The sequence below is a fragment of the Nonomuraea sp. B12E4 genome (assembly GCF_039871825.1).
Lineage (GTDB): Bacteria > Actinomycetota > Actinomycetes > Streptosporangiales > Streptosporangiaceae > Nonomuraea.
The window spans coordinates 55,243-169,123 of record NZ_JBDPME010000010.1 but is presented as its reverse complement, the minus strand read 5'-3'; the positions used below and the strand labels follow the sequence as shown (position 1 = coordinate 169,123).

Sequence of the window (113,881 nt, the reverse complement as noted above, 5' to 3'; positions counted from 1 at the left end):
CGTCAGCGGGATCCCGGCCGCCGCCAGCCGCAGCAGCCCGCCCAGCGGCACCTGCTCACCGGGCCACTCGACCTCCAGCCCGCGCAGCGCGTGCAACTCGGCCACCTCGGGCGCCGCGCCCTCGACCACCCACCCGCCGTCCGCCCAGTGCAGGCGCCCCAGCCCCTTCTCCGGCGTACGCACAAAGCCGCAAGGGGTGACGGACATGGGCATACTCCTCAGCCATGGGGACTCGATCGGCGCCTACCTTACGCCCGTTCCACCCCCCGAAGACGCCTACGCCCACATTCGACCGACCGACCTGAACGGCCGAGCCGACGCACGCGCAGGGGAGGCCGGCACCCGAGCCTAGGCGTTTCCGCGTCCTTGGGATGCCGGGTGGACGCACACACGAAATGCACCGTCCGCCGCTCCACGTCAACGAGATACCGCACGCGCCCGCCGGAGGTCACTTCATATTCCCACTGCGGAAGATCACAGCCACCGAGATTCGCCGTTGCCAGCCGACCGCGGCGAATCTCATTCGCCATTCGCCGCCAATGGAAGGCGGCGCCACGTCATCGCCGCGCTTCGGACTCAGGGGGCGAGCACCTCACCGTGATCCTCGTCCGGCAACGGCCGGGTGAGCTGCCCGGTCAGGGTGGGATCGGCCAGGATGCGGGCGGTCGCGCGCCATTCGGCGATGGCCCGGTGCAGGGTGGCGTGGACGTCCAGATCCACGGCGTCTCTGGTGGCGTCCACGACGTCCTGCACGAACTCCCGCCTCTCCTCGGCCGACAGATGCCGGACCCAGGAGAAGACGACAGGCAGCGCCCGCTCGACCGCGCGGATCCCCTCGTCGCTGGCGACGAGGGCGGCGAGCAGGTGGGCCACGACGTTGGCGGTCTCTTCCCTTTCCCGATCATGCTGGGCGGTCGTGAGGTAAAGGTCTTCTCCGTCACGGCGCCTGATATGCACCCGATGCACGCGATTGAGCGTCTCGGCGACTTCTTTCGAGTGCTTCGAGAGATCAGAAAAGGGAACGGTCGGCGTTGCCACGCACCGACCGCACTTCGGAACTAATTCCGAAGTCAAGCGCGCGCTACTCGTCGCCCTCCACGCGCATCACGCTGGCCACCGCGCGGACGATGTCCAGTTCCCGCAACTCCTCCATGGTCGCCGTAAGGGCGGCGTCCGTGGCGCGGTGGGTGACGATGACGAGCTGGGCGTCATCGCCGTGGCCCTCCTGGCGCACGGTCTGGATCGACACGTCGTGCTTGGCGAACAGCTCGGCCACCCGGGCCAGCACACCCGGCTTGTCGGCCACGTCCAGGGCCACGTGGCAGCGCGTGACGGTCTCCCCCATGGGGTGCACCACCCGCTCGGCGTAGGTGGACTCCTCCGGCCCGTGGGTGCCCCCCAGGCGGTTGCGGGCGACCGCCACCAGGTCGCCGAGCACGGCGGAGGCCGTGGGAGCGCCGCCGGCGCCCTTGCCGTAGAACATGAGCTGCCCCGCCGACTCCGCCTCCACGAACACCGCGTTGTATGCCTCCCGCACCCCGGCCAGCGGATGGGAGCGCGGGATCATCGCCGGGTGCACCCGTACCCCGATCGAGCGGCCGTCGTCGGAGCGGGCGCAGATGGCCAGCAGCTTGATGACGTAGCCCATGGCCTTGGCCGAAGCCACGTCGGTGGCGGTGATGTCGGTGATGCCCTCGCGGTGCACCTCGGCGGCCGTGACGCGGCTGTGGAAGGCGAGCCCGGCCAGGATCGCGGCCTTGGCGGCGGCGTCGAAGCCCTCGACATCGGCGGTCGGGTCGGCCTCGGCGTAACCGAGGGTCTGGGCCTCCTCCAAGGCGTCGGTGAATGAGGCGCCCGTGGAGTCCATCTTGTCGAGAATGTAGTTGGTGGTGCCGTTGACGATGCCGAGCACCCGCGTGACGTGGTCGCCGGCCAGCGACTCGCGCAGCGGCCGCAGCAGCGGGATGGCCCCGGCGACGCTGGCCTCGAAGTAGAGGTCGCCCGACCCCGCCCGGGCCGCCTCGTGCAGGGTGGCGCCGTCCTCGGCCAGCAGCGCCTTGTTCGCGGTGACGACCGACTTGCCCCCGGACAGCGCCGAGACGATCAGCGAGCGGGCGGGCTCGATGCCGCCGATGACCTCGATCACGATGTCCACGTCGTCGCGGGCGACCAGTGCCTCGGCGTCGGTGGTGAGCAGCGCGGGGTCCACCTCGACCTCGCGCTTGCGGCCCAGCCGCCGCACCGCGACCCCGGCGAGCTCCAGCGGGGCGCCCACCCGGGCGGCCAGGTCGGCGGCCTGCTCCTGCATGAGCCTGATGACCTGCGAGCCGACGACACCACAGCCCAGGAGAGCCACTTTCAGCGGTTTCACAGCTGCCCCCTCAACAGGTCGTCCTCGGTCTCACCCTGCACGATCACGCGGGCGGTGCCGCCGGTGACGGCCACCACGGCGGGCTTGGGCAGGTAGTTGTAGTTGCTGGCCAGCGAGCGGCAGTAGGCGCCGGTCGCCGCCACCGCGATCAGGTCACCGGGGACCAGGTCGGCGGGCAGGTGGCAGTCGCGTACGAGGATGTCGCCGCTCTCGCAGTGCTTGCCGACCAGGCGGCTGAGCATCGGCTCGGCCCGGCTCTCGCGGCTGGCCAGCACCGCCGTGTACTCGGCGCCGTAGAGGGCCGTGCGGACGTTGTCGCTCATGCCGCCGTCGACGCTCACGTAGGAGCGCAGCCCTTCGACGTCCTTGACCGTCCCGACCTCGTAGAGCGTGATGCCGCCCGGGCCCACGATGGTGCGCCCCGGCTCCACGGTCAGGCGCGGCACGGCCAGCCCCGCGTCCACGCACACCTTGGTGACGATCTCGCGCAGCCCGTCGGCCAGCTCCTTGATGTCGGGCGCCTCGTCCCCCTCGACGTAGGCGATGCCGTAGCCGCCGCCCAGGTCCAGCTCGGGCAGCGGGATGCCGTGCTCCTCCTTGATCTCGACGAGCAGTGAGGCCAGCCGCCGCGCGGCCACCTCGAACCCCGCCGTGTCCACGATCTGGGAGCCGATGTGCGAGTGCAGACCGACCAGCTCCAGCTGCGGCAGCGCGAGGATGCGGCGGACGGCTTCGGCGGCGGCCCCCGTGTTGAGCGACAGGCCGAACTTCTGGTCGTCGTGCGCCGTCGCGATGAACTCGTGGGTGTGCGCCTCGACCCCGGTGGTGACCCTGATCATCACCTTGGGCCGCTTGCCGTGCCGCTCGGCGAGGTGGCCCAGGCGGGCGATCTCGTCGTAGGAGTCGACCACGATGTGCCCGACCCCGGCCTCCAGCGCCCTGGTCAGCTCGGCGGCGGACTTGTTGTTGCCGTGCAGGGTGATGCGCTCGGGCGGGAACCCGACGCTGAGCGCCACCGCCAGCTCTCCGCCGCTGGCCACGTCGAGCCCGAGGCCCTCCTCACGCAGCCAGCGCACGATCTCCTTGCACAGGAACGCCTTGCCGGCGTAGTGGACGTCGGAGTCGGCGAAGGCCGTGGCGTAGTCGCGCATGCGGGAGCGTACGTCGTCCTCGTCGAGGACGTAGAGGGGCGTGCCGTGCTCGCGGGCCAGGTCACGCACGTCCACGCCGCCGACCGTGAGCGCGCCGTCGGTCCGGGCCGACGTTCGGGGCCAGATCGCGGGATTGATCCGGTTGAGGTCGGCGGGCGCCTGCGGGGGGCGCTCGTGGGGCAGCATCTCAGCGTGCCGGTCCCCGGCTGGATGGGCGAATCGACTCACCCGATCGAGGCTATCGGACCCGCCGCCCGTCCCAGACCCGGTGACCACGTATCGAGACGCGATCAAGGCTTCGCAGGGATATTTTTACGTTTTTTCGCCGTTTCACCGAATATTTTGTGACGAATCACAATCGCTCCGGCCCCATCAGCACCGTCCGTACCGCCTGTGCCATCCGTACCCGGGCGGTGTGCACCGGCGCGGGCACCGCGTCACCGGCCGGCACGGCGGGAGCGTGCTCGTGCGCGTCGTGATAGGCCAGCGCCAGCCGCACGAGGTACGCCTCCCACCCCGGCTCCCTGCTGACCACCCGCCCGGGCAGCTCGGCCAGCGTCCGCAGCACCCGCCGGTCATGGGGGTCGTCGAGCTCCTCGGGCCGGAACCCCTCCTCCGGAACCCCCAGCTCACCGGCCCACCGTCGCACCGCGCAGGCCCGCGCGTGCGCGAACCGCACCACGAAGCCCGGGTTGTCCCACGTGCGCGGGAAGTCCGGCCAGGCGGGCTCGGGGATCTCGACCGGGCGGACGCACTCCACCACCTCGCCGGGCACTGCCACGACGATCCGCAGGAAACCGTTCTCCCTGACCTCCACCCCGGCGACGCCGGGCACCTCGCGCACCCGCTCCGCCAGCGGCCCGGCCGGAACATGCCGCCGCAGGGCCGCGGCGGAGGCGTACGCCGCCTCGCGCTCCCATGTCCCGTCGGGGAGGGGCGGCTCACCCAGCACCTCGGCCAGCCTCTCAGGCGTCATGGCCCGACCTTAGCGACCTTAGATGAGCGCGTGCGGCTCCGCCGAACCGAACTCGACCAGTTGGGCGGCGCCCAGCAGCCAGCGGTCCTCGTCGCGGACGCGGACGTAGCCGAACCGGTCCGCCGAGAACACCTTGATCCCGTCCGTACGGCACTGCCGCATGAGCACCTCGTCCCACCCCTCGGTGAGGTCGGCGAAGCCCAGCTCGCGAAGGGTGTTGCGGCGGGCCAGGAGGGTGGCGCCGGCGATCTCCGGCAGGTAGCGGTACTCGGCTTCCGGCTGCTTGAGCAGCGTCGCCTGGGGCTTGCGGAGGTGGGCGTAGAAGGCGGCCTTGCCGACGATGTCGGCCGTGCTGAAGAGGAAGGCACGCCGCAGGTCGGAGAGGTAGTGGGCGCCGTAGACGTCGCGCGGGTCCATGATCGCCACCAGGTCGGCCTCGCACAGGTCGATGCCGGCGGCGAGCATGGCGCCCTCGGTCATCGCCGGGTGCGGGCGGCGGTAGACGATCTCCACGTCCGGCAGCACGTCACGGGCGCGCAGTTCGGTCTCCGGCGGCCCGATGACGATGAGCTGGTCCACCCCCGACTGCCGGGCGACCTGCGCCAGCGCGTGCTCCATCAGGAACGGGTCCATGATCGGCAGCAGCACCGAGGTGTTGAGGGTGGCGCGGGCGCTGGGCAGGCCGATCGCCTCCAGCAACTCGTCGATGCGCTCGGTCATCGTGCCCATCCCGTACGCCCGGCGCAGCGCCACGTGCGCCCGCCGGTCGTCCGGCTCGGTGCCGATCGAGGTGCCGCAGGCGGCGAGCTCCGCCAGCCGCCACTGCGGTGTGCCCGGCGGGCAGTCGGCCGCGGCGGGCCAGCGGTAGGAGGTCAGCACGTCGGGGTAGGCCAGGTGCTCGGGCAGGAGCTGGTCGAGCGTGAGCACCCGATCGATGCGCCCGCCCGCGAGCGGCAGCGGGTTGTGCACCCGGGGCTGCACCCCGAACTGCAGCCGCGGCCAGGTCACCGACAGATCGGCCGTGAACCGGAACTCGAACAGCTCGGCCGCCTGGCCGTACGCGGCCACGTCACCCTGCGTGTGCCAGAAGACGGTACGGATCCCGCGCTCGGCACACCAGGCCAGCAGCGCCTTGAGCCCTTCGCCCGGCTCGCCGGTGACCTCCTCGGCCCACGGGCCCTGGGTGACCGACTCGACCACGAGTAGGTGGGGCACCTCCAGCGGGAGCACCCTGGCGAAGTCACGCGGCGTGAAGCCGGTCGTCTGCCGCCATTCGTAGCGCAGCAGCGCCTCCGCGTGCGGGTCGGCGATCACCGCGGCGGTCAGGTGCGGGCGGGTGTTGGGGCCGGTCGGCACCCGGAACGGCTTGAGCTTGAAGGAGGCGCCCCCGAGGGTCCTGGTCGTGCTGGTGGCCTGGTACGCCACCCCCGGGCGATCCTCCTTTGCCCTGGTGGCGCTCACGGGCTTGCGCTTGGGCGCGATGGGCCGCTTGACCGGTCTGGAGGCACCCCGCAGGCCCTTGGCCAGCCGGATCGGGTTGCTCTTCCCGCTCTTTATCGCGTCGCCGAGGCGGCTCCACCGGGCGACCTTGATCGAGGACAGCTTCCAGTTGGCCACCTCGGCCTGGAAGCGCTGCTCGGACAGCTCCTTGCGCAGCTTGTCGGCGGTGACCTGCTCGGCCGCCAGCCGGTCCTCGGTCTCGGCCAGTTGCTCGCCCAGTGCCTTGGCCTCCTCGACGCTCCGCTCGGCGGCGGCCAGCTTGGCCTGGGCGGCGTCCAGCAGCCTGGCCAGCTCGGCCGCGCGCCCGGCCTGGGCGACGGCCTCCCGCAACGCCCTCCGCGTGCTCTCAAGCTCAGTAGACAAAGGACCTCCGCTCCCTTAGCCCGGCAAAGGATACTCTTTTGCGGGAAGCGTCTCGAAGGGATGAGATCCGGTGCAGTTCAACGTGCGACCCTACATATGCGGCGCTCTGGGCCGGATCGACACCGCAATACTGGGCAAACTGATGGCCGCGGGCCCCCGGGTGCGGCCCGCGCTGCAGTCGGCCGACGCGTCGCTGTTCAGCTCCACGCCGCTGCCGCCCTACCACCGTGGAGAGCGCTCGTTCGCGTTCGCCTGGGGCGAGCACCGGGCCGCGGCGGCGGATGACTGGATGACGGTCGCGGAGACCTACGAGACGCCCGGGCTCATCGGCGACGGCACGCGTGTCACGCTGCACGCGGGGGCGCTGGGACTGGTGGACCTCTACTACGTGCGCCACGGCTCGGCGGTCTACTTCTCGTCCCTGATCCAGCCGTTGCTCAGCCTGGTGCCGGTCGAGATCGACTGGTCGGCGTGGGCCTCGATACTCCAGGTGACGTTCCCCCTGGGCGAGGCGACCCCGTACCGAGAGGTCAAGCGGCTGCCGGGGTCGAGCGCGCTGGTGTTCGATCCCGGCCGGGACGGGGCGGGCGAGGTGGCCGTCGAGCGCCGGCTGCCGCGATGGCTGCGCAGCGAGCCGTACGAGGCGTGGATCAGCCCGGGCGAGATCGTCGAGCTGCTGCACGAGGTCTACCGGGACTACGCGGGGCGCAAGCTGCTCGTGCCGGTCAGCGGCGGCTATGACTCGCGGCTGCTCGCGAGCGTGGCCAAGGCCCAGGACGCGGACGTCGAGTCGTGGACGACCAGCCCCGACGATGGCACCGACACCGACATCGCGTTCGCCAGGTCGATCACCAGGGAGCTGGGCATCCCGCACCGGGTGATCCTCCAGGACGCCGCCGACTACCCGGACGACGCGATGGAGGTGGCGCGCCGGCTCGAATACCTGACGCCGCACCACGCCTGGTACGCGCCCTTCGCCAAGGAGGTGCAGGGCGCGGGCCGGGTCCTGATCGACGGGCTGGCGGGTGGGCCGCTGCTGAAGAACTTCATGGTCAGCGGGGCCGCCCTGGAGGCCAGGACGCAGGCCGAGCGGTCGGCGGCCGTGCTGGGCTCGCTGTCGCTGGGGGCGCCGTCGCAGCCGTTCCTGTCCAAGGCCGCCACGCAGTGGATGGAGGAGACCGTACGCGAGCAGTTCGCCGCCGCCACCTCCATGTTGCACGGGCATCGGGCCGAGCTGCCGCTGTCGGTGCTGCACACCAGGACGGTGCGGGGCATCGCGCGATCGGCGGTCAACCTGGTGGGACCCGAGGCGTCGTTCGCCGCGCCGTTCATCCACCCGGAGTTCTTCGACGCCGCGCTGTCGGTCGGCGTCGCCCGCAAGGACAAGGGGCGCTTCTACCGCGAGGTGCTGCACGCGGCCAACCCGCGGGTGGCGGCACTGCCCTCCACCAACGTGGTCAAGCAGCCGCTCCAGCGGATCCCGCTGCGGTCCACGGCGGCTCCGGCCCGGCGATATTCGCACCGCATGCTGGAAGCTGTGGCCACCCGGGTGCCGGGACTACTGTCGGAGGAGCTGCACGAGGTGGTCGCGGGCGGGCCGGACGCGCTGACCCGGTTCAGCGGCTGGAACGATCGCTTCTGGGTGCGCGGATTGGTGCTGTTCGGGCTATGGCTGAGCGACTTCGAGAACGACCTGACCGACCTGACTCCACCTTTTTCGTGAACTCTGGGTAACAGGGCGATTACGCACGGATCTCACGGGTATTAACCGTCCACAGCAGAAGCGGGTTCCGGAAAGCCACCGGGCTGGTAGTGTTCGGCCCGTAAGCGCCGCACAAACGGGCACCGGATCACAAATCCGATCTCGTTCGAGGGCATGGGGTTCGCAGGGATGACGACTCCACGCGGCGCGGTCACCAGGTAAAAACGCCGGGGTAACTCCGGTGACTTCGTCCTGCCCACATCTCTTCCTGTGAGCGACATATGATCAACGCATCCCCAACACCGGAGCCGGTCTCCGAGGCTTTCGTCTCGGAGGATCCAGCCTGGTACAAGCGGGCGGTGTTTTACGAGATCCTCGTCCGGGGGTTCAAGGACTCCAACGGCGACGGGACCGGCGACCTGCGCGGTCTCATCGAGAAGCTGGGCTATCTCGAGTGGCTGGGCGTGGACTGCCTGTGGCTGCTGCCACTGTACGAGTCCCCGTTGCGCGACGGTGGATACGACATTTCGGACTACATGAAGATCCTTCCGGATTTTGGTGATCTGGGGGATTTTGTCCAGTTGATCGAGAAGGCGCACGAGCGCGGCCTGCGCATCGTCACCGATCTTGTGATGAATCACACCAGTGACCGGCACCCCTGGTTCCAGGCGTCCCGGCACGACCCGGAGGGCCCGTACGGGGACTTCTACGTATGGTCCGACAACCCGGGCGAGTATCCCGACGCGCCGATCATCTTCGTCGGCGCCGAGGAGTCCAACTGGACCTACGACCCGGTGCGCAAGCAGTACTACTGGCACCGTTTCTTCCATCACCAGCCGGACCTGAACTATGACAACCCGGCGGTGCAGGAGGCCATGCTGGAGGTGCTGAGGTTCTGGCTGGACCTCGGCATCGACGGGTTCCGCCTGGACGCGGTGCCCTACCTGTTCGAGCGCGAGGGCACCGCGTGCGCGGGGTTGCCGGAGACGCACGCCTACCTGAAGAAGATCCGCGCGGAGGTCGACCGCCTCTACCCGGACCGGGTGCTGCTGGCCGAGGCCAACGGCTGGCCGGAGGACGTCGTCGAATACTTCGGCGACCCCACCACGGGTGGTGACGAATGCCACATGGCCTTCCACTTCCCGCTGATGCCGCGCATCTACATGGCGGTCAAGAAGGAGACCCGCGAGCCGATCTCCGAGATCATGTCGCGCACGCCCAAACTGCCTGAGCACGCGCAATGGGGCATCTTCCTGCGCAACCACGACGAGCTCACGCTCGAGACGGTGACCGAGGAAGAGCGCGACTACATGCACAACGAATATGCCAAGGACCCGCGCATGCGCGCCTACCTGGGCATCCGGCGGCGGCTGGCCCCGCTGCTGGACAACGACCGGGACCGGATCGAGCTCTTCACGGCACTACTGCTGAGCCTGCCGGGCTCGCCGATCATCTACTACGGCGACGAGATCGGCATGGGCGACAACATCTGGCTGGAGGACCGCGACGCGGTCCGCACTCCGATGCAGTGGAGTCCCGACCGCAACGCCGGCTTCTCCGCGGCCGACCCGGGGCGGCTCTACCTGCCCGTGGTGATGGATCCCATCTACGGCTACCAGGCGGTCAACGTGGAGGCCCAGCAGCGCCACGAGGGGTCGCTGCTCCACTTCACCCGCCGGATGCTGGAGATCCGCCGCAACCACCCGGTGTTCGGCCTCGGCGCCTACACCGAGATGTGGTCCTCCAACCCCGCGGTGCTCACCTTCGTCCGCGAGGACGGCGGGGACGTGGTGCTGTGCGTGAACAACCTGTCGAAGTTCCCGCAACCGGTGGAGCTGGACCTGCGCAGGTTCGAGGGCATGGTGCCGATCGAGACGCGGGGCGGGGTCGCCTTCCCGCCCATCGGGGAGCTGCCCTACCTGCTCACGCTGCCGGGGCACGGGTTCTACTGGTTCGTGCTGCGGCCCCTGGAGCTCAGCGTGTCATGACGCCGCGGCAGCGGGGCCCGGCGTGACCCGGCCCCGCTGCCAAGTGCCGGTCAGCGTGACCTGACCCGGCCCCGCCGCTTCCTGTGCCGGTCAGCGTGACGTGACCGGCACCTGGGCACGGGCCGCGCGGCGGGCGGGAATGAGCGCCACCGCGAGGGCCGTGCCCACGGCGATCACGACGGTGACGGCCAGGGTCAGCGGGGACGGCGCGCGGCCGATGCCCGCGCCCACGCCGCTCGTGTAGCCCTGCAGGTCGATCAGTCCCTTGACGACGGAGGCACCCACCGCGGCACCCGCGGCGACGCCGAGCACGACCAGCAGGCCCGTGCCGGTCACCAGCGTGGCCATGACCTGACGCGGCGTCAGCCCCATGGCCTTGAGCACGGCCAGGTCGAAGGCGTGGTCGCGCAGGCCGAGCGCGCTGGCGGTGAGCAGGTTGGCCAGGCCGATCAGCGCCAGCACGGCGATCAGCGCGACGATCACCACCCGGATGACCGCCAGCCGGTCCGCCGGGTTGACCGCCACCTGCACGTCCAGCCCCTCGGCCGACTCGGCCAGCAGCCTGCCGCGCACCTCGGCCGGGTCCGCCCCCGGCTTCAGCGCGAGCGCGTAGAACTCGGGCGGCACCGAGTCCTTGGCCGCCAGGCTGTCGAGCCCCACCGACAGCACCTCGCCGTCCAGGTCGGGCTCCACGGTCCTGCCGACGATCCGGACGATCAGCGGCGAGCCGCCCACGGTCAACCGCACCCGGTCACCGATCCTGAGGCCGAGCAGGTCGAGCAGGCCCTGCCCGGCCACGGCCTCGCCTGGCCTGCCGTACATGCGGCCCTCGACCACGGGGAACGGGTACGGCTTCGTCGAGGCGCCGATGGCGCGCACCCTGACCGAGCGGGCCTCGCCCGGGGCCAGGGCGTTCACGTCGGCGCCCGGGTAGATCTCGGCCACGTCCCCGTCCCGGCCGGCGATACGCTCGGCGGCGGCCGGGTCCACCTTGGCCGGCCGGACGTACAGGGAGGCGTGCTGGCCGACCTGCTCGGGATGGGCGAGGAAGTTGTCCAGGGTGGCCCACACGCCGAGTCCGATCGTGATCATCATCATCGGCACCGCCAGCCCGAACGCCGTCAGGAACGCCGGGGTGCGCCTGGTGAAGGCGTCCCGGGTGCCCAGGATGAGGGCGGGCGGGAGGCGTACCAGGAGGGCGAGCCTGGCCAGCCTGGACAGGTGGCCACGCGGCGGCGCCGCGGGCACGTCGGGGATCGGCGGGGTGCGGCTGCCGCGCCAGGCGGGCACGCCGACGGCGGCCAGCACCACCACGGCCGTGCCGGCGACGATGAGCAGCACCGGCACCGGGGCCACGGACGAGGCGCCCAGCACCGTCGCCACCACGCCCCAGCCCGCCGCCGCGCCGAGCGCCACACCGAGCAGGCCCAGCGCGCCGTGCTCGACCAGGAGCAGCAGTGCGACCTGGCCCCGGGTGAAGCCCATCGACTTGAGCGTGGCCAGGTCGCGGAGCTGGCCGAGCACCCGGCCGCCGGCGGCGTTGGCCAGCGCGAGCGCGGCGGCCACCAGCCCGACCACCCCGAACAGCGCCAGCAGCGTGCCCAGCAGCCGGTTGTCCAGCTCCATCGCGGCCCTGACCTCGCGCCAGGTGTAGACGCGCTGCAGGTCGTCCTCCAGCATGACCACCACCCGCTGGGAGACGACCTGCGAGGCGTCGGGGTCGGCCAGGCGGAGCCCGGTCACCCATTCGCTACGGCCCGGCTCGATCCGGTCGAGCATCGGTGGCAGCACGTAGGCCAGGCCGGGTGTCCACTCCGGGTAGAAGCCCTGGTCGGCGGTGTCGGCGATGCCGCGTACGTAGAGGGTGTGGCGCTCGCCGCTGAGCGCGATGATCGTGAAGGGCGCGCCGACCCGGAGCCCCAGCGTGGCCGCGAACGACCGCTCGACGACCACCCCGTCGGGCTGGGCGGGGTCGAGCCACCTGCCCTCGGCCACCACCGGGTGCGCCACCGCCGGGGGCGTGGCGGGCATCGCGCGCAGCGCCGCCGGCTCCTTCTTCCCGTTTTGCGCCACGGTCACGGGCACCGAGCGGTAAGGGCCGGCCGTGGCCGTCACGCCGTCGATGGCGCCCAGGTCCGCCTGGGGGCTGCCGTCGGTATAGAGCCAGACGTGGGCCCCGTCGGTCTGTGCGAACAGGCTGCGCCACGGGTTGGTGCCGTCCTCCAGCAGCGTCGCGGCGGTGATCAGCGCGGCCACGATCCCGGCCACGGCGAGCACCGTCAGCACCGCCTGGCCCTTCCTGGCCCGCAGGTCGGCCCGCACCCACCGGGTCCCGGCCAGAGTGGCGCTCATCGAAGGTCGATCACCTCGCCGACGGTGCCGGTGCGCCTGCGGGAGATCCGGCCGTCGTCGACGATCTCGCCGTCGAACAGCGACACCAGCCGGTCGGCCAGGCTCGCCACCCGGGCGTCGTGGGTGACCATGACGATCGTCTGGCCCTCTTTGTGCACCTCGCCGAGCAGGCGGAGCACGTCGCGGGTGTTGCGGCTGTCGAGGTTGCCGGTGGGCTCGTCGGCCAGCAGCACGCTGGGCTGGTTGGCCAGGGCCCGGGCCAGCGCCACCCGCTGCTGCTCGCCGCCGGAGAGCTGGGCGGGCGCGGCGTCGGCCCGCTCGCTCAGGTTGAGCGCGCCGAGCAGGCTCTCCCGGCGCTCGCGGGCCACCTTGGGAGAGGCCCCGGCCAGCAGTGCGGGCAGCTCGACGTTGTCGCCGACGGTCATGTTGGCCACGAGGTTGAAGAACTGGAAGACGAAACCGACCTTCTTGCGCCGCAGCAGCGCCCAGGCGCTCTCGGAGAGAGTGTCCACCCGCCGGCCGTCCAGCCAGATCTCGCCGCTGGTCCTGGTGTCGAGCCCGCCCAGCATGTGCGCGAGCGTGGACTTGCCCGACCCCGAGGGCCCCATGATCGCGACGAACTCGCCCGGCTCGACCTGGAGGTCCACGCCCCGCACGGCAGGCACCGGCACCGGCCCGTCTTGGTAGATTTTGACCAATCTGACCGTTTTTAGCACAGGGGTCATGCCAGATCCTCCTGACACCGCTCCAGCCAGTCAAGGTCGGCCTGCAGGTGGAGCATGGCGCCCTCGATGAGCAGCATCGCCACCCGGTCGCCCGGCGGCGTGCGGGCAAGGAGGTCGTTGAGATCCCTCATGAGCGAGAGATAGTGGCGGCGCTGCCGGTTGATCAGCACCATCCGGTCGGCGACGCCGGTCAGCGGCGCGAGCACGAGCTTCATGAAGAACTCGTCGCGCACCCTGGGGCCCTCGGTCGGCTCGTCCACCCAGGTGGTGAGCACGTCGCGGCCCTTGGCCGTCAGGTAGTAGACCTTCTTGTTGGGCCGGTTGGACTGCTCCACGTCGACCGCCCTGACCAGGCCGTCCTTCTCCAGCCTGCCGAGCGTCACGTAGATCTGGCCGATGTTGGGGGAGGGATAGGCGCTGCCGAACGTCTGCTCCAGCGCCTGTTTCAGCTCGTAGCCGTGTGCCGGCTCTTTCGCCAGGAGCGCCAGCAGGTGAAGCCGCACGCCTCGCCTCCCACCGTCTGCTGCGTTACGGATGCGTTACGCGGGTATCCGTTGACCTTCAGATTACCTGTGTGCATAACATGAATGCATCTACCTAACACGTATGTAACCACTCTGCATAGGGAGGACCAGAGTGCCGCGCTCGCTCCCCCTCGTCGCGCTGGCCGTGCTCCTCACGGCCTCGTGCGCGGCGACGGACGGACAGAGCGGCGGCGCCACGGGCACCGGGGGCACCGGGCCCATCACGTTCGCCACCGGCCGCGACACCACGGCATACCTGCAACCCCTGCTGGACCGCTGGAACCAGGCCCATCCGGCCGAGAAGGTGACGCTGCTGGAGCTGCCCGAGGCCGCCGACGAGCAACGCGCCCAGATGGTGGCCAACCTGCAGGCCCAGAGCAGCCGGTACGACGTGCTGGGGCTGGACGTCGTGTGGACCGCCGAATTCGCGGAGAACGGCTGGATCATCCCCCTGGAGCGCGGGCTGTTCCCGCTCGACAGGTTCCTGCCGCCCGTCGTGGAGACGGCCGTCTACAAGGACAAGCTCTGGGCGGTGCCGTACACGAGCAACGCCGGGCTGCTCTACTACCGGACCGACCTCGTCGGCAAGCCACCGCGGACCTGGGCGGAGCTTCGCGACGAAGCACTACGAATAACGAAAAAGCACAAGATAGGTGGCTATGCCGGACAGCTCCTGGCCTACGAGGGGCTGACCGTCAACTTCTCCGAGGCCGTGCAGTCGGCCGGCGGGCAGATCGTCAACGACGACGGCACCGAGGTGACCCTCGACCCGGCCAAGGGCGCGACCGCGCTCGACTTCCTGCTCCAAGGACTGCGCGAGCAGTGGATCCCCAAGGAGTCGCTGACCTACAAGGAGGAGGAGTCGCGCCTGGCCTTCCAGGAGGGGCGGCTGGCCTTCGCGCGTAACTGGCCGCACGCGTACGGCCCCGCCAGGGCCAGGCTCGGCGACAAGCTGGGCGTGACCCGGCTGCCCGGGCTGGACCGGCCGGGAGAGGCCACGCTGGGGGGCTCGAACCTGGCCATCAGCGCCTACTCCGAGCACCAGCACACCGCGCAGGAGTTCATCCGCTACTTCACCAGTCTGGAGAACGAGCGCCGGGTGCTCACCGAGGGCTCCTTCCCGCCCGTGTGGACCGAGCTCTACGACGATCCCGCGCTGATCAAGCGCTTCCCGTACCTGCCGGTGCTCAAGGAGAGCATCCTGGCCGCCAAGGCCCGGCCGGTGAGCGCCAACTACAACCAGCTGAGCCTGGTGATCGCCAGTTCGGTCGCCAAGGCCCTGGCCAACCCGACCACCGAGTCCGCCGACGACGTCGCGGCCTCCATGAAGTCCGAGCTCGAAGAGATCATCAGAACCCAGTGAGGCACTCATGCGAAAAGCCAGAGCAGCAGCGATCCTGGCCGGGCTGGCGATAGCCGTAGCCGCCTGCGGCAACGCGCCGACGACGACACAGCCCACCGCTTCGGGGCCGGCGCCGGCAAGCGGCGGGGCCAAGCCACTGGACGGCGTCAAGCTCGAGGTCGCCGCCAAGTGGACCGGCGCCGAGCAGAAGAACTTCGAGACGGTGCTCAAGGCCTTCACCGACAAGACCGGCGCCCAGGTCACCTACGCCTCCACCGGTGAGGACACCGGCGCCTACCTGGGCCCGCGCATCCAGGGCAAGAACCCGCCGGACGTGGCGATCCTGCCCCAGCCCGGCCTGGTCCAGCAGTACGCCGAGCAGAAAGCGCTCATCCCGCTGACCCCCGAGGTCACCAAGGAGATCGACGCCAACTACACCCCCTACTGGAAGGAACTCGGCTCCGCCGAGGGCCAGGTGTACGGCGTGCTGGTCAAGGCGGCGCACAAGTCGCTGGTCTGGTACCGCTCGCAGGCGTTCGAGGACGCGGGCGTGCAGCCGCCGACGAACTGGGACGAGATGGTCAAGGCCGCGCAGACCATCGCCGACTCCGGTACTCCGCCGTTCTCGTTCTGCGGAGCCTCCGGCTGGACCCTGACCGACCTCTTCGAGAACGTCTACCTGTCCACCGCCGGGCCGGACAACTACGACAAGCTCTCCAAGCACGAGATCCCGTGGACCGACCCCACCGTGACCACGGCGCTGGAGAAGATCCAGCAGATCGCCTCCAAGCAGGAGTTCCTGGTCGACGGGACCTCCGGCACCATGCAGACCGACTTCCCCACGTGCGTGAGCAAGGTCTACGGCACCGACAAGTCCGCCATGGTCATCGAGGCCGACTTCGTGGCGGTCGAGGCCGACCAGTCGGGCGCCAAGGTCGGCGAGGAGGCGAAGTATTTCCCCTTCCCCAAGGCCGGTGACACCACTCCGGTCGTGCTGGGCGGCGACGTGGCCGTGGCCATGAAGGACTCCCCCGGCGCCATGGCGCTGATCCAGTTCCTGGCCTCCAAGGAGGGCGGCGAGGTCTGGGCCAAGCTGCCCGGCTACCTGTCCCCCAACAAGAACGTCTCCCCCGACAACTACCCGGACGAGCTGACCAAGCAGCTCGGCCAGACGATCATCTCGGCCGGTGACGCCGTCCGCTACGACATGTCGGACCTGGCGCCGAGCGCGTTCGGCGGCACTGACGGCAAGGGCCAGTGGAAGGTGCTGCAGGACTTCATGCGCGACCCGAGCGACGTCAAGGGTGCCCAGACCGCGCTCGAAGCCGAGGCCAAGAAGGCCTGGAAGTAAAGAGGTAAGGCCGTGACCGAACGGTTGGACGGCCCGCAGGACCCGCCCGCGCAGATCGCGGGCGGGCCCTCCACCGGACCGGCTGAAACCCCCCGCAAGCAACGTCGCCTCGGCCCATCGCCGACGGTCGCGCTCGTCTTCCTTCTCCCGGCGGCCCTGCTGCTGGGCGTCTGGGTGGTCTACCCGATCATCTACTCCATCTTCCGCAGCCTGTTCGACTCGGCGGGCAGCGGATTCGTGGGGCTGGGCAACTACGCCACGATCTTCTCCGATCAGGGCATGCTCACGACGATCCGCAACAACCTCATCTGGGTGGTCGTCGCCCCGATCGTGGTGACCACGATCGGGTTGATCTTCGCCGTGCTCACCGAGCGCATCCGGTGGGCGACGGCGTTCAAGCTGATCGTCTTCATGCCGATGGCCGTCTCCCTGATGGCGGCCGGCGTCGTCTTTCGCCTGGTCTACGAGGAGAGTCCCGACAAGGGTCTGGCCAACGCCGTCCTGACCACCGTCCACGACACGTTCTCCTCCTCGCAGGGCTACCCCGAGGCACGCCCGCGCGAGGGCGACCAGTCGCCGGTCGCCGCCCAGGACGGCGACGTCGTCACCAAACAGCCCGCGCAGGCGGGCCGGCCGGTGCTGATCCCGATCGTCGGCGTCAAGCCGGAGCTCATGCCGGACAGCGCGCAGCCCGCCAAGGCCGCCCCGGCGGGCGACGGGCTTTCCGGGACCGTCTGGTTCGACTTCACCCAGGGCGGCGGCGGCACCAGCAACGTGGTGGACGGGTCCGAGCGCGGACTGCCCGGCGTGACCGTCGAGGCGGTGCGGAACGGCCAGGTCGCCGCGACCGCCACGACGGCCGACGACGGCACGTTCCGTTTCGATGGGCTGCCCCAGGGCTCCTACGTCGTACGGCTCCCGCAGTCGAACTTCGAGGCCGCCTACGGCGGGCTGACCTGGCTCGGTCCGACGCTGATCACACCGGCGATCATCGGCGCGTTCGTCTGGGTGTGGGCCGGGTTCGCGATGGTGCTGATCGCGGCCGGGCTGGCGGCGATCCCGCGGGACGCGCTGGAGGCGGCCCGCATCGACGGCGCGTCGGAGTGGCAGGTGTTCCGCAAGATCACCGTGCCGCTGCTGTCGCCGGTGCTGCTCGTCGTCTTCGTGACGATGATCATCAACACGCTGAAGGTGTTCGACCTGGTCTTCATCATCGCGCCGCCCTCGGTGCAACCCCAGTCCAACGTGATCGCGCTGGAGATGTGGCGCGTGTCGTTCGGCGGCGGGAACAACCAGGGCCTGGGCAGCGCGCTGTCCATCTTCCTGCTGATTCTGGTCCTGCCCTTCATGATCATGAACATCCGCCGGTTCAGGAGGGGGGACTCATGACCGCGGGCGGCAATTCGGGCATGAGTCCGACGAAGGAGGACTCATGACGACCACCGCGACGGCGACGGCCCCTTCCAGCGGGCTGGAGGCCGGGGCACCGCGCAGGGGCGTACTGAGCAAGATCGTCGATCGCCTGGGCAGCGGCGTGGTCCAGGTCGTGATGGTGCTGCTCGGCCTGTTCTGGCTGGTGCCGACGCTGGGCCTGCTGGTCGTCTCCATGCGTACGACGGAGGTCAACAACGCCGAGGGCTGGTGGACGGTCTTCACCAAGCCGGCCGAGCTGACTCTGCAGAGCTACCAGAGCCTGCTGGCGGGCGGCTTCACCGCGTCCTTCTGGAACACCGTGGCGATCACGGTGCCGGCCACGATCCTGGTGATCGGCATCGCGGCGATGGCGGCGTACGCGTTCGCCTGGATGGACTTCCCCGGGCGTGACGCGGCGTTCCTGGTCGTGGTGGGGCTGCTGATCGTGCCCATCCAGATCGCGCTGATCCCGATCGCCGTCATCTACGGAAACGCGGGGATCTTCGGCTCGATCCCGGGAGTGGTGCTGTTCCACACGGCGTTCGGGCTGCCGTTCGCGATCTTCCTGCTGCGCAACTTCTTCGTCGGCATCCCGGCCTCGCTGCTGGAGGCGGCGCGGATGGACGGGGCCCCGGAGTGGAGGATCTTCGTCTCGGTGGTGTTCCCGCTGGGTAAGCCCGCCATCGCGTCGCTGGGGATCTTCCAGTTCCTGTGGGTGTGGAACGACATGCTCATCGCGCTGGTCTTCGCCGATGCCCGGAACCAGCCGATGACCAAGTATCTGCAGTCTCAGATGCGGCAGTTCGGGTCGAACATGGACATCCTCTCCTCCGGCGCGTTCCTGTCGCTGATCATCCCGCTGGTCCTGTTCTTCGCGTTCCAGCGGTACTTCGTCCAGGGCATGATGGCCGGCTCCGTCAAGTGACGCCACGGGGCCCCCGCACGCTCGACGCAGGACGGCGTGCGGGGCCCCGTAACGCACCCTCGCGCGGCCCCGATGAGGCTTCATGAAGCGTCTTCTCGTACTCACCGCGGCCGCTTTCATCTCCCTGCCTCTCACCCCCGCCGTCGCGCAGGACGGCCGGCCCGGCGCCCCCGGCGCGGGCGACCCGTACTTCCCCGGTCAGGGGAACGGCGGCTACGACGCCCGCCACTACGACCTCACCCTGGACTACGACCCGAACTCCAAGCGCCTGGCCGGGGTGACGCGCGTCTCCGCCCGCGCCACGCAGTCGCTGAGCCGCTTCAACCTGGACCTCGTCAGCACGCTGGCGGTCCGGTCCGTGACGGTGGACGGCAGGCCCGCGTCGTTCCGGCAGAGCGGCACCGAACTGGTGGTCACGCCGCGCTCGCGGCTGCCGGCAGGACGGGGCTTCTCCGTCGTGGTCAGCTACGACGGCAGGCCCACGCACGTCGTCGACCCGGACGGGTCCGTGGACGGGTGGATCCGGACGAGCGACGGGGTGTTCAACGCCAACGAGCCCCAGGGCGCGATGACCTGGTATCCCGGCAACCACCACATGACGGACAAAGCCACCTATCGGTTCAGGGTCACCGTGCCCGACCCGGCCGTGGCGGTGGCCAACGGGGATCTGCTGGGGAAGGTGTCGAAGGGCGGCCGGACGACGTACGTGTGGGATGCGCGGGAGCCGATGGCAAGCTACCTGGCCACGGTGTCGATCGGGAAATTCCAGCTCTTGGACACGAGAGTCGGAAAATTCAGGGTGACCACCGCCGTGGACCCGCGACTCGCCGAAGAGGCGGCCGGCTTCGCCGAGCGGCACGCCCCCGTCCTCGACTACTTCGCCTCGATCTTCGGGCCGTACCCGTTCTCCTCCACCGGCGGCATCGTCGATGACGCCCCCGAGGTCGGCTACGCCCTGGAGACGCAGACCCGGCCCATCTACCCCAGGGTGCCCAGCGAGTCGCTGCTCGCCCACGAGCTGGCGCACCAGTGGTTCGGCGACTCGGTGACGCCCACCCGGTGGAGCGACATCTGGCTCAACGAGGGCTTCGCCACCTACGCCACCTGGCTGTGGCTCGACAGGCTCGGCACCGAGACGGTGCAGGAGGCCTTCGACACGGCCTACGCGCCGGCCGCCGACGACGAGTTCTGGCAGACGCCCACCGCCGACCCCGGCGGCCCGGCCAACCTCTTCCACGACCCCGTCTACGACCGCGGCGCGATGACCCTGCACGTCCTGCGGCGCGAGGTCGGCGACGCCACGTTCTTCGCGATCCTGCGCGCGTGGGCCACCGAGCACAAATACGGCAACGCCGACACCGCCGCCTTCGTCGCCCTGTCCGAGCGCGTGTCAGGCAGGCGACTCGACGCCCTCTTCGACGCCTGGCTCTTCAAGCCCGGCAAGCCGTCGTTGTGATCATTCTGGTACGGCCGGCACGCGCGTTCGGGCGGCAAGCCGTACCAGACCTAGATAAGCTCATCAGCCATGGCCGGTCGTCCCCTGAACGAAGTCGTCGAAGCCGGATGGGCCACAGCGCTTGAGCCCGTCTCCGAGCAGATCTCCCTGATGGGCGAGTTCCTGCGCAAGGAAATCGCCGATGGCAGGCAATACCTGCCCGCGGGCAGCAACGTGCTGCGTGCTTTCAACCAGCCCTTCGACGATGTCAAGGTGTTGATCGTGGGCCAGGACCCCTACCCCACGCCCGGGCACCCGGTGGGGCTGTCGTTCTCGGTGGCCCCGGACGTGCGCCCGCTGCCGGGCAGCCTGGTCAACATCTACAAGGAGATGGAGAGCGACCTCGGCCTGCCCCGGCCCTCCAACGGCGACCTGACGCCGTGGGCCGAGCAGGGTGTGCTGCTGCTCAACAGGGTCCTCACGGTGATGCCCGGCAAGCCCGCCTCACACCGGGGCAAGGGCTGGGAGCAGGTCACCGAGCAGGCCATCCATGCCCTCGTGGCGCGTGACAAGCCGATGGTGGCCATCCTGTGGGGCCGCGACGCCCGCAACCTGGCCCCGATGCTCGGCAACGTTCCCCGCATCGAGTCCGCCCACCCCTCTCCCCTGTCGGCCCGCAGCGGTTTCTTCGGCTCCCGGCCGTTCAGCCGCGCCAACGAGCTGCTCGCCCAGCAAGGCGCCGCACCTGTCGAGTGGAAGCTGCCTTAGCATCGTCGCCATGAGTGATGAACCCAAGTTCCTGCGCCTCACGGTCGAGCTGACCGTCGAGGTGCTCGATGTGGACGCGCTGCAGGCGGCGGCGCTGGCCGAGATCAGGCACCCTGACGCCGATCTCAACGAAGAGGAGCGCACGGAGCAGGCCGAACTGGTCAGGTCCGACGACTCCGGGGCCTCGGCCCTGCAGTGGCTCATCGAGCCTGACCACGTGCTGCAGCTCGTCGAGCACATCGACGAGATCGAGCCGCGCGAAGCCGTGCTCGGCGTGGAGCCGTCCGACGGGCCGAGCGAGGAAGAGGAAGAGGAAGAGGCACACGACCACGTGTGACGTGTGCTTGAGGCACGGCGGCGGCCACGGCGCTCGGAGGCGTCGTGGCTTTTCGCATCCATGGCGGGGCACGCGCTGCCCGGGGCCGGATCCAGGCTGGCTAAGATCGTGAGCCTGGCCGGACCGTAAGGGGGCAACGTAGTGATCGTCGCATTCTCCATCACTCCGCTGGGCGTCGGCGAAGGAGTCGCCGAACCCGTCGCCCGCGCCGTCAAGGTCGTCCGCGACAGCGGGCTGCCCAACCGGACGGACGCCATGTTCACCACGGTCGAGGGTGAATGGGACGAGGTCATGGGCGTGATCAAGCGGGCCGTGGACGCGGTGGCGGAGGTCGCGCCCCGGGTGAGCCTGGTGCTGAAGGCCGACCTCCGGGAGGGGGTCACGGACGGCATGACCTCCAAGGTGGAGTCCCTGGAGCACTACCTCTCATAAGATCCCGACGGACAGGGGTCGGGTCGTCGCCTGAAACGGAGTCCTGAGGTGCGGCGAGGCTGCATTTTCGATGTCGACGGCGTCCTGCTGGACAGCATTCCGGCATACCGCCGTGCCTGGGGTGCCTGGGCAGTCGAGCATGATGTGCGTGAGGCCGCGATCTGGGCCGTCGCCCATGGCCGGCGCCCGTTGGACATCATCCGCGCGGCGGCGGGCAAGCTGAACGAAACGGCTTCCCTGCGGCGGTTCGAGAGCCTGATCCGGACCGAGTACGAAGCCGTCGAGGCGTTGGACGGCGCGCACGGACTTCTCGAACGGTTGCCGCCGGCCGCCTGGACGACAGCGACCTCCGGCAACCGGGATCTGGTGGAGCGGGCGTTCGCCCGCCTCCGGCTGCCGAAGCCTCATACGGGCGTTTGCGGCGAGGACGTCAGCGTGGGAAAGCCTGATCCCGGCTGCTACCTTCTCGCCGCCGGGCGGATGGGAATGACCCCCTCCGAGTGCATCGTCATCGAGGACGCTCCCGCGGGCGTGGCCGCCGGGAAGGCCGCGGGAATGACGGTGATCGCGGTGACGACGACCCATACGGCCAAGGATCTTCGCGAGGCGGATCAGGTCCACGGCTCCCTGCCGGAGGCCGCCGACGCCATTCTCGCCGAGCTCGGCGGAGGCGCCGGACCGGGATGACCGCGGTGATCCCGTTTACCGCGTTCGTCGTTCCTTGACCCCGGACTCGCACGCAGGCCGGCCGGTCGCAGGATCACCGCCCAGATGAACGCGCCGCCTCCGGGACGAGCGAGTCGGTCGTTTGTCCCGCCGCCAGGCCCTGTTTCGCGGTCCTGTTTTCGCGGCCCCCGGGAAGCCGCTCCACCCGCACCCTTCACTCACGCTGCTCGCCCGCCACCTTTCGAGATATGTCTTGACCTATCCTCAAACACGACATATCGTGTCGATCGATCGCAACGCGATACTACGCGTTACCGGAGGTGGGAGCAATGGAGCAAGAGCGAGTGCCCGTCCTGGTGGTGGGCGGTGGGTACGCAGGGCTGAGCGCGGCGACACTCCTGGCCTGGCGTGAAGTCCCCGTCATGCTGGTCGAACGGCACCCGAGCACGTCGATCCAGCCCAAGGCGTTCGGCGTGGGCCCGCGCGCCGTCGAGCTGCTGCGCCCCGTACCGGGCGTCGAAGAGGCGCTGGCCGACATCTGGGCGGGCATCGGCGAGAACATGCGCATCGCCATCGCCAGGACCCTGTCCGACCCGGACCCGCACATGATCATGAGCAGCGAGAACGAGGAGGCGGCGTTCCTGACCGATCTCACGCCCGCCGCGAATGTCGGCGCGCCCCAGGCCGAGATCGAGCGCGTCCTGCGGAGCAAGGCCGAGGAGATGGGCGCCGACCTGCGCTTCTCCACAGAGCTGATCTCATTGACGCAGGACGAGGGCGGCGTGACGGCGGTGATCCGGGCCGCCCACGGCGAGGAGCGCGTCGTGCGAGCCGACTACGTGGTGGCCGCCGACGGCTACCGGAGCCCGTTGCGGGCGATACTGGGCGTGCCCACCTCGGGCAAGGGCAATCTGGGCCACATGTGCTCGATCATGTTCGACGCCGATCTGACCGGGTTGGTACGCGAGCGCGAAGTCACCCTCTGGTACCTGCAGAACGACATCTTCACCGGCGCCATCGTGACCGGCACCGGGGTGGGGGCACACGTGCTGGGGGTCAACTTCGACGTCGCCAAGGGCGAGAGCGAGGCCGACTTCACCCACGAGCGCTGCGTGGAGCTGGTACGGATCGGGACCGGCCGGCCGGACCTGGACGTTCGGATCCTGGACAAGACGACGTTCGCCCTGGCGCACGTGCTCGCCGACACGTATCGGGCCGGGCGGGTGTTCTTCGCCGGTGACGCCGCCCACACCATGCCGCCCACCGGCGGGCAGGGCGGCAGCACGGCGCTCCAGGACGGTTGCGACATCGCCTGGCGGCTGTGGCTGGTCCTCACGGGCCAGGCCGGTCCCGCCTTCCTCGACTCCTACGACGCCGAACGCCGCCCGATCGGCGCCCTGACAGCCGACGCCCAGCTCGCCAACCTCGGCGTACGCATGCCTCCCGCGGCCCGCGTCGGCTACCCGGAGCCCATCGAGGACCCACTGGGCGCCCTGCTCGGATACCGCTACCACTCCGCGGCCATCGTGGCGGAACCCGGCGACGACGGCTCGCTCCTCGAGGACCCCCGCGTACCGAGCGGCCGCCCCGGCAGCCGCGCCCCGCACGTGATACTCGACTGGGACGGGCAACGCATCTCAACCATCGACCTGTTCGGCTCCGGCTTCGTCCTGCTGGCCGACAAGCAGGGCGGCCAGGGCTGGGTGGAGGCCGGCCGCCTGGTCAAGGAGCGGCTCGGGGTGCAGCTCACCCGGCTGCTGGTGGGCGAGGAACTGCTGGACGTGGAGGGGCGCTTCCAGGAGCGGTACGGCATCAGCGGGGGCGGTGCCGTACTGGTCCGACCGGACGGATACGTGGCCTGGCGCGCCCAGACCCCGGTCTCCGACCCGGCGGCCACCCTGGAGCACGCCATGCGCCGACTCCTCGACCGCTGACCCAGAAGCCCCGCCCGAGCGCAACCATGCGCCGGTTCTCGGCCGAACGTGAGGCGCTGCCCATTCGGGTGCGCAGTAATAGCGCCCTGCCGGGGCGTGGCCGGGCCAAGAGCGGGCAGATCCCGGCCAGGACAGCAGGCGGCGGGCCCGGCCAAGGACGCGGCTCTGCGGCGGGTCTGGCTCAGTTCTGGGGTCTCCGCCAGCTTGGATCCACGTCCCGGCTGCTGCTACGTCCATATGCGTCCGTTTGTGGCCGGCCGCGGCGCGGTCATCGCGGATCAGTCGAGGAGCAGCTTCTCGCGGCGAGTACGGAGCTCATCGCGCAGCCGCTCCAGCTCCGCACAGCGCTCCTCCAACAACTCCACCAATAGCCGAACTCCACCGAACCCATCCGAACCCGAACCAACCGAGCCGGGGTGGCCCGAAACGGGGTGGCCCGAAACGGGGTCGGCTGTGGCAGGGTCGATCATCATCCCGAGGGCTTCGGCCTCGCGGACGAATGCGGCCTGGGCTGCCCTGTCTCCCCAACGGTGGAGGGCCTCCTGGCCTGCCCTTCTGGCACGTTCCCTGGCGGGTAGTTCGATGGCTAGTTCGGTAAGCAACTGTCGGATTTCCAGCAGTTCGGCGCCGCGTGGGTCGGTCGACTCGATGAGCCGCCGTTCCTCTCGTGCCAGCAGTTCCTCGTACAGTTCTCGCGCCGGACCAACCCCGGCCAGTTCTTGCTCCACCGCCGCGAGTACGACCACGAGCGCGCCAAGCTTGGCGTCCTCAGCGGCCACCGTCTCCAAATCCCGCGCTCCGACCGCCTGGCGTGTCATCCGCACCAGGTCGGCAAGGCTCTGGCGGCGCTCGTTCAGCTCCTCCCAGCGGCACGCCCGCTGACGTGCGATTCTCAGATCTTCGTCGATCATCTCAAACGGGATCACCCCACTTGGACGCCCTACACGGCCCAACGGTTCAAGACGACCATGGACTTTTCTCATCAAAACGTGTCAGAACGGCTGATTTCGCCTATTCGTGCAGGACAGCCCGCATCTCCCCTTCCGCGAGCGCGCCCCGTACCAGATCGTCCCTGGGTAACGCCCTGGAGTGCGATGCCGCCAAGTGCACACCAGGCGCGCCCGCACCCAGAGCCGGCACGCCCAAGGGGGCATGCCCGCGCAAGCCGACTCGCCCGGCGCGTCTGGGTGTTTTGTTGCGGGACTGGGTGGTCAGGCGGCGAGGGCTGGGGCTGGGTCGCGGGGTGGGGAGTCGAGCAGCGAGGTCGGGAAGGTGTGGCCGGCTTCCTGGGTGGCACACAGCCAGTCGTTGAGGGAACCGGTGAAGCCCGAGGGTGGGCCGACCTTGAGGCAGGTGATCTGACCTGTGCCGGGTGGGGGGCCGACCTTCAGCCGGCGGATGCTGCCGGTGCGGCCCAGCTCGCCGAGCTCCGCGTCGTACGGAGTCAGTTGTACGCCGAAGGCGAGGCCGCCGTCGGGCTGGTCTGTGGGGTGGATCTGGAGGAAGTCGTCGATCTTGCGGCTGGTGGCTTCGGGGTGGGCGATGACGTAGGCCAGGTGGTCCGCGGTCAGGCGGTGGGCCACCGCACGCAGGAGGTTGGTCGCGCACAGATTGTGGGCGCAGGAGGCGCCGTCGAGGGTGACCTCCGGGAGGGCGAAGCGGCGCAGGCCTCGCGAGGTCACTCGGAGGCAGTCACACCCGCCGGTGCCGGCCGGGTCCCACGGTGGGCAGGTGGCGGCGTCGTGCACCTGAACGTCCCAGGTCAGCCAGTCGTCTTTGAGGTGGAAGTCTGTGGGCTCGCCGACGCAACGTCCGCAGGTGAGAATGCTGGAGCCGATCAGGGGGTCGATCAGCAGGCCGTCACATTGGCGGGCCAGTGCTCTGGCTGCGGCTCGGGCCGCCTGGATGGTGGCGGGGAGCTTGTGCGGGGGTGCCGTGGTGGACACCACGATATGTTCCTTCATGCGGCGCAGGCGGCGCCTTTCCTCGTCTGCGAAGGTGAGGCCGGTTGGTCTCCATGGGGTCGGATGGTGAGTGACGGTCAGGGCGCCGGTGGCCAGCGCGGCCGTCGCTGTCCTTCTGAAGGGGCCGCCGACGCGCCAGGGCACGAATGAGTCGACGTCGAACGTCAGGTGCTCCATGGCCACGACGAACAGGGTGGTCAGGGTGCCGGGCAGCGGGAGAACGATCTTCATGGGTGCCTCCGGGCATGGAATCGAGCCGGTGAGGCACTCAGGATCGGGGTTGAGGGCGGGGCTGGGTGGGGTGGAGCTCGGTTCTGTGGATAACGAGGCACAGCTCTGCCCGCCCCTGTGGACAACCACTCCGCGCGGAGCGCCATGACCGGCCCGGCCACAACTACCCTCCCAAGGGTCAGCGGTCGCGGGGCGGTGCGCCGGTGGCTCGGTGGAGGGGGGCGCGCCACGAACCGCCGAACAACCTGCCCAGGAGCCTGAGTAGCCCTACGAGGCGGTGGTGCGGCAGATGGCCATGGATTGGCCGGGTAGGTGGAGGCCCTCCGCGGTCGGCAGCACGGGCTCGTCAGAGGACAGCAGTAGGGTGTCGGCCGGCACCGGCACCAGCACCGGGTCCTCCGAGAAGTTCACGCTCACCGCCAGCGCCCCCCGCCACATCACCAGCCACTTCCCCAGCGGATCCACCTCCACCCGCACCCGCTCCAGCCGCGGGTCCGACAGCTCGGGCAGCGCCTTGCGCAGCGCGATCAGGTCCCGATACCAGCACAGCAGGGACCAGTGCGCCTCCTCCTTCAGCTCCCCCCAGTCCAGCTTGGAGCGCAGGAACGTCTCCTCCTCCGAGGGATCGGGCGCGTCCCAGACGTACCCGAACCCTTCGAACTCCCGCTCCCGGCGCGCCCCCTCGCTCTCCCGCAGTTCAGGCTCGACGTGGTCGGAGAAGAACAGGAACGGCGTGCGCGCCCCCCACTCCTCCCCCATGAAGAGCATCGGCGTGAACGGCGAGGTCAGCAGCAGGCCGGCGCCCAGCTTGAGCGCCGGGATCGGCAGCCGGTCGCCGCGCGGGCGGTTGCCGATCTGGTCGTGGTTCTGCAGGCAGGCGACCAGCCGGTGGCCGGGCACGCCGGTGAAGGGCCGCCCGTGCGTACGGCCGCGGAAGCTCGAATACGCCCCGTCGTGGAACAGGCCCGACGTCAGCACCTTGGCCAGCGCCGGCAGCGCGGCGAAGTCCGCGTAGTAGCCGAACGACTCGCCGGTCACCGCGCAGTGCAGGGCATGGTGTACGTCGTCGTCCCACTGAGCCGTCATCCCCAGCCCGCCCGCGGCCAGGGAGCTCACCATGCGCGGATCGTTCAGGTCGGACTCGGCGATCAGCGACAGCGGCCGGCCGACGGAGCACGCGAGCGCGTCCACCTCCTCCGACAGCTCGGCCAGCAGGTGCCGGGAGCGCCGGTCGTGCAGCGCGTGCACCGCGTCCAGGCGCAGCCCGTCGAGGTGGTAGTCGCGCAGCCACTGCACGGCATTGCCGATGAAGTATCGCCGCACCTCGTCAGAGCCAGGCCCGTCCAGATTGACCGCATCGCCCCAATAACTCCCCTTAAAGTCGGAAAAGTAGGGACCGAACGGCCGCAGGAAGTTCCCCGAAGGGCCGAGATGGTTGTAGACGACGTCCAGGATGACCCCGATCCCGGCCCGATGGCACGCGTCCACGAACGACTTGAGCCCGTCAGGCCCCCCGTACGTCTCGTTCACCGCATACAGATCAACCCCGTCATACCCCCAGTTACGCCCCCCAGGGACGGGAGCGACCGGCATGACCTCCACGAAGTCCACGGCCAGCTCCACCAGATGCGGCAGCCGCTCGATCGCCGCCCCGAACGTCCCCTCCCCCGTGAACGTCCCCACGTGCAGCTCGTAGATCACTGACCCCCGCAGGTCGCGCCCCCGCCAATCGTGATCGGACCAGGTGAACCTGGCGTGATCATAGACGGCGCTCGGCCCGAAGATCCCGTCGGGTTGCCGCCGCGAGCGCGGATCGGGGTAGGGCCCGTCCCCGTCCACCACGAACGCGTACCTGGTGCCGTGTCCGGCCCCGCCCACCTCGGCCGACCACCAGCCCCCCGCCTTCGCCGACATGGGCCGACGCCCGCCCAGGACGTCCAGTTCGACAGCCGTGGCCCTCGGTGCCCAGACCTCAAAGATCATGTCTCTCCAGCAGTGCGACCGGATACTGACCGAGCAGGTGGCCGAGCGGGATCCGCCCGGTATGGAGACCGCCGGTGAGCAGGTCGCGCCAGGTCCCGGCGGGCAGGGTCAAGGTCGTGGCGCCCCATCCCGAGGCGGCCAGGCGCACCGGGAGACGGGTGGCCACCGCGACGGCGAGCGGCCGCCCGCGCGCGTCGGCTCCACGGGTGAAGGCGATCACGTGCTCCGCCGCCGCCCCCTCCGCCCCCAGCGGCGCGTACGGCGCCGCGCCCCCCAGCCGCCGCCGCAACCGCAGCGCCTGGGTGGTCACCAGCAGCTTGGCCGCGTCCCACGAGGTCTCGGGCTTGCGCGGATAGGTCACGGGCCGCCGGTTGTCCGGATCGACCAGCGAGAAGTCGGTCGTCTCGTTGCCCTGATAGACATCGGGCACCCCCGGCATCATGAGCTGCACCAGCTTGGCCCCGAGCGAGTTGGACATCGCGAAGGGCTCGATCCGCTCGGTGAACTCGCCGACCGGCAGCCGCACCGCCGCCGCCGCGAAGTCCCGCAGCCGCCGCTCGTAGGACGGGTCCGGGTTGACCCAGGAAATCGCCGTCTTCGCCTCGCGGGCCGCCTTGAGCAGGTAGTCCGTGAAGCGCTCGGCGGAGATGGGCCAGGCCGCCATGAGGTTCTGCCACGCCAGGTAGTCGAGCAGCGGATCGAACCGCACGGCCGACGACCACTCCGCCACCGCCGCGCCCCACGCCTCCGGGAGCTCCGACAAAACCGACAACCGCGCCCGTACGTCCTCGGACCGCTTGGTGTCGTGCGTGGACAGCGTCGTCATCGTATAGGGCAACATTTCGGCGCAAAACTCGTGGAACTCCTCCACCGGCACCCCGAACCGGTCCGGCTCCCCGCCCACCTCGTTGAGGCAGGCCAGCGGATACCACCGATAGAGCGCCGTGTCCTCGACCCCCTTGGCCATGACGGGCCCGCAGGCCTGCTGGAACCGGACGATCGCCTCGGCGGAGCCGGATAGGACCTCACGGACGAGCGGCAGCACGGCGGGCGAGCAGGCCTCGGCGGCCAGCTCCACGATCTCCGCCGACTCGGGTGGCGGCGGCTCCCCCGGCACCACGTACGCGCGATAGACCGGCATCGCGGCGAGCAGTTCGCGCACGGTGGCCGGGTCGCAGGAGGCCGCCCGCGCCAGCCGGTCCACCTCGGCGCCGAAGAACAGGTCGAGCACTTCCCGCTTGGCCTGCGCCATCACAGGCCGGTACGCGGAAGGCTGCCCCGTCATATCCGCAAATATCTGGACGAGGGGTGTCTGCCCGGCCGGATCCACGAACAGCCCGTTGACCCGGTTGAGCACGTCATAACCCGTGGTCCCGTCACAGGCCCAGTCGCCGGGCAGCCGCTCGGGCCCGATGAGGATCTTCTCGACCACCGTCCAGGCACCACCCGCCCGGTCGCGCAGCCGTTCGAGATAGCCGCGGGGATCGGCCAGCCCGTCGGGGTGATCGACCCGCAGCCCGTCGACCAGCCCTTCGTCCAGCAGCCAGAAGATCACCTCGTGTGTGGCGAACAGTACGGACGGATCCTCCACCCGCAGCCCGATTAACGACGACACATCGAAGAAGCGCCGGTAGCCGGGCCCGGCCCGCCACCCGACCAGCCGGTAGTGCCCGGGATGGGGGTAGGCGTGCTCGTGGTAGCGCAGCACGTCGCCGTCCACCACGAGCCCGGCGGGAACCGCCCCGGCGTCGCCGTCCACGACGGACGCGACGTCGGCGCCCAGTACGGGCAGCGCCACCTTCCCGTCGTTCCAGTCGATGTCGAACCAGTTCGCGTAAGGCGAGGCGGGCCCGTCCCGCAGCACCGACCAGAACTGCGCGTTGACCGTGTTCATGTGGTTGGGCACGATGTCCACCACGACGCCCAGGTCATGGGCGGCCAACTGCTGCGCCATCTCCCTGAACCCGGCAGCCCCGCCGAACTCCTCCCTGACCCTTGAGTGGTCGGTGACGTCGTAGCCGTGCCGCGACTCGGGCGTGGCCTGCAGGATCGGCGACAGGTAGACGTGGCTCACCCCGAGGTCGCGCAGGTAGCCGGCGATCTCGGCCACCTGGGCGAAGCCGAAGTCGGGGGTGAGCTGCACCCGGTAGGTGGAGGTCGGCCTAGACACGGCGCAGCACCCGCACGCTGCGTCCCGGCACCGCGACGGCCTCCCCCGCCCGGCACATCCGGGCGTCGAGCCTGATCGGCATCGCCGTGTCGATCTCGGTGTGCCACATCTCGCCGTAGTCCTTGGGGATCGTGAACCTGATGGTGTCGTGGTGGGCGTTGAACAGCAGCAGGAACGAGTCGTCCCGGATCGTCCGGCCGCGCCGGTCCGGCTCGGTGATGGCGTCGCCGTTGAGGAAGACGGCCAGCGACTTCGCGTATCCGACGGTCCAGTCGCTGTCGGTCATCTCCTCCCCCGAGGGGGTGAGCCAGGCGATGTCGTTCAGCCCGCGTACGGGCTTGCCGTAGAAGAACCTCCTGCGCCGGAAGACGGGATGCCTCTTGCGCAGCGCGGCCAGACTCTGGGTGAACTCCAGCAGCAGCCAGTTTTCCCGCACGTCCGACCAGTCGACCCAGGTCAGCTCGTTGTCCTGGCAGTAGCCGTTGTTGTTGCCGCGCTGGGTGCGCCCGAGCTCGTCGCCGTGCGAGAGCATCGGCACGCCCTGCGACAGGAAGAGCGTGGTGAGGAAGTTGCGTTTCTGCTGCTCGCGCAGCGACTCGACGGCGATCCCGGCCGGGCCCTCCTCGCCGCAGTTCCAGGAGCGGTTGTCGTCGGTGCCGTCGCGGTTGCCCTCCTTGTTCGCCTCGTTGTGCTTGGCGTTGTACGAGACGAGGTCCTGCAGGGTGAAGCCGTCGTGGCAGGTCACGAAGTTGATCGAGGCGGCCGGGCGGCGGCTGTCGTCCTGGTAGAGGTCGCTCGACCCGGTGAACCTGGACCCGAACTCGGGCAGGGTCGCCGCCTGCCCCCGCCACAGGTCACGGATCGTGTCGCGGTAACGCCCGTTCCACTCGGTCCACCGCGAAGGGAAGTTCCCGACCTGGTAGCCGCCCGGGCCCACATCCCACGGCTCCGCGATCAGCTTGACCTGCGACAGCACCGGGTCCTGCTGCACCAGGTCGAAGAACGCGCTCAGCCGGTCGACCTCGTGCAGCTCCCGGGCCAACGTCGAGGCCAGGTCGAACCTGAACCCGTCCACGTGCATCTCGATCACCCAGTAACGCAGCGAATCCATGATCATCTGCAGCACGTGCGGGGACCGCATGAGCAGGCTGTTACCGGTGCCCGTGGTGTCCACGTAGTAACGCTTGTCCCCCTCGACCAGCCGGTAGTAGTCGGGATTGTCGATCCCCCTGAACCCCAGCGTCGGCCCGAGGTGGTTGCCCTCGGCGGTGTGGTTGTAGACGACGTCCAGGATGACCTCGATGCCGGCCTCGTGCAGCCCCCTGACCATGGCCTTGAACTCCAGCACCTGGCCCCCGCGCTGCCCCTGGCTGGAGTAGCGGTTGTGCGGCGCGAAGAACCCGATCGAGTCGTAGCCCCAGTAGTTGGCCAGCCCGCGCTGCTCCAGGATGTGGTCGGTGACGAACTGGTGCACCGGCATCAGCTCGATCGCCGTCACGCCCAGCTTGGTGAGGTGGTCGAGGATCTCGGGGTGGTGCAGGGCCGCGTACGTGCCGCGCAGGTGCTCGGGGATCTTGGGATGGCTGTTCGACAGCCCCCGCACATGGGCCTCGTAGATCACGGTGTCGTGGTAGGGGGTCGCGGGCGGCCGGTCGTGCCCCCAGCCGAAGAACGGGTTGATGACAATCGAGCGCGGCACGTAGGGGGCCGAGTCGATGTCGTTGCGGGTGTCCGGCTGGCCGAAGCGGTATCCGTAGACCGCCTCGTGCCACCTCACCCCGCCCTCGATGGCCATCGCGTACGGGTCGAGCAGCAGCTTGGCCGGATTGCAGCGCAGCCCGCGGGCCGGATCGTAGGGCCCGTGCACGCGGTATCCGTAACGCTGGCCGGGCCCGATCCCCGGCAGGTAGCCGTGCCAGATGAACCCGTCCACCTCGCTCAGCGGCACCTTGGACTCGACGTTGCCCTCATCGAAGAGGCACAACTCGACCGCGTCCGCGACCTCGGTGTAGAGCGAGAAGTTGGTGCCCGCCCCGTCGTAGGTGGCCCCGAGCGGATAGGGGTCTCCCGGCCAGATCTCGATCATCGAGGCTCCCTTGAGGTCTCTCCCCATGTTCCGTTCCGTTTCACTGAGCTTCAACTCTTCTCAGTGATTCACCCGTTGCTGGGCGAAAGTCCCCGTCTTGCCCGGTGTCCCGGTGCGGGGTTGACGCTTCACAGCCACCAGCCCCGCCGAGCGGGGTCTTACGATCGGCTCCACGTCCGTTTCGCGTCACCGGGCCACTCCCGGCGACGTGCCGCCCCACCAGCGCGGCAGGGTTGCGCGCGGCGTTGACGTCGCGATCCATGACCAGCCCGCACGAGGGGCGGGCGAACGTGCGCACTCGCAGGGGCAGCTTGGCTTTCACCGCTCCGCATCCCGAGCACGTCTTGGAGGAGGGGAACCAGCGGCCGGCGACCACCAGGATCCCGCCCTGCCAGGCAGTCTTATATGTGAGTTGGCGGCGGATCTCACCGAACCCCGCATCGGAGATCACGCGGGCCAGCCGCCGGTTGCGGACCAGGCCGGCGACGTTGAGGTCCTCCACCACGATCGTGCCGTACTCGCGGGCCAGGCGCGTGGTCAGCTTGTGGAGGGCGTCGCCGCGCAGCGCCGCCACCCGATGGTGAATGCGGCTGCGCTGGGCCTCCGCCCACCACGGCGCGACCTCATGCTTGGCCGCATTCCACGCCTTGCGCAGCGCGTAGATCGACCACGACAGCGGCGGCGTGAGCTGATCCCCCTTTAGCCCGTAGGAGCGTTCGGCGGCCCGCCGGTCCAGATTCGCCTTGATGCGGGCAAGCCCCCAGTTGAAGACAACTCGTGCCGCGCCGCAGTGCGACGCGAGCGCACGCGCCTGGGACGGGGTGGGGTCGAGGGCGAACCGGTAGGCCTGCACGACCAGCATCGACCCACCCCCGAAGTATTCACTGAATGTGATCAGAAGATCACCATCAATCCCAACCTGAATAGAACACCTGAGCGATAGTTGGAACGCCAACCGATCGTCACCCCGCCCCCGACCGACCATGGAAAGAACCGACAAGCACTGACAACCTGACCAGTAGCTCAGCACCCGTTCCACCGGGCGAACCCCGGGCCTAACAGATCACCTTGTTCCTTCCCACACTCGCCGCATCATTACTCCGTACGAGCTCAAAGGCGGTGAGCCGCCCCCGACGGCGCGGTATCGAAGGCGGCCCACCACCACAGCATGCACCCGAATCGTTCGCCCGCGTCTCTCCCGGCTCCATACGATTGTCATGAGCGGTTCTTAGCGCGCGACAACCTCAGCCTCGGCGCTGCGCGAACTGCACGGTCGAGCTGGTGCCGGATTCCGAGAAGCCCGTATAGGTATGCCCTGATATGCCGCGACGCGGCTTTCCGGCTCTTGGGCCCAGAGGCGCGCGGGCGGGGTGCGGGTTCGACAAGATGGACCGATGAGCGTTGAGTTGATGGTCTGGGACGAGCCGGTTCCGATCGGCAGGGACCAGGCGCGCGCGACCTATCTGGCGGTCAAGCGGACCCGCCCGGTCAGCGGCGATGGCGTGCCCGAGGTCGCCAAGGAGCTGCCGGGGGAGGTCACGCTCTATCCGGGCCACGTGCTGGTGACGATGGACCTGGACACCATGGACGAGACGTCCGCCCGGGTGTTCACGATCGCGCGGGCGCACGGCCTGGTCTGCTACGACCCTCAGCGCGACCTCGTGCACAACGTGGCGCCGCTGGGCGTCTACGAGGGCATGCAGCTCCACACCGGCGACGGCATGGTCGTGCACGACCCCGACCTCGGCCTCGTCAACGACGTGCTGGCCACGCTGTCACCACAAAACCCGTTCGTGGCGCTGGTGAACTTCGGCCACCACTTCCTCCAGGTCTCGCCGGGCTACGAGCTGGAATACAAGGAGGGCACGCTCAGCCTGGCCATGGTGCCGGAGCTGGCCGAGGTGCAGCGGGCCTTCAACGAGTACGCCACCGGCGACCGCTCGTTCCTGACCCGGCACACCTGGACTCAGAGCACCTGACGGTAGAGGTCGGGGTCCACGTTCCCCCCGGACAGCACGACCACCGTCCGGCCGGCGGGGACACGCCCGGACAGCAGGGCCGCCGTGGCGACTGCTCCGGTCGGCTCGGCCACCAGCCGGGCCGAGCGCGCCAGGTGTCCCATGGCGGCCTTGATCTCGTCCTCGGTGACGGTCACGATGCCGTCGAGCCGCGCGCTGAGGTGGGCGAAGGTCAGCTCGGACAGCGGCGTACGCACCCCGTCGGCGATCGTGCGGAACGTCCTGGCCGGCTCCCACACCACGCGCCGCCCGGCCGCCAGGCCCTCTGCGGCGTCGGCGGCCAGCTCGGGCTCGACCCCGATCACCCGTACACCGGGGTTGAGCGCCTTGACCGCCGAGGCGACCCCGGAGGCCAGCCCGCCGCCGCCCACCGGCACCAGCACCACCTCGGCCTCGGGCAGGTCGGCGAGGATCTCCAGCCCGACGGTGCCCTGACCCGCGATCACCGCGCGGTGGTCGTACGGCGGCACCAGGGTCAGCCCCCGCTCGGCCGCCACCTTCTCGGCCACGACCTCCCGCTGCTCGGGCGGCACAACGACGAGCTCGGCCCCGCGCGACTCGATCGCCCTGGCCTTGATCTGGGGCGTGCCCTCGGGCACGACGACCACGCACGGCACCCCGAACTTCCCGGCCGCGTAGGCGAGGGCCTGCCCGTGGTTGCCGGAGGAATGGGTGACCACCCCGCCTGGCCGCAGCGAGGCCACCGCGTTGTAGGCGCCCCTGAGCTTGAAGGATCCGACGGGTTGCAGGCTCTCCGGCTTCACCCACGCCTCGCCCATGGGGACGAGCGGGGTACGCACCACGACCTGCTTGATCCGCTCGGCGGCGGCCCGGATGTCATCGAGGGTAACCAGCTCCATGCGATCAACCCTAATGTGGGGTTATGAGAACCCTGTACCCGCCAATCGAGCCCTACGACTCGGGCTTGCTGGACGTCGGCGACGGCAACCAGATCTACTGGGAGGTCTGCGGCAACCCTCAGGGCAAGCCCGCGGTCATGCTGCACGGCGGACCGGGAGGCGGGTGCAGCGCGAAGCACCGCCGCCAGTGGGACCCGGAGCTCTACCGGATCGTCCTGTTCGACCAGCGCAACTGCGGCCGCAGCCGCCCGCACGCCGGCGACCCCGCCACGGACCTGAGCGCCAACACCACCTGGCACCTCGTGCGGGACATGGAGCGGCTCAGGGAGCACCTGGGCATCGACATGTGGCAGGTGTTCGGCGGCTCGTGGGGCAGCGCGCTGGCGCTGGCGTACGCGCAGACCCATCCCGGCCGTACGACCGAGCTGGTGCTGCGCGGGATCTTCACCCTGCGGCCGCAGGAGCTGCGCTGGTTCTACCAGGAGGGCGCCGGCCACCTGTTCCCGGACCTGTGGGAGGGGTACGTGGCCCCCATCCCCGCCGCGGAGCGCGACGACCTGGTGGCGGCCTTCCGCAGGCGGCTCGAAGGCGCGGACCCGGTGGCCAGGCTGGCGGCGGCCAAGGCGTGGGCCCAGTGGGAGGCCGCCACGATCTCGCTGCTGCCCGACCCCGAGCGTGTCGCCGAGTTCGGCGAGGACCGGCTGGCCCTCTGCTTCGCCAGGATCGAGAACCACTACTTCCACCACGCCGGCTGGTTCGAGCCCGACCAGCTCATCAGGGACGTCGGCAAGATCAGGCACATTCCCGGCGTGATCGTGCAGGGCCGCTACGACGCCTGCACGCCCATGGTCACCGCCTGGGACCTGCACAAGGCGTGGCCGGAGGCGGACTTCCAGGTGGTCGACGACGCCGGGCACGCCTTCAGCGAGCCGGGCATCCTGCACCGGCTCATCGAGGCGACAGACGGGTTCGCGCGAGCCGTACGACAGGGGTGACGGCCCCCACCGCCAGCAGCGTGAACAGCGGGGCGAGCACGACCCCGAGCAGGAATCCCGCGGCCACGTCGTGCGGATAGTGCGCTCCCACGAACACCCGCGAGAACGCCATCAGCGCCGCCAGCGGCAGCACCACCCAGGCCAGAGCCCGCCAGGCCAGCACGAGCGCGCCCGCCGCCCCCGCCGCGATGACCGAGTGGTTGCTGGGGAAGGACCAGTCGTCCGGCGGCGGGCAGGCGGCGATCGTCGCGACCCCGCCGCGGCACGGCCGGTCCTCCCTGACGAAGGCCTTGACGACCTCGCTCACAACGTAGGCGAGCACCACACCCGCCGGACCCGCGACCACCAGCGCCAGGTCACGCGCCGGAGCCCGCCAGGCCCGCAGTGCGGCCACCGCGAACAGGGCGGCGAACAGGTACAACCCGCCGTCCGTGCCGACCTCGGCGAAGGTGTGCAGCCACTCGGGCGTAGTGTGGGCGAAGCCGACGATGTCCTGATACACGCCTGTCCATTCGTGAATGATCGATAGGCACAACCTTACGAACAGAGATCGTCATCCGCTCCCACTACCCGGCGGAAAGTCGGGAAAAGCGTGATCTCAGGACAGGAACTGGCGGATCAGGGCGGCATGCTTGCTGTCCAGCTCGGCCTTGGTGATGAGCCCCCGGTCGAACGCCTCGGTGGTGGCGTCGCGCTCGGCCACGTAGCAGGCGGCCATGATCTCGCTGCGGAGCGGCGTGAATCCGCGCTCCACGCAGTCGGAGAAGATGGTCACCTTCTCTTCCACGGTCTCCGCGGACACCGTGCACGCCAAATCCCGCTCCCTGAGCTGCTGAACCGCTTCACGGAGCGAAACCGGACCAAGGGCTCCGTTGAAGAGGGTGTCAAGAGTGATCTTCACCTTTTTTGCGCCTCCGTACGATTGCAACGTTCCCGATAAAGCGGCGTATTCCCAGTTCAGATCGGGTAAGAGGGCAGTCGTGATCGGAGAGCACGTGATCGTCGGCTACACCACGGAGCCGGGCGGGCGGGACGCGCTCGCCCTGGGTGCCGCGATCACGCGGGTCACCGGCGGCGAGCTGACCGTGGCGACGATCTACCCGCCGGGCAGCCCCGGGCTGGCGGTCGAGGCTCAGGCCAACCTGGCGCACGCGGCGGAGGAGCTGGGCGCGACGGCGGCCGAGTACATGGCGTTCGAGAGCCGGGGCACGGGCCGCGGGCTTTCGGTGCTGGCCAGCAGGATCAGGGCCGACCTGATCGTGGTCGGCTCCGCCTCGGGCGGGCCGCCCGGCCGCATCGCCATCGGCGCCACCTCCGACCATCTGCTGCACCGTTCCGCCGAGGCGGTCATGCTGGCGCCCGCCCGCTACGTCCCGCCCGAGGCCCCCGCCCGCCTCACGCTGGCCTACGTGCACCGCCCGCAGTGCGACGCGGCCGTCGAACGGGTGGCCCAGGCGGCGCTGCGCCTCGGCGTGCCGCTGCGGCTGATCACCTTCGACCTGCGCACCGAGGACCAGGGCAAGCTCCGCGACGACCTCGCCCTGGCCGTCCGCCTGGCCTGGGAGAGCACCGGCCTGGAGGCCGAGTCGGAGGTGGCCGAGGGCCACGCCGTGGCGGCCGCGATCGAGGACGTCGAGTGGCTGCCCGGCGAGCTGCTGGTGTGCGCCGCCAGCGAGGACGCGCAGCCCCACCGGGTCTTCCTCGGCGAGCTGGCCATGAAGGTGCTCCGGGCCTCCACGTGCCCCGTCACCGTGCTGCCCAGGGGGTTCTCCTAGGCTGCCTTCGTGGCTTAGGGGGTTTCGGGGTGTTTGTGGCGCGGGTGATCGTGGTCGCGGTACTGGCCGCGCTGTCCAGCGTGTACGTCCTGGCCGGGGCCGCGGACGCGGTGCTGGTCTTCGCGGTGCAGTGCCTGTACACGCTGTGGTCCAGGAAGTGGTGGCTGCTGGCGGCGCAGGCCGGGCTGGTCTACTGGGTGACGCTTGGGTCGGGAGCCTCCGTGGTGGTGCTCGGCTTCCTGGCGGGCTCGCTGCTGGTGACCCGGTTGTGGGCGCTGGCGCCGGGGGTCGTGTTCAGCGCGGTGGTGATCGCGTACGCGCGGGGCGGCGACCCGGTCACCACCCTCGATCTGACGATCACCACAGTGGTCATGACGCTGGTCGTCCTGGGCCTCATCCGGCTGGTCGAGCGGGTGGGCGAGCTGCACGCCACGCGCCTGGCGCTGGCCGCCGCGGCGGTGGCCGAGGAGCGGCTGAGCATCGCGGCCGAGCTCAGCGACGGTCTGGGGCGCGGCCTGGCCGCGATCGTGACGGGCGCCCGCCGCTCGCTCGCCGTACCCTCCCGGGCCGGGGAGGTGTTGGGTGAGGTGACGGCCACGGCGCGGCGGTCGCTGGCGGACGCGCGGGCCGCGGCGGCGAGCTACCGCGCGATGTCGCTGGGCCCCGAGCTGACCACCGCCCGCGCGATGCTGGACGCGGCGGAGATCGCCGTCGAGGTGCGGGCGGAGCACAGCGAGCCGCTGGGCCCCGCGGGCGCGCTGCTCGCGGCGGTGCTCCGCGAGGCCGTCACCGACGTGGTGGGCCGCGGCACCGCCCGCTCCTGCGTGATCGAGACCCGCGAGCCGAGCGGCACGGTACGCCTGCGCGTCACCGACGACGGCCGCCGCACCGCCGAGCACGACGGCCTGGCCGACCTGGACGACCAGGTCAGGGCCGCGGGCGGCACGCTGGAGCGCGGCCTGTCAGACAGCGGCCGCTACACCGTCGAAGCCGTCCTGCCCACCCCCCACGCGCTCCCGGCGGCCCGCCCGAAGGCGGACATGTCGGTGCTGCTGCTGGCCGCCGTGCTGGTCGGGTTCAGCGGCAAGGCCCTCATCCAGATCCCGCCCGCGCTGCTGCCGCCCGCCGCCGCGCTGCTGGCCGTGATCGTGGCCATGCAGCTCAGATCCGTGCACGGCCGCCACATGACGGCGCTGGCGGTGATGGCCGTGCTGGCCTACGCCCCCGTGCCGGCGTTCGGCCCGGTTTGGCTGGGGGTGCAGGGGTTCCTGGCGGGCCCGGTACTGCTGGCGTTCCGCCCGGCGGTGGCCTGGCCGCTGGCCGCCGCCGTCGTGGCGAGCACTGGCCTCATGGCCGCCCTGTACGCGCTGCCGCCCGCCCAGTGGGCGAACGTCACGCTCAGCACCCTGGTCACCGGCCTGGTGATCTACAGCCTGCTACGCCTGGCCCAGCTCGCCAAGGAGCTCAGGGCGGCCAGGGAGGGCCTGGCCCGCTCGGCCGTCGTCGAGGAGCGCCTGCGCGCCGCCCGCGACCTGCACGACCTGCTGGGCCACAGCCTTGCGGCCATCCTGCTCAAGTGCGAGCTGGCCCGCCGCCTCCCGCCGGAGCGGTCGCGGGCCGAGCTGGCCGACGTCCTGAACATGGCCGAACGAGCCGGGCACGACCTGCGCTCGGTCTCCGGCGAGCAGCACGACCTGTCGCTGCGCGCCGAGGCGAGCTCGGCCCGTTCCGTCCTGCGGGCGGCCCGCGTCGAGGTCACCGCTGAGCTGGCGCACCCGCCGCTCCCCGCCGAGATCGAGACCGTGCTCAGTGCCGTGCTCCGGGAGGCCGTCACGAACGTCCTGCGCCACAGCACCGCCCGCCACTGCGCCATCTCGACCGCCTTCTCGACGGCTGCCGACGGCCACACGGTACGCCTGCGCGTCCGCAACGACGGCGCCCGGCCCGGGGCGGCCCGCCGGGGGTCGTCGGGCCTGGGCAACCTGGCCACCCGGCTGGCCACGCTCGACGGCCGCCTCACCACGGGCGTCGCGGACGGCTGGTTCCAGCTCGACGCCCGGGTCGCGTACCGGCCGGATCAGGACCGGCCGGATCAGGGTCCACTAGATCCAGCCGGACTTGGTGGCGATGCGAACGGCGTCGGTGCGGTTGCGGGCGTTTAGCTTGGCCACGATGCCCGTGAGGTAGTTGCGCACAGTGCCCGGCGTCAGGTGCAGCCCGGCGGCGATGTCCGTCGCGTCGGCCCCGCCCGCCGCCAGCCGCAGCACGTCCGCCTCGCGCGGCGTGAGCGGGTTGTCGGCCAGGTCCCAGGCTGTCACCGCGAGCGCCCGGTCCAGCACGCGCTCCCCCCGCGCGACCGCGCGGATGGCCGCCACCAGCTCCTCCGGCGGCGCGGTCTTCAGCATGAACCCGTCCACCTGCGCCGCCAGCGCTCGCTTGAGGTGCCCCGGCTTGCCGTACCCGGTGAGCATGAGCGTCCGGCACGCCGGCACCCGGGCGCGGATCTCGGCGGCGGCTTCCAGCCCGTCCATTCCGCCCGGCATGTCGATGTCCAGCACGGCCACGTCGGGCAGGTCCACGGCGGCCGCGGCGACGGCCGCCGCGCCCGTCGCGACGGAGGCGACGACCTCCAGGTCGGGCTCCAGGCCGAGCAGGGCCGCCAGGGCGCCCCTGATCACCGCCTGGTCCTCAGCGAGCAGTAGGCGAATCACGGTGACATGTCTACCAGTGTCCGAATCATGATGACGTCATGGGTGATCGGTGACGGCGTATCTGGGCCGCGTACCCGCAGATCAGCAGGCTTGACGGCATGACAGACGTGGTGCGGCTGGAGGCCGTGAGCAAGGTTTACGGGAAGGGCCAGGGCGCGGTCGCCGCCCTGCGGGAGGTGTCCGCGGGGATCCCGCGCGGCTCGTTCACGGCGGTGATGGGCCCGTCCGGGTCGGGCAAGAGCACGTTCCTGCACTGCGCGGCGGGGCTGGACGTGCCGTCGTCCGGCTCGGTACGCCTCGGCGGCACCGAGCTGTCGCGCCTGGGCGAGACCGAGCTGACCGAGCTGCGCAGGCGCCGGGTCGGCTTCGTGTTCCAGGCCTTCAACCTGGTCCCCGCCCTGAACGTGGTGGAGAACGTCACCCTCCCCCTGCGCCTGGCCGGCGCCCGCGTGGACCGGGCCTGGCTCGGCGAGATCCTGCGCCGGGTGGGACTGGAGGGCCGCGCCGGGCACCGGCCCGCGCAGCTCTCCGGCGGCCAGCAGCAGCGGGTCGCCCTGGCCCGGGCGCTGGTCACCAGGCCGGAGGTGGTGTTCGGGGACGAGCCGACCGGCGCCCTGGACACGATGACCGCCCGGGACGTGTTGCGGCTGCTGCGCGAGGTGGTGGACGCCATGGGCCAGACCGTGGTGATGGTGACGCACGACCCGCTGGCGGCCTCGTACGCGGGGACCGTGCTGTTCCTGGCCGACGGCCGGATCGTGGACACGATGACCGCTCCGACCCCCGAGAAGGTGGCCGAGCGGATGACCGGGCTGGGAGCGTGGAAGGGATGATCGGCTTCGCGCTGAAGACGCTGCGGCACCGCAAGGGGGCATTCGCGGGCGCGTTCGTGGCGCTGCTGTGCGCCGCCGCGCTGGTGTGCGCCTGCCTGATGCTGCTGGAGACCGGCCTGCGCGGCACGGTCGCCCCCGAGCGGTACGCGGGCGCGCCCGCGATCGTCGCCGCCGACCAGTACGTCCACGAGACCATCGACAAGGGCGACGGCAAGACGAAGACGAAGGCCAAGCCGCTGTCGGAGCGTGCCTGGCTGCCCGTCTCGGTCGTGACGGCGCTCCGCGCGACGCCCGGGGTGGACAGGGTGATCCCGGAGGTGACGTTCCCGTTCGGCGGGTTCACCGGGCACGGGTGGGAGTCGGCGGGGCTCACCCCGTTCACGATCGCCGCGGGGCGCGCGCCGCGGGCGGACGGCGAGGTGGTGGTCGACGCCCGCGCCGGGCTGGCGGTCGGCGCGGAGCTGCGCGGGCACCGCGTCGTGGGCGTCACCGCGCAGGCCCTGCCCAGCCAGGACACCGTGTTCTTCAGCACCGCCGAGGCCCGCCGCCTGGCCGGGCACCCGGGCATGGTCAGCGCCGCCGGGGCCTTCCCCGCGCTCTCCCGCGCGCCGCAGGGGGCCGTGCTCTACATCGGGGACGAGCGGGGGCGGCTGGAGTTCCTGGACGCGGAGCAGGCGCGGGTCTCGCTGATCAGCATGGGCGGCGCGCTGGCCGCCACCTCGCTGCTGGTCGCGATCCTCGTCGTGGTGGGCACGTTCGCCCTGTCCATCCAGCAGCGCCGGCGCGAGCTCGCCCTGCTGCGGGCCGTGGCGGCCACCCCCAGGCAGGTACGCCGGCTCGTCGGCGGCGAGGCGCTGCTGGTCGGCGGCGTGGCTGGGCTGCTCGGCGCGGCGGCGGGCATCGGGCTCGGCCACTGGCTGTACGCCACGTTCGTGGCCCTGGGCGCGACCCCGGCGAACCTGCGCCTGGTGGTCAGCCCGTTCCCGGCCCTGGCCGCGCTCCTGGCCACGGTGGGCGCCGCCTGGATCGCGGCTCGCGTCTCCGCCCGCCGCCTGGCCCGCATCCGCCCGGTGGCGGCGCTCCGCGAGGCCGCGCTGGACGACGGCCGGCTGCCGTGGCCGCGGCTGCTGGCCGGGCTGACGCTGGCCGCCGGGGCCGTGGTACTCACGCTGGTGCTGTCGGGCCTGAACACGGAGGCGGCGGCCACGCCGGTGACCATGCTGACCGCGCTGGTCTGGACGACCGCCGCGACGCTGCTCGCCCCGCTGGCCGCGAAGGTGGTGCCGCTGCCGCTGAGGGCGGCGGGGGTGACCGGGTTCCTGGCCGCCAGGAGCCTGCGCGCCGACTCCAGGGGCCTGGCCTCGGTGCTCTCGCCGCTCACCCTGATGGTGGCGATGACCTGCACGATCCTGTTCGTCCAGACCACGATGGGGCACGCCGCGCAGGAGCAGGCCGACGCGGGCACCCGGGCCGGCTACGTGCTGCCGGGCGCGCCCGCCGCGGCCGTGCGGAGGGTTCCCGGGGTGGAGGCCGTCACCCAGGTGCTGCGCACGACGGTCCGGGTCGGCCTGGACAAGTACGCCGCCCAGGCCGTCACCTACGACCCCCGCACGCTCGACCTGGGAGTCGTCTCCGGTTCCGTCGAGCCGGACGCGGCCGCCGTCAGCCGGACCGCCGCCACCCGGCTCGGGCTCACGGTCGGTGACCCGCTGCGGTTCACCCTCGGCGACGGCACCCCCGCCACCCTGAAGGTCTCGGCCGTCTACACCCGCGGTCTCGGCTTCGGCGACCTGACCCTGCCGCACTCGCTCGTCTCCGGCCACGTGGACGACCCCGCGGGCACCCTCCTGGTGTCGGCCCCCACCCTGACCAGGGACGCCCTGGCCCGGGCGGTCCCCGGCGCGACGGTGCTCGACCGGGCCCAGGCCGCCGCGGCCGGCACCGCCGACCCGCAGGTCACGTTGGTGGCGCTGGGCCTGATCATCGCCTTCACCGCCATCGCCGTGGTCAACACCCTGGCCATGGCGACGTCGGGCCGGACGAAGGAACTGGCCGTGCTGCGCCTGGCGGGTACCACGCGGCGCCAGATCCTGCGCATGCTCCGCCTGGAGACGCTCTGCGCGACCCTGACGGCGGCCGTCGGGGGCACCGGGATCGCCCTGCTCACCCTGTCGGCGTTCGGCAACGGCATGACGGGCTCGCCCACGCCGTACGTCCCTGTGGCGGCGTACGCGCTGGTCCTGGCCGCCGCGACCGCCCTGGCCCTGGCCGCCACGACCCTGCCCGCCCGCCTGGCCCTCAGATCCCGCCCGGCCGACGCCGTGACGTCCGCCTGACCTCCGTCTTCGCCCACGGAACCCGGGCCGCCCGAACGCGGAGCGGCCCGTCAGGCGGTGATCGAAGCGCCTCAGGCAATCTTGTATTCGGTGTCCCCGAAGTCGGCGATCACCCGCAGCTGCCCACCCAGCGCTTCCACATATGCACGCAGCGTGGAAACCTCCACTCGATCCAGCTCCCCGTGCTCGATCGCCGACACCCGTGGACCGGACACGCCCATCGCGTCAGCCACATCCCGCTGCGTTAGCTCCTGATCCCGCCGGACCTCCGCCAGTTTGTGCGCGCGAACCTCCGCCTTCAGTCTGGCCATCGCGGCTTCCTTCGCGGCGTCCGAGCGCACTGGCAGCCCGCTGGCCGTTCGCCGCTCGTGCGCCTGCCGCTTCACCTCATCCCAGCTCGCCGCGCTCATTCGTACTCCCTCGTGCTCATCTCGGCCAGGTGATCGACGTATCGCTTCTCAGCGATGGGGATGTTGATGTCATACCATCGGCCCCAGTTACCCGACTTATCCCCTGCGACCAGCAGAACCGCTCGCCGGACCGGGTCGAAGGCGAAGATTATCCGAATCTCGCTGCTTCCACATGAACCAGGACGAAGCTCCTTGAAGTGATGCTTATCCGTCCCCTTCAGCCGATCCACCAGGGGCCGCCCCAACGTCGGACCGGCCTCCGCCAGGATGTCGATGGCGTCCTCGACCTGTTCGGCGGTGTTCCAGTCCTCATCGCACAAACGGTCGAACCACTCTCGAACCTCGGCCACCAGCACTATTTCCCAACTGGCCACCACCTCAATTTAATGCCTGCGTTAAGTCCGCGGCAAGCGGCCCGCCGCGACGGTTTCGTACAGGTCCAGGTAGCGGTCGGCCATGACCGACGGGGCGAAGCGGCGGCTGGCCTCGCGGCGGCATTCCTCCGGGTCCAGTTCGTCCACCCGGAGCATCCACTCGGCCAGTTCCTCCTCGGTGTCGGCCAGGAAGCCCGTGCGGCCGTGGTCGATGATCTCCGGCAGGCAGCCGCGGCGCAGGCCCACCGGGGGCACGCCGAGGGCCAGGGCCTCCACGACGGCCGTACCGCCCGGTTCGTCCCACTGGATGGGGAAGAGCGCGGCCCTGGCCGAGGCGTAGAGGAGGTCCCTGGCCGGGCCGCTGACCGCGCCGACCCATCTGACCAGCTCCTCGTCGAGATAGCGGGACACCTGGTCCAGGTGGTAGCGGACGTCCGGATGGCTGTGCAGTGGGTGGTAGGGGTTCTGGGTCACGACGTCCAGCTCCGCGGCGGTGTTCCGGCCGGTGACCGGACCGGCCAGGACCAGCGGAAGCCCCAGCTTCTGGCAGATCCGGGCCGCCACGTGCTGGCCCTTGAGCGCGCAGATGCGGCCCATGACCACGAAGTGCTCCGCCCGGTCCACGCGCGGGCCGCCGCCGGCGAGCGGGGTGGCGAGGTAGACGGCGCCGAGGGAGGCCGCGCGCAGGGCCGCCGGGGCGCGGGCGAGCTGCGACTCCGACACGCCGTTGACGGCGATCGACGGCGGGAACGCCCCATAGAAGGCCGGGTGCTTGCGCAGGTCCCAGTGCAGGGTGTGCAGGACCGGGGGCCCACCGAGCGCCGACAGCAGCGCGGGCCCGACCACCTCCAGATGGTCGTGGACGAGGTCGATGTCGTCGCGGGCGCGCAGCTCGGCGGCCACTCTCGCCTGGTGCGCGTGCGCGATGCCCATGACCTGGTTGTACGGCTTCTGCAGCTCCGCGAACTGGCCGTCGTCGTAGGCGCTGACCAGCTCGTCCACCTCCAGCGTGCTCGACCCGACGGAGGCCAGCACCACGCTGACCCCGCGCTCGCGCAGCGCGGGCACGAGGGTGGCTACCACGTTCTCGATCCCGCCGTAGCCGGGGGGCGGCACCGCGAGCCACGGCCCCGCGTTCACCAGGACTTTCATGCCAGATCCTCCTCAAGGACGAGGGAAGCGAGCGGAGGTCGCTCCGCCACCGCCACGTCCACCAGGCCCGCGCCCTCCAGCCCGAACTGCAGGAGTGTGTGCGCCGGGGGCTGCGACGCCAGCACGCGGCCCTGTCGCTCCAGGCGGGACCAGGCGGTGAGCATGATCTGCCCGGCCATCCGGCCGAGCGCGGCCAACGACTGGTGTGTGTGCGTACGCTGCCCCAGGTCCACCTGGGCCATCGCGTCCAGTCCGATGAGCTGGTAGAGGTCGACGAGCAGGCCGAACTCCACGCCGTACTCGGTGACGAACGGCACCCGTTCGAGCACCTCGCGCCGCCCGGCGTACTCGCCACCGAGCGGCTGGGCGAATCCGGCCAGCTCCGGCCAGAACAGGTTGAGCAGGGGCCGGGCCACCAGCTCGGTCACCCGGCCGCCCTCGCCACGCCGCACGACCCCGCCCGCGCCCGTCAGCGGGCGTTCGTAGGTCGCCTTGACGAAGTGGGTGTCGCCGTTCACCAGCAGCGGCCCCACCAGGCCCGACACGTAGTGCGCGGCGAAGCTGCGCAGGTCGGCGTCCACGAACACGACGAGGTCGCCGCTGGAGGCGGCCAACCCCTTCCACAGCGCCTCCCCCTTGCCCGTCAGCGCCGGCAGGTGCGGGAGAACCTCGTCCTGCGCCACCACCCGCGCGCCCGCCGCGCGGGCGCGCTCGGCGGTGCGGTCGGTGGACTTGGAGTCCACGACGACGATCTCGTCGACGAGCGGTGCCCGCTCCACGAGGTCGCGGCGAATCACGGTGACGATGTCACCCACTGTGCTCTCTTCGTCACGAGCGGGAAGGACGACACTTATTCTGGTGGTTCCCTTGGCCGGCACTAAGGCGTCGACCGGCCACTCGGCTGCGGTGCTAGAGCGCGGGCCATACCACTCCTGGGCATCGGCCAAGGCTCGCAGATCTGTATCCATGCGGTCAGCCCCGATCTCAAGAGGTCACGGCTTCTGCCCGATCCATACGCCTTCGAACATTTTTGTTTGGTCGCGGCTAGAAGTGGCATATGCCGGATTATGTCCCCGATGATTCGCGTCGGCATCATAGGTGCCGGAAATGTCGCCGCTCGTCATGCCGACGTCCTGTCCGGGTTCCCCGATGTCACGATCGCTGGGATCGCCGACATAGATCCCCACAGGGCCGAGGAGCTGGCCTCAAAGCACGGCACCCCCGCCTATGGTTCTCATGCGGACTTGCTCAGTACCGGCGGCCTGGATGCCGTCTACATCTGTGTGCCTCCTTTCGCGCACGGTAACCCGGAACATGACGCTCTGTCGTGCAATCTGCCTATTTTTGTCGAAAAACCCCTTTCGCTTGACCTCCAAACCGCAGAATTGATCGCGTCCGAAATAGAACGGCGATCTTTGCCTTCCGCCGTCGGTCATCACTGGCGTTATCTGGATATCGCCACCCGGGCCCGTGACCTGCTCGCCGGCCGCCCGGTACGCCTCGCGCTCGGCCACTGGCTGGACAAGGTGCCCCCGGTCGCCTGGTGGCTGGACCGCGGCCGGTCCGGCGGCCAGATCGTGGAGCAGGCGGTCCACGTGCTGGACCTGGCGCGGCTCCTGGTGGGCGAGGTGACGATGGTGCACGCCATACCGAGCGGGGCTCCCGAGGCGGACGGCCAGGTGGACCGGGCCACGGCGGCGGTGCTGCGGTTCGCGGACGGCGCGGCCGGGCTGCTGGCCACCTCCTGCCTGCTCACCCGCAAGCACCGGGTCGGCCTGGAGGTGTGCGCCGAGGGCATCGCGCTGGAGCTGAGCGAGACCCGGCTGCTGGTGGACGGCGAACGGGTGATCGAGGACGACGGCCAGGCCAAGACGCGGGTGGACCGGGAGTTCATCAACGCCGTACGGGGCCTGGACGCCGACGTACGCGTGCCGTACCGGGAGGCCCTGCGCACCCACCGCCTGGCCCTGGCGCTCGCGCGGTCCGCGGCCGAGGGCGGACCCGTGACCCTCGAACCCGCCGGAGCGGCGGCGGCAGCCGGTGCCCCAGCACACTTCGCGGAGTGAGGCCATGAACGCTACCGCGGTGCTCAGCATCGAGGCGCCCGGACGGGTGAAGCTGGTGGAGGAGAAGCTGCCCGAGCTGCCCGAGGGCGGCTTCCTGGTGGCGACCACGCACAGCGGCGTCTCCGCGGGCACCGAACTCACCTACGTCAAGGGCACGAACCCCTACCTGACCTCGTCCTGGGACCCGGCGCTCGGGCTGTTCACGGAGGGCACGCCCTCGGTCAGCTACCCGGTACGGGGCATCGGCTACATGCAGGTCGGCCTGGTGGTGGAGACCCGTACGCGGGCGGTGGCCGAGGGGTCGCTGGTCGCGATGGCGTACGGGCACCGCACCGCGTACGTGGCCGACCCGATGACCGACCGGTTCGTGACGCTGCCCGACGACCTCGACCCGGTGCTCGGCGTCTACGTGGCCCACATGGGCCCGATCTGCGCCAACGGCCTCCTGCACGCGGCCCACGACCTGCACGGTCCGGCCGTACGGAACCTGGGGGACGGCGTGCGCGGGCGGCGGGTCGCGGTCGTCGGCGCGGGCGTGGTGGGGCTGCTGACGGCCTGCTTCGCGATGCTGGCCGACGCCGCCGAGGTCGTGGTCGTGGACGAGACCGCGGCCAGGCTCGGGGTCGCCGACCGGCTCGGCGCGAACGTGCTGGCCGCCGACGACGACCCGGCGGTGGCGCTGAAGCGCCGCTGGCGGCACGGCCCCAACGACCGCGGCGCCGACGTGGTCTTCCAGTGCCGCGGCCGGCCCAGGGCGCTGGCGCTCGGGCTTCGGCTGCTGCGCCCCCAGGGCACGCTGGTGGACCTCGCCTTCTACACCCAGGGCGCGGAGGAGGTGCGGCTCGGCGAGGAGTTCCACCACAACGGGCTCACCGTGCGCTGCGCCCAGATCGGCCGGGTGCCGCGCGGCCTGGCGCACGCCTGGGACCGGGAACGGCTCTCGCACGAGACGATCGGGCTGCTCCGCGAGCGCGGCGGGCCGCTACGCGAGCACGTGATCACTGACGTCGTCGGATTCCCCGAGGCCCCCGGCTTCCTCGCCGACCTCGCGGCCCGCCGCCGGCAGACCATCCAGGCCGTGCTCTGCGACCATGTCGAGGACGAGGGCGGCTGACCAGCTGAAGTCCCGGCAGCCGTGCCCGCGCATCGTGAACGGGTCGAAGTATTCGCGGAAGCCGGACTGCGTGACCGCACTGATCACACCGTCCGCGAGCGGGCCGGCCAGGTCGGGACGGCGCTCCTTGAGCCCCTGCCAGACCAGCCAGGTGAGGTTGATCCAGCTCGGGCCCCGCCAGTAGCGGGCCGGGTCGAACTCGGGCGCGGCCGGGGAGAAACTGGGCAGCACCCCGTCCTTGAGCGCGAACCGGTCCAGCGCCGTGCCGACCAGCGCGTTGACGATCTCGCGCGGCAGCTCCGGCAGCATGAGCGGGGTCAGCCCGGCGGCGCTGTTGGAGCGGACGAGGCATCCGGTGCGCAGGTCACGGGGGTGGAAGAGGCCGTCGTCGTAGAGGTTCTCGACCAGAGCGGCGGTCATCGCGGCCGCCTCGCGCTCGTGCGGCTCCGGGTCCAGGCCGCACACGTCGGCGATCCTGGCGAGCGCGCATTCCGCCGCCCCGTACGCGGCGTTGAACAGCGGATCCTCGACATGGAACGCGCCGGGATCGCGGTAGCCGGAGTCGCGGTAGGCGCGGGCGAGCGCCACGTAGCGCTCATAGTCGCGGTCGGTGGGCCGCTCGTCGGCGCTGACGTCGTTGAGATCCCGGCGGACGAACCCGGCCTGCCCCGGCCGCACGGCGCTCAGCGGCAGGTCCCAGGCCGGGCTGTTGTCCATGCCCGACTCCCAGGGATGCACGATCGAGATCAGGCCCTCGGGCGAGCGGCGGGCCGCGCGCAGGAACGCCTGCTGGGCCACCAGCCGGGGATAGATCCTGCGCAGGAACGCCGGGTCGGGCTCGACCAGATGCGCCTTCCACGCGGCCAGCGCGTGCACCGGCGGCTGGACGATGCCCGAGGTGGCGCTCCCGGAGGGCGCCCGGACCTGCCAGAACTCCGGGCCGGGGAAGTAGGCCCCGTCCGGCACCCGCGGGTTGAACACGATGTGCGGCACCCTGCCGTCCTCCCACTGGGCGCCGAACAGGGAGAGCAGCTCCGTCCGGGCCCGCCGCGGCGACCAGCGGGCGTTGCCGATCGCGGTGAAGGCCGAGTCCCAGCTCCACTGGTGCGGGTAGAGACGGCGGGAGGGGACCGTGTAGCCGCCGTCCCAGTTGGCGACCAGGACACGCACGGCGTCGCGGAGGATCATAGGTACTTCCTCACAAAGGCTGCGGTTTGGGGAAGGACGATCTCGGGCTCGCCGCGGAGCCGGCATTCGAGGGCGAGGTAGCCGTCGTAGCCGACGGCGTCGAGCGTGGCGAGCTGGGCGCCCCAGTCGAGGTGGCCGGTGCCGGGCTGGTTTCTGTTGGACTCGCTGATCTGCATGTGCGCGAGGTAGGGCGCGGCCTCGGCCAGCGAGCGGCAGGGATCGTCCTCCTCGATGTTCATGTGGTAGGTGTCGCCGACCGCCCTGATCGAGTCCATGGAGCAGTAGGAGACGGCCTCGGCGAGGGTGTTGACCATGTGGTTCTCGTAGCGGTTGAGCGGTTCCAGCATGATCAGCACGCCGTTGCGCTGCGCGTGCTCGCCGAGCACGCCCAGTGCCTCGGTCAGCACCTCGCGGTCGCCTTCGGGGCTGCGCGGCGGCTCGAACGGCGGCAGCCGGCGGGAGAACTGCCCCCAGGAGGCCGGGGTCATGACGCCCAGCCCGCCCAGCTCGCCGATCACCGTGAGCTGGGACCTGAGCTGCTGGATGGCGTCCTTGCGCTTGGCCGGGTCGAAGTCGCCGATGAAGTGCGGCATGTCCACGCACACCGTCGGCATCACCACGCCGTCGGCCAGCGCCCGCTTGAGCTCGGTCAGCCGACCGGCGAAGTGGAAGTCGCCCTTGCCGCGCAACTCGATGGCATCGAATCCCGCCTCGACCGCGAACGCGTATTTCTCCTGCAGCGTGCGACCGGGCAGAAGCTGCTCCTGTACGGCGAGCTTCACTGTGACTCCTCGAAGGTGAAGACGAGCTGGAGCACCTGTGACGGGTGCTGGTCGAGCAGGTCGAAGGCCTCGGCGGCGCGCTCGACCGGCAGGACGTGGCTGACGAGCGCGGTGGCCTCGACCTGGCCCTCGTGCACGAGCCGCATGAACGTGCGCTGCAGGCGCTCGACGTCCCACCGGTGCGCCAGCCAGGAGGCGACGCCGCCGATCTGGGAGGAGACGAGCTGGACCTGGTTGTGGTGGAACTCCTCGCCCAGCCGCAGCCCGATGCCGTCGCCCTGGTAGAACCCGGCGGCCACGACCCGGCCGCCCCGGCGCACGGTCCTGATCGCCTCGTGCAGCCCCTGGTGGCTGCCGCTCAGCTCGATGACGGAGTCGGCCCCCTCGATGCGCTTGCGCGTGAACTCGGCCACCGACCCCGACCGCACGTCGAACACCTCGGCCGCGCCGAACCCGCGGGCCAGCTCCAGCCGGTCGGGGATGGCGTCGGCCGCGACGACCCGGGCGCCGCTGAGCACCGCCAGGCGGGTGGCCAGCAGCCCGATGACACCCTGGCCGAAGATCGCCAACTGGTCGCCGAGGTGCACGTCGGCGGCGTGTACGGCGTTGAGCGCGATGGCCCCGACCCGGGCGAAGACACCGGTCAGCGGGTCGGCCCCGGGCGGCAGCACGTGGCCGACCAGCTTGGCGGCCGGGACTGTGGCCTCGGCCCGGTGGCCCCAGATGCCCCACACGAGGCTGCCGACGGGCGGATCGGCGACGTCGGGCGCCGCCTCCACCACCTCGCCGACCTCCTGGTAACCCCAGCCGGTCAGCGGGTAGGCATGTGTCTCCCCGTCGACGAACAACCTGCGTTCGGTGTCCCATTTACGGCTTAGGTATGGATTAGTGCCGCGATAGGCGGTTAGTTCAGTGCCCGCGGAGACTCCGGAATAGATCGTACGCACACGTACGGAACCCGGCACCATGACAGCGGGTGACTCCACACTGACGCGGACATGACCTGGCTGTTGAAAAGTGATGACGCGCATTCCCCACACTTACGCTTAATGATCAAACAAAAGTCGAAGCTTTACGAGTCGTTGGCAGACGTTAGTTGCGCTCGTAACACTCTTAAGTCTACGACTTCCATCGGGGGCGGCTGGTGAAATCGGGGTTTCTGCCAGCGTGTCTTCCGGAAAGCCACCTTACCGACAATGTCTGCGTGCCCGTGCGCCAGGGGGTTTCCAGGCCGACGGGTGACCCGTGGATGACCGAAACGCGGAAAAAGTAGATTTTTTCCGGATCTGATCATCTTTGCCGCGCGGAAGCACGGTGAGGGTACAGACCGGTCTCGTTATCGCCTACCGCACGTTGCCCAAACCTGACTGGGGTAGGGGCGGCATATCCCCAAATCGGAGGAGCGTGCCATGCCGAAACAGGTAACCGCCATCCTCTCCGCCGCACTACTGATCGCTGCCTCCCTCGCGGCCTGCGGTGACGGCGGTGGCGAGGAGCAGCCCGCGGCCGACCAGATCACGGTCTGGACGGAGGAGAACCTCCCGGACCGGATGGCCGTCCAGAACGCGATCGTCGCCGAGTTCAGCCAGAAGACCGGGATCCAGGTGAAGCTGGTCGGGGTGGCCGAGGACCAGTTCAGCCAGACGATGACGGCCGCGGCCGCGGCCGGCGACCTGCCCGACGTGATCGGGGCGCTGCCGCTGGCGGCCGTCCGCGAGCTGGAGGCCAACGACCTGCTCGACACCGAGACGCCCGGCAAGGTCGTGGACCGGCTCGGCCGGGACTCGTTCTCGGCGCGTGCCCTGGAGCTCGACAGCTCGGGGGGCAGCCTGCTCGCCGTGCCCAGCGACGGGTGGGCGCAGTTGATCCTCTACCGCAAGGACCTGTTCGAGCGGGCCGGGCTGCGGCCGCCGGAGACGTACGAGAGCCTGGAGGCCGCGGCGGCCAAGCTCAACACCGGCGGGATGGCGGGCATCACGCTGGCCATCGCGCCGAAGGACTCCTTCACCGCGCAGAGCTTCGAGTACGTCGCCCAGGCGAACGGTTGCCAGCTCGTCGACAATTCCGGAAATATCACCCTTAACTCGCCGCCGTGTGTCAGGGCTTTCGCGTTCTACGCGAAGCTGGCCAGGGACTACTCCGTCAAGGGCAAGCAGGACGTCGACTCCACCCGGGCCACCTACTTCTCCGGCAAGGCGGCCATGACGATCTGGTCGTCGTTCATCCTGGACGAGCTGGCGGGCCTGCGTAAGGACGCGACGCCGAGCTGCCAGGAGTGCCGCGCCGACCCCGGGTGGCTGGCCAGGAACACCGGCGTGGTCACGGCGCTGAAGGGTCCCGACGGGAGCGCGCCGACCCAGTACGGCGAGATCGTCTCGTGGGCGATCACCCGTGACGCCGCCAAGGACCCGGCGGCCAAGTTCGTCGCCTACATGATGAACGAGGGCTACGAGCGCTGGATCGGCATGGCGCCCGAGGGCAAGTTCCCCACCCGCAGGGGCTTCGAGGACAAGTGGGACGAGCTGCCCGCCGGGGTCGACACCAAGAAACCGCTGGCCGACATCTACCCGGCCGACGTGCTGGACGCCCTGCGCAAGAGCCCCGACACGTTCGCCCGCTGGGGCATCCCGCAGGGGCAGGGCAAGCTGGTCGGGGCCACGATGGGCGAGCTGCCCGTGCCCAAGGCGCTCAGCTCGGTCGCCGACGGATCGCTGACCCCGCAGGCAGCCGCCGCCCAGGCCAAGGCCGACGTGGAGTCGATCAAACGCGGGATCAGGCAATGACCGCGACGCCCGCCCGCACCGAGGGGCCGCCGGCGCCGCCGGGGCGCCGCCCGCGCGGGCGGACGTTGCGGGAGCAGGAGGGGCGCGCCGGGCTCGCGCTCATCTCGCCGACGCTGATCATCACGCTGGTCGTGGTGGTGTTGCCGCTGGCGTGGGCGATCATGCTGGCGTTCCAGGACGCGCGGCTGATCAACATCCGCCGGGTGGGGGTCTTCGGAAACTACACGCTGGAGAACTTCGCGTACGTGGTCTCCGCACCCGGCTTCTGGTCCTCCCTGGTCAACACGCTCGTCTACACCGTCGCCGGGACGGCGTCGTCGATCGCGATCGGGCTGGTGACGGCACTGGCGCTGCGCGACCGGTTCAGGGGCCGGACCCTGGTCCGGGCCTCGATCCTCATCCCGTACGTGGCGCCGGTCGTGGCGGTGGCGTTCCTGTGGGAGACGATGCTCAACCCGCAGTACGGCATCGTCAACACCTGGCTCAGCGAGCCCATCGCCTTCCTCACGCAGGCCAGGGGCGAGTTCCTGGGCGTGCAGGTGCCGGTCGCGCTGCTGACGGTGATCGCGTTCGAGGCGTGGCGGTATTTCCCGTTCGCGTTCCTGTTCATCCTGGCCAGGCTGCAGGCGCTGCCGGCGGAGCTGGACGAGGCCGCCGTGGTGGACGGGGCCACGCCGACCCAGCGGTTCCGTTACGTGATCATGCCGCAGCTCTGGCGGATCATCGCGCTGCTGTCGGTGCTGCGGTTCGTGTTCACCTTCACCAAGTTCGACGACGTCTACCTGCTGACCGGCGGCGGGGCCGGGACCGAGGTCGTCAGCGTGCGCGTCTACAACTTCCTGACCGCCCGCGACGACATCGGCGCCTCGGCGGCCCAGGCGATCGTCCTGGCCGTCTTCCTGGCCGTCTTCCTGGCCATCTACCTGCGCTTCTTCGCCGGGGGTGAACGTGACCAGAGATAGGTTCGAGCGAGGGCTCCTCAAGGTGCTCAGGCCGCTGGTGATCGTCTTCCTCTTCCTGATCACCGCGTTCCCGTTCCTCTACATGGTGATGCTGTCCGTCCGCGACATCCAGGAGCTCATCCTGGAGCCGGGCTCGTTGTGGCCGCGGAGCTTCACCCTGGACACCTACGCGGACGTGCTGACCAGGCAGGGCTTCCTGACCTTCCTGAAGAACAGCGCGATCATCGCGGTCGCGTCGGTGGCGTGCACGCTGCTGATCTCCATCCCCGGCGCCTACGCGGTGGCGCGGCTGCGCTTCTTCGGACGCCGGCAGGTGCACTTCCTGTTCCTGGCCGTCTACCTGTTTCCGGCGATCGTGCTGGCCATCCCGCTGTTCGTGCTGTTCACGATGCTCGGGCTACGGGGGTCGCTGGTCGGCCTGATTCTTGTCTATATCGCGCAAACAGTGCCCGTCACGGTATATATGCTCCGCAACTACTTCGAGACCGTGCCGCAAAGCGTGGAGGAAGCGGCCGCTATCGACGGGTGCACGAGACTGTCGACCATCTGGCGCGTGGTGCTGCCACTGTCCAAGCCCGCGCTGATGGCCACCGGCCTCTACGCGTTCATGATCGCTTGGAACGAGTTCCTGTTCGCCCTGCTCTTCCTGGTGGAGAGGAGGGAGAGCTGGACCGTTTCGCTGGGGCTCTCGCAACTGGCGGGGAGCATAGAGATCCCGACAACGGTCCTGATGGCAGGATCGGTGGTGCTGACGCTGCCCATCGTGATCGTGTTCTTCGCCAGTGAACGACTGCTGACGGAGGGCCTCACGGCAGGAGCAGAGAAGGGGTAGACCATGCTGACGGCAGGGCAAATCCTCCAGCTCATCCGCAATGGCACCTGCCGGACACGCAAAGAACTGATCGAGTACACCGGCCTGTCCCGGTCGACGATCACCGACCGGGTCGACCGGCTCATCGACGCCGGATACATCCACGAGTCCGGCGTCGGCGCCTCGGGAGGCGGCCGCCCGCCCTCCATGCTCGACGTGGACGCCACCAAGCGCCTGGTGCTGGTCGCCGACCTCGGCGCCAGCCACGCCAGGGTGGCGCTGACCGATCTGGCCGCCCGCCCGATGGCCGAGGAAAGCACCGAGATGCGCATCGAGCTCGGCCCCGAGGCCGTGCTGTCGTGGGTGCGGGAGGCGTTCCAGCGCATGCTGGACAGGAGCGGGCGGCCGGCCGACGATGTGTGCGGCATCGGCCTGGACCTGCCCGGCTCGGTGGACCACACCACCGGCCGGGTGATCAGGTCGTTCCTGATGCCGGGCTGGGACGACCATCCGGTGGGGGCGGCGATGGGCAAGATCTACGACGTGCCCATCCTGGTCGAGAACGACGCCAACGCGATGGCGCTGGGCGAGTGGTGGTCCTCCTGGCGGGACACGGACTCGCTGATCCTGATCAAGGTGTCCACCGGGATCGGCACCGGGATCGTGATCGGCGGGCAGATCTACCGGGGCGTCGAGGAGGCCGCCGGGAACATCGGGCACGTGCGGCTGCGGGAGACCGACGACCGGGTGTGCACGTGCGGCTCGCGCGGCTGCGTGGCCTCGCTGGCCAGCGGCCACGCCCTGGCCACCGACCTCGGCACGCAGTACAGCCGGGACGTGGTCCGGCTGGTGCAGGCGGGCGACCCGGTGGCCATCGCACGCACCCAGGAGGCGGGGCGCACGCTGGGCATCGTGCTGGCCACGGCGGTCAGCCTGCTCAACCCGGGGGTGCTGGTGCTGGCCGGGGACATGGCGGAGACCAGGGAGCACTACCTGACGGGCATCCGGGAGATCGTCTATCGGCGCAGCCTGCCTTACACGACCAGGAACCTGGAGATCGTCACGACCTCGCTGGGCGACCGGGCGGGGATCGTGGGGATGGCCGTGATCGTCATGGAGCACGTGCTCTCGCCCGCCTCCGTGGACGCCGCCCTGGCCGCGACCACGACGTGACCTCGCGCCTCAGCCGAGAGCATGACGGAGGAGGGCGGGGGCTGTGACCAGTGAGGGACCGTACCAGGTGAGCAGGCGGCCGCTGACCAGCGCGCAGTCCAGGCCGGGGAAGCACTCGGGCCCGTCGGTCTCGCTGAAGGCGTACGGCTCGTCCGGCAGGACCACCAGGTCGGGCCGGCGCTCGACCAGCTCGGGCAGCGGGATCTTGGGGTAGCGCTCCGCGTGGCCCGTGTAGAGGTTGTCCACGCCGAGGTGCCTGAGCACGTCTCCGGTGAACGTGTCGCGGCCCACCACCATCCACGGCCGGCGCCAGATCGGCACGATCGCCGTCCGCCGCGGACCCCTTCCGGGCTCGCGCCAGGCCTCCTCCGCCGCGTCCAGCCACCCGGGGCGGCCGGTACGGCACGCGTGCGTGAACATACGCTCCAGCGAGGCGAACGCCTCCGCCAGGGTCTCGATCTTCGTCACCCAGACCGCGATGCCCGAGTCGCGCAGGGCCTCGATGTCGGGCGCGCGGTTCTCCTCGGCGTTGGCCAGCACGACGTCCGGGCGCAGCCGCCTGATCGCGTCCAGGTCCGGGTTTTTGGTGCCTCTGACCCTGGCCACATCGAGGTCGGCCGGGTGTGAGCACCAGTCGGTCGCGCCCACGAGGGCCTCGGGGACCGTCGCCGCCACCGACTCGGTCAGCGACGGCACCAGGGACACGATCCGCCGCACGGTGTCGGGGATCCTGACGGGAGCACCTGTGTCGTCCACATCGCCAGCCTAGATCCGCGACCGCCACCGGCCGGCCCTGGCCGCCCCGCGCCGCCAGGGGTGTCCCGGGCGGTGCGGGGCGGAGGGTCGCTCTACTTGAGAGCGGTCAGGGCGCTGTCGTAGTCGGGTTCCTGGGTGATCTCCGGCACCAGCTCGGAGTGGACCACCTTGTTGTCGCCGTCGAGCACCACCACCGCCCGCGCGGCCAGCCCGGCCAGCGGCCCGGACTCCTGGGCCACGCCGTAGTCGGTCAGGAACTCGCGCCCCCGCATGAGCGAGAGCGTGGTCACCTTGTCGAGCCCCTCGGCGCCGCAGAAGCGCTTCTGCGCGAACGGCAGGTCGGCGGAGATGCAGAGCACCACCACGCCGGGGTGCTCGGCGGCGATCTCGTTGAAGCGGCGCACCGAGGCCGCGCAGACGCCGGTGTCGAGACTCGGGAAGATGTTGAGCACCTTGGTCGCCTGGCCGAAGTCGTCCAGGGAGCGCTCGGCGAGGTCGGCGCCCACCAGGCGGAACGCGGGAGCGGCGGCTCCGGGCTGCGGGAAGGTGCCGCCCACGGTGATGGGGTTGCCCTTGAAACTGACGTCGGACATGAAAGCCTCCTGATAGCGATGTTCCCCGGACCGTGATCCTATCGGCGCGCCTCCCGCCGCCCCAGCACCGCCCGCGCCGATCGGCCGGTCGCATGAGCCCGCGGGCGGTCTCAGACGTTGCGCCGATACTGGCCGCCCGCCTCGAACAGCGCGTCCGTGATCTGGCCGAGCGAGCAGTGTCGGGCCGCCTCCATGAGCACCTCGAACGCGTTGCCCTCCGACATCGCCACCTCGCGCAGCCGGGCGAGCCGGGCGGGGGCCTCGGAACGGTTGCGCTCGTGGAAGGAGTGCAGCCGGTCGAGCTGCGAGCGCTTCTCCTCCTCGGTGCCCCTGGCCAGCTCCAGGTGATGGGGCTCGGGCTCGTCGTCGCCGCGCGGGTTGCGGAAGGTGTTCACGCCGACGATGGGCAGCGAGCCGTCGTGCTTGCGCATCTCGTACAGCATGGACTCATCCTGGATCTTGCCGCGCTGGTAGCCGGTCTCCATCGCGCCCAGCACGCCGCCGCGGTCCGACAGGCGCTCGAACTCGGCCAGCACCGCCTCCTCCACCAGGTCCGTCAGCTCCTCGACGATGAACGAGCCCTGCAGCGGGTTCTCGTTCCTGGCCAGGCCCCACTCTCGGTTGATGATGAGCTGGATCGCCATGGCCCGGCGCACCGAGTCGGCCGTCGGGGTGGTCACGGCCTCGTCGAAGGCGTTGGTGTGCAGGCTGTTGCAGTTGTCGTAGATGGCGATCAGGGCCTGCAGGGTGGTGCGGATGTCGTTGAAGTTCATCTCCTGCGCGTGCAGGGACCGGCCGGAGGTCTGGATGTGGTACTTCAGCTTCTGCGAGCGCTCTGCGGCGCCGTACCGCTCCCGCATGGTCACCGCCCAGATGCGGCGGGCCACCCGGCCGAGCACGCTGTACTCGGGGTCCATGCCGTTGGAGAAGAAGAACGACAGGTTGGGCGCGAAGTCGTCGATCTTCATGCCCCTCGCCAGGTACGCCTCCACGTACGTGAAGCCGTTGGCGAGCGTGAACGCGAGCTGGCTGATCGGGTTGGCCCCGGCCTCGGCGATGTGGTAGCCGGAGATCGAGACCGAGTAGAAGTTGCGCACGCCGTTGCTGATGAACCACTCCTGGATGTCGGCCATCATCCTGAGCGAGAACTCGGTGGAGAAGATACAGGTGTTCTGCCCCTGGTCCTCTTTCAGGATGTCGGCCTGGACGGTGCCCCGGACCGTGGCGAGGGTGCGGGCGCGCAGGTCGTGGTCCTCGCACTCGTCGGGGTCGCGGCCGTGGTCGGCGCGGAAGCGGTCCCTGGCCTGGTCGATGGCGGCGTTGAGGTAGAAGGCCAGGATCGTGGGCGCGGGGCCGTTGATCGTCATGGACACCGACGTGTTGGGGGCCGCCAGGTCGAAGCCGTCGTAGAGCACCTTCATGTCGTCGAGCGTCGCGATGGAGACCCCAGAGGTGCCGACTTTTCCGTAGATGTCAGGGCGCAGGTCCGGGTCGCGCCCGTAGAGCGTCACCGAGTCGAACGCCGTGGACAACCGGGTCGCCGGCTGCCCCTCGGACAGCAGCTTGAAGCGCCGGTTGGTCCGGAACGGGTCGCCCTCGCCGGCGAACATCCGGGTCGGGTCCTCGTCGTCACGCTTGAACGGGAACACGCCGGCGGTGAACGGGAACGCCCCCGGCAGGTTCTCTCCCCTCAGGAACCTGAGCAGGTCTCCATGGTCGGTGTAGCGGGGCAGCGCGACCCGCGGAATGCGGTTGCCGGAGAGCGTCTCCCGCCACAGCGGGGTGTGGATCTCCCGGTCGCGCACCTTCACGACCAGCTCGTCGGCGGTGTACCGCTCCTTGACGGCGGGCCAGGTGTCGAGCAGGGTGCGGCTCTCGTCGCTGAGCTCCGCCTCGGCCCGGCTCTCCAGCTCCGCCAGCCGCTCGTCGTCCAGCAGGGCGCGCACGGCGGTGAGCTGCTGGCGGCGGCGGGCGATCTCGGCCTGGGCGAGCGTCTCGGCGTGGTAGGCGCGTACGGTCTCGGCGATGTCGGCCAGGTAACGCACCCTGGCGGGCGGCACGATGGCGGCCGAGGCCTCGGACGTGCGCCCCGGCACCTCGGGCAGCAGGCCCGGGCTCTCCCCGGTCGGCAGCAGGCCCTTGAGGTGGTGGTAGAGGGCCGTGACCCCGGCGTCGTTGTAGCGGGCGGCGATGGTGCCGAAGACCGGCATCTCGTCGGGTGAGACGCCGAACGCCTCGCGGTTGCGTACGAGCTGGCGGCGGACGTCGCGCAGGGCGTCCTCCGCGCCGCGCCGCTCATACTTGTTGATCACCACGGCCTCGGCGAAGTCCAGCATGTCGATCTTCTCAAGCTGGGAGGCCGCGCCGAACTCCGGCGTCATCACGTAGACGGGCACGTCCACGTGCGGCACGATCCCGGCGTCGCCCTGGCCGATGCCGGGTGTCTCGACGATCACCAGGTCGTAGCCGGCGGCCCGGCAGGCGTTGATCACGTCGTCGAGGCAGGCGGGCACCTCGCTGGCCGCTCCCCTGGTGGCCAGGGAGCGGAAGTAGGTCTGCGGGGACAGGCTGTTCATCCGGATGCGGTCGCCGAGCAGCGCGCCGCCGCCACGCCTGCGGGTCGGGTCGATGGCGATGATCGCGATGCGCAGTTTGTCGTCGTTGTCGACGCGGAACCTGCGGACCAGCTCGTCGGTGAGCGAGGACTTGCCCGAGCCGCCGGTGCCGGTGATGCCGAGCACGGGCGCGCGCCGCTCCCGGGTCCCGCGCAGGCCCTCGACCAGGTCGGCGGGGGCGCGCCCCGACTCGATGAGGGTGATCGCGCGGGCCAGCGCCGCCGGGTCACCGGACATGACGGCCTCGACCGAGGGCGGGCCGCCCAGCTCGACGTCGCACTCCTGGATCAACTGGTTGATCATCCCGGGCAGGCCGTAGCGCTGGCCGTCCTCGGGCGAGAAGATGCGGCTCACCCCGCGCGAGTGCAGCAACTCGATCTCCTCGGGGACGATCACGCCGCCCCCGCCGCCGTACACCTTGACGTGCCCGGCGCCCCGCTCGCGCAGCAGCTTCACCAGGTACGTGAAGAACTCCACATGCCCGCCCTGGTACGAGCTGATCGCCACCCCCTGGACGTCTTCCTGGATGGCGGCCGTGACGATGTCGTCCACCGAGCGGTTGTGCCCGAGGTGGACGACCTCGGCGCCCTGCGACTGGAGGATGCGTCGCATGATGTTGATCGCCGCGTCATGGCCGTCGAACAGGGCCGCGGCGGTCACGAAACGGACTGGGTGTACCGGGACGTGCACGCCTGATCACTCCTTCGTGAGAGCTCTCTCACTAAGATACTAGGACGTCCTACTATTTCCGTGCCACGACCGGGTAGGGACCTCGCAAGGAGGTGATACGTATGCGCGCGCTGACGTATGCGCCGGGCAAGCCGGGGACACTCGACGTGGAGGAGGTGCCGGATCCGCGGCCGGCCGCGGGCGAGCTGCTCGTGCGGGGGCTCGCCGTGGGCGTCTGCGGCACCGACAAGGAGCTGGTCGCGGGCGAATACGGCTGGCCGCCGCCCGGCCGGGAACGCATGGTCATCGGCCACGAGTCGCTCGGCCGCGTGCTGGAGGCGCCCGAGGGCTCCGCCTTCTCCCCAGGCGACCTGGTGGTGGGCGTGGTGCGCCGCCCCGACCCGGTGCCGTGCGGGGCCTGCGGGCGGGGCGAGTTCGACATGTGCCGCAACGGCCGCTACACCGAGCGCGGCATCAAGGAGCTCGACGGGTACGCCAGCGAGCGCTGGACGCTCAAGGCCGCCTACACCGTACGCCTGGATCCCGCGCTGGAAAGCGTCGGCATGCTGGTCGAGCCCGCGTCAGTGGTCGCCAAGGCGTGGGAGCAGATCGAGCGGATCGGCTCCCGGGCCTGGTTCGAGCCCCGCTCGGTGCTGGTCACCGGGGCCGGGCCGGTCGGGCTGCTGGCCGCGCTGATGGGGCGGCAGCGCGGGCTGGAGGTGCACGTGCTGGACCGGGCGCCGGAGGGGCTCAAGTCGAGCCTGGTGGCCGAGCTCGGCGCGACCTACCACTCGGCCGGCTCGCTGGAGGGCTTCGCGCGGGCCAGGCCGGATCTCATCATGGAGTGCACCGGCGCGGGCTCCATCGTGCTGGAGGCCATGACCGCCACGGCCGCCGCGGGCATCGTCTGCCTGTGCGGTCTCTCCCCCGGCGGCCGGGCGTTCCAGGTGGACGCGGGGATGGTCAATCGGGACATCGTGCTGGAGAACGACGTGGTCGTCGGCAGCGTCAACGCCAACCTGCGGCACTTCAGGGCCGCCGCGACGGCCTTGGCGCGGGCCGACCCCAAGTGGCTGCGGCGGCTGGTCACCCGGCGGCTGCCGCTGGAGCACGCCCTGGCGGCCTTCGAACCCGCCGACGACATCAAGGCGGTCATCGACCTCACCACGTGAGCACCCAGCCCTCAGTCAGGCCCGTAGGGTCTGCGTCTGGCGGGGGACGGGTGCTTGGCCGGCTGAAGGGCCGGGCCCGCGGGGACCCGGGAACGGGCCGGGCGAGGCTGGGCCGGGGCGGGGTGCGGCTTGGGCTGCGGCCTCTCTTCGGCGACCGGCGCCCTCCCGATGACCAGGGCCTTCTCCTTGGCTGGGGCCTTGTCGGGGGTGGATGGCGCGTTCCAGGGCCAGGGCAGCCGGCGGTGGGTGCCGCGGCGGCGGCCGGTGACGCGTAACGAGAGCACGACGGTCACGAGCACCATGGCGGCGAGCAGCGCGGGCGGTGTGCCCAGCAAATCCAGCGGCGAGCCGTGCCCGCCCTCGTGCCGCGGCGGCGACACGAACGGCCGCTCGGTGGAACGGATCTCGTCGAGGCGCTCGGCGTTGGCCTTGACCATGCGCGGCACACCGTACCCGACGACCTTGTCCGTCTCCCTGGTCTTGCGTTTGAGCCAGACGCGGTCGACGTTCGCCTCGATGGTGTGGATCTTCTCACCGTTGACGCGCTCCACGACCCCCACGTGGTCGACGCCCTTGTAGCTCTTGCCCCCGCTCCAGTCGTAGAAGACCAGCGCTCCCGGCTCGGGCTTCTGCGTCCACGCGCCCTGCTCGATGAACCAGGCCGCGTGGGACGGCGTCCAGGCGAACTCGCCGACATAGTCGCTGATGTCGGCTTTGTCCGCCGCCCAGGCGAGGAACATGTCACACCACGGCGCATTGCGGAACTGGGGGTCTTGGACACGATCCGCGTACCACTGGCCGAACTTGGTGGACTGGCCGCTCTTCTCCTTGTAGCCGAGTTCCTGCCGCACCGTTTCCAGCAGCTCGTCCGCGATCGGGTCCAGGGTGACTCCTCCCAGAAAACCGACAGATCACGATGGACTGTAGTAGCGCCATCGCGAAGGTGCGCGGATCATACGGAAGTTGTCTCACAATGAGCCGAAAAATCGGTCAGGTGGCTGCTGAGACTGATGGGGCTGACTACTACATCTGTTAGGAGCCGGCGCCAACGCGATAGAGGCCCGTGTCCCCCGCGCCCGGCGCGACCACGTCGGCCACGATCACGGTCACGTTGTCGGGCGAGCCGCCCTCGTTGGCCAGATCTATGAGCCGCTGGACGGCCGCGCCCGGGTCTGCCACCGTGGTCAGCACCTCGTGCAGAACCTCGGGACCCAGCACGGTCGTGAGGCCGTCGGAGCAGAGGAGGTAACGATCATCAGGCTCGGCTTCGCGCAGCGCCATGTCAGGCTCGGCCCTGCCCTCGCTGCCCAGCACCCGCAGCACCATCGAACGCCGGGGGTGCACGGCGGCCTGATCCTCCGTTATCCGCCCTTCGTCCACCATCGACTGCACAAGTGTGTGATCCTTGGTCATCTGGTAGAGCGCGCCGTCGCGAAGCAGATATCCGCGGGAGTCACCCAGATGAGCCAGGGCGAACCGGTAGCCGTCCCACAACATGGCGGTCACCGTGGTCCCCATCCCCCGTCGCGCGGGGTCGATGTCGGCCAGCTCGACGAGCCTGCGCGCCGCCTCGTGCACGGCGCCCTCCAAGGCCGTCTCCAGGTCGGAGCCCGTCTCGGGAAGCGTGGCATCCAACTCGCGCATGACGGCGATCGCCGCCGAGCTCGCCAGCTCGCCGGCCGCGTGCCCACCCATCCCGTCGGCCACCACGAGCAACCGGCCACTCGCATAGCCGGAATCCTCGTTCTGCTCCCTGCGGCGGCCAACGTCTGATCCGGCGGCATAGCGGATGTTGTGCTTCATACCCTGCAGTAAATCATTGGTTGAAAGACTTCACAAGCAGATGCGCTGAAGACTCTTGTGAACTACTGTGGGCCTCATGAGCCACGACCCGACCGTCAATGCCGGGGACATCGCCCGGCTCGCCGGCGTCGGGCGTGCCGCGGTGAGCAACTGGCGCCGCCGCCACGACGACTTCCCTCAGCCCATCGGCGGCACCGCCAACCAGCCGCTGTTCTCGCTGCGCCAGGTCGAGTCGTGGCTGCGCCGCTATGGGAAGTCCTACCAGGTCTCCCTGGGAGATCGGGTGTGGCAACGCCTGAAAGCCGCGGGTGATTTGCGCCTGGGCGAGCTGGTGGCCCAGGCGGGCACGCTCCTGACCCGCGACGTCACAAGTGCCGCGGGCACCCCTGGCGACGATGCGGCGGGCACTCCGAACGCTGCGGCGACAGGCGGTGCGACGGACGCCGATGTGACCAGCGTCACCGGCGAGGCTCCGGCGGATGGCGTGGCCGGGCGGACGGCCTCGGAGGGGCCGGAGCCTGCCGGGATGGAGCCCGAGCTGGCCCGGCTCGTTCTGGAGCTGGCGGCGCAGCACGGGCCGCTGACCGCGTACGAGTTCCTCTGCGAGCGCTATCTGGAGGCGCACTCCCGGCAGTTGTCCGTCACCCGCGAGGACGTCGCCGAGCTGATGATCCGGCTGGTGGGCGACGACGGCGCGACGCTGCTCGACCCGGCCTGCGGCGTCGGCACCCTGCTCCTGGGCCCCACCCGGACCGCGCCGGGAGGCCCGCACTCGACGGCCAGGATGCTCGGCCAGGAGCTCAGCGAGACCTCGGCCGCCATCACCGCCTCCCGGCTGCGGCTGCGCGGCGTCGAGGCCGAGGTCGTGACCGGCGACTCGATGCGCGCCGATGGCTTCGCAGGCGTGCGAGCCGACGCGATCGTGTGCGATCCGCCGTTCAACGAGCGGGCCTGGGGCTACGAGGAGCTGACCGGCGACCCGCGCTGGGTCTACGGCCTGCCGCCGCGCGGCGAGCCGGAGCTGGCCTGGGTGCAGCACTGCCTCACCCACGTCAAGCCGCGCGGCCTGGTCGCCATCCTCATGCCCCCTGCGGCGGCCAGCCGCAAAGCCGGCCGCCGCATCCGCGCCAACCTCCTGCGCGCCGGCGCACTGCGGGCGGTGGTGGCGCTGCCGGGCTCCGACCTGTGGCTGCTGCGCCGCCCGGCGGCGGGCGAGCGGCCGCCGTCGGACGTGCTGATCCTGGACGCCACGGCCGACCTGTCGGCGGTCGAGCCCGCCTGGGCGGCCTATCTGGAGGACCGTTCCGACCAGACCGTGCGCATCATCGACCTGCTGGCCGACGAGGTCGACATGACCCCGGCCCGCCACCAGCGGCGCGACGACGTCGGCAAGGCCTACGCCGAGGCCCGCGACCGTTTCCTGGCCGCAGCCGCCGTGCCGCCCGACCTGAAGATCCTGGAGCAGCCGCTCGACCAGCCCGCCACCACGATCGGCGACCTGATCAAGGAGGGCCTGGTGACCACGTCGCAGGCCCCGCCCAAGATGTCCGCCGACGGCGGCGACGTGCCGGTCCTCACCTCGGACGACGTGCTCAACGGCGCGCCGCCCTCCGGCTCCACCGCCGCGCAGCCGGGCCTGATCACGATCAGGCCCGGCGACGTCGTGGCCTCCTACTCCAGCGTGCGGGTGATGGCCGACGGGGGCGCGGTGCTGGGCCCGCACCTGACCCTCTACCGGGTGGACACGCGCCGGCTCGACCCCGACTTCCTGGCCGGCTTCCTGCGCGCCGCGGGCGGGCGGGTGACGACCGGCTCCAGCCGGTTCGACGTGCGCCGCACCCGCCTGCCGCGGCTGTCGCTCAAGGACCAGAAGGCCTACGGCGAGGCCTTCCGGCAGCTCGCCGTGCTGGAGGACGCCATCCGCGAGACCTCCACGCTGGGACAGGCGCTGATCCGGCTCGGCCTCGACGGCCTCGCCGACGGCCACCTGCACCCACCCGCCCATGGCCTCACCCCGTGAGGCGGGCAAGCTCACTCCATGAGGCAGGCTCGATCGCCACACGCCGCCGCCTTCCCCCGCTCTGGTCGCTACGCTCCCGCTCCTCCAGGCCGGTCCAACGGTGTATTTTTTCCCGAAAGGGCGGTGGGGAGGGCGAATGGTCATCGGTGACCGCTATGAGCTCGAAGACCTTCCCCTGGGGCAGGGCGGCATGGGTGCCGTCTACGCGGGGCACGACCGCCATCTCGACCGCCGGGTGGCGGTGAAGCTGCTCAGGCTGCCGAGCGGCCATGATCAGGAGCTGGAGCGGCGTTTCATCCGCGAGGCCCGCATCCTGGCCCGGCTGGAGCATCCGGGCGCCCCCGTCCTGTACGACTTCGGCACCCACGAGCAGCGGCTCTACCAGGTGATGCAGTTCATCGAAGGCGTCACCGTGGCCGACCTGGTCAGCGAGCACGGCCCGCTGCCGGTGCCGTGGGCGGCCGCCATCGCGGCCCAGGCGTGCGCGGTGCTGTCGGCGGCGCACGCGCTGGCGATCTGCCACCGCGACCTCAAGCCGACCAACCTCATGCTCTGCCCCGACGGCAGCGTGAAGGTGCTCGACTTCGGGCTGGCGCTGCTGCGGGACACCGAGGCCAGCACGTTCACCAGGATCGGGCAGATCCTGGGGACGCCGGCGTACATGTCTCCCGAGCAGATCCAGCACGGCGTGGCCGAGCCGCGCAGCGATCTCTACTCGCTCGGCTGCGTGCTGCACGAGATGCTGACCGGGCGCCAGCTCTTCACCGGGCCGACCGACTACGTGGTCTTCGAGAAGCAGGTCAAGGAACGCCCGCCGGCCATCCCGGGGCTGCCCCGGGAGCTGGGCGCGCTGCTGGCGCAGGTGCTGGAGAAGCAGCCGGAGTACCGCCCGGCCGACGCCGACGAGTTGTACGAGCGGCTCGACCCGTTCGCCAGCGGGCTGTCCGTGCTGCCCGGATTTCTCACCAAAGCCCCCAGCCCAGGCCGCATGTACGCCAGGATCGCCGGACGGGTGCTCACCGACCAGAGCTGAACGCGCTCTCCGGGACCTCGGATCGTTACTAAAGCTCCGTTGACACATAGCCACAAGCAAGCCGATCTGTCGAGAGCGCTCTCCCATCACCCTCCAGCCCCGGTCCAGGAGGGTTTCCATGACCCCTCGTGTCCGCCGGCTCGCCCTGCCCTTGCTCACCGCGTCCGTGCTAGCCCTGGCGACCGCGGCCTGCGGCGGTGGCGGAACCGCCACCGAGGCGAGCGCCAAGCCAGGAGAGAAGATCAAGCTGACCGTCGGCTCCTTCGGCGACCTCGGCTTCAAGCCGCTCTACGAGGAATACAAGAAGACCCACCCCAACATCGAGATCGCCGAGAGCGTCACGCAGTTCAACGACCACCACAGCAACCTGGTCAAGCGGCTGGCCACCAACGCCGGCGCGGCCGGCGTCGAGGCGGTCGAGGTCGGATACATCAGCACGTTCACCGCCCAGCCGGGCAGGTTCGTCGACCTCAAGCAGTACGGGCGCGACAGACGGCAGGCCGACTACCTGGACGGAAATGGCAGCAGGGCCTGAGCAAGGACGGCACGCAGTTGCTCGGGCTCGGCACCGACGTGGGCGGGCTGGCCATGTGCTACCGCAAGGACCTGTTCGAGAAGGCCGGGCTGCCCTCCGACCGGACCGAGGTGGCGGCGCTCTGGCCGACCTGGGAGGTGGCGTGCCATCGAGGCGGGCACGGACCTGCGCGGCTATCTCGTGTGGTCGCTGCTGGACACCTTCGAGTGGGCCGAGGGTTACCGGCGGCGGTTCGGCATCGTCCATGTGGACTTCGCGACACAAACCAGAGTGCTCAAGGACAGCGCGCTGTGGTACAGGGACGTCATCGCGCGCAACGGGCTGTAGATTTTTCCCGTGCCCCCCTTTGGTGCAGTCTTGACTTCCTTCCCACGGCTGGAGCCGGGGGATTCCAACCCTCGCGGGTCGGGTTTCCTGCTTCACCGCCAGCCGCCCACCCGGCTTGCGCCGCGTGGGTCTTACGCCGGCTTCACAGGCGTTTCAGCTCTCCGCCAGCCCGGCGGCGAGAATGTTGCGGGCCGCGTTCACGTCCCGGTCATGGGACGCGCCGCAGGCGCACACCCACTCCCGGACGTTCAGCGGCAGCGCCTTCTGTACGGTGCCGCAGGCCGAGCACACCGTGACGGTGGAGGGCTGCGCCCCCGCGGGCAGGGGCCGCGACCACACGATCGCCAGCGGCGCGTCCATCTTCGCCAACGTCGACTCACCGTTACGCCAGCGGAACGCCGAGCGGGTGTACTCGGCCGACGCCCGCGCCTTCTTACGCGACTTGAAGACGGGGCATTTCGCCCGCTTGGCGAAGAAGTTCGCGAACCCGGCCTGCAGCTGCCGCAGCGCCTGCTGCAACGGCACCGCGCGCCCAAGGGGGTTCGATGAGACGCCCGACGCTGGAGGCGGTCGCCGCCCGGGCGGGCGTTTCGCGCGCCACCGCCTCCCGGGTCGTCAACGGGCAGACGACGGTGGCGCCCCACATCCGCGATGCCGTGCTGCGCGCGATCGACGAGCTGGGCTACGTGCCCAACCCGGCCGCGCGCAGCCTGGTGACCCAGCGCACCGACTCGATCGCCCTGGTCGTCAGCGAGCCGGGCACCCGGGTCTTCTCGGAGGACCCGCTGTTCCCCACGGTGATCAGGTCGGCCTCGATGGAGCTGGAGGCGGTGAACAAGCAGGTCGTGCTGATGCTGGCCTCCTCCGCCAAGAGCCACGCCCGGGTGGAGCGTTACATCGCGGGCGGCCATGTGGACGGCGTCATGCTGATCTCCATGCACGGCGCCGACCCGCTGCCGGCCGCGCTGTCGCGCCTGCGCGTGCCCGTGGTCTCCTACGGGCGGCCGGCCGTGCCGGTGGACATCCCGTTCGTGGACAACGACAACGTGGGCGGGGCCGAGGCCGGGGTCCGGCACCTGGTGGAGTCGGGGCGGCGCAGGATCGCCACCATCGCGGGCCCGCAGGACATGATCGCGGGCCAGGACCGGCTGGCCGGATACCGCAACGTGCTGCGTGACTCCGACCGCCGCTCGATCGTCGCGGTCGGTGACTTCACCCGCGAGTCGGGCGCGGTCGCGATGCGGCAGTTGCTCGGCGACGATCCCGGGCTGGACGCCGTCTTCGTGGCCAACGACCTGATGGCGGTCGGCGCGCTGCAGTCGCTGCGCCAGGCCGGTCGCCGGGTGCCCGACGACGTGGCCGTGGTGGGGTTCGACGACATCGAGGCGGCGAAATACACCGAGCCGCCGCTGACGACGCTCCGGCATCCCGTGACCGAGCAGGCGGCGTCCATGGTCGAGCTGCTGCTGAGCCTGTTGGAGGGCGGCCCGACCGATCCGGTGATCCTGCCGACGGAGCTGGTCGTCCGGGAGTCGGCCTGACCGCCGGGTCGCGCCCGCGTCCGGAGGCGGCGCGGGAAGACCGGGAGCGGCCTGCCCGGGGCGGACCCGCGGGAGCGGCGCGTGCCGGGCGGTCAGACGCGGAAGACCCGGAGCTGGAGCGCGAGCGTGCCGTAGTAGCCGACCAGGGTCGTGAGCTCGAAGAGCTGCGCCGCCGGCAGGGCCGCGTATTCCGCGTCGTCCAGGTCGGCCCTGGCCAGCAGCGCGCGGGTGACCTCCAGGACCGTCGCCTCCAAGGGGTCTCGTAGCGGCACGGGGGCGCCGGTGCGCAGCGCCGCCAGCTCGTCGTCCGTGAAGCCCAGCTCGCGGGCGATGGGCTCGTGGGCCGCCCGCTCGAACGCGCTGTCGTGGTGGGCGGCGACGGCCAGGATGGCCAGCTCCCTGGCCCGGTCGGGCAGCGAGGTGCGGTAGCGGATGGCCGCGCCCAGGCGCTGCAGGGGGTCGCCGACCTCCGGGCTGAGCAGCATCGCGTTGAACGGGCCGGTCAGCCCGCCCGCCGCGTCGACCATGAAGGTGCCGCGCGGGCCCGAGGTGATCTTCTCGTAGAGGTCGAGCGCGTCGGGGGCGAGGTCCTGCGGGGTCTTACTGGGCAGCCGGGCCATGGCGTGATCGTAACGGTAGTGGGGCCCCGGGCGGTGCCGGGACCCCGCGCGGTCACGCCCGGACGCCGGTGAGCCAGGCCGTGGTGTCGGAGGGCAGCGCGCCGCCCTCCAGCGGGCCGCTGGCCAGCAGGACCTCGCCGGCGGGCAGCGGCACCGGCTCGGGGCCGAGGTTCGTGACGCAGGTCAGGCCCGAGTCCCGGGTGAAGGCCAGCACCCCGTCCCCCGGCGGCTCCGCGGCCCAGGTCAGCGTGCCGTCCCCGAGCAGCTTCCGGCGCAGCCCCAGGGCCGTGCGGTACAGGTTGAGCATGGAGCCCAGATCCGAGCGCTGGGCCTCGGCGGTCAGCTTGCGCCAGCTCTCCGGCTGCGGCAGCCAGGGCGTGCCGGTGCCGAAGCCGAACGGGGGGTCCTCGCCCGACCAGGGCAGCGGGACGCGGCAGCCGTCGCGGCCCGGGTTGGCGCCGCCCGACCTGGCGTACATCGGGTCCTGGCGCAGCTCGTCGGCGAGGTCCTCCACTTCCGGCAGGCCCAGCTCCTCGCCCTGGTAGACGTAGACCGAACCGGGCAGCGCCATCGCCAGCAGGGCCGCCGCCCGCGCCCGCTGGTAGCCGAGCTCCAGGTCCGAAGGCGTGCCGTGGAGGCGGCCGCCGTGCGCGAACGTGGTGTCCGCCCGGCCGTAGCGGGTGACCACCCGGGTCACGTCGTGGTTGGAAAGCACCCACGTGGGCGGGGCGCCGACCGGCGTGTGGGTGGTGAGGGTCAGGTCGATGACCCGGCGCAGCTCCGCCGGGTCCCAGGGGCAGGACAGGAAGTCGAAGTTGAAGGCCGTGTGCAGCTCGTCGGGGCGCAGGTAGCGGGCGAAACGCTCCTGGTCGGGGAGCCACACCTCCCCGATCAGGATGCGCTCGTCGTACTCGTCGGTCACCTCGCGCCACCGGCGGTAGACGTCGTGGACCTCGTCGAGGTCTTCGAAACCGGTGTCCGATTTGATGAGCAGGGCCGCCGAGTCGACGCGTACGCCGTCCACCCCCCGGTCCAGCCAGAACCGCAGCACGTCCTCGAACTCCCGGTGGACCTCGGGATTGTTCCAGTTGAAGTCGGGCTGCTCGGGGGCGAACAGGTGCAGGTACCACTGGCCGTCCGGGACCTGGGTCCAGGCCGAGCCGCCGAAGATGGACCGCCAGTCGTTCAGCGGCTCGTCGCTGAACCAGAAGCGGTCCCTGGCGGCGCGGTCGGCCAGGGCCTCCTTGAACCAGGCGCTCTCCGTGGAGCTGTGGTTCGGCACCACGTCGATGATGACCTTGAGGTCCAGCTCATGGGCCTCCTCGATGAACTTCTCCGCCTCCGCCAGTGTGCCGAAGACCGGCTCGATGTCCCGGTAGTCGGCCACGTCGTAGCCGCCGTCGGCCATCGGCGACGGATACCACGGGTTGAGCCAGATGGCGTCGATCCCGAGATCCTTCAGGTACGGCAGGCGCGAGCGAAGGCCGGCGAGGTCGCCGACGCCATCACCGTTCCCGTCGGCGAAGCTACGCAGGTAGACCTGGTAGATCGCGGCCCCCCGCCACCACGTTTGCGACATGCGCTATCCCTTAATGCTTCCGGCGGTGAGTCCCGCCATGATGTGCCGTTGGAAGATGAAGAAGACGATGATCATGGGGATGCTGGCGATGACCAGGCCGCCCATGACTTGGTTCTGGGTCACCGCGCCGGCCGTCTGCGACAGGCCCACGCTGATCGTCATCTTGTCGCTCTCGGTCATGACCAGCAGCGGCAGGACGAAGTCCTTGAACGCGGTGACGATCGTGAAGATGGACACCACGCCCAGGATCGGCCGGGAGACCGGCAGCACGACCGACCACAGCACCCGTACGGGTCCCGCGCCGTCGATCTGCGCCGCCTCGATCAGCTCCCGCGGTATGGAGTCGAAGAAGCGTTTGAGCAGGAAGATGTTGAAGCCGTTGGCCGCCGCCGGGAACCACAGGCCCCACGGGTTGTTGAGCAGCCCGAGGTCCACGATCGTGACGTAGAGCGGGATGAGGATCACCATGGGCGGGATCATCAGCGTGGCCAGCATCGCGCCGAGGATCACGTTGCCGAACATGGGCCGCAGCTTCGACAGCGCGTACGCCGCCGACACGTCCACGACCATGCAGAACAGCCACCCGCCCAGGGCGTAGTAGGCGGTGTTCGCCAGCAGTGTGCCGATGTCGAACAGGTCCCACGCCTCGAAGAACGGGTCGAGCGTCGGCTGCGCGGGGAAGAGCGTCGGCGGCATCTCCGCGACCTCTTCCGGCGTCTTCATCGCGCCGGTGATCATCCAGTAGAGCGGGAGGACGAAGGCCAGGCTGAACACCACGATGACGGTGACCAGTGCCAGCCAGTAGAGCCGCCGTCCCCACCGGCTGTTGAGCTGGTGCGGCGAGATGATCGTCCGGAACTGCACGTGGATCGGCTTCGGTGTCCTGCGCCGTCCTCGCGAGGCGGCGCGCCGGTCCGGCGGCCGCCGCCCGCCCGCCTCGTCGCGTCCCCTGGTCGTCTCCGATGGTCTCACTTCGTGAGGCGGCTCGGTCGCCGTGTGCCGCCGCCCGGAGCTCATGCGTCGTCCTCCCGGGTGGTCCTGAGCTGGAAGGCGGCGAAGGCGAGCAGCACGATCATGAGCATCATGCCCAGCGCGCCGGCCTGGCCGTAGTTCATCTGCGAGAACGCGAACTGGTACATCAGGTACGCGACCGACACCGTGGCGTTCTCCGGCCCGCCGCCGGTGAGCATGTACGGCTCGATGAACACCTGCATGGTCGCCACGATCTGCAACATCAGCATGAGCAGCAAAATCAGCCGGGTCTGCGGGATCGTGACGTGCCTGATGCGCTTGAGGATGCCGGCCCCGTCGAGCTCGGCGGCCTCGTACAGCTCGGGCGGGATGTTCTGCAGCGCGGCCAGGTAGATCAGCGTCGCACTGCCCATGTTCATCCAGGTCGAGACGATGACCAGGGAGATCAGGGCGGTGGACGAGCTGTCCAGCCAGGCCAGCGGTGGCAGGTTGACGAGGTCGAGGATCTGGTTGAACAGCCCCGGCCCCGGGTCGTAGAACCACCTGAACAGCAGCACCGCCACGATCGGTGGCAGCATGACCGGCAGGTAGACGACGAACCGCAGGTAGGCCCGGGCGTGGCGCAGCTCGTTGAGCACGAGCGCGACGACGAACGGCACGGCGTAGCCGCAGAGCAGTGCGAGGAGCGTGAACTCCACGGTGTTCAGCCAGGCCTCACCGAAGGCCGGATCCTGGACGGCACCCTCGAAGTTCTCCAGGCCCACCCACTCGGGCGGGTTGATCAGGTCGGTCTTCTGGAAGCTCAGAACGAACTCCCTGGCCATCGGATACCAGGCGAACACCGTGAAGCAGAACAGCGCCGCGCACAGGAAACCGTAGGCCGTCAGGTTACGCCGCAAAAGTCCCACGGTGTCAGCCCTTGGCCGCCAGCAGGTTGTTGACCTTGGTCTCCGCGTCCGCGAGCAGCTCGTCGATGTTGGCGTCCTCGCGGCTCAGCACGGCGGACATGGCCACGTCGAGGACGGCGTAGATCTCCTGGGCGTGCATCGGCTCGGCCTTGGGCGCGATGGACGCGGCGGAGTCGACGTAGGACTGGTAGTTCTCGACCGGCAGGGAGGCGTTCTTCACGCGGTCGGACTGGATGGCCTGGCCGGTGGCGGAGTCTCCGTATACGGCGTTGTCGGGCACGCCGACCGGGTTGCCGATGGACTTGCCGCGGGCGAAGTCGAAGCGGCCCTTGCCGACGGTGTTGAAGCGGAAGTCGACCCACGCCATCCCGGCCTTGGCCTCCTCCGGGGTGGCCTTCGGGTTGATCATGTACGCCTCGCCGCCGCTCAGGGACGCCTTGGCCTCGGGGAGAGCGGTGATGCCGTAGTCGGCGGTCTTGCCCTTGAACTTGGTGACCACGTCGGTGACCACGTCGGGGGCGCCCAGCATCATGCCGACCTTGCCGCCGCCCATGGCGACCATGAGCGACTCCCAGCCGATCAGGAGCTTGTTGCCCATGCTGTTGTCGACCCAGCGCATGTCGTGCAGCGTCTGCAGCACGGCCTTGCCCTCGGGCGAGTTGAAGGCGGCCTTCTTGTTGTCCGGGGTGAGGATGTCGCCGCCGCGGCCGTAGATGGCCTGGGTGAAGTGCCAGCCGCCGGTGTTGCCGCCGGAGTACTCGCCGTAGCCGACGTAGCCGGAGCCGAGTCCGGCGATCTTCTTGGCCGCCTCGCGCACCTCGGCCCACGTCTTGGGCGGGGTGTTGGGGTCGAGCCCGGCCTGGGTGAACAGGGCCCGGTTGTAGACCAGGCCGACGCCGTACAGGACGTTCGGGACGCCGAAGACCTTGCCGTCCTTGGTGACCAGCTCGCGGGCGTCGGTGCGCAGGTCGTTCCAGTTCTTGATCGTGCTGGTGTACTGCGTGATGTCGAGCGCCTGGCCCTGGGAGATGACATCGTTGTAGTTCGTCACCGGCACCACGAAGACGGTCTCCATCTGGCCGCCCGCCAGCTTGGGACCGAAGGTCTTGGGGTCGAAGCACGGCTGCTGGTCCGTGCTCTTGACCGTCACGCCGGGGTTGGCCTTCATGAACGCGGCCACGTCGTCGTCCCAGGCCTGCCGCTCCTTGGGCGCGGTCCTGGCAGGCTGGCAGGCCACCGTGATCGTCACGGCCTTGGCGCCGGCAGCGGAGGGAGTGGCAGGTTCACCCGAGCCGCAAGCCGTGGCCGCGAGCCCCAGCACGGTTGCGAGCAAGAGTCCGGTGGATCTCTGCATGGTCTGACCCTTCTGATGCGAGGTGCCCACACCATAGGATCACGGCTCAAAACCCGCAAGATTTCGACTGTATATTGCAAGATAACGACTAAGTCACACCGCTCCGGCCCTGGCCCGGGCGGTGGAGGCCCTGACCACCAGCTCCGGCTCGAACAGCAGCTCGTCCGCCGGCACGGCGGCCTTGTCGATCTGGGCGACCAGCAGGTCCACGGTGGCCCGGCCCATGGCGTCGATCGGCTGGCGGACCGTGGTCAGCGGCGGCTCGGTGCAGTTCATCAGCGCGGAGTCGTCGTAGCCGATGACCGAGATGTCGCCCGGCACGGTGAGCCCGGCGCGGCGGGCGGCCCTGACCGTGCCCAGCGCGAGCATGTCGCTGGCGCAGATGACGCCGCTCACCCCACGCCTGACCAGCCGGGCGGCGGCCGCGTGCCCGCCTTCGAGGGAGAACATCGTGTGCTCGACCAGCTCCGGGTCGCCGCCCTCCGCCTGGAACTTCTCCAGCTTGCGCCGCGAGGGCATGTGGTCCTTCGGCCCGAGCACCATGCCGATCCGGTCGTGGCCGAGCGCGCGCAGGTGGGCGAGGGCCATCTCGGCGGCCACCAGGTCGTCGCACGACACCTGCGGGAAGTCGAGGTGCCGGACGGCGGCGTTGACCAGGACCGTGGGGAGCTTGCGCTCGTGCAGCAGCTCGTAGTGCCCGTGCGAGGCGTCGGCCTGGGCGTACAGGCCGCCGGCGAAGACGACGCCGCTGACCTGCTGCTGGAGCAGGAGGTCCACGTAGTCCGCCTCGGAGACGCCGCCGAGCGTGCGGGTGCACAGCACCGAGGTGAACCCCTGCTGGGCCAGCGCGCCGCCGACCACCTCCGCGAAGGCGGGGAAGATCGGGTTCTGCAGCTCGGGGAGCACCAGGCCGACCAGCCGGGCCCGGTCGCCGCGCAACTGGGTCGGGCGCTCGTAGCCGAGCACGTCGAGTGCCGTGAGCACCGCCTCGCGGGTCGCGTCGGACACCCCGGGCTTGCCGTTGAGCACGCGGCTCACGGTCGCCTCACTCACGCCGACCTTCTTGGCCACCTCAGCTAGTCGTCGAGTCATGCGCAAACTATAGGGCCTTGAGCGCAAGCGCTTGCAATGACTTACGTGGATCGAACGTCGAACCTTGCAGCGCCCTACGGCGATTCTCCTGCGAGTTCCGGGTTCCTGACCAGCACGGGAAGACATCACTCCACCGGCTCAGTCAGTCAAAGGTTTGCGAAATGCAGTCGAAATATTGCGGCCATGTGCGCGGCATCTTATGGTTCGGCCAACCGACTCAGCCGAAGGGCCACCCCCCATGAGAGCACTCTTAGCCGCCCTCACGTTACTCATCGGCCTCCTCGTGGCACCCGCCGCCGCCCGGGCCGCGGCGGACACCAACCTCGCCGCCGGCAAGGCCGCCACCGCCAGCAGCTCCACCGACGTCTACCGTGCCGCCAACGTCACCGACGGCGACCAGGCCACCTACTGGGAATCGGCCGGCAACGCCTTCCCGCAGTGGGTCCAGGTCGACCTCGGCGCGAGCGCCAGTGTCAACCGGCTCGTGCTCAAGCTGCCCGCGGGCTGGCCGAGCCGCACCCAGACCCTGACCGTCCAGCACGGCGCCACCGGATCCGGCCTCAGCACGCTGGTGCCCGCGGCCACCTACACCTTCAACCCGACGGCGACCATCACCTTCGCCGCCACCACCACCCGCTACGTCCGGGTGCAGATCACCGCCAACACCGGCTGGCCGGCCGGGCAGCTCTCCGAGCTCGAGGTCTGGGGCGCCGGCACCGGCAACCCGCCGGGCGGCGGTCCCAACCTCGCCCTGGGCAAGCCCATCACCGAGTCCTCCCACACCCACACCTTCGTCGCCGCCAACGCCAACGACGACAACCCGCAGACCTACTGGGAGGGCGCGGCCTACCCCAACACCCTCACCGTGCAGCTCGGCGCCAACGCCGACCTGACCTCGATCACCCTCAAGCTCAACCCCGACCCCGTCTGGGGCCGGCGCACGCAGACCGTACAGGTGCTGGGCCGCGAGCAGAGCGCGAGCGGCTTCGCCTCCCTCGTCTCCGCCACCTCGTACGCCTTCGACCCGGCCACCGGCAACTCCGTGACCATCCCGGTCACCGCCAAGGTCGCCGACGTACGGCTGCAGATCACCGCCAACTCCGGGGCGCCCGGCGGCCAGGTGGCCGAGTTCCAGATCTTCGGCACGCCCGCGGCCAACCCCGACCTGACCGTCTCGAACCTGACCGCCGCGCCCGGCTCGCCGATCGAGACCGACGCCGTCACGCTGTCGGCCACGGTCAGGAACGCCGGCACCGCGGGCTCCGCCGCGACCTCGGTCAACTTCTACGTGGGCACCACCAGGGCCGGCACGGCCAGCGTGGGCGCGCTGGCCGCCGGAGCCTCGACCACCGTGTCCTCAAATATCGGCACAAGGGATGCGGGTACGTACCAGCTTTCCGCCAAGGTGGACGAGGACAACCGGGTCATCGAGCAGAACGAGGCCAACAACACCGCCAGCGGCACGGTCACCGTACGCCCGGTCGACACGGCCGACCTGATCGCCTCCCCCGTCGCCTGGACGCCGGGCAACCCCGCCGCGGGAAACACCGTGACGTTCACGGTGGCGATCAGGAACCAGGGCACGGTCGCCTCGTCGTCCGGCGCCCACGGCATCACGCTCACCGTCCTGAACGACTCCGGCTCCGTCGTCCGCACGCTGACCGGCTCGACCAGCGGCGCCATCGCTCCCGGCGCGACCACCGCCCCGGTGAACCTGGGCACCTGGACGGCCGCCAACGGCAGGTACACGATCAGGACCGTGCTCGCGGCCGACGCCAACGAGCTGCCGGTCAAGCGGGCCAACAACACCAGCGACCTGCCGCTGTTCGTGGGCCGCGGCGCGAACATGCCCTACGACACGTACGAGGCCGAGGACGCCGCGATCGGCGGCGGCGCGGCCCGCGTCGGCCCGAGCAGGGACATCGGCACCATCGCCGGCGAGGCCTCCGGGCGGCGCGCGGTGACGCTCAACCAGAACGGCGCCTACGTCGAGTTCACCACCAGGGCACCGACGAACACCCTGGTCACCCGCTTCTCCATGCCCGACGCCCCGGGCGGCGGCGGGCTCAACTCCACCCTGAACGTCTACGTCGACGGCACGTTCCTCAAGGCGATCAGCCTGACCTCCCGCTACGCCTGGCTCTACGGCGCCGAGGCCGGCCCGAACAACTCCCCCGGCTCCGGCCCGCCCCGGCACATCTACGACGAGGCGAACGCGATGCTCGGCACCACCGTGCCGGCGGGCAGCAGGATCAGGCTGCAGAAGGACGCGGCCAACGCCCACACGTACGCGATCGACTTCGTCGACTTCGAGCAGGTGGCGCCGATCGCCAACCCGGATCCGGCGCGCTACGCCGTACCGGCCGGGTTCTCCCACCAGGACGTGCAGAACGCGCTCGACCGGGCCCGCATGGAGGCCAACCTGGTCGGCGTCTACCTGCCCCCGGGTGACTACCAGACCGCCGGCAAGTTCCAGGTGTACGGCAAGTCCGTCCGGGTCGTCGGCGCCGGCCCCTGGTACACGAGGTTCTTCGCGCCCGCCGGCCAGGAGAACACCGACGTCGGCTTCCGCTCGGAGGCCACGGCCAACGGCTCGACGTTCGCGAACTTCGCCTACTTCGGCAACTACACCTCGCGCATCGACGGCCCCGGCAAGGTGTTCGACCTCTCGAACGTGGCCAACATGACCATCGAGAACATCTGGGTAGAGCACCAGATCTGCATGCTGTGGGGCACCAACACCGACAACCTGACGATCAGGAACTCGCGCATCAGGAACGTGTTCGCCGACGGCCTGAACATGACCAACGGCAGCACCGGCAACCGCGTCTCCAACATCGAGACCAGGTCCACCGGCGACGACAGCTTCGCCCTGTTCTCGGCCATCGACAACAACTCCGGTCAGCAGTTCGGCAACGTCTACGAGAACCTGACCTCGCTGCTCACCTGGCGGGCCGCGGGCATAGCCGTGTACGGCGGCTACGACAACACCTTCAGGAACATCTACGTGGCCGACACGCTCACCTACCCGGGCGTGACGATCAGCTCGCTGGACTTCGGGATCCCGATGCACGGGTTCGGGGCCAGCCCGCCGACGACGTTCGACAACATCTCACTGGTCAGGGCCGGTGGGCACTTCTGGGGACAGCAGACGTTCCCGGCCCTGTGGGTGTTCTCCTCCTCGAAGGTGTTCCAGGGCATCCGGGTCAGCAACCTGGACATCGTGGACCCGACGTACAGCGGGATCATGTTCCAGACCGGCTACTCGGGCGGCGCGCCGCTGAACCCGGTCACGGACACGGTCTTCACCAACGTGTCGATCAGCGGGGCGCAGAAGAGCGGTGACGCCTTCGACGCCAAATCCGGGTTCGGGATCTGGGTGAACGAGCTCCCCGAGCCCGGCCAGGGCCCCGCGGTCGGCTCGGCGACCATCAACAACCTGCGCATGAGCAACAACGCGCAGAACATCAGGAACACGACCTCGACGTTCACGCTCACGACTGACTAGAGCTCGTCCCTGGTGGGCAACCCCTGCCAGTCGCTCACGCTGGTCACCGCGGCGGCGCTCAGCAGCGCGCCGCGGTGCAGGCGCTCCTGGGGCGTGAGACCGTCGAGGGCGGCGCTGATGTAGCCGGCCGCGAAGGCCTCGCCCGCGCCCGCCGTGTCCACCACCGGGACCTGCCAGCCCGGCACGTCGTAGCGCATGCGGTCGGCCCGTACGCTGGCGCCCTTGGCGCCGCGGTCCACCACGACCTCGCGCTCCGGGGTGAGGGCGGGCTTGACCAGGTCCAGCTCGTCCTGGCGGAGGAAGAGCAGGTGGGAGTCGCAGGCCAGCTCGCCGAGCACCTGCTCGGCCTCGCGTACCGACGGCCAGAGCTCGGGGACGTACTCGACGGCGAAGGAGACGACCACGTCGGCGTTCTTCGCGGCGCCGACGGCGACCCGCACGGCCTCCAGGGCGTCGCGGCCCAGGGCCGCCGTGAGGCCCGTGACGTGGAGCATCTTGGCGGCCGCGATCCGGTCGATCGGCACGTTGCCCGGGGCGAGGAGGGAGCCCGCCGAGCCGGTGCGGTAGTGGGTGACCTTGAGTTCTCTGGCCACGTGGGTGTCTCTCAGGAGCAGGCCCGTCTGGAGTCCCTCGGACACCCGCACGTCCGTGACGTCCACGCCCTCGCCCCTGAGCACGGTGAGTGCCCTGGCGCCGAGTTCGTCGCCGCCGACCTTGCCCAGGAACGCGGTCCGGTGCCCGAGCCGTGCCAGGGCGACGGCCAGGGTGAACTCGGGTCCGCAGACGTCCAGCCTGGCCTCGCTCTCGTGGCGGACCCGGCCGCTGGAGACGACCCCCAGCGCCTCCCCGAGTGTGTAGACGTCGGTCATGGATCTCGACTGTAGTGGTTCAAGTCACCCCAAAAAGGATTTTTCATCGTAAGTGCAGGTAAACACCGTGATCAAATATTTTTCTGGAACTTTAGCCAACTTTTCCCCCATCACGTGCCTCTAAGTTGTTGTGGGTCGGCCACCCCGGGCCGGCGCCTAGTCCATACGGGGAGAGGAATCAGCACCCTCATGCAGAAGATCGCAGTAGGTATTATTTCCGCCATGGTCGGCGGGTCCATGTTGGTCGCGGGCGCGGGCGCCGCCTCCGCCTCCACCACCACCTCCGCTCACACCTCCGCGGACGTCCGGATTCGCGACATCTCGCCGAACCCGGTCGTGGTGAAGGACGGCGACGAGGCCAAGGCGTACTTCAACATCGCCGCCACCCGCGACGTCCGGCGCGTCTCCCTCAGCGTGGCCCCCGTCTCGGGCCAGCACACCATGAGCGCCAAGAGCGTCAAGGACCTCCACCACTGGCGCTACTCCGTCGAGTTCAACGACAACGACCAGGCCGGCAAGTGGAAGGCCACCGCGGTGGCCTACAACCGCTACGGCAAGGTGGTCGCGAAGGACGACTCGTACTTCTCGGTCATCATCAAGAAGAAGGACGACACCCGGATCTCCCTCAACGCCGGCCCGTCCAAGGTCCGCAAGGGCAAGAGCGTCTACTTCTCCGGTGTCCTCCAGGCCAAGGACCACCGCTGGGAAGGCGTTCGCGGCGAGAAGGTGAACGTCTACTACCGTCAGAGCGGCTCCAGCGTCTGGAAGTGGGTCGCCTCCGACTACACCTCCTGGGGCGGCAAGTACAGCGCCAAGACCCGTGCCTACAAGAGCGGCACGTTCAAGGCGGTGTACGCCGGCGACAGCAGGCTGCAGGACACCACGAGCCGCTACGACTACGTGCGTGTCTACGGCTGGTAACCCGGCCGGTTTCACAACACCACCGCCGGCCCGGCCCTTCGTGGGCCGGGCCGGCGGCTTTCTGTGCGGCCCGGCCCCTCACGGGGTCGGGCCTCCAGCTTTTTCGGCCGGATCGCTCGCTCCGAGGTTTATCGATCACTCGAACGCGCATGGACTGTCGCATTGCGTTGATCGACCCCCGAAGGAGCCACGCATGCCGCACCCCGTGATCGCCCTCGTCCTGAGCATGACGAGCACGCTGGGAGCGGCCCCGTCAACCGGATTGTCCGTCCGCTACGAACCGGCCGGTTCCCCGCAGGCCGAGCAGGCCAGGGAGCTGCTGAAGGACAGCGACGTCCTGAAGACCCGGATCCGGCTGCCCGAGCCGGTCAAGGTCGTCGCCCGCGACTGCGACTCCCCGACGGCCACCTGGGACCGCGCCGAGCGCGAGATCACGATCTGCTACTCGCTGGTGGACAAGGTGCGCCGCACCATGGAGGGCATCTCGGAGACCGAGGAGGCCGACGCGAAGGTGGCGGCCACCCGTACGGACGGCGCGCTGGCCGCGCTCTTCCACCACGAGCTCGGCCACGCCCTGACCACGCTGAACGGCATGAGCGACAGCGATCCGCAGGCCGACGAGTTCGCCGCGCTGACGCTCCCCGTCGACGCGCCCGGGAGCGTCGTGCCCGCCGCCGAGGCGCGCCACCTGCTCGCCGCCGGCCACGCCGGCATCGACCACCTCTCGGGGATGGCCGAGTCCGCGACCTTCGCCTGCCTCCTGTACGGCGCCGACCCCACCCGGTACGACCGCATCGCCCGGGGCGGCTGGATCCCCGCCGAACGCGTTCCGACCTGCGTCAACGACTACAACCGGGTCAAGTCAGCCATTGGATCCAAAGCCGTGAAAGTCACCATATGAGGGGTAGCGTCCGTGTATGGAGCTGCTCAATAGCTTTGACCCGTTCGACATCTTTGACGCCGAGGCGGCAAGGCTCGACCGGTTCTTCGCCGGGCTGGACGAGGCCGGCTGGGCACGGCCCTCGCGCTGTGCGGGCTGGTCGGTCCGTGACTTGCTCGGGCACCTGGCGGGCGAGGAGCTGTACAACCACGCCTGCCTCGACGGCACCGTGGAGGACCTGCTGACCCGGCTGGCCCGCGCGGGAGTGAGCGGGTACAACGACTTCAACGAGTGGTCCGTGCGGCAGCGCCGCGACCGGCCGGTCGAAGAGGTGCTGGCGGAGTGGCGGGAGCTGAACGGCGAGACGCGCCGGCACATGCGGGAGCTCGGCCCCGACGCCCTGCTCGACACGATGGCCGGGCCGTATCCGGCGGGCAAGCAGGCCTTCCACTACGACTCCGAGTACGCCACCCACGCCGACGACGTCGGCGCCCCCGTGTCCGAGGAGGAGGCCGACGGCCGCACGGCGTGGCGAGTCGCGGTGGGCCGCTTCGCGCTGGTCGAGCAGGAGGCCAAAGTGCAGGTCGAGCAGACGGCCGAGCAGATCTGGGCGGCGGTGGACGGGGTCAACGCCACGTTGTCCTACCCCGAGTTCGTGGAGGCCACGGTGGGGCGGCTGGGCCCGGACACCCGGCTGGACCCCCGGATCGTCGCGGCCCTGAGGTGCCTGGCCTGAGGGAGGCCGTCATGTGGCTACGCAACCGGCGGGGCACAGAGCCGCTGAGCGCGCGCAGCCCGTTGCGGGCCCGGCGGATCCTGTCCCTGGTCGCGCTGGTGCTCGGCGTCGTGATCGCGGTGCTCTTCGCCGTGCTGGCCATGCGCACGGGAGCGGAGGTCTGGCGCTGGGAGGCGGCCATCGCGGCCGCCGTGGCCGTCGTCGCCGCCATCGACCTCCTGGTGCTCCGGCATCGCCGCTGAGCTTCAGGTCGTCAGTACGGCCAGGAGCAGCAGGACGATCAGCAGGCCACCGACCGAGAAGATCATCCAGACGTGGGCCAGGGCCCACATGCGCAATCGGTCGCCGCAGGCATGGGGGAAGGCGTTCCCGTCAGACTCGATCTTGTTGATCGCCGCGACACGCTGGGCCAGCTCGGGATCCTCCCGCTCGAGAGCCAGCTCGATCTCAGCGAGGATGCGGCGTTCCCTTCCAGTGAGACTCATCGCGATCACCATTGCTCTCACGCCGGTGCCTGCGTTACCCATGAGTAGCCCGAGCATGCCCGCGCTAGTGCGGGAACGCCTTGGCGGGCGCGGCGTCACCTCCTCGCGGAACGCCTCGATGACGGCGGCGATCTGCCGCATCAGCACCGTGTCCTCGATGCGATCCAGGTAGAGCGAGCGCCTGGCCAGCGCGTCGAGATCGACGGCGAAATGGATCGACATGAGAGGGTTGATGAACAACTCGCTGCCCCGGGTCCTGTCAGTGAAACGCACGTCGCCGAACTCGCCGCGTACAGCGGCCGCGATGGACCCGTGCACGATGCTGGGATGGGCCGGTGTCTCCTCCCGGGCGTGGGCCACCGCGTCCAGGTAAAGAGACCCTGGTCCGGTGGCCCTGGACAGCGAGAACGCGCCCAGGTATCCTCCCTCGCGCTCCAGCGCCGCGAGGTTCTCCAGCACCTGCGTGTGGTTGACGCCGTGGAAGGCGTCCACACCGAAGCCGAGGCAGGCGACGACCTTCTCCGGGACGTCCAGGCCGTGCACGGCGGCCAGGCTCGCCATGTCCTCGGCCGGCGTGCCAAGGCCCGATTCGTTCGCGCAGGGCCAGGGCGAGGGACAGGCCGGCGTGAACGTCGAAGCCCCCGCCCGCGCCGGCGACGAGGATACGGTTCGTACCCGTCAGCCGGGCGGACAGGGGCGATGGCAGCGTGTGTCACATCTTGCCGTGCGCTGCCCTGGTCCGGGGTGTGCTCAGCGCTTGCCGTAGCGCTGCTTGAAGCGCTCGACGCGGCCGGCGGTGTCGAGGATGCGGCCACGGCCCGTGTAGAAGGGGTGGCTGGCCGACGACACGTCCACGTCGATGACCGGGTACGTCTTGCCGTCCTCCCACTCGATCGTCCTGCCACTGGTCCGGGTCGAGCGGGTGAGGAAGGCGAATCCGACGCTCGGGTCGCGGAAGACGACCGGCCGGTACGCGGGGTGCAGGTTCTTCTTCATGCCCCCTCCAACCGAGCGATAACGGTTTTCATTCCCGCGCTTCGGGGTCGAGTCCGAGCACCGTACGCGCGCCGTCCAACGGGCTGACCCTGGGGCCCGCCCAGGCCAGGGCGTCCGGGTCGCGTTCGACGGCGACGACGGTGCCGCCCTCGCCGAGCAACCGCTCGACCACGGCTTTTCCGATACCACGCCCGCCGCCGGTCACCACATAGGAAAGAGTCATGAGACCGACGTTATGGTGCGGCAATTCCCGGTATTCCGGCCATCCGTAGTGACATTTATCACCGTATTTCCGGGAGATGAACGGGAACTATTCTGGCGTGATCGCTACAACCGAGCTGAAGTCGCCCACCCGGTTGATCGGCGCACTCGCGATCACCCAAACAGCCGGATACGGCATTCTTTATTACGCTTTTTCTGTCTTCATTCCGCCGATATCCCGGGACCTCGACACCGGGGTCACGCAGCTCACCGGGGCGATCACGCTGGCCGTGCCGGTGTCCGGACTGGCGGCCCCCGCCATCGGGCGCCAGCTCGACCGGCGGGGCGGGCGCGGCCTGATGACGGCGGTGATGCCGGCGACCGAACCGCCGGCGATCGACGCGACCAGACCGCCGGCGACCCACGCGACCAGACCTCCCGCGATCGGCGCGATCGGGCCGGGGAAGCGCCCGCCTGACCGGCGTTGTGCGAGCATGGGAGCACCGCAGCCTCCCACGACACCCGGGGGCCTGGGGCGCCGGCCGGGACGCCTATCGCCATGGGCGAACCCGCTGCCGAACCGGCGATACTTCCGCCCGCGAACACGTAAGGTAGCCGCATGGATACCCCCACCGAGGTTCTGCACCGCGTGTTCGGCTACGACTCGTTCAGGGCGGGTCAGCAGGAGATCATCGACCATCTCGTGGGCGGCGGGGACGCGCTCGTCCTCATGCCCACCGGCGGCGGCAAGTCGCTCTGCTACCAGATCCCCGCCCTGGTGCGCCCCGGCGTGGGGATCGTCATCTCGCCCCTGATCGCGCTCATGCAGGACCAGGTGGACGCGCTGCGGGCGCTCGGCGTGCGGGCGGGGTTCCTCAACTCGACCCAGGACTTCGACGAGCGCCAGCTCGTGGAGGCCGAGTTCCTGGCGGGCGAGCTCGACCTGCTCTACCTCGCGCCGGAGCGGCTGCGCGTCGAGGCCACGATGCGGCTGCTGGCCAAGGGCGAGATCTCCGTGTTCGCCATCGACGAGGCCCACTGCGTGGCCCAGTGGGGACACGACTTCCGCCCCGACTACCTGGCGCTCTCCGAGCTGCGCGAGCGCTGGCCCGAGGTGCCGCGCATCGCCCTGACCGCCACCGCCACCCCGGCCACCCACGCCGAGATCGCCTCCAGGCTCGGCCTCGACCAGGCCCGTCACTTCGTCGCCGGCTTCGACCGGCCCAACATCCACTACCGCATCACGCCCAAGAGCGAGCCCAAGCGGCAGTTGCTGGAGTTCCTGCGCACCGAGCACCCGGACGAGTCCGGCATCGTCTACTGCCTGTCGCGGTCGTCGGTCGAGAAGATCGCCGAGTTCCTGACGGACAACGGCATCGCGGCGGTGCCGTACCACGCGGGGCTCGACGCCCGTACTCGTGCCCTGCACCAGGCCCGCTTCCTGCGGGAGGACGGGCTGATCGTGGTGGCCACGATCGCCTTCGGCATGGGCATCGACAAGCCCGACGTGCGTTTCGTCGCCCATCTCGACCTGCCCAAGTCGGTGGAGGGCTACTACCAGGAGACCGGGCGGGCCGGGCGCGACGGGCTGCCCGCGACCGCCTGGATGGCCTACGGGCTGCAGGACGTGGTGCAGCACCGGCGGATGGCCATGGAGGGCGACGAGGCGCACCGCCGCCGCCAGGTGCTCCACCTGGACGCCATGCTGGCGCTGTGCGAGACCGTGGGCTGCCGCCGGGCGATGCTGCTCGACTACTTCGGCCAGAAGGGCTCCGAGCCCTGCGGCAACTGCGACACCTGCCAGACCGCCCCGGAGTCGTGGGACGGCACGGTCCCCGCCCAGAAGGTGCTCTCGACCGTGCTGCGGCTGGCCCGGGAGCGGCGGCAGAAGTTCGGGGTGGGGCAGGTGGTGGACATCCTGCTCGGCAAGAAGACCGCCAAGGTGCTGCAACACGGCCACGACACGCTGACCGTGTTCGGGGTGGGGTCGGAGCTGGGCAACGCGGAGTGGCACGGGGTGGTGCGCCAGCTCCTGGCCCAGGGCCTGCTGGCGGTGGAGTCCAACCACGGGACCCTGGTGCTGACCGACGCCAGCGCGGCGGTGCTGCGCGGCCAACGCGAGGTCCTGCTCCGCCGCGACACCATGCGTCCGGCCCGGGCCAAGTCCACCACCGGCTCTGCCAAGGCGACCCAGGCGGCGGAGCTGTCCCCCGAGGCCGCCCCGGTCTTCGAGCGCCTGCGGGCCTGGCGAGCGGGGGCGGCGAAGGAGCAGGGGGTGCCCGCCTACGTCATCTTCCACGACGCGACACTGCGGGAGATCGCCACCATGCTCCCGACCTCGCTGGCGGAGCTGGGCCAGGTCAACGGGGTCGGAGAGAACAAACTGGCGAAATACGGCGAGCAGGTTCTGGAGACGCTACGCGAGGACACCTGAAGGCCTGGCCGCCTGTGGATGGCAAGGTGCCGATCATGGACTTGGCGCGGGCCGGAGGCGGTGCGGCCAGGGCGGGTCGCGTCGCGTGAGGTGCCAGCCGACACAGACCGGAGTTGGTCCCCGCCCATCTCACAGGTGGACCTGGAGAGTTACCGGTAGGTGAAGGACACCGCGTTGCTGTGCCCACCAAGGGTGTCGACATGGACGTCGACGGTGCCGGTCAGGCCGGAAGGGACGGTGACGACGAGCTGCGCGCTGGAGCCGAACACGATCGTCCCATCGCGTTGCGTGTCGCCGCTGACGAAGTGGGCCCTGATGGTCTGGCTCACGAAGGCGGTGCCACGGATCTGGATCTGGGTGCCGGCGAAGGCGGTGTCGGGGGCCAGGGACTCGATGGACGGGGGGTCGAAAAAGGTGAGGGCGTCCGGCAGGGTTGCCGTGCCACCGGCGGTGCGGATGGACACGTCCTTCATCTGGAGCCAAGGAACGGCGCCGACCGGAGGGATGGGATCGGGACTAACGCTGATCTGGGAGTCGGTCGTGGGCGTGATCAACGTGGCCGTGACGCCATCGATGAGCACCTGGTTGGCGGTCAGTAAACGGTGACCGAAGACCGTGATGTTCGATGGATTTTCCGCCCCCTGCCAGGAGGGAGCGACAGAAATCATGATCGGGCGGGCGATGTAGTAGAAGGGAAGTGGGTTGCTGGTCCCGTTGGGTCCGGTGACGGTGACATGCACCATCCCGGTGCCAGACGGTAGAACGCAGGTGACGGTCGCCTCCGAAGGCGGGGTGGCGACGGGCACTGCCCTGGCGCCGATATTGACATGCGTCACGCCGGTGAGACCAGCCCCATCAATGGTGAGGGTCTGGCCGGAGTTGCCCTGATTGGTGCCTTGCGGTCCGGCGGCAAGCGAGGTGATCAGGGGTGGGGGCACCTTGCGCTCCTTTCAACGCAGTGTGAAGGGGGCTGAGAACTGGCCGGAGCGCGGTCGGCTGGGGGACGGCGGCCCGGGATAGCCTCAGCGATCCAGATATACCCGACAAACATGGAAAGTAATCGAGCGATTGCTATGAGTTACCGTAGCCTGCGGGGGTCGCCGGCGTGTGAGACGTCATCAGCACCGTGCCGGCCTGGCGTCTGAGTCGATGCCAGAGCCGAACGAGCGCGAAGATCCGACCTCGCCGCTGCGCTGGCGTGGTGGTGGCGACGGCCGCACGAAGAACGGTCGTCGCCACCACGTCGGGCGGCCTGGTCGCGGTTGTCGGCCTGGGCGTCCGCTGACCGGGCCGGACGGTTTCATCCCCCTGGCGCTGTGATCGGGGGTCGTAGCCGGTGGGCGCTTCGCACTTCTCAGCGTATCGGCCGGGCCCCTGTGGGTTTCGGCGGAGATGTGCGGATGGATGACTGGTCTGGCTGGGTGTACAGGATGATCGTACGGCGTGTGGGCGGGAAATGCGGGATGGGGAGGGGGCTCGGTTCACGAGGTGGGGGGTTTTGGCTGGTCAGGGCGGCGGCCAGTTCCGGCCAAGGGTGAGGAGCCGGGTGGGGTTGGGGTCCGGGAGGCTGGTTGGGGTCGAGGGGAGCTGGGCGGGTCAGGGTTGGCGGGAGCCGGCCGGGTCTGGGGTGGGAAGCCAGCCGGGGTCGCGGCCGAGGTAGGCGAGGAGGTGGTTCTGGGCGGGGGCGCGTGGGGGGATCATCAGTTGGGGTGCGAATCTGGATGGGCGGTCCCGTCGGGTGATGAACAGGCGGGCCAGGTCGAGGAGTTCCTCGGCCAGGGACGGGGGGATCGGGTGGTGCTCACCGCAGGATTTTGAGATGTCCCAACCGTGCACCGTGATCTCGATCGCGCCGATCGCGGCCACCATCGGGCTTGTCAGGTGGCGGTCCGCAATGGAGATCAGGTCGTTCGCGAGCCCTGCCGCCCAGTGGCCGAGCAGGTCTCTGGCGCCGTCGCGGAGGGCGAGAGCCGGGTTGGCGCCGTGGGCGCGGATCGACTTCGGGTATGGGGCGATCTGGCCTGTGGCTGCCTCGTTGAGCGTCTGGAGCGTGTCGTTCATGTGGTCCAGCAGCTCTCGCAGGTTCCAGTCGGCGCACGGTGTGGTGTGGCAGAGGGCATCCGGGGTCACGATGCGCAGGCTGCCGAGCGTGTAGTCGATCGCGCGTTCCAGCAAGGCCGCACCCGCGATCGTCGCCCGTCCGCAGTCACCCGCTCCCCCAGCCGGCACCTGCTCGCGCCCATCCGGCCGCGCGGCGGAGGCCTGTCCGCGGCCCCAGGAGCTTGCCTCTTGCGGCCGCGCACGCCCCCAGGCGCTCGATGGGTGGGGACGGGGTTGGGGGGAGTCGTTCGCGTCCTTGGCCGTGGTCCATTCACGCTCGCTCATATCGCCTCCTCGTGGATGAGGACCCGCCTGCGGGTGAAAAGTCATCGGGGGCGGGATGACTTCCTGGTGCGGCGCCGATCCGGTTGATCACCGTACGCTGGGAACGGAGCGAAAGGATCTGCCATGAGCGTGCTCAGTTGGCTGTTCGACCGTTTCCTCGGCCTTCCGAAGGCCACGACGCCCGCGGTCGAGGTCACCCGTGATCTGTCCGTGCCGATGCCGGACGGCGTGGTGTTGGTGGCCGATCGTTACCGCCCGCGCGGCGCCGGGCCGCTGCCCGTGGTGCTGGTGCGCACCCCGTACGGAAAGCACCGGCTCCTGGCCAAGGGCCTCGCGCAGGTGCTGGCCAGGCGGGGTATGCAGGTGCTCGTCCAGGACGTCCGGGGCACCTTCGGCTCGGGCGGGCGGTTCTCGGCCTTCCATCAGGAGCGGGACGACGGGCTGGCCACGGCCGCCTGGCTGCGGGAGCAGCCGTGGTGCGACGGGCGGCTGGCGATGACGGGGGTCAGCTATCTGGGGTACACGCAGTGGGCGGTCGGCCCCTACCTCGATCCGCCGCTGGAGGCGATGTGCCTGGGGGTCACGGCCAGCGAGTTCACCACATTGTTCTATCCCGGCGGAGTGCTCGCCCTGCACAACCTGCTGACCTGGTCCGCGCTGATCGGCACGCAGGAGGAGGTACGGCTGGGCGGCCTGCTGCCGGACCCGAGGCGGCAGCGGCGGTTGCGCCGGGCCATGGCGCACGTGCCGATCAGCACGTCCGACGTGGCGGCGATCGGCAAGAAGGTGCCGTTCATGCGTGAGGTGGCGGCTCATGCCGAACCCGGGGACGAGTTCTGGTCCGGCACCGAGAACAACGCCGCAGTGGCCAAGTTGACCACGCCGACCAGTATGGTCACCGGGTGGTGGGACCTGCTCCTGCCCGCGCAGTTACGCGACTTCGTGGCGTTGCGGGAGGCGGGGCGGCACAGCAGGATCGTGATCGGGCCGTGGGGGCACGATCTGGGTGCGATCCGGGCGCTGCTGGTCGATCAGGTGTCATGGTTGTCGGCCCATCTGCTCGGTCACACCGACCGATCACACCGCTCCCCCGTGCGGCTCTATCTGCAGCGGGCCGATCGGTGGCTGGACTTCGACCAGTGGCCGCCCGCGCGGTCGACGCCCACGTCGCTGTTCCTGCTGCCCGGTCGCGGGCTCGGCTGGGAGGCGCCGCCGGAAGGGACGGTCCCCGCCACGTTCACGTACGATCCCGCGCATCCCACCCGCTCCACCGGCGGGCCGCTGCTGGACGTGCGGCTGTCGAAGCAGCGCGGCAACCGGGGCATCGAGCTCCGCTCCGACGTGCTGGTCTACACGGGAGACCCGCTCCCCCGCGACCTCGACCTGGTCGGCCCGGTCACGGCGTCCGTGTACGTGCGCACCGACACCGGCCACGGCGACCTCTTCGTACGGCTGTGCGACGTCGACCCGTCCGGGGCCTCGCGCAACGTCACGGACGGCATCGTCCGGCTGCCCCAGGAGGTGGGGGAGGTCAGGGCCGAGATCGAGCTGCATCCGACCGGATACCGGTTCAAACGCGGGCATCGACTGCGGGTGCAGGTGGCGGGCGGGGCGTTTCCCCGGTTCGCGCGCAATCACGGGACCGGGGAGCCGGTGGGGCGGGCGGTGCGGACCCGTACCACGCGGTTCGAGGTGTTCCACGACGCCGGGCGTCCGTCGGTGGTGACACTGCCCGTGCTGGACAGCGATCAGGACACGACGAGCCGGTAGCTCGTCAGGTGACCAGGCGGCGCGATTGGGTCTGTGCGCGTTCAGCCAGGGGGCGGAGATCTACCGGACGCGGGACTACTTCGCCGTACGCGGCAACGCCGCCTTCATCTTCGGCATGGGAAGCACCACGTGGGAGGAGCACCTGCCGCTGATCGAACAGATCGCCGGGCGGTTCGAGCTCACTGACCTGCCGCCGTCCGGCTCCCGGAACCTCTTGCCCTGATCGGGAGTAGTCAGGGCAAGGAGGTCCGATGAAAGTGCCGATGGTTCGGATGGTCACCCTTGTCGTACTGGTGGCCGGATGCGCTGGGGAGGCGCCTGCCGTGTCCCGGAGCTCTGCCGCCGGCTCCACGCCGGCTCCGGTGGTCGCCAAGGCCGGGTGCGACGGCACTCAGGTGCTCATGGGCGCGGGGTTCCCGGAGGTGCGGGGAACGGCTCGGGACGCCGAGTTGTGGGGGTTGCTGTTCATCGGGGCACCGCCGATCAAGCGGGGCGAGCAGACCAAGATCGTGTGGCGGATGACGGGTGAGGGGCCGTTGCGGATCGAGGCCACGCTCCCCGACGGGACCGCCGCCAGGCGGCTCTGGGGCCCGGAGGAGCACGAAGGATCGACCTGGCGGCGACCCGGCGACGAGTGGGGCACGGGGTTCGTCTCCCGAAGGCCGGCTGCTGGAAGGTCCAGCTCACCCGCACGCGCGGCTCGGGCCACGTCTGGCTTCCCGTCCGTTAGCGGGCACGAGGGTCACGCCCGGCTTCCCGATCGTTAGATCACAGGCGGGGCAGGGCGCGGTCTATGAACGTCGTCACGTCGTCCAGGACCTCGTCCTTGTTGGTCTCGTTGAACACCTCGTGCCTACCGCCCGGATAGATGCGCTCCGTCAGGTTCGTACCTTTGGTGGCCTCGATTCCGGTGCGGCTGCCCGCGAGCGGGACGAGCGCGTCGTCGGCCCCGTGCACCCACAGCGTGGGCAGCGCCCCCAGCCGGCCGTTCTTGGCGATCTCCGCGAGGGTCGTGGCGAGCGCCTCCAGGGTGGGGCGCTTGAACGGGCCGTGCCACACCAGCGGGTCCTCCGCGTACGCGGTGCCCACGACGGGGTCGCGGGACAGGGTGGCGGGGTCGATGGGGGTGTGGGGCGGCTCGTCATACGCCAGAAGCGTGGTCAGGACCTCCCACTCGCCGATCACCGGGCCCGACAGCACCAGGGCGGTCAGGTCGTCACCATGGCGCTGCGCGTAGCGGGTGGAGATGAGGCCGCCCATCGAGTGGCCGATGACCACCACGGGCACGCCCGGGTGCTCGGCCCTGGCGTGCTCCACCACGGAGCGCACGTCCGTGACCACGTCCTCGAAGTCCTCGATGTGCACCCTGTCGCCGTCCGACCTGCCGTGGCCCATGTGGTCGGGCCCGTAGACGGCGGCGCCATGGCGGACGAGCCGGTCCGCCACGTACTCGTAGCGGCCGATGTGCTCGCCGTACCCGTGCACCAGGACGGCCACGTAACGCGGCCGGTCATGCGGCCACGCGCGAACCGTGTTGCGGCCCCTGGTGCCGGTGAAGGTGTGCTCGCGTGACTCCGCCATGCTCACTCCCTCGTTAGAAATTGCGGTGAGCGTACGACGCGCGCCAGTTGATCGTCCACCGGCGGACCGCCACGATGTCCGAAAACCGCTGACTTTTCGCAGCCTGGCGGTGTTGTAGCAGACATGCAGATTCACGCCACGACCGACAGCCCACCGGGCGGGCAGACCCAGGCCGAGCCGCAGGATGAGGGCCGGGCGCGGGTCGCCGCCTGCGACTGGGCGGCGCTCGCGAAAGAGGTCGACGCCCACGGGTGCGCACTCACCCCGCAAATCCTCACTTCCGAGGAATGTCAGGAAATCTCAGGCTGGTACGACCAGGTAGGCCGCTTCCGCGCCACCATCGACATGGAACGGCACCGGTTCGGCGCCGGGCAGTACCGGTACTTCAACCGGCCGCTGCCCCCGCTGGTCGAGAGCCTGCGCGCGGCGTTCTACCCGAGCCTGCTGCCGATCGCCCGCGACTGGGCGGCCCGCCTCGGCCGGCCCGCGCCCTGGCCGGACGACTTCGGCGAGTGGCTGGACATGTGCCACCGGGCCGGCCAGACCAGGCCGACCCCCATCCTGCTCCGCTACCGCGCGAACGACTGGAACGCCCTGCACCGCGACCTGTACGGAGACCTGGTGTTCCCGCTGCAGGTCGTGATCGGGCTCGACCGCCCGGGCGTGGACTACACGGGCGGCGAGTTCCTGCTGGTCGAGCAGCGGCCGAGGGCCCAGTCCCGGGGCACGGTGACCCTGCTGGAGCAGGGCCGCGGGCTGGTCTTCACCACCCGCGACCGGCCGGTGCGCTCCTCGCGCGGATGGTCGGCCTCTCCGGTGCGGCACGGCGTCAGCACCGTACGATCCGGGCTGCGGCACACGCTCGGCCTGGTCCTGCACGACGCGCAGTGACGTACCCGCCGAAGGGAGACAGGGAGGAGACTGGACGGCATGGCCCAGCATGATGGGGGCGACCGGCCAAGGCGGGAGATCGCGCCCGGCGCGGTGCACGTGCCGGGCTGGCTCGACCTCGACGAGCAGCGTCACCTCGTTCAAGCCTGCCGCGAGTGGGCGAGGGGCCCGGTGCCGATCAGGCACACGGTGCTCCCTCGGGGCGGCGTCATGTCGGTCCAGACGGTGTGCGTGGGCTGGCACTGGCAGCCGTACAGGTACACCCGCGTCGCCCACGACGTGAACGGCCGCCAGGTGGCCGGCTTCCCCGGCTGGCTCGCCGACCTCGGCCGCCGCGCCCTGGCCGGCGCCTACGGCTCCGGCGACGGCTACGACCCGGACACCGCACTGATCAACTTTTACGACGGCCAGGCCAGGATGGGCATGCACCAGGACAAGGACGAAAAGTCCGGCGCCCCGGTGGTGTCGCTGAGCATCGGTGACTCCTGCCTGTTCCGCTTCGGCAACACCGGGACGCGCGGCCGGCCGTACACGGACGTCGAGCTCGCCTCCGGCGACCTGTTCGTCTTCGGCGGGCCGTCCCGCTACGCCTACCACGGCGTGCCGAAGGTCTATCCCGGCACCGGCGACCCCGCCACCGGGCTGGCGGCGGGCCGGCTGAACATCACGATGCGGGTCACGGGTCTGTGATGTGGACGTCGAACTCCTCATCCGACAGCGTGCGACGCAGTATCCACAGCACCTTGTCCGGATCGTCCTCCGGCCCCTGCACGTAGAACGGCCTGCCGTCGCGGCCGAAGGTGATCGCCGGATCCCCCTCCCGCGCGCCGAGCAGGCCGGTGGCGGTCTCGAAGGCCTCCTCCGGCGGGAAACCGAGGGTCCGCGCGTAGTCGATCGACCCGAACACCAGCTCCCTGGCCAGCTCGATCGGCGCGTCCTGCCAGCCGGCGTACTCGCCGAAGAAGAACTCGCGGAACCGCCGCAGGTCCCGGTCGTTCAGCGCGTCGGGACCGACCGCCTTCTTCACACCCAGGCAGTAGACGTCGGCCAGATAGCCGCAGACCGTCATCCGGTCCCACGTCTGGCGGCGGGCGAGCAGCACGCTCACCATGCCGCCCCCGCCCGCGTCCGGCTTCTCGTCCACCCACCCGCGCGCGGGGTCCACGGTGAGCCCCTCGCTCCAGCCGACGTTGATCCAGCAGCCCACCACCTCGGGCTCGCCGGCCCCGGCGGTCTCCGCGGCGATGGCCCGCACCAGCGGCGCCACGACCGAGGGCGACACCCCGAGCGCCCTGGCGATCTCCTTGGGCGACCGGCCCTGCAGCCGCAGCTCGCGTACCTGGTCCTTCAGTTCCATTGGGGCAGCCTAACCGTCCCGGATGGGCTGACGGGCCAAGCGGCGGGCGAGCCACGCGAGGGCGAGCGGGTAGCGGTATTCGATGGCGCCGTGCCCGGCCGGGAATAGCTCGAAATAGATGCGCTCGTCCGGTACGCCCGCCGCCTCCAGCGCCCGGCGGAACGCGACAGCGCCGAAGTCCAGGAAATACTCGTCCTTGCTCCCGGCGTCCACCCAGATGGCCCACATCGAGCGCAGCGCCTCGGCGTAACCCGGCTCGCCCGCCATCACGACGGGATCGCGGGCCAGCCACCGCCGCCACACAGCCGGCGTGCCGGCACGGGGAACGACCCGCGGTTGGAGACCTCGAACAGCGCGTCCCCGGCGTGCGTGGCCAGCGCCCCGAACACGTCGGGCGCCAGCATGGCGCTCACCATGGCGCCGTAGCCGAGCAGCACGTAGACGGAGGGATAGCGGCGCTCCGGCGCGTCGTCGTAGCCCGGCGGGACGTAGACAGCAACGGCCGCCGGTGCGGATCGCCCAGCGGGTTGCCGCGCAGCAGGGCGCTGTCGATGACGTTGTGGTCCAGGCGGCCGGCCAGTTCGGCGGACCAGGGCGACATGAGCACTTCCCTCTTGGATTCAGCCGACGGATTCAGCCGACGGACGAGGTCACGGTGTCCACGCCGGTCTGGGTGACGGAACGCCCCGACACCAGGACGAGTGCGAGGTCGCGCAGGTCGGCGAGCCAGGCCAGCGGATCTCCGGCGACGGCGATCAGGTCGGCCCGCTTGCCCGCCTCCAGGGTGCCGGTGACGTCGCCCACCCCGCAGGCGTCGGCGGCCAGCACGGTGGCCATCTCGATGATCTCGGCGTTGCCGAACCCGATCTGCGCGAACACCTCCAGCCCGGCCACGAAGGCGTCCACCGGGTTGGCGATGCCGGCGACCGCGAACCCGGCGTCGGTCCCCGCGATGAGCCGCACCCCGGCCGCGCGCATGGCCGCGACCCCGTTCAGCCACTGTTCCAGCATCTCCGTCCCGTGCACCTCGCGGATCCGGTCGACGGAGCCGTGCACGGTGGGGCACACGTACGTCCCGCTGGCGGCGACCTTGTCGGCGAGTTCGGCGTCGTACCGGTGGCCCGCCGGGGTGAAGAACGTGCAGTGCTCGATCGTGGTGACGCCCGCCTCGATCGAGCTGCGGATGGCCGCGTGCGCGTGGGCGTGCGCCGCGACGCCCTTGCCACGCGTGGCGGCCTCCTCCACCACCGCCCGGAGCTGCTCGGTGCTGTACTGGGGAACCCAGCTCGGCGGCGCGCCGGGGGTCATCAGGCCGCCGGAGGCCATCACCTTGAGGCAGTCGGCCCCGGCCCGCAGGTTCTCCCTGGCCACCCGGCGGATGCCGGGCTCGTCGTCGGCCTCGCCGCCCATGTACCAGCAGTGGCCGCCGGTGATCGTGATGGGCCTGGTGGCGACCACGAGGTGCGGGCCGACGGCCAGCCCCTCCTCGATCGCGTCGCGCAGCTCCAGGTCGAGGAAGGAGCGCCCGCCGAGGTCGCGGGCGGTGGTGACGCCGGCGGAGACGAGCTTGCGGGCGTTCTCGGCCATCCGCAGCAGCAGGTGCCGCTCGCTCTCGGCGCTCCGGCGCGTCACGGGATCCACCCTGCCGTCGAACCCCAGGTGCACGTGCGCGTCGATCAACCCGGGCAGCACCGTGTGGCCGGGCAGCTCGACGATCTCCGCCGCCTCGCCCGCGCTGCCCCGCGGCCCGACCGAGACGATCTTCGGGCCGTCGATGAGAACCTCGCCCTCCTCGATCACCTCTCCTGGACGTCCGGTGAGCACCTTCGCGGCACGAATGATCCTCATGGGCTCAGCCTGCCACGCGGCTTAAGGCCGCGAGAAGGGGATCGTAAGCACCGCCGCGCACCGTTGGGCCATGGAGGACACGACGCGGCGCCCGACCGCCGCCTACGAGCTCATCCGCGTCTTCGACGCGCCCCGCGAGCAGGTGTGGGCCGCCTGGACCGAACCCGAGCGCTTCTCCCGGTGGTTCCGGCTCCGGATGCTGGCCACGCCGGTCGGCCGGATCACCCTGGACGCCTGGCCGGGCGGGGTGTGGCGGGCCACGCTGATGGGCGAGGAGGGGTTCGAGGTGACGCTGGACGGCACGTACCGGGAGGTGCACGCGCCGGAGCGGCTGGTGTTCACCACCGGCGACCCCGACGACCCCGGCGAGGGGCCGGCGTCGGTGGTGACGATCGAGTTCGCGGCGGTGGCCGGCCGGACGGAGATGCGCTTCCACCAGTACGGCGTCAACACCGACCGGCAGCACGCCGAGCTGGCCAGGGCGGGCTGGGTGGAGTTCTTCGACCGCCTGGCCGAACACGTCCGGGACCGCGAGCCGGGTCCGGCGGTCAGAGGAGGGTGAGCGCGTCGTCGAGCTTGTAGCCGGAGCCCTCCTCGTACGCCCTCTCGAACGCCTCGTCCCCCAGCGCGTCCCGCAGCCCGGCCGTGACACGCTCGATGTCCTGCCGCTCCGACGGGCCGAAGAACGTCTCGTTGTCCTCGCTGCCGGCCACGGACAGCCCCAGCAGCCTGGCGGCCCGCTCGGTCGCCCCGGCGGCGGCGGCCGCGCCGAACACGGCCCACGCCAGCGTCCTGGGGTCACCGATCTTGTGTGCCGCGGCCATCGCCTCCCGGTGCAGCTCCATGGCCGCGGCCGCGTCGCCGCGCGCCTGCGTGAGCAGTCCCAGCTCGACCAGCGTGGAGGGCAGGTGCAGGGACGGCTCGACGTCCGGGTCGCGGGGCACCCCGTCGAGCAGGCTCAGCAGGTGTGTCTCGGCCAGGTCGAACCGTCCGGCCCGGCGCGCGGAGAAGGCCAGGCCCATCTGCGACATGGCCGCGCCCTCCCTGAACCCCTGGCTGACGGCCAGCCTCAGGGCGCGCTCGCAGATCTCGATGGCGCGGTCGTAGTCGCCGGCCTGCATCGCGATCCAGCCCAGCCAGGCGGTACGGGTGGCGACCTCCGGCCACAACCCCAGGTCCTCGGCCAGTCGCAGCCCCTCGCCGAACAGCCGGTTGGCCCGCTCGGGGTCGTGGGCCATCTCCGCCAGCGACGCCAGCCACCCGGTGGCCTGCAGCAGGCCCCAGCGATCGCCCAGCTCGGTGAACAGCCGCGCGCTCTCCTCGCCGACCCGCTCCAGCGCCTCGGTGTCCCGCACCGTGAACGCGTCCCTGGCCTGCCTGGCCAGGGCGGCCGCGACGCCCCACTGGTCGCCGACGGCCCGGAACGTGGCCAGCGCCCGGCGCGTCAGCTCCTGCCCGGTCGGCATGTCCCTGAGGTGCCAGCCGATGAACAACTCGGCCCTGGCCCGCTCGCCGGGGTCGTCGAACCCGTCGAGCGCGGCCTGCCACGCGACGTCCTCGCCCAGAGTGAGCGCGAACCCTGCCGCCCAGGCCGCCGTCCTGGCCCGGCCAGGCACGGGCTCCCGCTCGACCGCCCGGCCAGGCACGGGCTCCCGCCCGACCGCCCGGCCGGGGACGGGCTCCCCCTCGACCGTCAGCGCCGTCTCCAGCGCCCGCCTGCCCTCGGCCAGCCTGCCGCGCAGGAACCAGTACCAGGCCAGCGCGTTCACCAGCCGCGTCGCGCTGCCGGCGTCCCGCCGGGCCACGGCGGTGTCCAGCGCCGCCCGCATGTTCCCGGCCTCGGCGTCCAGGCGCAGCAGCCAGTCGCGCTGCCCGTCCCCGTACAGTCCCGGCTCAGCCTGTACGGCCAGCGCCAGGTAGTGGCCCAGGTGGGCGAGGCGGGCACGGTCGAGCTCGCCGGCGTCCGCCAGCCGGGCCAGGCAGTATTCCGACACCGATTCGAGCAGCCGGTACCTGACCCCTGCGGGGCCGTCGGCGACGACGACCACGAGCGAGCGGTCGACGAGGCGGGCCAGCAGGTCGAGCACGTCCAGGTCCGGTTCGGCGGCGACGGCCTCGGCGGCCTCCAGCGTGCACCCGTCGGCGTGCACGGCCAGGCGGCGCAGGACGCGGCGCTCGGCGTCGGACAGCAGGTCCCAGCTCCAGTCGATCACCGCTGTCAGCGTCTGCTGGCGGGCCGGGGCGCCGCGCTGCCCGGCGGCCAGCAGCCGGAACCTGTCGTCCAGCCGGGCCACCACGCCCTGCACGCCGAGCGCCCGTACCCGGGTCGCGGCCAGCTCCAGGGCCAGCGGGATGCCGTCCAGCCGGCGGCAGACCTGCGCGACCGCCGCCGCGTTGCCGGCCTCCAGCGCGAACCCGCGCGCCGAGGCGGCGGCCCTGGTCACGAACAGCCTGACGGCGTCGGCGCGGGCCATGGTCGCCAGGTCGGCGACGGCGGGCACGTCGAGCGGCGGGACGTTCCACAGCACCTCGCCGGCCACGGCGAGCGGCTCCCTGCTGGTGGCCAGGACGCGCAGCCCGGGACAGGCCCGCAGGAGCACCTCGGCCAGCTCGGCGACCTGCTCCACGACGTGCTCGCAGTTGTCCAGCACCAGCAGCATCCGCCTGGGCCGGAGCGCGGCGGCCAACTGCCCGGCCGGCACCCGGGCTTCGCCGGAAGGGGGTTTGGTGGCGGCGTCCTCCCTGATGTCGAGCGCCGCCATGACGGCCTCGACCGGGGCGCGGGACGCCTGGTCCAGGGCGACCAGCCAGGCACCGTCCGCGAACCCGTCCACCAGCCGGCTCGCCGCCTCCAGCGCCAGCCGGGTCTTGCCCACCCCGCCGGTGCCGGTGAGCGTCACCAGCCGCTCTTCCCCGACCAGCGCGCACACCTCGGCCAGGGCCTCGTCCCGGCCGATGAGCTTGCTCACGGAGGCGGGCAGGTTCGTCAGGGGCCGCTCGGCGGGCACGCTCAGCGCCGGGTCCTGCCCGAGGATCGCCTGGTGCAGCGCGACCAGCTCCGGCCCGGGGTCCAGCCCGAGCTCCTCGGCCAGCCGCTCGCGCAACTCGGCGTACCCGGCCAGGGCCTCGCTCTGGCGGCCCGCACGATAGAGCGCCCGCATGTGCACGGCCCGCAACCGCTCCCTGAGCGGATGCCGGGCCACCAGGTCCTGCAGCTCGCCCACCAGCAACCCGTGCTCGCCCAGCTCCAGCCGCGCCTGCGCGTGCTGCTCCAGCGCCGACAGCCGCTGCTCCTCCAGCCGGACGACGGCCGACCGGGTGTACTCCTCGTCGGCGAAGTCCGCGTACGCCGGCCCCCGCCACAGGGCCAGCGCGTCGGCCAGCAGTCCCGCCCTGGTCCTGGGGCTGTCGGCGGCCTCGGCCCGCGACAGCAGCGCGGTGAAGCGGGCCGCGTCCACGGCCCCCTCGTCGGGGCGCAGCAGGTAGCCGGGGGCACGGGAGACGATCAGGTTCTTCGCACCGGATTCGGCGTCCTCCAGCGCCTTGCGCAGTTGCGAGACGCGCACCTGAAGCGCGCCCGCGGGGTTGCCCGGGGGCTCCTCCCCCCACAGGTCGTCGACCAGCCGGTCCACGGACACGGGATGACCCTCGTGGACGAGCAGGTCCACGAGCAGGGCCCGGACCTTGAGCCCGGGAATCGTCACGGGCTCCCCCGCGTCGGTCCATACGGCCAGCGGACCTAACACCCCAAAACGCATGTCCGTCACCCTATGCGGCCGAGCCCGCGAAGGACATGACGTTCCGCGCGGCGCAGCCGTCGGCGGCCGTGTCACGCTCCGCACATAAGCCGCGGCTGCGTCACGGCTCGCGTGGGGACCGGGGGGCCTTCCTGGCCGAGCCCCGGTAGAGGTCGGCGTCGTAGCGGCGGTCGTTGTCGTCGATCTTGGCGTGCGCCGCCTCCACCAGGTCGACGCCCAGGACGTCGGCGAGCCGTACCAGGTAGAGGGTGACGTCGCCCAGCTCCGTACGCATCCGGGCGAGCGTGTCCGGGTCGGGATCGCCGGACTCCTCGGCGGTGAGCCACTGGAACTCCGCCACCAGCTCCCCCACCTCGCCCGCCAGCGCCATCGCCAGGTTCTTCGGCGTGTGAAACCGCTCCCACTCCCTGACCCGCGCGAACTCCCGCAGTCGTGCGGCAAGGTGCTCCAACTCCGTCGTCACGCCACCCGACCCTACCGACCCGTATCGGTAAGTTGCCGGGGTGAACGGGGTTGAGCTGTACACCAGCCATCCCCGCGCGTACGCGACCCGCCTGCGCGAGCTCCTCGCGGCCGCCTGACCCACCGCGCGACCGCCCCACCGCTGGGCCGTCCCAGCCGGGCCGGGCTCCCGTAGCATGATTGTGTGCACGGCCTTCTTCGTTCCGTGTGGAACGAGCCGCCGCCCCCCAACCCGCCGCGGCGGGTGTGGCGGGACTGGGCGCTCGTCGGGGTGCTCGTGCCGGTCGCCGCGCTCGAAGGGTTGCTGCGCGCGGACCTCCCGTGGCGGCCCCTCGCGGTGACCGTCACCGTCGCGCTGGTGTTCACGCTGCTGTGGCGGCGCACCCGGCCGCTGCCGATGCTGGTGGTCGTCTTCGTCACCACGAGCCTGGTCCCGCTGGTGACGGGGGGCGTGCGGGTGGAGACGTACACGATGGCCTATCTGCTGCTCATCGTCTACTCGCTGATCCGGTGGGGGTCCGGGCAGGCCGCCGTGGCCGGGCTGATGATCATGTTCGCCGCGGTCTTCCTCTCGATCGCCCGCTACGGCCTCACCCCTCCCGACGCGATCGCCGCGTTCGGCGTCATGCTCTCCGCCGTCGCGCTGGGCGCGGCGTTCCGCTTCCGCGCCAGGGCGCGGATGCGCGAGCTCGACCAGGTCAAACTGCTCGAACGCGAGCAGCTCGCGCGCGATCTGCACGACACCGTCGCCCACCACGTCTCGGCCATGGCGATCCGCGCCCAGGCGGGCCTGGCCATGTCGGCGGCGCATCCGGACGCCGCGATCGACGCGCTGCGGGTGATCGAGGCCGAGGCCTCGCGCACCCTGGCGGAGATGCGGGCCATGGTCCACCTCCTGCGCCGGGACCGGCCCGCGCAGCCGCCGCCCGGCCGGCGCATCGCCGATCTGGCCCGGCTCGCCGACCAGGCCCGCGTCGGCCCGCAGGTGAACGTGGAGCTGTCCGGCGACCTCGACGACCTGCCACCGTCCATCGGGGCCGCGATCTACCGCATCGCCCAGGAGTCGGTCACCAACGCCCGTCGGCACGCCCGGCACGCCACCCGCATCGAAATACGCGTGGCCGCCGACGACGACTCGGTGCACCTGCACGTGAGCGACGACGGCGACGCGGCCTCCGCCCGTCAGGCCGCCCCCCAGGGATACGGCCTCCTCGGCATGACCGAGCGCGCCGGCCTGCTCGGCGGCACCTGCCAGGCCGGCCCGAACCCCGGCCGGGGCTGGACCGTCACCGCCGTCCTCCCCCGGGCCGGAGCGGTGACATGAGCATCCGGGTGATCGTCGCCGACGACCAGGAGATCGCGCGTACCGGGCTCAGGATGATCCTCGACGCCCAGCCGGACATCGAGGTCGTCGGCGAGGCCGCCGACGGGCAACGGGCCGTCGAGCTCGCCCGGCGCCTGCGTCCCGACGTCTGCCTGTTCGACATCCGCATGCCGCGAGTCGACGGCATCGAGGCCACCCGCACCCTCGCCGGGCCGGCCGTCGCCGACCCGATCGCGGTCGTCGTCATCACGACGTTCGACCTCGACGAGTACGTCTACGCCGCCCTCAGGGCCGGCGCCCGCGGCTTCCTGCTCAAGGACGCGGGCCCGGATCTGCTGGGCCAGGCGGTGCGCGCCGCGGCCAACGGCGACGCGCTCATCGCCCCGAGCGTCACCGCCCGGCTGCTGGCGACCTTCGCGCACGCCGGGCAGGCCACGCCGCCGGTGCAGCCGATCGAGTCGCTCACCGAGCGTGAGGAGGAGATCCTGGCGACCGTGGCGCGCGGGCGGACCAACAGCGAGATCGCCGACGAGCTGCACATCTCTCTCAGCACCGTCAAAAGCCACATCGCGAGCCTGATGACCAAGCTCGGCGTCCGCAACCGCGTCGAGATCGCCATGTGGGCGTACGCCACCAAGCGCATCCGCACGTGACCGCCATGCCGACCCGGGCTCAGCCCGGCGTGGCGCGGCGTCGCCCGCGGATCACCCACTCGGCCACGGCGACGTTGACCACCCAGCCGGCGCCGAGCAGCAGCGTCCTGCTCAGCCCGCCCGGCTCCCCGGCGGCGATGGCCCAGGGCACCTGGATCACCGCCTGCGTGCCCGCGCCGAGTCCGATCGCGTAGCCCCGCGTCATCCAGGCACGATGCCGGGCGACGTCCCGCCGCCGGATCGCGACGAGGCCGAGGACGAGCGACACCGCCATGGCCGTCCCGAACACCAGCCGGAAGCCGGCCAGAAGATCGCCGTCGCCCTCGGGCCGGTCGTAGAACAACGCCATCCACAACCCGGACAGCGCCACGACCAGCCCGCTCGGCACCAGTACACGCCCGGCGGCCCGGTGCCACCCAGGCCGCCGGCGGCGGAACCCGGAGGCGAACTGCACCGCGCCCAGCACGCTGAACAACACGGCGGCGGGGATGTGCAGCACGACGGGCAGGGGCGCGGCCAGGAACCGCGCGTCGCTCTCCAAGACCTGCGGCCCTCCGGCCAGCTCGGTCAGCCGGACGGCCCCCGCGATCACCGGTACGGCACTCAGCGCGATCAGCCCCGCGGGCACCCGCCAGCCCGCCTTCGCTCCAGTCATGGAGGCATCGTGACGAACGGGACGGCGGCCGCTCATCCCCAGAACGGCCGGACTCAGATGGCCGATCGGCGGGCGAGGGGATCGTACTTTCGGCCGTTGAGCGTTCGCGCAGGTCCGGCACACACTGGCGGGACCGACACCCCCTGAGGAGACTGCCATGAAGGCGTTCGTCCTACGCTCCTTCGGCTCGCCTGACGCCCTGGAGCTCACCGACCTCGACACGCCCGTGCCGGGCGACACCGAGGTGCTGGTACGCGTGCGCGCCACCTCCGTCCAGCCCTACGACTGGCATCACATGAGAGGCGAGCCCCGGGTCGCCCGCCTGATGGGCGGCGGCGTCGGGCTTCGCCGGCCGAGCATCCCCGTCCTCGGCGCGGACATCGCGGGCGAGGTCGAGGCCGTGGGCAAGGACGTCACGGAGTTCCGCCCCGGCGACGAGGTGTTCGCGATGTCCATGCGAGGCGGTTTCGCCGAGTACGCCACCGTTCAGGAGAGCAAGCTGGCGGCCAAGCCGGAGAGCCTGTCGTTCGAGGAGGCGGCGGCGATCCCGATGGCCGCCATCACCGCCCTGATGGCCGTGCGCGACCAGGGGCAGGTCCAGCCGGGTCAGCAGGTCCTGGTCAACGGCGCCTCGGGCGGCGTGGGCACGTTCGCCGTGCAACTGGCGAAGGCGTTCGGCGCGGAGGTCACCGGTGTCTGCGGCCCGCGTAACACGGGGCTGGTCCGGTCGATCGGCGCGGACCACGTCATCGACTACACCAAAGAGGACTTCACCCGCCAGAAGCGACGCTATGACGTGGTGCTGGACATCGCGGGCAACCACCCGGGACGGGCCTACCGGCGGGTGCTGGCCCGCAAGGGGACCTGCGTGGTGGTGGGCGGGCGGGCCTCGCGGTGGCTGGAGCCTGCCGGGCACGCGTTCGCGACGATCGCGATGGGGGCGTTCGTGTCGCAGCGCATGCGCCTCACCGAGGTGGGGAGTTGCAAGGAGAGCAAGCAGAACCTGATCACGCTGAGCGAGTTGGCCGAGGAGGGCAAGGTGATCCCGGTCATCGACCGGAGCTTCCCGTTCGAGCAGATCCCGGCGGCCGTCCGCTACCAGGAGGAGGGCCACAGCCGGGGGAAGGTCGTCGTCACCATCTGAGGCCGCGCGGCAGGCCATGCGGGCGACCGGCCGGGCCACGGGGGCGGTCCGGGCGGCGGGGGGCGGTCCGGACGGCCGGGCAGGCCGCGGGGGCGGTCCGGACGGCGGGGTCGCTCACCCGTAGGACGCGGTGCTCTCCCGGACGATCAGCTCCGTGGCCAGCTCCACCCGCTTGGTGTCGGGCACCTCGCCCCGGCCCATCGCCAGCACCGTACGGGTGGCCAGCGCCGCCATCTCCTGCAGCGGCTGGCGTACCGTCGTCAGCGGCGGCCAGGCCGACTTGGCCAGCGGGAGATCGTCGAACCCCACCACGCTCAGATCCTCCGGCACCCGCAGCCCCCGCTGCCGGGCCGCCTCGAACACGCCGAACGCCATCAGATCGCTCCCCGCGAAGATCGCCGTCGGCGGATCGCCGAGCGAGAGCAGCGCGTGGCCCTCGTCGTGGCCGGACTCCACCAGGAACGTGCCACGCCTGATCAGCTCGGGCGCGATCGGCACCCCGGCCGTCTCCAGCGCCGCCCGGTAGCCGTCCACCCGGGCCTGGCTGCACAGCATGTCGGCCGGGCCGCTGATCGTGCCGATCCGCCGGTGGCCCAGTTCGAGCAGGTGGCGGGTGGCGGCCAGGCCGCCGTTCCAGTTGGTCGCGCCGACCGAGACGACGCCCGGGGCGGGCTCGCCCTCCGGGTCCACCACCGCGAACGGCAGCGACCGGGCGCTCAACTGGGCCTGGATCCCGGTGGACAGCCGCGAGGCGACGATCACGACGCCGTCGGTGCGGCGCGCGGCGAGCCGTTCCAGCCAGTCGCGGCCCGGGCCGGCGTGCGTGTGCAGGACCGAGACGACCACGCTGGCCCCGGCTTCGTGGGCCGCGCTCTCCGCGCCGCGCACGATCTCCATGGCCCACGGCGACTCGATCTCGGCGAACACCACGTCCACCAGGCCCGTCGGGGTGTCGTCCTGGCTGATGCGCCGCTGGTAGCCGTGCTCCTGCAGCAGCCGCTCGACTCGGTGGCGGGTCGCCGGGGCTACTTCCGGGCGCCCGTTGATGACTTTCGAGACCGTCGGGATGGACACCCCGGCCTCCTCCGCGATCACTGCGATCGTGACCCGCCTCTTCGCTGACACAAATGGGGAGTGTATCCGAAAGTTTCGGTTTGGGATTGCTTCCGTCCGAGGTGTTGACGCTTTACATAGCGTTTACCTACCATCCAGGCAACGAAAATTATCGGGGGGTTCACGAAACTTTCGCACTGTCGAGGAGAGGGCCCCTAATGAAACGCACTTTGGCATTGATCGCGATCGCCGCTCTGGTGGCCGGGTGTGGGGGCGGCGGTGGCGGGGAAACCGCGGCCCCGCAGGGCTCGCCGGGCAAGGTCACGCTCGAGTGGTGGCACCTGTCGACCGCCGAGCCGCTCAAGTCGCTGTGGGCGCAACGCGCCAAGGAGTTCGAGGCCAAGAACCCCAACGTCACCATCAAGGCCACCGTTCTGGAGAACGACGCCTACAAGGCCAAGCTCACCACGATCACGCAGTCGGGTAAAGCCCCCGACCTGTTCGCGACGTGGGGCGGTGGAGTGCTCAGGCAGCAGATCGACGCCGGGCTGGTCAAGGACATCTCCGCCGACGTCGCCGACGTGCTGCCCAACTTCACGCCGGCCGCGCTGAGCGCGTACACGTTCGACGGCAAGACGTACGGGCTGCCGACCGACATCGGCATGGTGGGTTTCTGGTACAACAAGAAGCTTTTCCAGCAGGCGGGCATCACGGAGCCGCCGGCCACCTGGTCGGCCTTCCTGGAGGACGTCAAGAAGCTCAAGGCCGCGGGCGTCACCCCGATCGCCCTGGCAGGAAAGGAGAAGTGGCCCGGCCACTACTACTGGGCCTACCTCGCCATGCGCATCGCCGGACTGCCGGCGCTGCAGCAGGCGGGTGTGGACCACGACTTCACCAAGCCCGACTTCGTGGCCGCCGGACAGCAGGTCAAGGCCCTGGCCGACCTGCAACCGTTCCAGAAGGGCTTCCTGGGCGCCGCGTACTCCACCCCGGACGGCCAGGCGGCCCTGATGGGCAACGGCAAGGCGGCCATGGAGCTGATGGGCCAGTGGGCGCCGAGCGTGCAGTCCGACGCGGGCAAGGGACTCGGCGATGACCTGGGCTTCTTCCCGTTCCCCGCGGTCGAGGGCGGCAAGGGCGCTGCCACCGACGCGTTCGGCGGGGGCGGCGGGCTGGCCGTGGGCGCGGACGCCCCGCCGGAGGCGGTGGAGTTCGTGAAGTTCATGACGGAGATGGGCAACCACTCCAAGGCCGTGGAGTCCGGCGGGGTCCTGCCGGTGCTCAAGGGCGAGGAAAACGTGATCAAGGACGTCAACCTCAAGCAGGTGGCGACACTGCTGGCCACGGCCGGCGGCTACCAGCTCTACCTGGACCAGGCCTACCCGCCGGCGGTGGGCCAGCAGGTCAACGACAGCGTGGCCGAGCTCATCGGCGGCACCAAGACCCCCGAGGAAATCGGCCAGGACATCAGCGAAGTGGCCAAGAGCGAAGGATGACGACTCTCACGAGAGGGCCGGAGGCTCGCCCGCTTCCGGCCCCCACCCCTGCCCCCAGGCGCCGCGGCCGCTGGGTGACCATCGCGTTGTTCCTGCTGCCCGCGCTCGTCCTGTTCCTGGCGCTGGTCGTGGCGCCCATCCTGGTGGCGCTGTACGCCAGCGTGTTCAGGTGGAACGGGTTCGGCGGCCTGCCCACCAACTTCATCGGGCTGGACAACTTCACCAGGCTGTTCAGCACGGAGATCTTCGCCCAGGACCTGTGGCACCTGCTGGTCCTGGTCGTGCTGTCGATCGTGATCCAGCTCCCGTTCTCGCTGGCCATCGCCATGCTGCTGAACCAGCGCATACGCGGGCGGGCGGTCTACCGGGTGGTGTTCTTCGCGCCGTACGTGCTCTCCGAAGTGATCACGGGCGTGCTGTTCTCGCTGATCCTGTCGCCCGACTCGGGGCTGGCGAACCGGATCCTGTCGGTGGTCGGCTTGGAGTCGGAGTTCCTGGCCGATCCCGCCACCGTGATGCCGTCCCTCTTCCTGGTCATGACCTGGAAATACTTCGGCTTCCACATGATGATCTATCTGGCCGGCCGGCAGAACATCCCGAACGAGCTCGTCGAGGCCGCCCAGATCGACGGCGCGACCAGTTGGAAGACCTTCCGGCACATCACGCTGCCGCTGCTCGGCCCGACCATCCGGATCAGCATCTTCCTGTCCGTCATCTACACCATCCAGCTCTTCGACCTGGTGTGGATCCTCACCCAGGGCGGGCCCTCGCACTCCTCCGAGACGATGGCCGTCACCATGATGGACTGGGGCTTCAAGCGCTCCCAGGTCGGCTACGCCAGCGCCATCAGCGTCGTGATGTTCGCCCTCAGCCTCGTCTTCGCCCTCATCTACCAGCGCTTCGTGATGCGCCGCGACCTGGCGGGCGCGACCACCACCATGGGAGACCGCCGATGAACCACGGGAAATCGACCCCGATCCGGCGCAACACTCTCCCGCTGCACGCGATCGCGTGGATCGTCGGCGCGTTCATCCTGATCCCGGTGGTGTACGCGGTGCTCGGCGGCTTCAAGCCCACCAGCGAGCTGTCCACCAATCCGTTCGGCCTGCCCGAGACGTGGATGACGACCAACTACACCGAGGTGCTCGGCTCCGGCTCGTTCTGGCGGCAGTTGTGGAACAGCACCTTCATCGCTTTCCTCACGACCGTGCTGACGGTCGGGGTGGCGGCACTCGCGGCGTTCGTCTTCGCCAGGTTCGCCTTCCGGGGCAGGGAGCTGTACTTCACGCTGTTCACGGCGGGGCTGATGTTCCCCTTCGCGGTGGCCATCCTGCCGATCTTCGTGCTGCTGCGCGCGTTCGGCCTGCTGGACGACCCGATGGGCGTCATCCTGACACAGGCGGCGTTCGGGCTGCCGCTGACGATCATCATCCTGCGCGGTTTCTTCCGCAGCATCCCGGGCGAGATCGAGGAGGCGGCCATCATCGACGGCTGCAGCCCGTTCGGGTTCTTCTGGCGGATCCTGCTGCCGATGGCGCGGCCCGCCATCGCCACCGTCTCGGTGCTGGCCATCGTGGGGAGCTGGAACAACTTCATGCTGCCGCTCGTGGTCTTCAGCGACGAGACGAGCTGGACGCTGCCGCTCGGCATCCAGCAGTTCCAGGGCCAGTACGCCTCCGACACCGCCCGCATCCTCGCCTACCTCGTGCTGGCCATGGTGCCCGCGCTCGGGTTCTACGCCATCGCCGAACGTCACCTGGTCGGCGGGCTGACCGCGGGCGCGACGAAGGGGTGATCCGCTGATCTGAGGGAACACTCCAGAGAGGGTGACTGTCCCGTTCCGTCCTTGCGCTGGGTATGCTTCGCCTGATTAATTAGGTAAGCCTTTCCTCAGTAAGAAGGGTGGGACGGTGTTCGCCAGCTACCTCATCGGACTGCGCGAAGGGCTGGAAGCGGCACTCGTCGTCTCCGTCCTGATCGCATTCCTCGTTAAAAGTGACCGAAACGACAAACTTCCCCAGGTCTGGGCCGGCGTCGGCGCGGCGGTGGCCCTGTCCGTGGGGTTCGGGGCGCTGCTGACCTTCACGGCAGCGCATCTCGAATACCAGAGTCAGGAGCTGTTCGACGCGATCACCTCGGTGCTCGCGGTCGTGTTCGTGACCTGGATGATCTTCTGGATGCGGCGGGCCGCCCGCGCGCTCTCCGGCGAGCTGCGCGGCAAGCTCACCGACGCGCTCCAGCTCGGCTCGCTGGCGGTGGTCGTGATGGCGTTCCTGGCCGTCGCCCGCGAAGGGCTGGAGACCGCGCTGCTGTTCTTCGCGTCCGTGCAGGGCGCCACCACGTCGGCGGCGCCGCTGACCGGGATCAGCCTGGGGCTGGTCAGCGCCGTGCTCATCGGCTGGGGCATCTACCGCAGCGCCGTACGGATCAACCTGACGAAGTTCTTCACCTGGACCGGGCTGCTGCTGATCCTGGTGGCCGCGGGCATCTTCAAGTACGCCGTGCACGACTTCCAGGAGGCCGGCGTCCTGCCCGGCCTGAACACGTACGCCTTCGACATCAGCGCCGTCCTGCCGGCCGACTCCTGGTACGGGGCGCTGCTGGCCGGCATGCTCAACATCACGCCGCAACCCAGCGTGGCCGAGGTCGTCGCCTGGGCCGTCTACCTCATTCCGACCCTCTTTTTCTTCCTGCGCCCGCAGCGGGTGAAGCCCACCCCGGCCGCCGCCTCCTCCGCAGCCTGAACAGGAGCATCATGCGCACCGCAATCCGCCTGTCCGCCGGAGCCCTCGCCCTGGCGGGGCTGACCGCCTGCGGCTCCGGCGGCACGCCCACCACCTCAGGATCCGCCACCCCCGGCAAGATCGCCGTGGCCGCGTCCGACACCGAGTGCAAGGTCGCCGCCTCCGAGGTCGCGGCCGGCACCAGCACGTTCGCGATCACGAACGGCGGCAGCAAGGTCACCGAGTTCTACGTGTACGCCGCGGGCGACCGCATCATGGCCGAGGTCGAGAACATCGTGCCCGGCCTGACCAGGGAGCTCATCGCCGAGCTGCCCGCGGGGGCGTACGAGACCGCGTGCAAGCCCGGCATGGTCGGCAAGGGCATCCGCAACGCGCTCAAGGTGACCGGCGAGCACAAGGCGCTCACCACGGACGCCAAGCTGGCCGACGCCGTCCAGAGCTACAAGCGTTACGTCAAGACGCAGAGCGACACGTTGCTGGTCAAGACGCAGGAGTTCGTGGACGCGGTCAAGGCGGGCAAGATCGACCAGGCCAAGAAGCTCTTCCCGGTCTCGCGTACGTACTGGGAGCGCATCGAGCCGGTGGCCGAGATCTTCGGCGACCTCGACCCCGCCATCGACGCCCGCGAGGCCGACCTGGCCGAGGGCGAAGAATGGACCGGTTTCCACCGGATCGAGAAGGACCTGTGGATCCACCAGGACGTCAGCAAGGACGGCCCGGTGGCCGACAAGCTGATCGCCGACGTCAAGACCATCGTGCAGAAGGCGAACGCCGCCGAGCTGACCCCACTGAACCTGGCCAACGGCGCCAAGGAACTGCTCGACGAGGTGGCCACCGGGAAGATCACCGGCGAGGAGGACATCTGGTCGCACACCGATCTCTGGGACTTCGACGCCAACCTCGAAGGCTCCAAGGCCGCCGTGCAGGCGCTCCGGCCGGTGCTGGAGGAGCGCTCTCCCGACCTGGTCAAGACGCTGGACGAGAAGTTCACGGCGGCCGAGGCGGCGCTCGCGGCGCACCAGAAGGGTGACGGGTGGCGGCTGCACAACGAGCTGTCCAAGGCCGAGCTGAAGACGTTGTCGGACGCGATCAACGCACTGGGCGAGCCGATCAGCAAGATCGCGCCGGTGGTGGCGAAGTAGGGGGTGACGGGTATGTCTGAACCTGCGAACTCCGGAGACGACGCCCCGCGCCCGTCGGATCCCCCACGAGACGAGACGACCGCGAACTCCGCGGACGAGGCAGCCGCGACCAGGGGCGGCAGGCTCAGCCGGAGAGGGTTGTTCGGGCTGGGGGCGGCGGGCGCGGCGGTGGTGGGCGCCGGCGCCGTGACCGCCCGCTCCCTCCTGCCCGGCGAGCGGCCCGTCGCGCACGTCGCGCATGCCGCCGCCGCGACCTCCGCCCCGTACCCCTTCTACGGCGAGCACCAGGCGGGCATCGTCACCCCCGCCCAGGACCGCCTGCACTTCGCGGCCTTCGACGTCATCACGGACGATCGGGCCGAACTGGTCGATCTGCTGCAGGAGTGGACGGCCGCGGCGGCGCGGCTGACGCAGGGCAAGGAGGCCGGGACGTTCGGCGCGGTCGGGGTGTCCCCGCAGGCCGCGCCCGACGACACGGGCGAGGCCCTCGGGCTGCCCGCCTCGGGGCTGACGCTGACGATCGGGTTCGGGCCCTCCCTCTTCGACGAACGCTTCGGGCTGGCCCGGCTACGCCCCGCCGCCCTCGCCGACCTGCCGAAATTCCCGGGAGAGCAACTCATCCCGGAAATTTCAGGAGGCGACCTCTGTGTGCAGGCGTGCGCCCACGACCCCCAGGTAGCCGTGCACGCCATCCGTAACCTCGCCAGGATCGGCTTCGGCAAGGTCTCCGTACGCTGGTCGCAACTCGGCTTCGGCCGTACGTCCTCCACGTCCCGCGCCCAGGCCACCCCGCGCAACCTCATGGGCTTCAAGGACGGCACGAACAACCTGAAACTGGAGGACGCCGACCTGCTGCGGGCGCAGTTGTGGGCCGACGGGCGGGACGGCGCCGCCTGGATGGCCGGCGGCAGCTACCTGGTCACCAGAAAGATCAGGATGACCATCGAAACCTGGGACCGCACGTCACTCGCCGAGCAGGAGCAGATCTTCGGCCGTGACAAGGTCGAGGGCGCACCCCTGGGCGGCAAGTCCGAGTTCGACCCCCTGAACTTCACGACCAAGGGTCCGGACGGGCAGCCGTACATCAAGGATGACGCCCACATACGCCTGGCCCACCCCACCGCCCACGCCAACGCCCACCTACTGCGCAGGGGCTACAACTTCGTAGACGGCTCCGACGGCCTGGGCCGCCTGGACGCGGGCCTGTTCTTCATCGCCTACCAACGCGACCCCCGCAAGCAGTTCGTCCCGATCCAGATGACCCTGGCCAAGTCCGACCCACTGAACGAGTACATCAAACACGTCTCCAGCGCCCTGTTCGCCTGCCCCCCAGGCGTACGAGACGCCGGCGACTACTGGGGCCGCCCCCTCTTCGAACCCCAGTAGGCCAGCCCCCGCCCAAGCGCAAAGGGCTTCGCAGGAGGCGCTTCGCGCAAGCAGCTCAGACTGTTCTTATTTGGGCGCCTACCGGCGCAACCCCCCGCGCCTCCGGCGCCATCACTCCCACCCGTTGCCCGACGAGGTGGTCACCTGGCGGGACCCCACCCAAACAGCCGCTCGCTGAAGCTCCACTCATGACTCGGTCACCTGATGGACTTGGTCAGGAGCGAGTGAGCCTTGGACCCACGTCCCGGAACTGCGATGTGCCATCGAAACATGCGACAACCTGTTCGTCCACCAGCGTGGGCGCAGCATTCACGGACAGCACCGCAGCCAGGGAGTGAAATACTGTTCCACGAACTGCACACGCGCCCAGGCCGCCCGTGAACAGCGCAGGCGCCAGCGCGGCATCAGTTGAATGACTCGCCGCTCCGCTCCTGGACAAAGCTGTGCCCCGGCTGCGTGCGATGCAGAGGCATAACCGGGGCTTATGGCTCGTACAGTATCACCCTCAGTGCTGACAGGAAACCCTAGGAAACCGAAAGGCTCCCGCGATGCAAGAAGCTGAGGCCAGGCGGCTGTGTCAT

The 113,881-nt window shown here is 70.4% G+C and carries 104 protein-coding genes and 3 pseudogenes (2 of these 107 running past the window's edge); 52 read left to right on the top strand and 55 right to left on the bottom strand.

Annotated elements, in window-relative coordinates:
- The 6 genes from ABGB18_RS23645 to ABGB18_RS23620 all read right to left on the bottom strand — a co-directional run.
- Positions 1-207, bottom strand: partial view of a glycosyltransferase family 2 protein gene (locus ABGB18_RS23645; protein WP_347697750.1) — the start only. 873 nt of this gene lie to the left of the window's left edge; the window shows 207 of its 1,080 coding nt (coding positions 1-207); it begins with the start codon at positions 205-207; the stop codon falls past the left edge of the window.
- 369 nt (positions 208-576) lie between these two features.
- Positions 577-966, bottom strand: a complete 390-nt coding sequence (locus tag ABGB18_RS23640) for a hypothetical protein (RefSeq protein WP_347697749.1) — start codon at positions 964-966, stop codon at positions 577-579.
- 115 nt (positions 967-1,081) lie between these two features.
- Positions 1,082-2,371 carry a homoserine dehydrogenase gene (locus ABGB18_RS23635; protein ID WP_347697748.1) on the bottom strand — a complete coding sequence of 430 codons (1,290 nt, stop codon included), beginning with the start codon at positions 2,369-2,371 and terminating at the stop codon, positions 1,082-1,084.
- Positions 2,368-3,750, bottom strand: a complete 1,383-nt coding sequence (gene lysA / locus ABGB18_RS23630; protein WP_347697747.1) for a diaminopimelate decarboxylase — start codon at positions 3,748-3,750, stop codon at positions 2,368-2,370. The genes ABGB18_RS23635 and lysA overlap by 4 nt, the downstream gene beginning before the upstream one ends.
- 124 nt (positions 3,751-3,874) lie before the next feature.
- On the bottom strand, positions 3,875-4,498 hold the full coding sequence (locus ABGB18_RS23625) for an anticodon-binding protein (protein ID WP_347697746.1): 624 nt from the start codon (positions 4,496-4,498) through the stop codon (positions 3,875-3,877).
- Positions 4,499-4,516: 18 nt separating this feature from the next.
- Positions 4,517-6,361 carry a hypothetical protein gene (locus ABGB18_RS23620; RefSeq protein ID WP_347697745.1) on the bottom strand — a complete coding sequence of 615 codons (1,845 nt, stop codon included), beginning with the start codon at positions 6,359-6,361 and terminating at the stop codon, positions 4,517-4,519.
- Between the two features lie 82 nt (positions 6,362-6,443).
- Between ABGB18_RS23620 and ABGB18_RS23615 the strand changes: the two genes are divergently transcribed.
- Both ABGB18_RS23615 and treS read left to right on the top strand, forming a co-directional pair.
- Complete coding sequence (locus ABGB18_RS23615) at positions 6,444-8,084, top strand: asparagine synthase-related protein (protein ID WP_347697744.1); 1,641 nt, start codon at positions 6,444-6,446, stop codon at positions 8,082-8,084.
- Between the two features lie 260 nt (positions 8,085-8,344).
- Complete coding sequence (gene treS / locus ABGB18_RS23610) at positions 8,345-10,051, top strand: maltose alpha-D-glucosyltransferase (protein WP_347697743.1); 1,707 nt, start codon at positions 8,345-8,347, stop codon at positions 10,049-10,051.
- 90 nt (positions 10,052-10,141) lie between these two features.
- On the opposite strand, the gene ABGB18_RS23605 is transcribed toward treS, so the two are convergent.
- From ABGB18_RS23605 to ABGB18_RS23595, 3 genes are read right to left on the bottom strand one after another with little or no spacing between them, the layout of a single operon-like run.
- Positions 10,142-12,403: an FtsX-like permease family protein gene (locus ABGB18_RS23605; protein ID WP_347697742.1), complete on the bottom strand. Its 2,262-nt coding sequence runs from the start codon at positions 12,401-12,403 to the stop codon at positions 10,142-10,144.
- Complete coding sequence (locus ABGB18_RS23600) at positions 12,400-13,128, bottom strand: ABC transporter ATP-binding protein (RefSeq protein ID WP_347697741.1); 729 nt, start codon at positions 13,126-13,128, stop codon at positions 12,400-12,402. The genes ABGB18_RS23605 and ABGB18_RS23600 overlap by 4 nt, the downstream gene beginning before the upstream one ends.
- Positions 13,125-13,631 (bottom strand): PadR family transcriptional regulator, encoded by a 507-nt coding sequence (locus ABGB18_RS23595; RefSeq protein ID WP_347697740.1) that lies wholly within the window; start codon positions 13,629-13,631, stop codon positions 13,125-13,127. The genes ABGB18_RS23600 and ABGB18_RS23595 overlap by 4 nt, the downstream gene beginning before the upstream one ends.
- Before the next feature lie 133 nt (positions 13,632-13,764).
- Here ABGB18_RS23595 and ABGB18_RS23590 point away from each other — a divergent pair, with 133 nt between their 5' ends.
- The 10 genes from ABGB18_RS23590 (at position 13,765) to ABGB18_RS23545 (ending at position 24,255) form a co-directional block, all read left to right on the top strand.
- Positions 13,765-15,015, top strand: a complete 1,251-nt coding sequence (locus ABGB18_RS23590; RefSeq protein WP_347697739.1) for an ABC transporter substrate-binding protein — start codon at positions 13,765-13,767, stop codon at positions 15,013-15,015.
- 7 nt (positions 15,016-15,022) lie between these two features.
- Positions 15,023-16,345 carry an ABC transporter substrate-binding protein gene (locus ABGB18_RS23585; protein ID WP_347697738.1) on the top strand — a complete coding sequence of 441 codons (1,323 nt, stop codon included), beginning with the start codon at positions 15,023-15,025 and terminating at the stop codon, positions 16,343-16,345.
- A gap of 12 nt (positions 16,346-16,357) precedes the next feature.
- Positions 16,358-17,734: an ABC transporter permease subunit gene (locus ABGB18_RS23580; protein ID WP_347697737.1), complete on the top strand. Its 1,377-nt coding sequence runs from the start codon at positions 16,358-16,360 to the stop codon at positions 17,732-17,734.
- A 43-nt stretch (positions 17,735-17,777) separates the two neighbouring features.
- Positions 17,778-18,683: a carbohydrate ABC transporter permease gene (locus tag ABGB18_RS23575; RefSeq protein ID WP_347697736.1), complete on the top strand. Its 906-nt coding sequence runs from the start codon at positions 17,778-17,780 to the stop codon at positions 18,681-18,683.
- Between the two features lie 82 nt (positions 18,684-18,765).
- Entirely contained in the window at positions 18,766-20,139 is a 1,374-nt protein-coding gene (locus tag ABGB18_RS23570; protein WP_347697735.1) for a M1 family metallopeptidase, read from the top strand.
- 69 nt (positions 20,140-20,208) lie between these two features.
- Entirely contained in the window at positions 20,209-20,886 is a 678-nt protein-coding gene (locus tag ABGB18_RS23565) for a uracil-DNA glycosylase (RefSeq protein WP_347697734.1), read from the top strand.
- A gap of 10 nt (positions 20,887-20,896) precedes the next feature.
- Entirely contained in the window at positions 20,897-21,223 is a 327-nt protein-coding gene (locus ABGB18_RS23560) for a hypothetical protein (protein WP_347697733.1), read from the top strand.
- A 141-nt stretch (positions 21,224-21,364) separates the two neighbouring features.
- Positions 21,365-21,655 (top strand): MTH1187 family thiamine-binding protein, encoded by a 291-nt coding sequence (locus tag ABGB18_RS23555; RefSeq protein WP_347697732.1) that lies wholly within the window; start codon positions 21,365-21,367, stop codon positions 21,653-21,655.
- 48 nt (positions 21,656-21,703) lie between these two features.
- Positions 21,704-22,342: an HAD-IA family hydrolase gene (locus tag ABGB18_RS23550; protein ID WP_347697731.1), complete on the top strand. Its 639-nt coding sequence runs from the start codon at positions 21,704-21,706 to the stop codon at positions 22,340-22,342.
- Between the two features lie 308 nt (positions 22,343-22,650).
- Positions 22,651-24,255: an FAD-dependent monooxygenase gene (locus ABGB18_RS23545; RefSeq protein ID WP_347697730.1), complete on the top strand. Its 1,605-nt coding sequence runs from the start codon at positions 22,651-22,653 to the stop codon at positions 24,253-24,255.
- Between the two features lie 278 nt (positions 24,256-24,533).
- Here the strand turns inward: ABGB18_RS23545 and ABGB18_RS23540 are convergent, their stop codons facing one another.
- The 6 genes from ABGB18_RS23540 to ABGB18_RS23515 all read right to left on the bottom strand — a co-directional run bounded on the left by ABGB18_RS23540 (position 24,534) and on the right by ABGB18_RS23515 (position 33,551).
- On the bottom strand, positions 24,534-25,166 hold the full coding sequence (locus ABGB18_RS23540) for a hypothetical protein (RefSeq protein ID WP_347697729.1): 633 nt from the start codon (positions 25,164-25,166) through the stop codon (positions 24,534-24,536).
- A gap of 300 nt (positions 25,167-25,466) precedes the next feature.
- Positions 25,467-26,450, bottom strand: coding sequence for a hypothetical protein (locus ABGB18_RS23535; RefSeq protein ID WP_347697728.1), 984 nt, complete (start codon positions 26,448-26,450; stop codon positions 25,467-25,469).
- A gap of 267 nt (positions 26,451-26,717) precedes the next feature.
- The gene (gene treZ / locus ABGB18_RS23530) at positions 26,718-28,433 is read right to left on the bottom strand and encodes a malto-oligosyltrehalose trehalohydrolase (protein WP_347697727.1); all 1,716 of its coding nucleotides are present in this window, start codon (positions 28,431-28,433) and stop codon (positions 26,718-26,720) included.
- Positions 28,423-30,603, bottom strand: a complete 2,181-nt coding sequence (gene treY / locus ABGB18_RS23525; protein WP_347697726.1) for a malto-oligosyltrehalose synthase — start codon at positions 30,601-30,603, stop codon at positions 28,423-28,425. Before treY ends, treZ begins: the two co-directional genes overlap by 11 nt.
- Entirely contained in the window at positions 30,596-32,689 is a 2,094-nt protein-coding gene (gene glgX, locus ABGB18_RS23520) for a glycogen debranching protein GlgX (RefSeq protein ID WP_347697725.1), read from the bottom strand. Before glgX ends, treY begins: the two co-directional genes overlap by 8 nt.
- A 40-nt stretch (positions 32,690-32,729) precedes the next feature.
- Entirely contained in the window at positions 32,730-33,551 is an 822-nt protein-coding gene (locus tag ABGB18_RS23515; RefSeq protein WP_347697724.1) for an RNA-guided endonuclease TnpB family protein, read from the bottom strand.
- Between the two features lie 532 nt (positions 33,552-34,083).
- Here ABGB18_RS23515 and ABGB18_RS23510 point away from each other — a divergent pair.
- Positions 34,084-34,668 (top strand): hypothetical protein, encoded by a 585-nt coding sequence (locus tag ABGB18_RS23510; protein WP_347697723.1) that lies wholly within the window; start codon positions 34,084-34,086, stop codon positions 34,666-34,668.
- Here ABGB18_RS23510 and ABGB18_RS23505 read toward each other — a convergent pair.
- Positions 34,656-35,567 carry a threonine/serine dehydratase gene (locus tag ABGB18_RS23505; RefSeq protein WP_347697722.1) on the bottom strand — a complete coding sequence of 304 codons (912 nt, stop codon included), beginning with the start codon at positions 35,565-35,567 and terminating at the stop codon, positions 34,656-34,658. The genes ABGB18_RS23510 and ABGB18_RS23505 overlap by 13 nt on opposite strands.
- A 23-nt stretch (positions 35,568-35,590) precedes the next feature.
- Between ABGB18_RS23505 and pip the strand changes: the two genes are divergently transcribed.
- Entirely contained in the window at positions 35,591-36,562 is a 972-nt protein-coding gene (gene pip / locus ABGB18_RS23500) for a prolyl aminopeptidase (RefSeq protein ID WP_347697721.1), read from the top strand.
- Here the strand turns inward: pip and ABGB18_RS23495 are convergent.
- Together ABGB18_RS23495 and ABGB18_RS23490 are read right to left on the bottom strand one after the other, a co-directional pair.
- The gene (locus ABGB18_RS23495) at positions 36,516-37,064 is read right to left on the bottom strand and encodes a phosphatase PAP2 family protein (RefSeq protein WP_347697720.1); all 549 of its coding nucleotides are present in this window, start codon (positions 37,062-37,064) and stop codon (positions 36,516-36,518) included. The two genes, pip and ABGB18_RS23495, sit on opposite strands and share 47 nt — an antisense overlap.
- Positions 37,065-37,160: 96 nt before the next feature.
- On the bottom strand, positions 37,161-37,376 hold the full coding sequence (locus tag ABGB18_RS23490) for a hypothetical protein (protein ID WP_347697719.1): 216 nt from the start codon (positions 37,374-37,376) through the stop codon (positions 37,161-37,163).
- A 166-nt stretch (positions 37,377-37,542) separates the two neighbouring features.
- Here ABGB18_RS23490 and ABGB18_RS23485 point away from each other — a divergent pair, with 166 nt between their 5' ends.
- Positions 37,543-38,337 carry a universal stress protein gene (locus ABGB18_RS23485; RefSeq protein WP_347697718.1) on the top strand — a complete coding sequence of 265 codons (795 nt, stop codon included), beginning with the start codon at positions 37,543-37,545 and terminating at the stop codon, positions 38,335-38,337.
- 29 nt (positions 38,338-38,366) lie between these two features.
- Complete coding sequence (locus ABGB18_RS23480) at positions 38,367-40,499, top strand: histidine kinase (RefSeq protein WP_347697717.1); 2,133 nt, start codon at positions 38,367-38,369, stop codon at positions 40,497-40,499.
- Here ABGB18_RS23480 and ABGB18_RS23475 read toward each other — a convergent pair.
- On the bottom strand, positions 40,440-41,048 hold the full coding sequence (locus tag ABGB18_RS23475) for a response regulator transcription factor (protein ID WP_347697716.1): 609 nt from the start codon (positions 41,046-41,048) through the stop codon (positions 40,440-40,442). The genes ABGB18_RS23480 and ABGB18_RS23475 overlap by 60 nt on opposite strands.
- Before the next feature lie 98 nt (positions 41,049-41,146).
- On the opposite strand from ABGB18_RS23475, the gene ABGB18_RS23470 reads away from it, so the two are divergent.
- A complete protein-coding gene (locus tag ABGB18_RS23470) occupies positions 41,147-41,881 on the top strand; it encodes an ABC transporter ATP-binding protein (protein WP_347697715.1) in 735 nt (244 codons plus the stop codon).
- Positions 41,878-44,217: an FtsX-like permease family protein gene (locus tag ABGB18_RS23465; RefSeq protein ID WP_347697714.1), complete on the top strand. Its 2,340-nt coding sequence runs from the start codon at positions 41,878-41,880 to the stop codon at positions 44,215-44,217. The genes ABGB18_RS23470 and ABGB18_RS23465 overlap by 4 nt, the downstream gene beginning before the upstream one ends.
- Before the next feature lie 71 nt (positions 44,218-44,288).
- Here the strand turns inward: ABGB18_RS23465 and ABGB18_RS23460 are convergent, their stop codons facing one another.
- Genes ABGB18_RS23460 through ABGB18_RS23440 form a run of 5 tightly spaced genes read right to left on the bottom strand, consistent with a single transcriptional unit; the run spans position 44,289 to position 47,340 of the window.
- Positions 44,289-44,627 carry an XRE family transcriptional regulator gene (locus ABGB18_RS23460; protein WP_347697713.1) on the bottom strand — a complete coding sequence of 113 codons (339 nt, stop codon included), beginning with the start codon at positions 44,625-44,627 and terminating at the stop codon, positions 44,289-44,291.
- On the bottom strand, positions 44,624-45,001 hold the full coding sequence (locus ABGB18_RS23455) for a type II toxin-antitoxin system RelE/ParE family toxin (RefSeq protein ID WP_347697712.1): 378 nt from the start codon (positions 44,999-45,001) through the stop codon (positions 44,624-44,626). Before ABGB18_RS23455 ends, ABGB18_RS23460 begins: the two co-directional genes overlap by 4 nt.
- A 21-nt stretch (positions 45,002-45,022) precedes the next feature.
- Positions 45,023-46,153 carry a glycosyltransferase gene (locus tag ABGB18_RS23450; protein WP_347697711.1) on the bottom strand — a complete coding sequence of 377 codons (1,131 nt, stop codon included), beginning with the start codon at positions 46,151-46,153 and terminating at the stop codon, positions 45,023-45,025.
- Positions 46,150-47,121: a glucosyl-3-phosphoglycerate synthase gene (locus tag ABGB18_RS23445; RefSeq protein ID WP_347697710.1), complete on the bottom strand. Its 972-nt coding sequence runs from the start codon at positions 47,119-47,121 to the stop codon at positions 46,150-46,152. Before ABGB18_RS23445 ends, ABGB18_RS23450 begins: the two co-directional genes overlap by 4 nt.
- Before the next feature lie 24 nt (positions 47,122-47,145).
- Entirely contained in the window at positions 47,146-47,340 is a 195-nt protein-coding gene (locus ABGB18_RS23440; protein ID WP_347697709.1) for a hypothetical protein, read from the bottom strand.
- Between the two features lie 228 nt (positions 47,341-47,568).
- Between ABGB18_RS23440 and ABGB18_RS23435 the strand changes: the two genes are divergently transcribed.
- Both ABGB18_RS23435 and ABGB18_RS23430 read left to right on the top strand, forming a co-directional pair.
- Positions 47,569-48,219, top strand: coding sequence for a Gfo/Idh/MocA family oxidoreductase (locus tag ABGB18_RS23435; RefSeq protein WP_347697708.1), 651 nt, complete (start codon positions 47,569-47,571; stop codon positions 48,217-48,219).
- 4 nt (positions 48,220-48,223) lie between these two features.
- Positions 48,224-49,093: pseudogene (locus tag ABGB18_RS23430) on the top strand (zinc-binding dehydrogenase); the annotation flags it as partial.
- 108 nt (positions 49,094-49,201) lie between these two features.
- Here ABGB18_RS23430 and ABGB18_RS23425 read toward each other — a convergent pair.
- The 3 genes from ABGB18_RS23425 to ABGB18_RS23415 are packed head-to-tail and all read right to left on the bottom strand — an operon-like array spanning position 49,202 to position 52,151.
- Positions 49,202-50,521 carry a hypothetical protein gene (locus tag ABGB18_RS23425; protein ID WP_347697707.1) on the bottom strand — a complete coding sequence of 440 codons (1,320 nt, stop codon included), beginning with the start codon at positions 50,519-50,521 and terminating at the stop codon, positions 49,202-49,204.
- On the bottom strand, positions 50,518-51,303 hold the full coding sequence (locus ABGB18_RS23420) for a sugar phosphate isomerase/epimerase family protein (RefSeq protein WP_347697706.1): 786 nt from the start codon (positions 51,301-51,303) through the stop codon (positions 50,518-50,520). Before ABGB18_RS23420 ends, ABGB18_RS23425 begins: the two co-directional genes overlap by 4 nt.
- A complete protein-coding gene (locus ABGB18_RS23415) occupies positions 51,300-52,151 on the bottom strand; it encodes a zinc-binding alcohol dehydrogenase (protein ID WP_347697705.1) in 852 nt (283 codons plus the stop codon). Before ABGB18_RS23415 ends, ABGB18_RS23420 begins: the two co-directional genes overlap by 4 nt.
- 561 nt (positions 52,152-52,712) lie before the next feature.
- On the opposite strand from ABGB18_RS23415, the gene ABGB18_RS23410 reads away from it, so the two are divergent.
- Genes ABGB18_RS23410 through ABGB18_RS23395 form a run of 4 tightly spaced genes read left to right on the top strand, consistent with a single transcriptional unit; the run spans position 52,713 to position 57,032 of the window.
- A complete protein-coding gene (locus tag ABGB18_RS23410; protein ID WP_347697704.1) occupies positions 52,713-54,086 on the top strand; it encodes an extracellular solute-binding protein in 1,374 nt (457 codons plus the stop codon).
- The gene (locus tag ABGB18_RS23405) at positions 54,083-55,048 is read left to right on the top strand and encodes a sugar ABC transporter permease (RefSeq protein ID WP_347697703.1); all 966 of its coding nucleotides are present in this window, start codon (positions 54,083-54,085) and stop codon (positions 55,046-55,048) included. The genes ABGB18_RS23410 and ABGB18_RS23405 overlap by 4 nt, the downstream gene beginning before the upstream one ends.
- Complete coding sequence (locus ABGB18_RS23400) at positions 55,035-55,880, top strand: carbohydrate ABC transporter permease (RefSeq protein WP_347697702.1); 846 nt, start codon at positions 55,035-55,037, stop codon at positions 55,878-55,880. Before ABGB18_RS23405 ends, ABGB18_RS23400 begins: the two co-directional genes overlap by 14 nt.
- 3 nt (positions 55,881-55,883) lie before the next feature.
- Entirely contained in the window at positions 55,884-57,032 is a 1,149-nt protein-coding gene (locus tag ABGB18_RS23395) for an ROK family transcriptional regulator (RefSeq protein WP_347697701.1), read from the top strand.
- Positions 57,033-57,041: 9 nt separating this feature from the next.
- On the opposite strand, the gene ABGB18_RS23390 is transcribed toward ABGB18_RS23395, so the two are convergent.
- The 3 genes from ABGB18_RS23390 to icmF form a co-directional block, all read right to left on the bottom strand.
- Positions 57,042-57,788, bottom strand: a complete 747-nt coding sequence (locus ABGB18_RS23390) for a helical backbone metal receptor (RefSeq protein ID WP_347697700.1) — start codon at positions 57,786-57,788, stop codon at positions 57,042-57,044.
- A 92-nt stretch (positions 57,789-57,880) separates the two neighbouring features.
- Entirely contained in the window at positions 57,881-58,381 is a 501-nt protein-coding gene (gene tpx, locus ABGB18_RS23385) for a thiol peroxidase (protein ID WP_347697699.1), read from the bottom strand.
- 110 nt (positions 58,382-58,491) lie between these two features.
- On the bottom strand, positions 58,492-61,686 hold the full coding sequence (gene icmF / locus ABGB18_RS23380) for a fused isobutyryl-CoA mutase/GTPase IcmF (RefSeq protein WP_347697698.1): 3,195 nt from the start codon (positions 61,684-61,686) through the stop codon (positions 58,492-58,494).
- Between the two features lie 101 nt (positions 61,687-61,787).
- Between icmF and ABGB18_RS23375 the strand changes: the two genes are divergently transcribed.
- The gene (locus ABGB18_RS23375) at positions 61,788-62,837 is read left to right on the top strand and encodes a glucose 1-dehydrogenase (protein WP_347697697.1); all 1,050 of its coding nucleotides are present in this window, start codon (positions 61,788-61,790) and stop codon (positions 62,835-62,837) included.
- Positions 62,838-62,848: 11 nt separating this feature from the next.
- Here the strand turns inward: ABGB18_RS23375 and ABGB18_RS23370 are convergent, their stop codons facing one another.
- Positions 62,849-63,688 carry a CHAP domain-containing protein gene (locus ABGB18_RS23370; RefSeq protein ID WP_347697696.1) on the bottom strand — a complete coding sequence of 280 codons (840 nt, stop codon included), beginning with the start codon at positions 63,686-63,688 and terminating at the stop codon, positions 62,849-62,851.
- A gap of 181 nt (positions 63,689-63,869) precedes the next feature.
- A complete protein-coding gene (locus ABGB18_RS23365; RefSeq protein ID WP_347697695.1) occupies positions 63,870-64,640 on the bottom strand; it encodes a protein phosphatase 2C domain-containing protein in 771 nt (256 codons plus the stop codon).
- 76 nt (positions 64,641-64,716) lie between these two features.
- Between ABGB18_RS23365 and ABGB18_RS23360 the strand changes: the two genes are divergently transcribed.
- The 4 genes and pseudogenes from ABGB18_RS23360 to ABGB18_RS23345 form a co-directional block, all read left to right on the top strand.
- The gene (locus ABGB18_RS23360; protein WP_347697694.1) at positions 64,717-66,660 is read left to right on the top strand and encodes an N-6 DNA methylase; all 1,944 of its coding nucleotides are present in this window, start codon (positions 64,717-64,719) and stop codon (positions 66,658-66,660) included.
- Between the two features lie 136 nt (positions 66,661-66,796).
- Positions 66,797-67,693, top strand: a complete 897-nt coding sequence (locus tag ABGB18_RS23355) for a serine/threonine-protein kinase (protein ID WP_347697693.1) — start codon at positions 66,797-66,799, stop codon at positions 67,691-67,693.
- A gap of 118 nt (positions 67,694-67,811) precedes the next feature.
- A complete protein-coding gene (locus ABGB18_RS23350; protein WP_347697692.1) occupies positions 67,812-68,228 on the top strand; it encodes a hypothetical protein in 417 nt (138 codons plus the stop codon).
- Positions 68,229-68,372: 144 nt separating this feature from the next.
- Positions 68,373-68,555, top strand: a pseudogene (locus ABGB18_RS23345) (family 1 glycosylhydrolase); the annotation flags it as partial.
- 159 nt (positions 68,556-68,714) lie between these two features.
- Here ABGB18_RS23345 and ABGB18_RS23340 read toward each other — a convergent pair.
- A pseudogene (locus ABGB18_RS23340) lies at positions 68,715-69,080 on the bottom strand (zinc ribbon domain-containing protein); the annotation flags it as partial.
- A gap of 20 nt (positions 69,081-69,100) precedes the next feature.
- Between ABGB18_RS23340 and ABGB18_RS23335 the strand changes: the two are divergent.
- Entirely contained in the window at positions 69,101-70,096 is a 996-nt protein-coding gene (locus ABGB18_RS23335; RefSeq protein WP_347697691.1) for a LacI family DNA-binding transcriptional regulator, read from the top strand.
- 92 nt (positions 70,097-70,188) lie between these two features.
- Here the strand turns inward: ABGB18_RS23335 and ABGB18_RS23330 are convergent, their stop codons facing one another.
- From ABGB18_RS23330 to ABGB18_RS23305, 6 genes are all read right to left on the bottom strand, one after another.
- Positions 70,189-70,716, bottom strand: coding sequence for a carboxymuconolactone decarboxylase family protein (locus ABGB18_RS23330; RefSeq protein ID WP_347697690.1), 528 nt, complete (start codon positions 70,714-70,716; stop codon positions 70,189-70,191).
- A 52-nt stretch (positions 70,717-70,768) separates the two neighbouring features.
- The gene (locus ABGB18_RS23325) at positions 70,769-72,295 is read right to left on the bottom strand and encodes a glycoside hydrolase family 13 protein (RefSeq protein WP_347697689.1); all 1,527 of its coding nucleotides are present in this window, start codon (positions 72,293-72,295) and stop codon (positions 70,769-70,771) included.
- 3 nt (positions 72,296-72,298) lie between these two features.
- Positions 72,299-73,312 carry a carbohydrate ABC transporter permease gene (locus ABGB18_RS23320; protein ID WP_347697688.1) on the bottom strand — a complete coding sequence of 338 codons (1,014 nt, stop codon included), beginning with the start codon at positions 73,310-73,312 and terminating at the stop codon, positions 72,299-72,301.
- On the bottom strand, positions 73,309-74,175 hold the full coding sequence (locus ABGB18_RS23315; RefSeq protein ID WP_347697687.1) for a sugar ABC transporter permease: 867 nt from the start codon (positions 74,173-74,175) through the stop codon (positions 73,309-73,311). Before ABGB18_RS23315 ends, ABGB18_RS23320 begins: the two co-directional genes overlap by 4 nt.
- A gap of 4 nt (positions 74,176-74,179) precedes the next feature.
- Positions 74,180-75,529, bottom strand: coding sequence for an extracellular solute-binding protein (locus ABGB18_RS23310; RefSeq protein ID WP_347697686.1), 1,350 nt, complete (start codon positions 75,527-75,529; stop codon positions 74,180-74,182).
- 93 nt (positions 75,530-75,622) lie between these two features.
- A complete protein-coding gene (locus ABGB18_RS23305) occupies positions 75,623-76,621 on the bottom strand; it encodes a LacI family DNA-binding transcriptional regulator (RefSeq protein ID WP_347697685.1) in 999 nt (332 codons plus the stop codon).
- 238 nt (positions 76,622-76,859) lie between these two features.
- Between ABGB18_RS23305 and ABGB18_RS23300 the strand changes: the two genes are divergently transcribed.
- A complete protein-coding gene (locus ABGB18_RS23300; RefSeq protein ID WP_347697684.1) occupies positions 76,860-80,129 on the top strand; it encodes a discoidin domain-containing protein in 3,270 nt (1,089 codons plus the stop codon).
- On the opposite strand, the gene ABGB18_RS23295 is transcribed toward ABGB18_RS23300, so the two are convergent.
- Entirely contained in the window at positions 80,126-80,998 is an 873-nt protein-coding gene (locus ABGB18_RS23295) for a sugar kinase (RefSeq protein ID WP_347697683.1), read from the bottom strand. The two genes, ABGB18_RS23300 and ABGB18_RS23295, sit on opposite strands and share 4 nt — an antisense overlap.
- Before the next feature lie 222 nt (positions 80,999-81,220).
- Between ABGB18_RS23295 and ABGB18_RS23290 the strand changes: the two genes are divergently transcribed.
- The 4 genes from ABGB18_RS23290 to ABGB18_RS23275 all read left to right on the top strand — a co-directional run bounded on the left by ABGB18_RS23290 (position 81,221) and on the right by ABGB18_RS23275 (position 83,777).
- Positions 81,221-81,919 (top strand): hypothetical protein, encoded by a 699-nt coding sequence (locus ABGB18_RS23290; RefSeq protein ID WP_347697682.1) that lies wholly within the window; start codon positions 81,221-81,223, stop codon positions 81,917-81,919.
- Positions 81,920-82,112: 193 nt separating this feature from the next.
- Entirely contained in the window at positions 82,113-82,820 is a 708-nt protein-coding gene (locus ABGB18_RS23285; protein WP_347697681.1) for a DUF4344 domain-containing metallopeptidase, read from the top strand.
- A gap of 16 nt (positions 82,821-82,836) precedes the next feature.
- Positions 82,837-83,535, top strand: a complete 699-nt coding sequence (locus ABGB18_RS23280) for a maleylpyruvate isomerase family mycothiol-dependent enzyme (RefSeq protein WP_347697680.1) — start codon at positions 82,837-82,839, stop codon at positions 83,533-83,535.
- Positions 83,536-83,546: 11 nt separating this feature from the next.
- Positions 83,547-83,777 (top strand): DUF6343 family protein, encoded by a 231-nt coding sequence (locus ABGB18_RS23275; protein WP_347697679.1) that lies wholly within the window; start codon positions 83,547-83,549, stop codon positions 83,775-83,777.
- A gap of 3 nt (positions 83,778-83,780) precedes the next feature.
- Here ABGB18_RS23275 and ABGB18_RS23270 read toward each other — a convergent pair whose 3' ends face one another.
- The 4 genes from ABGB18_RS23270 to ABGB18_RS23255 form a co-directional block, all read right to left on the bottom strand.
- Positions 83,781-84,581 carry a DUF3040 domain-containing protein gene (locus ABGB18_RS23270; protein WP_347697678.1) on the bottom strand — a complete coding sequence of 267 codons (801 nt, stop codon included), beginning with the start codon at positions 84,579-84,581 and terminating at the stop codon, positions 83,781-83,783.
- Between the two features lie 189 nt (positions 84,582-84,770).
- The gene (locus ABGB18_RS23265; RefSeq protein WP_347697677.1) at positions 84,771-85,016 is read right to left on the bottom strand and encodes a type B 50S ribosomal protein L31; all 246 of its coding nucleotides are present in this window, start codon (positions 85,014-85,016) and stop codon (positions 84,771-84,773) included.
- 28 nt (positions 85,017-85,044) lie between these two features.
- On the bottom strand, positions 85,045-85,239 hold the full coding sequence (locus ABGB18_RS23260) for an SDR family NAD(P)-dependent oxidoreductase (protein WP_347697676.1): 195 nt from the start codon (positions 85,237-85,239) through the stop codon (positions 85,045-85,047).
- A 183-nt stretch (positions 85,240-85,422) separates the two neighbouring features.
- Positions 85,423-85,713: a hypothetical protein gene (locus ABGB18_RS23255; protein WP_347697675.1), complete on the bottom strand. Its 291-nt coding sequence runs from the start codon at positions 85,711-85,713 to the stop codon at positions 85,423-85,425.
- A 123-nt stretch (positions 85,714-85,836) separates the two neighbouring features.
- Between ABGB18_RS23255 and recQ the strand changes: the two genes are divergently transcribed.
- Positions 85,837-87,651 (top strand): DNA helicase RecQ, encoded by a 1,815-nt coding sequence (gene recQ / locus ABGB18_RS23250; protein ID WP_347697674.1) that lies wholly within the window; start codon positions 85,837-85,839, stop codon positions 87,649-87,651.
- Between the two features lie 149 nt (positions 87,652-87,800).
- Here the strand turns inward: recQ and ABGB18_RS23245 are convergent, their stop codons facing one another.
- Positions 87,801-88,589 carry an IPT/TIG domain-containing protein gene (locus tag ABGB18_RS23245; RefSeq protein ID WP_347697673.1) on the bottom strand — a complete coding sequence of 263 codons (789 nt, stop codon included), beginning with the start codon at positions 88,587-88,589 and terminating at the stop codon, positions 87,801-87,803.
- 658 nt (positions 88,590-89,247) lie between these two features.
- Positions 89,248-90,036 carry a TIGR03086 family metal-binding protein gene (locus tag ABGB18_RS23240; protein WP_347697672.1) on the bottom strand — a complete coding sequence of 263 codons (789 nt, stop codon included), beginning with the start codon at positions 90,034-90,036 and terminating at the stop codon, positions 89,248-89,250.
- A gap of 123 nt (positions 90,037-90,159) precedes the next feature.
- On the opposite strand from ABGB18_RS23240, the gene ABGB18_RS23235 reads away from it, so the two are divergent.
- The 3 genes from ABGB18_RS23235 to ABGB18_RS23225 are packed head-to-tail and all read left to right on the top strand — an operon-like array spanning position 90,160 to position 92,573.
- Positions 90,160-91,806 (top strand): CocE/NonD family hydrolase, encoded by a 1,647-nt coding sequence (locus ABGB18_RS23235; RefSeq protein ID WP_347697671.1) that lies wholly within the window; start codon positions 90,160-90,162, stop codon positions 91,804-91,806.
- Positions 91,807-91,831: 25 nt separating this feature from the next.
- Entirely contained in the window at positions 91,832-92,029 is a 198-nt protein-coding gene (locus ABGB18_RS23230) for a hypothetical protein (RefSeq protein ID WP_347697670.1), read from the top strand.
- A 28-nt stretch (positions 92,030-92,057) separates the two neighbouring features.
- Positions 92,058-92,573: a hypothetical protein gene (locus tag ABGB18_RS23225; RefSeq protein ID WP_347697669.1), complete on the top strand. Its 516-nt coding sequence runs from the start codon at positions 92,058-92,060 to the stop codon at positions 92,571-92,573.
- A gap of 1 nt (position 92,574) precedes the next feature.
- Here the strand turns inward: ABGB18_RS23225 and ABGB18_RS23220 are convergent, their stop codons facing one another.
- On the bottom strand, positions 92,575-93,387 hold the full coding sequence (locus ABGB18_RS23220) for a lysophospholipase (protein WP_347697668.1): 813 nt from the start codon (positions 93,385-93,387) through the stop codon (positions 92,575-92,577).
- A gap of 123 nt (positions 93,388-93,510) precedes the next feature.
- On the opposite strand from ABGB18_RS23220, the gene ABGB18_RS23215 reads away from it, so the two are divergent.
- Together ABGB18_RS23215 and ABGB18_RS23210 are read left to right on the top strand one after the other, a co-directional pair.
- Complete coding sequence (locus ABGB18_RS23215) at positions 93,511-94,278, top strand: 2OG-Fe(II) oxygenase (RefSeq protein WP_347697667.1); 768 nt, start codon at positions 93,511-93,513, stop codon at positions 94,276-94,278.
- Between the two features lie 39 nt (positions 94,279-94,317).
- Entirely contained in the window at positions 94,318-94,968 is a 651-nt protein-coding gene (locus tag ABGB18_RS23210) for an alpha-ketoglutarate-dependent dioxygenase AlkB (RefSeq protein ID WP_347697666.1), read from the top strand.
- Here the strand turns inward: ABGB18_RS23210 and ABGB18_RS23205 are convergent.
- From ABGB18_RS23205 to ABGB18_RS23190, 4 genes are all read right to left on the bottom strand, one after another.
- Positions 94,955-95,635, bottom strand: coding sequence for a helix-turn-helix domain-containing protein (locus tag ABGB18_RS23205; protein WP_347697665.1), 681 nt, complete (start codon positions 95,633-95,635; stop codon positions 94,955-94,957). The two genes, ABGB18_RS23210 and ABGB18_RS23205, sit on opposite strands and share 14 nt — an antisense overlap.
- A 9-nt stretch (positions 95,636-95,644) precedes the next feature.
- Positions 95,645-95,902: a hypothetical protein gene (locus tag ABGB18_RS23200; protein WP_347697664.1), complete on the bottom strand. Its 258-nt coding sequence runs from the start codon at positions 95,900-95,902 to the stop codon at positions 95,645-95,647.
- On the bottom strand, positions 95,902-96,072 hold the full coding sequence (locus tag ABGB18_RS23195) for a hypothetical protein (RefSeq protein ID WP_347697663.1): 171 nt from the start codon (positions 96,070-96,072) through the stop codon (positions 95,902-95,904). The genes ABGB18_RS23200 and ABGB18_RS23195 overlap by 1 nt, the downstream gene beginning before the upstream one ends.
- Before the next feature lie 196 nt (positions 96,073-96,268).
- Positions 96,269-97,483 (bottom strand): amidohydrolase family protein, encoded by a 1,215-nt coding sequence (locus ABGB18_RS23190; RefSeq protein WP_347697662.1) that lies wholly within the window; start codon positions 97,481-97,483, stop codon positions 96,269-96,271.
- A gap of 70 nt (positions 97,484-97,553) precedes the next feature.
- Here ABGB18_RS23190 and ABGB18_RS23185 point away from each other — a divergent pair, with 70 nt between their 5' ends.
- Complete coding sequence (locus tag ABGB18_RS23185) at positions 97,554-98,045, top strand: SRPBCC domain-containing protein (protein ID WP_347697661.1); 492 nt, start codon at positions 97,554-97,556, stop codon at positions 98,043-98,045.
- Here ABGB18_RS23185 and ABGB18_RS23180 read toward each other — a convergent pair.
- Together ABGB18_RS23180 and ABGB18_RS23175 are read right to left on the bottom strand one after the other, a co-directional pair.
- On the bottom strand, positions 98,032-101,241 hold the full coding sequence (locus ABGB18_RS23180) for a BTAD domain-containing putative transcriptional regulator (protein WP_347697660.1): 3,210 nt from the start codon (positions 101,239-101,241) through the stop codon (positions 98,032-98,034). The genes ABGB18_RS23185 and ABGB18_RS23180 overlap by 14 nt on opposite strands.
- Positions 101,242-101,341: 100 nt before the next feature.
- On the bottom strand, positions 101,342-101,704 hold the full coding sequence (locus ABGB18_RS23175; RefSeq protein ID WP_347697659.1) for a nucleotide pyrophosphohydrolase: 363 nt from the start codon (positions 101,702-101,704) through the stop codon (positions 101,342-101,344).
- Positions 101,705-101,887: 183 nt separating this feature from the next.
- Here ABGB18_RS23175 and ABGB18_RS23170 point away from each other — a divergent pair, with 183 nt between their 5' ends.
- Positions 101,888-103,027, top strand: a complete 1,140-nt coding sequence (locus ABGB18_RS23170) for a histidine kinase (RefSeq protein ID WP_347697658.1) — start codon at positions 101,888-101,890, stop codon at positions 103,025-103,027.
- Positions 103,024-103,680, top strand: coding sequence for a response regulator transcription factor (locus ABGB18_RS23165; protein WP_347697657.1), 657 nt, complete (start codon positions 103,024-103,026; stop codon positions 103,678-103,680). The genes ABGB18_RS23170 and ABGB18_RS23165 overlap by 4 nt, the downstream gene beginning before the upstream one ends.
- 19 nt (positions 103,681-103,699) lie before the next feature.
- Here ABGB18_RS23165 and ABGB18_RS23160 read toward each other — a convergent pair whose 3' ends face one another.
- Positions 103,700-104,335, bottom strand: coding sequence for a DUF2306 domain-containing protein (locus ABGB18_RS23160; protein ID WP_347697656.1), 636 nt, complete (start codon positions 104,333-104,335; stop codon positions 103,700-103,702).
- 157 nt (positions 104,336-104,492) lie between these two features.
- Between ABGB18_RS23160 and ABGB18_RS23155 the strand changes: the two genes are divergently transcribed.
- A complete protein-coding gene (locus tag ABGB18_RS23155) occupies positions 104,493-105,479 on the top strand; it encodes an NAD(P)-dependent alcohol dehydrogenase (RefSeq protein WP_347697655.1) in 987 nt (328 codons plus the stop codon).
- Between the two features lie 114 nt (positions 105,480-105,593).
- On the opposite strand, the gene ABGB18_RS23150 is transcribed toward ABGB18_RS23155, so the two are convergent.
- Positions 105,594-106,604, bottom strand: coding sequence for a LacI family DNA-binding transcriptional regulator (locus ABGB18_RS23150; protein ID WP_347697654.1), 1,011 nt, complete (start codon positions 106,602-106,604; stop codon positions 105,594-105,596).
- A 146-nt stretch (positions 106,605-106,750) separates the two neighbouring features.
- On the opposite strand from ABGB18_RS23150, the gene ABGB18_RS23145 reads away from it, so the two are divergent.
- The 7 genes from ABGB18_RS23145 to ABGB18_RS23115 all read left to right on the top strand — a co-directional run.
- Positions 106,751-108,028: an extracellular solute-binding protein gene (locus ABGB18_RS23145; RefSeq protein ID WP_347697653.1), complete on the top strand. Its 1,278-nt coding sequence runs from the start codon at positions 106,751-106,753 to the stop codon at positions 108,026-108,028.
- Complete coding sequence (locus ABGB18_RS23140) at positions 108,025-108,984, top strand: sugar ABC transporter permease (protein WP_347697652.1); 960 nt, start codon at positions 108,025-108,027, stop codon at positions 108,982-108,984. The genes ABGB18_RS23145 and ABGB18_RS23140 overlap by 4 nt, the downstream gene beginning before the upstream one ends.
- Complete coding sequence (locus ABGB18_RS23135) at positions 108,981-109,823, top strand: carbohydrate ABC transporter permease (protein WP_347697651.1); 843 nt, start codon at positions 108,981-108,983, stop codon at positions 109,821-109,823. Before ABGB18_RS23140 ends, ABGB18_RS23135 begins: the two co-directional genes overlap by 4 nt.
- Positions 109,824-109,938: 115 nt before the next feature.
- Positions 109,939-110,772 carry an iron uptake transporter permease EfeU gene (gene efeU / locus ABGB18_RS23130; protein WP_347697650.1) on the top strand — a complete coding sequence of 278 codons (834 nt, stop codon included), beginning with the start codon at positions 109,939-109,941 and terminating at the stop codon, positions 110,770-110,772.
- 11 nt (positions 110,773-110,783) lie between these two features.
- Positions 110,784-111,914: an iron uptake system protein EfeO gene (efeO, locus tag ABGB18_RS23125; RefSeq protein WP_347697649.1), complete on the top strand. Its 1,131-nt coding sequence runs from the start codon at positions 110,784-110,786 to the stop codon at positions 111,912-111,914.
- Positions 111,915-111,926: 12 nt separating this feature from the next.
- On the top strand, positions 111,927-113,300 hold the full coding sequence (gene efeB / locus ABGB18_RS23120) for an iron uptake transporter deferrochelatase/peroxidase subunit (RefSeq protein ID WP_347697648.1): 1,374 nt from the start codon (positions 111,927-111,929) through the stop codon (positions 113,298-113,300).
- A gap of 548 nt (positions 113,301-113,848) precedes the next feature.
- Positions 113,849-113,881, top strand: the beginning of a protein-coding gene (locus ABGB18_RS23115; protein WP_347697647.1) for a hypothetical protein. Its footprint extends 195 nt past the window's final position; 33 of the gene's 228 nt are visible here — the first part of the coding sequence; the start codon lies at positions 113,849-113,851; its stop codon lies beyond the right edge, outside the window.

Bases quoted from the DNA above. Each gene is read 5' to 3' on its own strand.
- ABGB18_RS23605 (WP_347697742.1), bottom strand. From the start codon at position 12,403: ATGAGCGCCACTCTGGCCGGGACCCGGTGGGTGCGGGCCGACCTGCGG.
- treZ (WP_347697727.1), bottom strand. From the start codon at position 28,433: ATGATCTTTGAGGTCTGGGCACCGAGGGCCACGGCTGTCGAACTGGAC.
- ABGB18_RS23165 (WP_347697657.1), top strand. From the start codon at position 103,024: ATGAGCATCCGGGTGATCGTCGCCGACGACCAGGAGATCGCGCGTACC.
- ABGB18_RS23450 (WP_347697711.1), bottom strand. From the start codon at position 46,153: ATGAAAGTCCTGGTGAACGCGGGGCCGTGGCTCGCGGTGCCGCCCCCC.
- ABGB18_RS23180 (WP_347697660.1), bottom strand. From the start codon at position 101,241: ATGCGTTTTGGGGTGTTAGGTCCGCTGGCCGTATGGACCGACGCGGGG.
- ABGB18_RS23300 (WP_347697684.1), top strand. From the start codon at position 76,860: ATGAGAGCACTCTTAGCCGCCCTCACGTTACTCATCGGCCTCCTCGTG.
- ABGB18_RS23575 (WP_347697736.1), top strand. From the start codon at position 17,778: ATGACGACCACCGCGACGGCGACGGCCCCTTCCAGCGGGCTGGAGGCC.
- tpx (WP_347697699.1), bottom strand. From the start codon at position 58,381: ATGTCCGACGTCAGTTTCAAGGGCAACCCCATCACCGTGGGCGGCACC.
- ABGB18_RS23625 (WP_347697746.1), bottom strand. From the start codon at position 4,498: ATGACGCCTGAGAGGCTGGCCGAGGTGCTGGGTGAGCCGCCCCTCCCC.
- ABGB18_RS23280 (WP_347697680.1), top strand. From the start codon at position 82,837: ATGGAGCTGCTCAATAGCTTTGACCCGTTCGACATCTTTGACGCCGAG.
- ABGB18_RS23140 (WP_347697652.1), top strand. From the start codon at position 108,025: ATGACGACTCTCACGAGAGGGCCGGAGGCTCGCCCGCTTCCGGCCCCC.
- ABGB18_RS23290 (WP_347697682.1), top strand. From the start codon at position 81,221: ATGGTCGGCGGGTCCATGTTGGTCGCGGGCGCGGGCGCCGCCTCCGCC.
- ABGB18_RS23255 (WP_347697675.1), bottom strand. From the start codon at position 85,713: ATGCTCGCACAACGCCGGTCAGGCGGGCGCTTCCCCGGCCCGATCGCG.
- ABGB18_RS23265 (WP_347697677.1), bottom strand. From the start codon at position 85,016: ATGAAGAAGAACCTGCACCCCGCGTACCGGCCGGTCGTCTTCCGCGAC.
- ABGB18_RS23260 (WP_347697676.1), bottom strand. From the start codon at position 85,239: ATGACTCTTTCCTATGTGGTGACCGGCGGCGGGCGTGGTATCGGAAAA.
- ABGB18_RS23585 (WP_347697738.1), top strand. From the start codon at position 15,023: ATGCGAAAAGCCAGAGCAGCAGCGATCCTGGCCGGGCTGGCGATAGCC.
- ABGB18_RS23600 (WP_347697741.1), bottom strand. From the start codon at position 13,128: ATGACCCCTGTGCTAAAAACGGTCAGATTGGTCAAAATCTACCAAGAC.
- ABGB18_RS23310 (WP_347697686.1), bottom strand. From the start codon at position 75,529: ATGCAGAGATCCACCGGACTCTTGCTCGCAACCGTGCTGGGGCTCGCG.
- ABGB18_RS23350 (WP_347697692.1), top strand. From the start codon at position 67,812: ATGACCCCTCGTGTCCGCCGGCTCGCCCTGCCCTTGCTCACCGCGTCC.
- ABGB18_RS23320 (WP_347697688.1), bottom strand. From the start codon at position 73,312: ATGAGCTCCGGGCGGCGGCACACGGCGACCGAGCCGCCTCACGAAGTG.
- ABGB18_RS23460 (WP_347697713.1), bottom strand. From the start codon at position 44,627: ATGAGCGCGGCGAGCTGGGATGAGGTGAAGCGGCAGGCGCACGAGCGG.
- treS (WP_347697743.1), top strand. From the start codon at position 8,345: ATGATCAACGCATCCCCAACACCGGAGCCGGTCTCCGAGGCTTTCGTC.
- ABGB18_RS23295 (WP_347697683.1), bottom strand. From the start codon at position 80,998: ATGACCGACGTCTACACACTCGGGGAGGCGCTGGGGGTCGTCTCCAGC.
- ABGB18_RS23190 (WP_347697662.1), bottom strand. From the start codon at position 97,483: ATGAGGATCATTCGTGCCGCGAAGGTGCTCACCGGACGTCCAGGAGAG.
- ABGB18_RS23355 (WP_347697693.1), top strand. From the start codon at position 66,797: ATGGTCATCGGTGACCGCTATGAGCTCGAAGACCTTCCCCTGGGGCAG.
- ABGB18_RS23560 (WP_347697733.1), top strand. From the start codon at position 20,897: ATGAGTGATGAACCCAAGTTCCTGCGCCTCACGGTCGAGCTGACCGTC.
- ABGB18_RS23155 (WP_347697655.1), top strand. From the start codon at position 104,493: ATGAAGGCGTTCGTCCTACGCTCCTTCGGCTCGCCTGACGCCCTGGAG.
- ABGB18_RS23325 (WP_347697689.1), bottom strand. From the start codon at position 72,295: ATGTCGCAAACGTGGTGGCGGGGGGCCGCGATCTACCAGGTCTACCTG.
- ABGB18_RS23270 (WP_347697678.1), bottom strand. From the start codon at position 84,581: ATGGCGAGCCTGGCCGCCGTGCACGGCCTGGACGTCCCGGAGAAGGTC.
- ABGB18_RS23225 (WP_347697669.1), top strand. From the start codon at position 92,058: ATGAAAGTGCCGATGGTTCGGATGGTCACCCTTGTCGTACTGGTGGCC.
- ABGB18_RS23160 (WP_347697656.1), bottom strand. From the start codon at position 104,335: ATGACTGGAGCGAAGGCGGGCTGGCGGGTGCCCGCGGGGCTGATCGCG.
- ABGB18_RS23185 (WP_347697661.1), top strand. From the start codon at position 97,554: ATGGAGGACACGACGCGGCGCCCGACCGCCGCCTACGAGCTCATCCGC.
- ABGB18_RS23305 (WP_347697685.1), bottom strand. From the start codon at position 76,621: ATGACTCGACGACTAGCTGAGGTGGCCAAGAAGGTCGGCGTGAGTGAG.
- ABGB18_RS23570 (WP_347697735.1), top strand. From the start codon at position 18,766: ATGAAGCGTCTTCTCGTACTCACCGCGGCCGCTTTCATCTCCCTGCCT.
- ABGB18_RS23145 (WP_347697653.1), top strand. From the start codon at position 106,751: ATGAAACGCACTTTGGCATTGATCGCGATCGCCGCTCTGGTGGCCGGG.
- ABGB18_RS23235 (WP_347697671.1), top strand. From the start codon at position 90,160: ATGAGCGTGCTCAGTTGGCTGTTCGACCGTTTCCTCGGCCTTCCGAAG.
- ABGB18_RS23375 (WP_347697697.1), top strand. From the start codon at position 61,788: ATGCGCGCGCTGACGTATGCGCCGGGCAAGCCGGGGACACTCGACGTG.
- ABGB18_RS23240 (WP_347697672.1), bottom strand. From the start codon at position 90,036: ATGAGCGAGCGTGAATGGACCACGGCCAAGGACGCGAACGACTCCCCC.
- ABGB18_RS23405 (WP_347697703.1), top strand. From the start codon at position 54,083: ATGACCGCGACGCCCGCCCGCACCGAGGGGCCGCCGGCGCCGCCGGGG.
- ABGB18_RS23285 (WP_347697681.1), top strand. From the start codon at position 82,113: ATGCCGCACCCCGTGATCGCCCTCGTCCTGAGCATGACGAGCACGCTG.
- glgX (WP_347697725.1), bottom strand. From the start codon at position 32,689: ATGATCGAGATCTGGCCGGGAGACCCCTATCCGCTCGGGGCCACCTAC.
- ABGB18_RS23200 (WP_347697664.1), bottom strand. From the start codon at position 95,902: ATGGCGGGCGAGCCGGGTTACGCCGAGGCGCTGCGCTCGATGTGGGCC.
- ABGB18_RS23335 (WP_347697691.1), top strand. From the start codon at position 69,101: ATGAGACGCCCGACGCTGGAGGCGGTCGCCGCCCGGGCGGGCGTTTCG.
- ABGB18_RS23135 (WP_347697651.1), top strand. From the start codon at position 108,981: ATGAACCACGGGAAATCGACCCCGATCCGGCGCAACACTCTCCCGCTG.
- ABGB18_RS23540 (WP_347697729.1), bottom strand. From the start codon at position 25,166: ATGATCGACGAAGATCTGAGAATCGCACGTCAGCGGGCGTGCCGCTGG.
- pip (WP_347697721.1), top strand. From the start codon at position 35,591: ATGAGAACCCTGTACCCGCCAATCGAGCCCTACGACTCGGGCTTGCTG.
- ABGB18_RS23535 (WP_347697728.1), bottom strand. From the start codon at position 26,450: ATGAAGATCGTTCTCCCGCTGCCCGGCACCCTGACCACCCTGTTCGTC.
- ABGB18_RS23215 (WP_347697667.1), top strand. From the start codon at position 93,511: ATGCAGATTCACGCCACGACCGACAGCCCACCGGGCGGGCAGACCCAG.
- ABGB18_RS23360 (WP_347697694.1), top strand. From the start codon at position 64,717: ATGAGCCACGACCCGACCGTCAATGCCGGGGACATCGCCCGGCTCGCC.
- ABGB18_RS23545 (WP_347697730.1), top strand. From the start codon at position 22,651: ATGGAGCAAGAGCGAGTGCCCGTCCTGGTGGTGGGCGGTGGGTACGCA.
- ABGB18_RS23505 (WP_347697722.1), bottom strand. From the start codon at position 35,567: ATGGAGCTGGTTACCCTCGATGACATCCGGGCCGCCGCCGAGCGGATC.
- ABGB18_RS23565 (WP_347697734.1), top strand. From the start codon at position 20,209: ATGGCCGGTCGTCCCCTGAACGAAGTCGTCGAAGCCGGATGGGCCACA.
- efeO (WP_347697649.1), top strand. From the start codon at position 110,784: ATGCGCACCGCAATCCGCCTGTCCGCCGGAGCCCTCGCCCTGGCGGGG.
- recQ (WP_347697674.1), top strand. From the start codon at position 85,837: ATGGATACCCCCACCGAGGTTCTGCACCGCGTGTTCGGCTACGACTCG.
- ABGB18_RS23465 (WP_347697714.1), top strand. From the start codon at position 41,878: ATGATCGGCTTCGCGCTGAAGACGCTGCGGCACCGCAAGGGGGCATTC.
- ABGB18_RS23410 (WP_347697704.1), top strand. From the start codon at position 52,713: ATGCCGAAACAGGTAACCGCCATCCTCTCCGCCGCACTACTGATCGCT.
- ABGB18_RS23515 (WP_347697724.1), bottom strand. From the start codon at position 33,551: ATGCTGGTCGTGCAGGCCTACCGGTTCGCCCTCGACCCCACCCCGTCC.
- ABGB18_RS23445 (WP_347697710.1), bottom strand. From the start codon at position 47,121: ATGGATACAGATCTGCGAGCCTTGGCCGATGCCCAGGAGTGGTATGGC.
- ABGB18_RS23395 (WP_347697701.1), top strand. From the start codon at position 55,884: ATGCTGACGGCAGGGCAAATCCTCCAGCTCATCCGCAATGGCACCTGC.
- ABGB18_RS23510 (WP_347697723.1), top strand. From the start codon at position 34,084: ATGAGCGTTGAGTTGATGGTCTGGGACGAGCCGGTTCCGATCGGCAGG.
- ABGB18_RS23330 (WP_347697690.1), bottom strand. From the start codon at position 70,716: ATGGCCCGGCTGCCCAGTAAGACCCCGCAGGACCTCGCCCCCGACGCG.
- ABGB18_RS23205 (WP_347697665.1), bottom strand. From the start codon at position 95,635: ATGGAACTGAAGGACCAGGTACGCGAGCTGCGGCTGCAGGGCCGGTCG.
- efeB (WP_347697648.1), top strand. From the start codon at position 111,927: ATGTCTGAACCTGCGAACTCCGGAGACGACGCCCCGCGCCCGTCGGAT.
- ABGB18_RS23275 (WP_347697679.1), top strand. From the start codon at position 83,547: ATGTGGCTACGCAACCGGCGGGGCACAGAGCCGCTGAGCGCGCGCAGC.
- ABGB18_RS23220 (WP_347697668.1), bottom strand. From the start codon at position 93,387: ATGGCGGAGTCACGCGAGCACACCTTCACCGGCACCAGGGGCCGCAAC.
- ABGB18_RS23210 (WP_347697666.1), top strand. From the start codon at position 94,318: ATGGCCCAGCATGATGGGGGCGACCGGCCAAGGCGGGAGATCGCGCCC.
- ABGB18_RS23365 (WP_347697695.1), bottom strand. From the start codon at position 64,640: ATGAAGCACAACATCCGCTATGCCGCCGGATCAGACGTTGGCCGCCGC.
- ABGB18_RS23425 (WP_347697707.1), bottom strand. From the start codon at position 50,521: ATGATCCTCCGCGACGCCGTGCGTGTCCTGGTCGCCAACTGGGACGGC.
- ABGB18_RS23470 (WP_347697715.1), top strand. From the start codon at position 41,147: ATGACAGACGTGGTGCGGCTGGAGGCCGTGAGCAAGGTTTACGGGAAG.